The organism is Billgrantia tianxiuensis (assembly GCF_009834345.1).
Taxonomy (GTDB): Bacteria; Pseudomonadota; Gammaproteobacteria; order Pseudomonadales; family Halomonadaceae; genus Halomonas; species Halomonas tianxiuensis.
The window spans coordinates 4,838,229-4,952,826 of record NZ_CP035042.1 but is presented as its reverse complement, the minus strand read 5'-3'; the positions used below and the strand labels follow the sequence as shown (position 1 = coordinate 4,952,826).

The window sequence follows — 114,598 nt, the reverse complement described above, 5'->3', positions numbered from 1 at the left end:
CTCATGCTGCCACTCGCCAAGCGGCGTTTCCGATGATTTTTGTTACAGGAGGATGACAAGGATGTCCAGACTGTATCTGGGTTTGCCCATGTGGGCCAACTCCGAGTGGTGTGGCTCCCTATATCCACCATACGGAGGCCAGGAGAGCTGGCTGGCCGACTACGCCCAAGTCTTCCCTGCCGTGGAGGGCAATACGACCTTCTACAGTGGTGCGCCCAGACCCGAGACGGTTGCTGCCTGGTCGCGGTTGGCGCCGCCACACTTCCGCTTCTGCTTCAAGCTGCCAGCGTCGCTGACCCACGAGCGGCGCCTCCAGAGCATTGAGGCAGACTTTGACGCCTTCATCGATTCGCTTGCCCCGCTGCACGATCGGTTGGGCCCCCTGCTGGTACAGCTGCCGCGGGATTTCGGTCTTGCCGAGCTGCCGCGACTCGAGTCGCTGCTGGCACGCTGGCCGCAGGGGCTCGCCTGTGCGGTTGAGGTGCGTCACCCTGAGTTTTTCCACAAGGGAACGGCCGAGGTGGCGCTGAACCGCCTGTTGATAACTCATGGCGCAAACCGCGTGATGCTCGACGTTCGCGCGCTGTTTTCGACCTCGGCCATGGGCAGCCCAGCCCTTGCACACGCTCAAAGCGAAAAGCCAAGATGCCCATTACACGTGCTTTCCACGGGCGAGCAGCCGCTGATTCGCTTCATCGGACACTTGGATGAGTCCATCAACCTGAATTATTTCCAACCTTGGGTGAAGCAGCTCAAGCTGTGGATAAAACAGGGGAAAACCCCTTTCTTGTTTGTGCATACCGCCAACAATCGGTACGCCCCTCAGCTGGCTAGGCGGATCCACCAGGCACTTGCCGACGAACTCGGCTTGCCGCCGCTGAATGAATTTGCCGGCGAGTGCCAGTCCCAGCTTTTCTAATACAGCATTTGCAGAGCCACGGCACGAAGAACGCCAGTTGCTGGCCTTCGAGCGTATGATCGGATAGATTTGCCGACATTCGAGCCAAAGACAAACCTATATTCTGTGTTTTTGCGCTTGAGACATATCAATAACCGGATACACAACAACAGGTGAACCATGTCTAAACTCGTTCATGCGCAGTGGTCATCGAAGATGACCTTCGTGCTTGCGGCCGCCGGTTCGGCCGTGGGGCTGGGCAATATCTGGCGTTTTTCCTATATGGTGGGCGACAGTGGCGGTGCCGCCTTCGTACTCGTCTACCTGGCCTGCGTGGCAGTGGTCGGCCTTCCCGTTCTGGTAGCCGAATGGCTGATTGGCCGGCGTGGCCAGAAGAACCCCATCAATGCCATGGCGGAGTTGGCCAAGGCCAACGGTCAGCCGAAGGCCTGGGCGCTGATCGGTGTCAGCGGGGTACTGGCGGCGTTTCTGATTCTCTCCTTCTACAGCGTGATCGGCGGCTGGTCGCTCTCCTATACCCTGAATTCGGTCACCGGCGCCTTCACCGGGCAGGATGCCGATGGCGTTGGCGCCATCTTCACGGGTTTGCTGGGCAGTCCGGGGCTGCTGCTGTTGTGGCATACAGCGTTCATGGCCCTGGTGGTGTGGATCGTGGCGCGTGGCGTAACCAAGGGCCTGGAAGGTGCAGTTCGCACCATGATGCCGGCGTTGGTGGTATTGCTGGTGGTGCTGGTGGGCTACGGCATGACCACCGGTCACTTCGGTGAGGCGCTCGCTTTCATGTTCCGCCCCGACTGGAGCGCTCTGACGGGCGGCGTCGTGCTTGCCGCCATGGGCCAGGCTTTCTTCACCCTGTCGCTGGGCATGGGCATCATGATGGCCTACGGCTCCTACCTGGGTGAGGACGTCAACCTGCTGGGCACCGCGCGTACGGTGATCATTCTCGACACCGCCATCGCCCTGCTGGCCGGCCTGGCGATCTTCCCATCGTCTTCGCCAACGGCTTGAGTGCGGGTGAAGGGCCGGGGCTGATCTTCGTGACCCTGCCGCTGGCCTTCGGCAACATGACCGGCGGCATGCTGCTGGGACTGATGTTCTTCCTGCTACTGACCTTTGCCGCACTGACCTCTGCTATCTCCCTGCTCGAGCCGGTAGTGGAATTCGTCGAGGAACGTACGCCGCTGACGCGTGTCATGGCCACTCTAGTAAGTGCCGTGGCGGTGTGGTTGCTGGGTATTGCCGCGCTGATGTCATTCAACGTCTGGCCCGAGCCGGTGATGATGGGGCTCAACGTGTTCGATCTGCTGGATACCTTCACCAGCAAGATCCTGCTGCCGCTGACCGGGTTGGGAGCGATCGTGTTCGTCGCCTGGTGTCTGGATCGTCGCAGCGTGGCCGCCGAACTCAATCTGGGCGGGGGCAGCGAGCAGCTGTGGCAGCTGGTGGCCCGCTACCTGGCGCCGCTGGGGGTGATACTGGTGTTCGTCAACTCCCTGCTGGGATGACCGCTGTGGTGGCTACTCAGGTGACGAACCTAGAGTGACGAACCCACCTGGCCCCGAAGTCGGGGCCGGATAGCGCCTTCTTTACGGCCGCCTGCGGGCGGCCGTTTCAGTGTTTCTCGTCGTCGTCCAGCTCGGCGATGTCGCGCTCCAGCTGCTTGAATTCCTGATGCAGTTCGATGCCGCGCCGGGCGCGCAGGTTGCGCTGTGCGGCGCTACGAGAGCGCTTCTCGTGTTCGGCGACGTTGATGCTCATGAAGATGTCGAGAAGTTCGTTCTTGACGGTAGTGACCCGTTCGACCTTACTCATGATCGACTCTCCCTTCTTCTTCTGTGCCTTCTCTTCTCTGGTGCAAGATCAAATCACAGCATCTTTACTATACCCTACTTGACAGTTTCGTGACGAAGTGGGCCATTCCACGCTCGTACAGGGAAACTCCCCCAAGCGAGTCGGGATCAGGCATACTGACCTCTGCGTTCGTCAACCAAGGAGTCCAGCGTGAGCCGCGCCCTGTTCGATGAAATGAGACGCCGCATGGAGCATTTCCGCCGCTCCGAGCAGAAAGTGGCGCGCTTCGTGCTGCGTAATCCTGACGAAGTCATCCACATGCGCATCGTCGATCTGGCCACCGAGGCCAAGGTCAGCGAGCCGACCGTGGTGCGCTTCTGCCGGGCCCTGGGTTGCAACGGCTTCCAGGACTTCAAGCTCAAGCTGGCGCAGATGCTGGCCTCGGGCAGCCAATTCGCCCAGTTCTCGATGAACGACGACGACTCCGTCGCCGAATTCTCCCAGAGCATCTTCGACTCCACCGTGGGCACCCTGCTGTCGGTGCGCGACCGGCTCGACAACGATGCCCTGAGCCGGGCGATCCAGGCCCTGGCGATGGCCAACCGGGTCGAGTTCTACGGTTTCGGCGCTTCCGGCGCGGTGGCCTTCGATGCCCAGCACAAGTTCTTCCGCCTGCAGATCTCCACCGCTGCCTATGCCGACCCGCACATGCAGAACATGTCGGCGGTGACGCTCAAGGAGGGCGACGTGGTGGTGGCGATCTCCCAGACCGGCCGCACCCGTGCCCTGGTGGCCAGCGTGCGCCTGGCGCGAGAAGCGGGCGCCACGGTGATCGGCCTGTGTCCCAGCGGTTCGCCGCTGGCCGAGGAGGTGACCCTGCCACTCTACATCGACGTGCACGAGGACACCGAGATCTATACACCGATGAGTTCGCGCATCGCCCATCTGGTGCTGGTCGACGTGCTCGCCGTGGGCGTGGCCAAGACCCGCGGGCCGAAGCTCGCCGAGCAGCTCAAGGCGGTCAAGAAGAGCCTGACGCCGTTACGGTTTCCGGAGCAGGAAGGCAAACCCTGAAGTGAGCGTCGGCGACGGCAGGCTGAGCACAATATGCTAAGCTGGGCGCTCATTTTTCCAGCGGCAGACCCCTTCCATGGATGACGTCACGGCGATTCTCGATCAGTTGAACCCGGCCCAGCGCGAGGCGGTGAGCGCCTCCCAGGGCAACATGCTGGTGCTGGCTGGGGCCGGCTCGGGCAAGACCCGGGTGCTGGTGCATCGCATCGCCTGGCTGATGCAGGCCGAGGGGCTGTCGCCCTATGCCGTGCTGGCGGTGACCTTCACCAACAAGGCGGCGCGCGAGATGCGCACGCGCCTCGAGGCGCTGCTGGGGTTGTCGCTGCGCAATGTCTGGGTCGGTACCTTTCACTCCATCGCTCATCGCCTGCTGCGCACCCACTGGCAGGACGCGCGGCTGCCGCAGCATTTCCAGATCATCGACTCCGACGACCAGCTGCGTCTGATCAAGCGCCTGCTCAAGGATCACCAGATCGACGACGAGCGCTATCCACCGCGTCAGGTGCAGTACTTCATCTCCGGTTGCAAGGAAGAGGGGCTGCGCCCGCATCAGGTCGACGTGCACGGGGATGCCTACATGGCCCAGATGGTCGAGCTCTACGAGCGTTACCAGCTCACCTGCGAACGCGGCGGCCTGGTCGACTTCGGCGAACTGCTGCTCAGGAGCCTGGAGCTGCTGCGTGACACGCCGGCGCTGCTGGCCCACTACCAGGAGCGCTTCGCCCACGTGCTGGTCGACGAGTTCCAGGACACCAACACCCTGCAGTACGCCTGGCTCAAGCTGCTCACCGGCATGAAAACGCCGATGACCGTGGTCGGCGACGACGATCAGTCGATCTACGGCTGGCGCGGCGCGCGGATCGAGAACATCCGCCGCTTCGAGCAGGAATTCCCCGGCACCCATACCGTGCGCCTGGAGCAGAACTACCGCTCTACCAGTGCCATTCTCGATGCCGCCAACGCCCTGATCAGCCACAATGCCGATCGCATGGGCAAGGAGCTGTGGACGGCCGGAGCCCGCGGCGAGCCGATCTCGGTGTATGCCGGCTTCAACGACCTGGACGAGGCGCGCTTCATCGTCGACACCATCAAGGAGAAGGTCGACGAGGGTTACCGGCGCCGCGACGTGGCCATTCTCTACCGCTCCAACGCCCAGTCGCGGGTACTCGAGGAGACCCTGATCCGCCAGGGCATGCCCTACCGCATCTACGGCGGCCAGCGCTTCTACGAGCGGCTGGAGATCAAGAACGCCCTGGCCTATCTGCGCCTGCTGCTCAACCGCGACGACGACGCCTCGCTGGAGCGCATCATCAACGTACCGCCGCGGGGCATCGGCACCCGTACCGTGGAACAAGTGCGCGAACGCGCCCGCCTGGCCGGCGTGTCGCTGTGGCAAGCGCTGCACGACGGTCTGGCCGACGGTTCGCTGAAGGGGCGGGCCGGGGCCTCGCTGCAGCTCTTCGCCGATCTCATCGAAGGGCTCGACAACGACACCGCCGGCATGTCGCTGCACGAGATCATCGATCATGTGAACGAGCGCTCCGGGCTGGTCGAGCATCATCGCAACGAGAAGGGCGAGAAGGGGCAGGCCCGGGTCGAGAACCTGGAAGAGCTGATCAACGCCGCCCGCGCCTTCACCCAGGGCGAATCCTTCGACCCGCCCGAGGCCGGCGAGGGCGCCGTGGCGCTGGAGGCCTTCCTCGCCGAGGCGGCGCTCAACGCCGGCGAGCACGAGGCCGATGAGTTCGAGGACAGCGTGCAGCTGATGACCCTGCATTCGGCCAAGGGGCTGGAGTTCCCGGTGGTGTTCATCGCCGGGGTCGAGGAGGGGCTGTTCCCGCACAAGATGTCGCTGGAGGAGCCGGGCCGCCTGGAGGAGGAGCGCCGCCTCTGCTACGTCGGCCTGACCCGCGCCATGCGCAAGCTCTACCTCACCCACTCGGAGATCCGCCGCCTGCACGGCAAGGAGACCTTCCAGCGGCCGTCGCGCTTTTTGCGCGAGATACCCGCCGAGTATCTGGAAGAGGTGCGCCTGCGCGGCCAGATCTCGCGGCCGGTGACGGCCATGCGCCCGGCGGTGGGCCTCTCGCGCCAGACCTCGGTCGACGGCGGCGACGACCTGCCCAGCCTGAGCCTGGGCCAGCGGGTGCAGCACCCGGTCTTCGGCGAGGGCGTGATCCTCAACGCCGAGGGTGAGGGACCCCGCGCCCGGGTACAGGTCAGCTTCGAGGGGGAGGGTGACAAGTGGCTGGTGCTTGGGTTTGCCAAGCTCACCCCTCTCTGACCCTACGTTGACGTCTACGTCAAAAGGTGGCCTTGCTGCCCAAATGGTCATTAAGCATACTCACAGGCGGACACATCGCGCTTGATTAGACGCGACTCAGAATAACCACTGGAGTCATGCTCGCCATGCAACGCCGTAGATTCCTCAAGACCGCCGGCCTGGGCGCCGCCGGTGTCGTCGCCGCGCCCTTCGTTTCCACCGCCAAGGCGCAGGAAACCATCACCTGGGACATGGTCACCTCCTGGCCGACCAACTTCCCGGCCCTGGGTACCGGTGCCAACGATTTCGCCAAGCGTATCGAGCAGCTCTCCAACGGCCGCATGCGTATTCGCGTGCACGGTGCCGGCGAGCTGGTGCCGCCGCTGGAAGTGTTCGATGCGGTAGCCGCCGGCACCGCAGAGATGGGCCACTCCGCCGCCTACTACTGGCGCGGCAAGGTCGCCGCCTCGCAGTTCTTCACTGCCGTGCCCTTCGGCATGAACACCACCGAGACCAACGCCTGGCTCTACCACGGTGGCGGCCAGGAGCTATGGGACGAGGTTTACGGCAAGCACAACCTCAAGCCGTTCGCCGTGGGCAACACCGGCGCTCAGATGGCCGGCTGGTTCAAGAAGGAGATCAATTCGCTCGAGGACATGCAGGGCCTCAAGTTGCGCCTGCCAGGCCTGGCCGGTGAAGCCATGAATGGCATCGGCGTGACCACCGTGAACATGCCGGGCGGCGAGATCTTCACCTCGATGCAGACCGGCGTGCTCGACGCCGCCGACTGGGTCGGCCCCTACAACGACATGGCCTTCGGCCTGCACCAGGTCGCCGACTACTACTACACCTCGCCGTGGAACGAGCCTTCCGCCGTGCTGGAGGGTACCGTCAACCTGGATGCCTGGAACGGCCTGCCCGACGACCTCAAGGCGGTGGTGACCGAGGCGGCGCGTGCCTCCAACCTGGCGATGATCAGCGAGTTCGCCTATCGCAACGCCCAGGCATTGGCCACGCTGGTGGAGGAGCACGGCGTGCAGCTGCGCAGCTTCCCCGACGACGTCATGGAAGCGCTCTACGAGTCCTCGCAGCGCGTCATCCAGCAGCAGGTGGAGAGCGACCCCGACTCGGCCAAGGTCTACGAGTCCTACCTGGCGTTCCAGCGCCTGGTGCGTCCGTTCAACGACGTGGGCGAGTTCCATTACCTCAAGACCCGCGAGAGCGTCGGTGTCTAAACGCCGAATGGAAGCGAACAGGGGCGCCATGCGGCGCCCCTGTTGCATTTGAGTCGGGTCAACTGGCCTGATGCACCGCGCGGATGCGGCCCTTGTCGTCGAGCGCCACCATCACGAAGCGGGCTTCGGTGACCTTGTGTAGCTCGCTGGTCTCGCGCTCGTGGGGCTGGCGTATCCACACCTCCACGTCGATCTTGATCGAGCTGTGGCCTATCTCGCGCACGGCAGTGAAGATGTTGACCATCGAGCCGATGCGCACCGGACACAGGAAGTCCATGGTCTCGATGGCGACGGTGGCGGTGCGGCCATGCGCCTCACGGCCCGCTGCCAGCTCGGCGGCCTGGTCCATGTGACGTACCAGCCAGCCACCGGGAATGTCGCCGTAGAGGTTGGTATCCTGACGATTGGCCAGTAACTTGAGAGTCAGTTGTCCCTGAGGTGCGGGAACGTCGTCGAGGTCGGTCATGGAGTGTCGTAAGCTCGGCTTGTTGTTGTGGTGGCGATTGCGGTGGCGATATTGCATCGCAGCGACTGCTGTGGGCCATCTTATACGCCAAGGCTTACCCTCACCAGAGCTGCGACAACCTGTCATCGTGAATGCAGTCAAACGACTGCGCCTGCCCAGGCGGTTTCGCAAGCCTTCACGAAACGCTCATTGTCTTCCTGTAATCTTCGCTTGTTCGACGGATGCCTCCTTGCCTGGCCCGTGTTCGCCACGTTGTCGGCATCTCCCTTCATCGTCTACCCGGTATCTAGGAGTTCAACATGATCTTCCTGCGTGAAGCGCTTGGTCGGGCCAGGCTACGCGTGGCGGGCCTGTCGGCACTGTTGGCACTGGTGTCGCTGACCGTCCAAGCGGACGAACCGGTCGGCACGCTGGGGATCGTGGGTTCCGATACCATGGCGGGGCTGATGCTGCGCTGGGGCGAGCAGCTCGGTGAACGCCACCCTGGCATTCGTCTGCAGCTGCAAGCCAGCGGCTCGTCCAGCGCCCCGCCGGCACTGGTGGCGGGCACCACCCGGCTGGGTCCCATGTCGCGACCGATGAGCGAGGAGGAGCGGCATGCCTTCGAGCAGCGTCACGGCTATGCCCCGGTCGAAGTGGAAGTGGCCCGGGATGCGTTGGCAGTCATCGTCCATCGCCACCATGCATTGGAAGCGCTGCGCCTGGAGCAGGTCGATGCGATCTTCTCGCGCACGCGTCGCTGTGGCGCCGAGAACGCCCTGGCCCGCTGGGAGCAGCTCGCCGGCGCTGGCCTCACGGGACGCATCGAGCTGCATGGGCGCAACCCCGCCTCGGGCAGCTACGAACTCTTCCGCCAGCGCGCCCTGTGCGGCGGCGACTACCTGCCGCGTCTCAACGAGCATCCCGGTTCGGCAGCCATCGTGGCGGCGGTTACGGAGAGCCGCGAGGCGATCGGCTATGCCGGCCTCAATCACCTGACTCCGGGAGTCAAGCCACTCGCCCTCGAGGATGCCGAAGGCAACCGGGTCCTGCCAGGGGCCGAGCAGGTCCGCCAGGGCGCCTACCCGCTGAGTCGGGCGCTATTCCTGTACGCCAACCTGCCTCCCGGGGAGGTGCTGTCGGGGCCGGAGCGTGCGCTGCTCGAACTCATTCTCTCCCCGGAGGGACAGCGTACGGTCGGCGAACTGGGTTTCGTGGCGCTGGCGGAGGCTGACCTGGCGTTCCAGCGTGAACGGCTGGGATTGGACGTCTCGCCGCCGTGATGCTGTCATCCAACTGTCATCGAGTCGTTATACGCTGCCGATCATGATAGAGCCCACTTCCGCTTCCTCCTCTCGGTCCCTGTGGCGTCGGCAGCGCGATCGGTTGGCTACCGCCCTGATCATGGCTGGAGGCATCGGTGTAATAGTGGCCGTGCTCGCCATCGGCGTGTTTCTGGTGCTGGAAGTCCTGCCGGCCCTGCTGGGGGGTGTCTTCGACCCGGCGCGCATTCGCCTGGAACTTACACCCATGGCCTGGGGCACGCTGAAGGCGGCCCTGTGGGCGATGCTGTTTGCCATTCCCCTGGCCTTGGGCGCCGCGATCCATTCGGCATTGTTCATGTCGCAACGGCTGCGCAGTCGCATGAAGCCCACCCTGGAGATGATGGAGGCGCTCCCCGGGGTGGTGATCGGCTTCGTTGCCGGACTGGTGGTGGCGCCCTGGGTGGAGCGGCACCTGGCCGGCTCGCTGGCATTGCTGCTGGTACTGCCCTTGGGCGTGCTCCTGGCCGCCGCCATCTGGCGCCGGCTGCCTGCGACCTGGCGGCGGTACTTTTCGCTGGCACGTGCCGGCCTGTGGCTGGTGCCCTGGCTGATGCTGCTGGTGTTCGCCACCTTCTCGCTGGCGCCCGGGCTCGAGGCGCTGCTGTTCGACGGCAGCCTGCGTATCTGGCTGAACCGCGAACTGGGGCTCGACTATGCCACGCGCAACGCCATGATCGTGGGACTGGCCATGGGCTTCGCAGTAATGCCGAGTGTCTACGCGCTGGCCGAGGATGCGCTCTCCGGCGTGCCGTCTCGACTCGGCGAGGGCGCCCACGCGCTGGGGGCCACCCGCTGGCAGACGCTGTGGCGGGTGGTGTTGCCGGCGGCGGCTCCCGGGATCTTCGCCGCGATGATGATCGGCACGGGGCGCGCCGTGGGCGAAACCATGATCGTGCTGATGGCCAGTGGCAATACCGCCCTGATGAGCCTGAGCCCCTTCGAGGGCATGCGCACCATGGCGGCAGGCATCGCGGTGGAGTTGCCCGAAGCGGTGCCGGGCAGCGAGGCCTATTTGCTGCTGATGCTGGCGGCCCTGCTGCTGTTCCTGTTCACCTTTCTGGTCAATACCTTGGCCGAAGTGGTGAGAAGCCGGCTGCGGCGCCGCTATCGCTGGCTCGACGGTGCGCCATGAGAGCGAACCGCGCCAAGCGTCGTCCGATCCGCTCGGAAGGGCCCTGGGCCTGGCTGGCTGCCGGTAGCGTGGCGCTGTCGCTGCTGATGCTGGGCGGGCTGTTGCTGCTCCTCGCCACCCGTGGGCTGGGCCACTTCTGGCCCGCGGCGGTAGCGCAGGTCGAGATGGAGGATGGCCGGCTGCTGTCCGGACGCGCAGTGCGTGAACTGCCGCTGGAGCAAAGCGCAGGGCGTGAGCGGCTCTATTTCACTGCCAACCGCGATCTCGACGGCCAGGTATGGCACTGGCTGCCGGTGAACGACATCGTCGCGAGCGAGACTCCACAGGACCTGATCGTGCTGGAGCGGAGCCGGTACGGGGAATTCATCGGCCGGCTGGTGGCACTGGGCGACGCCGAAAGCGTGCAGGAGCCGCAGGCACAGGAGGCGACCTGGGAGCGACTGCAGGCACGCCTGGCGACGCTACAGGAGCTGCGCGGCGAGCGCGAACGGCTGCGTCGGGAGGTGATCAGGCCGCTGATTAGACGGCTGGATGTCGACCCGAGCGATGCCCAGGCGCGGCAGGCGCTGGCCGAGGCCAACGAACGGGTGCGTGCCCTGCAGGAGGCGATGCGTGGCGAAGTAGCGCTGCTCGAGAGCGTCGACGGGCGGCGCCTGGTACAGCCGCTGGAAGAGGTGCTGCGCGCCTGGCGACCCAACGCCATGTCGACGGTCGAAAAGCTGGGGGCCTGGGGGCGTGGCGTATGGCGTTTTCTCGCCGAGGGGCCGCGCGATGGCAACGCGGCCGGTGGCGTATGGCCGGCTATCTTCGGCACCGTGCTGATGGTGCTGCTGATGTCGTTGCTGGTGACCCCCTTCGGCGTGCTGGCGGCGGTCTACCTCAACGAGGTGGCACATCAGGGCCGCTTGACGCATCTGGTACGCATTGCCGTGCGTAACCTGGCGGGGGTGCCGTCGATCGTCTATGGCGTGTTCGGCCTTGGTGTGTTCGTCTACGGTATTGGCGGCTCGCTGGACGAGTGGTTTTTCAACGATGCCCTGCCTTCGCCCACCTTCGGTACCGGAGGGTTGCTATGGGCCTCGCTGACTCTGGCACTGTTGACGCTGCCGGTGGTGATCGTGGCCACCGAGGAGGGGCTGGCGCGGATCCCCGTGCAACAGCGTGAAGGCGCCCTGGCGTTGGGTGCCACGCGGCTGGAGACCCTGACCCGGGTGGTACTGCCGATGGCGGTGCCGGCCATGCTTACCGGGGTGATTCTGGCAATCGCTCGCGCTGCCGGGGAGGTGGCGCCGCTGTTGCTGGTTGGGGTGGCCAAGCTGGCGCCCCAGGTGCCGGTGGACGGCGAGTTCCCGTTCCTCCATCTTGAGCGCAAGTTCATGCACCTAGGCTACCACATCTACGATACCGCCTTTCACGGCAACGATGTGCAGGCGGCCATGCCGCTGGTCTACGCCACTGCGCTATTGCTGGTACTGGTGATCCTGGTGCTTAACCTGACTGCCATATTCCTGCGCCATTATTTCCGCGCGCGTCACGGCGTGCAGCCGCGCCCATGTTGAGGAAACGCCCACCGATGACCATGCCGCCGCGCTTTCAGCCGTCCGCCACGGGTTCGATCATCGACTTCGCCCCCGAGGCCAGCTGCTTCCAGATCGAGGGGCTGAGCCTGGCTTATGGCGACAAGCGGGCGCTGCGCGATATTTCTCTGCGCGTCCCCCGGCATCGTGTCACGGCGTTCATCGGCCCGTCGGGTTGCGGCAAGTCGACCCTCCTGCGTGCACTCAACCGCCTGCACGACCTCAACGAGGAGGTGAGTCACGAGGGCAGGATCCTGCTCGAAGGAGAGGACATCCACGCACCGCAAGTGGCCGTGGACGAATTGCGCCGACGCGTCGGCATGGTGTTCCAGGTACCCAACCCCTTCCCCATGTCGATCTACGACAACGTGGCCTTCGGCCTGCGTCTGCAGGGAGGACTGACGCGCCGGCGCATGGACGACATCGTCGAGTGGGCGCTGGATGCCGCAGCGCTGTGGGGGGAAGTGAAGGATCGCCTGCGCGCCTCGGCCTGGTCGCTTTCCGGCGGCCAGCAGCAGCGCCTGGTGATCGCCCGCTCGCTGGCGGTACGCCCCGAGGTGCTGCTGCTCGATGAGCCGGCCTCGGCGCTGGACCCGATCTCGACGCTCAAGATCGAGGAGCTGATTCGCGGATTGAAGTCGCAGCTGACCTTGATCCTGGTCACCCACAACATGCAGCAGGCGGCGCGGGTCTCCGACTACACCGCCTTCCTGCAGGATGGCGAACTGGTGGAGTACGCCCCCACCGACACCCTGTTCACCAACCCCAGCCTGCGCCGCACCGAGAACTACATCACCGGTCGCATGGCCTGAACGGGAACGTCTACCGCGACCCGAGGAGAGCACGATGGACATCACCAGCGAAACTCATAGCCAACACATTTCCCGCCAGTTCAACCAGGAGCTGGAGGCGCTCAAGACCCAACTGATGACCATGGGCGGGCTGGTCGAGCAGCAGGTCCAGGAGGCGATCCAGGCGCTGCTCGACAGCGACAGCCGCCTGGCCGAGAAGGTGCGCGACCGAGACCGAGACGTCAACGCCATGCAGCTCAAGATCGACGATGAGTGCACGCGGGTCCTGGCCCGGCGCCAGCCGGCCGCCTCCGACCTGCGCCTGGTGCTGGCGGTGATCCGTGCCACCGCCGACCTGGAGCGGATCGGCGACGAAGCGAGCAAGATCGCACGCAACGCCCTGACGCTGATCGACAGCGGCAACAACGTGCGCGGTCTGGTCGAGGTGCGTCACATCAGCGAGCACGTGCGGCGCATGCTGCGCGATGCGCTGACCGCCTTCGCACGCTTTGATACCGAGCTGGCGCTGCAGGTAGTGCACGAGGACGACTCGGTGGACGACGAGTACGGCAGCGCCATGCGCTCGCTGATGACCTTCATGATGGAGGACAGCCGCGCCATCGGCCCGGTACTCAACGTGATGTGGATCTTGCGCGCGCTGGAGCGGGTCGGCGATCATGCCGACAATCTCGCCGAGTACGTCATCTACCTGGTCAAGGGGCTCGATATCCGCCACATGGACCCCGACCAGATCGATGAAGATGCGCTGACGCGCAAGGAGTGATGGGAAGAGGATTCCGATGCTGGATGCCTTCACGGCGCTGTCTCGCGGGACGCGGCTGGTCTACGGCCGCGGCCTGCGTCGCTACGTCTACGCCCCGATCGCCGTCAACCTGACGGTCTACTCGGCCATGCTCTACTACGTGGTAAGCCACTTCGGCGGCTGGCTGGAAAGTTGGATGGCCCTGGTGCCGGCCTGGCTCGGCTGGCTGGAATGGCTGATCTGGCCGCTGTTCGTGGTCAGCCTGGTGTTGATCGTGTTCTTCACCTTCACCCTGGTGACCCATCTGATCGCCGCGCCCTTCTACGGCTTCCTGGCGGCCAAGGTGGAAGTGCAGGCCACCGGCCGGCCGCCGCTCGACGATCGCGGCCTGGCGCGTACCGCGGTGGACGCCCTGGGGCGTGAGCTGGTCAAGCTCGGCTACATCCTGCCGCGGGCCCTGGCGTTGTTCATCCTCAGCTGGGTGCCGGCGCTCAACGTCGCCGCGCCCTTCCTGTGGGCGCTGTTCTCGGCCTGGATGATGGCCATCACCTACCTCGACTACCCCATGGACAACAACAAGGTGAGCTTCGCCGACATGCGTCGTCGGCTCGCCTCGCGTTCCTGGCAGACCCTCACCTTCGGCGGCTGGGTGACGCTGATCACCTGGATCCCGCTGGCCAACCTGTTCCTGCTGCCCGGCGCCGTCGCCGGCGCCGTGCTGATGTGGGATCGCCACTATCGCGGCGAGCGTGATATCGCCGCGACTTGAGGGGCCGCTAGCCGAGCGTTCTCATGCGGGTCGACTCACAGGTGGCGCTCCATATCCATGGCGGTTGCCTGCACGGCCTGACCGGCCGGAGTCAGCATCAGGCTCATGACATAGTAGAGTACGGCACCCAACAGCGAGCCGGTGAACCAGCCATAGTCATAGAACCAGTACATGGTCCCGGTGGCCAGCGACAGCAGGGTCAGCGAGACGGGAACGCCGAAGGCGATGAAGCCGGCCAGGTTGAAGGCGGGGTAGACCCGGCCGTCCTGGTAGAGGCTCGGTACGTCGAGCCGCTGGCGCTTGATCAGGAAATAATCCACCGCCATGACGCCCGCAATGGGCCCCAACAGACTGGAATAGCCCAGCAGCCAGTTCGAGTACATCTGCTCCAGCGAGACGCCGGCACCGATCACTCCCGCCTTTTGCAGCAGGTCGTAGCCCATCAGCAGCACGCCCACGAGGCCGGTCAGCAGCACGCCACGCGTATGGTCGACCAGTTTGGGCGCCACGTTCTGGAAATCGTTGGTGGGCGAGACGATGTTGGCTGCCGTGTTGGTCGAGATCGTGGCCACGATGATCAGCACCATCGCAATGCCGACCCAGAACGGATTATCGATCATGCCGATGAGGTTGACCGGGTCAGCGATGGTTCGACCGACCAGGGACTCCGAGGCGGCCGTCATCACCACGCCGAGGGCGGCGAAGAAGAACATGGTCAGGGGCAGGCCCAGCACCTGGCCGACGATCTGATCCTTCTGGCTTTTGGCAAAGCGACTGAAATCTGGGATGTTGAGCGATAGCGTGGCCCAGAAGCCCACCATGGCCGTCAGGCCGGCGAGGAAGTAGCCAACGACCGAAGCGCCTTCCGGACGCGAGGGAGGCTGTGCCAGCAGTTCGGTCATCGACATGTGCGGCCAGGCCCAGAACATCAGCCCGATGCCAACTGCCAGCAGCAGGGGGGCGGCCAGCGTCTCCAGCCACTTGATCGATTCCGCCCCGCGGATCACCACGTAGAGATTCATCGCCCCGAAAACGAAGAAGCCGATGACCTCGCCGATGCCCCCCAATGCCTGCCAGGGCGGGAAGAGCGCAGCGAGCAGCAGGTGAATGGCTAGGCCGCCGAACATCGTCTGGATGCCAAACCAGCCGCAGCCGACCAGGGCGCGAATCAGGCAGGGCACGTTGGAGCCGAGGATGCCGAACGAAGAGCGCAGCACCACCGGGAAGGGAATGCCGAACTTGGTTCCGGGAAAGGCGTTCAGCGTCAGCGGAATCAGTACGATCACGTTGGCCAGCAGTATCGCCAACAGGGCCTCGCCCACGCTGAGCCCGAAATAGGCGGTCAGAACGCCGCCTAGGGTATAGGTGGGCACACAGATCGACATCCCGACCCAGAGCGCGGCGATGTTCCATCTCGACCAGGTCCTTTCACTTGCCTTGGTGGGTGCGATGTCGTCGTTGAACCGTGGACTATTGCGTAAGTCGTCGCCTACCTCGAGTTCGATCAGGCCCTTCCTGTCCAACATCCTCGATGACTGGGTCATTGTTGTTCTCCGTCACTCGGTGCATGAGCTCATTGTTGTGTTGGTCTTGGTCTTGCCGGCAAGAAGCAATATGTATGCCCATTGCCATTCGATTGGCTGACTCCCGCGCCGAATCGTCCAGCTCGATACACTTTCCGAATGCTAAGTTTATGTTTTAAAAGCTGACTATAAAGACAGCAATGTTAAGGGTGAGCTGGGCAAAGACTACTGAGGAGGTTTCCGCTCCCCACGGAAAAGCGCCTCATGACAGACTAGTCACTTTCCAATTTGGTTCAAGATTCCTTAACAGGCTAATTTTAATTACCAAAATTAAAACATAAACTTTTGATTTAAAAAGCAAAATAAAAATACAGCATAAGTTCATAGTTGGGGCATTCCTCCTTCGCTCTGGTGCAAACGCCTGATGAGGCGATGATTTTTCCTTGCTCGACAAGAGCTTGAGTCAGGCCATGGCGAATTCAACGTTTGAGTCTTGCTATCCCGTGGGAGAGCAACTAATTTCAAAAAGCTGTCTGTTGAGTCAGCTTTTTGAAATTGCCCGTGCCGATGCGGAAAGCGCAGGCTGACAACAATCACAACAGGATCGAAGAGATGCAGAAGATGACGATTGGCCTGATTCAGATGGGCCTCAAGACCAGTACCGACCTGGAGCCCGCGGCGATTCGCGATGCCATGAACGAGGCACACCTGCCGCTGATCGAGCAGGCTGCCCAGGCCGGCGTGCAGGTGCTCTGCTTTCAGGAAGTGTTTAACCAGCCCTATTTCTGTCCCAGCCAGGATGCGAAGTGGTATGCGGCCGCCGAACGGGTACCGGATGGCCCCACTTGCCGAATGATGCAAAAGCTTGCCGCCGAGCATCGCATGGTGATGGTCGTACCGATCTATGAGGAGACCGTGACCGGCGTCTATTACAACACCGCTGCCGTGTTCGATGCCGACGGCAGCTACCTGGGCAAGTACCACAAGACCCACATCCCCCAGGTCGCCGGCTTCTGGGAGAAATTCTTCTTCAAGCCGGGCAAGTCGGACTGGCCGGTCTTCGATACCGCCTACGGCAAGATCGGCGTCTACATCTGCTACGACCGCCACTTCCCCGAGGGCTGGCGGGCGCTGGCACTCAACGGTGCCGAGGTGATCTTCAATCCGTCGGCGACCGTGGCCGGATTATCCCAGTACCTGTGGGAACTCGAGCAGCCCGCGTCCGCCGCCGCCAACGGCTGCTTCATTGCCGCCATCAACCGTGTCGGCACCGAGGCGCCGTGGAACATCGGCGAATTCTACGGCAGTTCCTACATCGTCAATCCGCGCGGGCAGATCGAGGCCCAGGCCAGCGACAAGGCGGACGAACTGCTGGTTCATGAGATCGACCTCGCGATGGTGCGTGAGATACGCAACAACTGGCAGTTTTTCCGCGACCGTCGCCCGGAAGCCTACGGGCGTCTCACCGACGGCGAATGAAGACAACAACGAAAGGGAGAAACGCGACATGAGCCTCTTGATTCGTGGCGGCACCGTGGTGACCCATAGCGATAGCTACCGGGCCGATATCCTGTGCGCCGACGGCAAGATCCAGGCCATCGGCCTTGGCCTCGACGCTCCCGCCGGCGGCGAGGTGATCGATGCTGACGGCCTGTACGTCATGCCGGGCGGCATCGACCCGCACACGCACATGCAGTTGCCCTTCATGGGCACCGTGGCCAGCGAGGACTTCTACACCGGCACTGCCGCGGCGCTCGCTGGCGGTACCACCTCGATCATCGACTTCGTGATCCCCAACCCCGGCCAGTCGCTGATGGAGGCGTTCGGCACCTGGCGCGGCTGGGCCGAGAAAGCCGCCGCCGACTACGCCTTTCACGTCGCCATCACCTGGTGGGACGACAGCGTGAGCGAGGAGATGGGCACCCTGGTGCGCGAGCACGGCGTCAACAGCTTCAAGCACTTCATGGCCTACAAGGGCGCCATCATGGCCACCGACGATATCCTGGTGCAGAGCTTTTCGCGCTGCCTGGAGCTTGGCGCGATACCCACGGTGCACGCCGAGAACGGCGAACTGGTCTACCACATGCAGCAGAAGCTGTTGGCCGAGGGCATGACCGGGCCCGAGGCGCACCCGCTGTCGCGGCCGCCACAGGTCGAGGGCGAGGCGGCGAGCCGCGCCATTCGCATCGCCAGTACCCTTGGGGCCCCCATCTACCTGGTCCACGTCTCGACCCGCGATGCCGTCGACGAGATCGCCTACGCCCGACAGCAGGGCCATCCGGTCTACGGCGAATGCCTGACCGGCCACCTGGTGCTCGACGACAGCGTCTATCAGGATACCGACTGGGGACGTGCCGCGGCCCACGTGATGAGCCCACCGTTCCGTCCCAAGGGGCATCAGGAGGCGCTGTGGCATGGCCTGCAGTCGGGCAATCTACAGACCACCGCGACCGATCACTGCTGCTTCTGCGCCGATCAGAAGGCCGCCGGGAAGGACGACTTCACCAAGATTCCCAACGGTACCGCCGGCGTCGAAGACCGCATGGCAGTGCTGTGGGATGAAGGTGTCAACAGCGGCAAGCTGTCGATCCACGACTTTGTGGCGCTGACCTCCACCAATACCGCCCGCATCTTCAACCTCTACCCGCGCAAGGGCTCGATACAAGTCGGTGCCGATGCCGACCTGGTGGTGTGGGATCCCAGCGGCACCCGCACCATCTCGGCCGAAACCCATCACCAGAACGTCGACTTCAACATCTTCGAAGGCAGGACGGTGCGCGGCATTCCCCGTCATACCGTGAGCCAGGGCAAGTGGGTATGGCGCGATGGGGAGCTGCGCGCCGAACGCGGTGCCGGCCGTTACCTGGAGCGCCCGGCCTACCCTGGCGTCTTCGACCTGCTCAAGCGTCGCGCCGAACTCCACGCACCGCAGGCGGTAAAGCGCGATTAAGGACGCCATAACCGGCGGCGTCCAGCCCGGCGACATACAGCCAAGAACAACGAGGTAACGACCGTGACCCACTCTTTGAACCACCTGCCCCGGGTCGGTGAAGCCCCGGCCTATGACGCGACCCGGCTTGCCGAGGGTTTCAGTGACCTGCATCCGCCGCTCAGCGAACGCCAGGCGCAGATCGAGAGCCAGCGCTGCCTGTACTGCTTCGATGCTCCCTGCATCGAGGCCTGCCCGTCGGACATCGACATTCCGCGCTTCATTCGCCAGATCGGCGAGGGCAACATCAACGGTGCCGCACACACCATTCTCGAGCAGAACATCCTGGGCGGCAGCTGTGCGCGGGTCTGCCCCACCGAGATCCTCTGCGAGCAGAGCTGCGTGCGCAATCACCACGAAGAGTGCCAGCCGGTGCTGATCGGGCTATTGCAGCGCTACGCCACCGATCACATGCGTTTCGACGGGCACCCGTTCCGGCGTGCCGCCGACAGCGGTCGTCACGTGGCAGTGGTCGGAGCCGGCCCGGCGGGGCTCTCCTGCGCCCATCGCCTGGCGATGCTCGGGCACCGGGTGACGATCTTCGAAGCCGAGGCGAAGCCCGGCGGGCTCAATGAATACGGCATCGCCCGCTACAAGATGACCGACGATTTCGCCCGCCGCGAGGTCGAGTTCCTGCTCGGCATCGGCGGCATCGAGATTCGCTACGGCCAGCGGCTGGGGCGCGAGTTGGATCTTGCGCAGCTGCGTGACGACTTCGATGCGGTGTTCCTTGGCCTGGGGCTCGGTGCCAGCCGCGAGCTGGGCCTGGCCGGTGAAGCGGCCCCGGGGATGATGCCCGCCGTCGACTACATCCGCGAGCTGCGTCAGGCCGACGACCTTGCCGGGCTGCCACTGGCCCGCCGTTGCGTCGTGATCGGCGCCGGCAATACCGCCATCGACATGGCGACGCAGATGTCTCGGCTGGGTGCCGAGGAGGTCACGCTGGTCTATCGGCGTGGCCTCGAGGCGATGTCGGCCACCGGCCACGAGCAGGAGATCGCCAAGGCCAACGGCGTTCGCATGCTGACCTGGGCCAGGCCCGCGAAGGTGCTACTCGATGGCGAGGGACGGGTGGCCGGCATGCGCTTCGAGAAGACGCGCGACGAGGCCGGCCGCCTGACAGGTACCGGCGAAACCTTCGACCTTGCTGCCGATGCCATCTTCAAGGCCATCGGCCAGGGCTTCGATGGCGCCAGCCTCAGCGACCCGCTGGCGGCAAGCCTGGTGCGCGACGGCGAGCGAATCCAAGTTGACGACGACTTCCAGACCTCGCTCCCCGGCGTCTATGCCGGTGGCGACTGCATCGCACCGGGGCAGGATCTCACCGTACAGGCGGTGCAGCACGGCAAGCTTGCCGCACGCGCCATCCACCAGGCCCTGATGATCCAGCAGGAGGCTGCATGAGCGCATTCACCAATGAATCGAGCCGCGAACTCGTCAATGGCGTCGACCTCTCCGTCGACTTCGCCGGCATCAAGGCACCGAACCCCTTCTGGCTGGCGTCTGCCCCGCCCACCGACAAGGCCTACAACGTCGTGCGGGCCTATGAGGCGGGCTGGGGCGGCGTGGTGTGGAAGACCCTCGGCGAGGATCCGCCCGCGGTCAACGTCTCGTCACGCTACTCGGCCCATTTCGGCAAGAACCGCGAAGTGCTCGGCTTCAATAACATCGAGCTGATCACCGACCGCTCGCTGGCCATCAATTTGCGTGAGATCACCGAGGTCAAGAAGGCGTGGCCCGACCGCGCGCTGATCGTGTCGCTCATGGTGCCCTGCGAGGAGGCCGCGTGGCGTCACATCCTGCCCTTGGTCGAGGCCACCGGGGCCGACGGCATCGAGCTCAACCTAGGCTGCCCCCACGGCATGCCGGAGCGCGGTATGGGCGCCGCCGTCGGGCAGAACCCGGACCTGATCGAACGGGTCACCCGCTGGTGCAAGCAGTACTACTCCAGGCCGGTGATCGTGAAGTTGACTCCCAACATCACCGACATCCGCGCCCCGGCCCAGGCCGCCCTGCGCGGTGGCGCCGATGCGGTATCGCTGATCAACACCATCAACTCCATCACCAGCCTCGACCTGGACGCCATGGTGGCCCGCCCCACCGTCGGCAGCCAGAGCACCCACGGCGGCTACTGCGGCAGCGCGGTCAAACCCATTGCGCTCAACATGGTGGCGGAAATTGCCCGCGACGCGCCCACTCGCAGCCTGCCGATTTCCGGTATCGGGGGGTGTCCAACTGGCGCGACGCGGCGGAGTTCCTGGCGCTGGGTGCCGGCAGCGTGCAGGTGTGCACCGCTGCCATGCTGCATGGCTTTCGTATCGTCGATGAAATGAAGGACGGCCTGTCGCGCTGGATGGCGGAGAAGGGCTACGGCTCGATCGAGGCTTTTTCCGGCCAGGCAGTGGCCAACACCACCGACTGGAAGCACCTCGACATGAACTTCAAGACCATCGCCCATATCGACCAGGACAAGTGCATCCAGTGCGGGCGCTGCTACATCGCCTGCGAGGACACCTCGCACCAGTCCATCGCCAAGCTGGTCGATGCCGGCGGTGCGCGGCGCTACGAAGTGATCGAGGAGGAGTGCGTGGGCTGCAACCTGTGCCAGATCACCTGCCCAGTGCAGGACTGCATCAGCATGCTGCCGCAACAAACGGGCAAGCCCTACATGAGCTGGGAGGAGGACCCGCGCAACCCGTTCCGCAAGAGCGCCGCCAGTGCCCTGTAGCATCGTCGGCGACACCTTCGGGAGGTGTCGCCGTTCCCTCGACCCTCAGGGGGAGAGGCCGATCCCACGCAGGATCACGGCGGTAACCGTCTGTACCGCCTTCTCGAACTGCAGGTCGTCGAGGGGTGGTCGTCGTTGAGCAGGGCAATCTGGTAGTTAAAATCGGCGTAGTGCTGGGTCGAGGCCCAGATCATGTAAAGCAGATAGGAGGGCTCCACCGGCAGGATGCGCTCGTTCTCGATCCACTCACGAATCTTGGCTTCCTTGAGCTTGGCCCACTCGTAGAGATTCTCGCGCAGCTCTTCCTTGAGAATGGGAGCGCCCTGCATCACCTCGGCTGCCCAGACCTTGGAGCCGTGGGCACGGCTGCGGGAGTGCTGCATCTTTGCGCGAATATAAGTGGCAAGTACGATGCGCGGGTCGTCGTAGAGTTCGAAGCACAGGGCATCCTGTTTCCACACCTCGAGGAGCTCCAGGAGCACTTCGCGATAGAGCTCCTCCTTGGTGGAGAAGTAGTAATGCACGTTGGACTTGGGCAGTTCGGCGAGCTTGGCGATGTCGCCCATCGATGCCCCGGCATAGCCTTTTTCCGCGAAGACGCACTCGGCGGCAAGCAAGATTCTTTCCCTGTTCTGACGCCTGATCTCGTCCTGTTTCCTTGCCATTCAGGAGTCCCTTGCAGTGCCCGTGCCGTGTCGTTGACGCAGCCTGTACGGCCAGGCGGGACACGAGAAAAATGGTTTAAAAACAACCTGCTAATACAGAGCATACACAAGAATGGGGCACAGCGACAGTCGTCAGCCGGTGGCCAGCTCGGTCGCCATCAGGCGGGAGGCGGGGAACACGCAGCGGAACAGGGCGCCCTGGCCGGGGTGGGATTCGATTTCCAGGTAGGCGTCGTGGCGCAGCAGCACGTGCTTGACGATGGCGAGCCCCAGCCCGGTGCCCCCGCTTTCGCTGCTGCGTCCCTTGTCGACCCGGTAGAAGCGCTCGGTGAGACGCGGAATGTGGACCGGATCGATGCCCTCGCCGTCATCCTCCACTTCCAGGCAGGCGCCCTTGGGGTGCGGTTTCCAGCGCAGCACGATGTGGCTGCCTTCGGGGGTGTAGCGCACCGCGTTGGAGGCCAGGTTGGACAGCGCGCTGTGGATCTCGCTGTCGCTGCCGAGCAGGCGGCGCTTCTCCTCGAGCTCCACGCGGATCTGCTGGCGGCCGGCCGCCAGCGCCTCGGCGTCGCGGCGTACTTCTTCCAGCAGCGTGGCCATGGCCAGCGGCAAATGGTCCTCGCCGCCGCGGTCGATCTCCAGGCGTGACAGCAGCAGCAGGTCGTTGACCAGGTTTTGCATGCGGGTCGTCTGCTCCTGCATGCGAGAAAGCCCCTGAGCGAGCCGTGGCGGCAGCTGCTCGGCATAGGTGACGTAGGTCTCGAGGTAGCCGGCCAATACCGTCAATGGCGTGCGCAGCTCATGGGAGACGTTAGCGACGAAATCGCGGCGCATCTCCTCCAGGCGATGCAGTCGGGTGATGTCGCGTGCCATCACCAGGCGCTCGTCGTCGCCGTAGAGCGTGATCTGGAACTGCAGCACCATGCGTTCGTCCACCGGCGAGGGGAGCGTCAACGGCTCGCGATAATCGCGGGCGTTGAAGTAAGCGACGAAGCGCGGGTCGCGCACCAGGTTGGTGATGTGCTGGCCGCGGTCATGGGCGGCCTTGAGGCCCAGCATGCGCTCGGCGGCGCTGTTCCACCACTCGAGGTCGCCATGCTGGTCGAGCATTACCACGCTGTCGCGCATCGCTTCGGAGGATTCCTGGATGCGCTTCAGGGTTGCCTGCAGGCGATGCTGGGTATGCCGCTGGCCCTTCTGGTAGCGGTAAAGACGGTCGAACAGCTCGCCCCACAGTCCGGTGGCCGCGGGCGGTTCGCTGTGGGGGTTGCGCGCGAGCCAGCGGCGCAGGGCGTGGAGCTGCTGCAGGTGATAGGCCAGGCGCAAGGCGAGGCCGGCGGCGAGCCCGAGCCCGGGAGCGCCCAGCAGCCAGCCGAACAGGGCGCCGGCGGCGGCGAGCAGGCCAAGGCGCCAGAGTTCATGGCTCCAGGGGCGCAACGTCAGACCTTGTTGGAGAATCGATAGCCGGTGCCGCGAACGGTCTGGACCAGATGCTGGTGGGCATCGCCCAGGGCCTTGCGCAGGCGGCGGATATGCACGTCCACGGTACGCTCCTCGACATAGACGTTGCCGCCCCATACCTGGTCGAGCAACTGGCTGCGGGTATAGGCACGCTCCTGGTGCGTCATGAAGAACTGCAGCAGACGGTACTCGGTGGGGCCCATCTCCAGCGCCTTGCCATCGGCACTGACGCGATGGCTGACCGGGTCGAGTACCAGGCCGTCCACCTCTACCGGCTCCTCGACTCCCTTGGGCGTGGTGCGCCGCAGTACAGCCTTGAGCCGGGCCACCAGTTCACGCGGTGAGAAGGGTTTGGTGATGTAGTCGTCGGCGCCAGCCTCGAGGCCCTGGATCTTGTTGTCCTCTTCACTCTTGGCGGTGAGCATGATGATCGGCAGTTCGCGGGTGGCTTCCTCGCGCTTGAGCCGGCGTGCCAGCTCGATGCCGCTGGTGCCGGGCATCATCCAGTCGAGCAACAGCAGGTCGGGCTGGTTGTCGACGATCATGCTGTGGGCGCTCTGCGCGTTGGCAGCCTCCAGCACCCGATAGTCGGCCATCTCCAGCGCCACCGCGATCATCTCGCGGATCGGCGCTTCGTCATCGACGATCAGAACGGTCTTGGCGGTCATCCCGAAGCCTCGCGGTCAGTGACGGGTCGGTGACGATCTCACCACGTCATCATGACACTTGGATGACAATGCCGCCATAGCCGGGCTAGATCCCGACCGGGGGCCACAGGCTCAGGCAGATGCCAGCGAATACCAGCAGCCCCGCCCAGTGATTGTTGAGGAAGGCCTGGAAACAGCGATCGCGCTCACGATGGCGGATCAGGAACTGCTGATAGAGGAAGGTCGCGGCCATGCCCGCCAGTCCCAGCCAGAAGAACACGCCCAGCTCGAGGCGCAGCCCGACCCAGCCCAGCAGGCCCAGGGTGACCAGCTGCAGCACTCCGATGGCCGCCTTGTCGGCACGGCCCAACAGCACGGCGGTGGACTTGATACCGATCTTGAGGTCGTCGTCGCGGTCGACCATGGCGTACTCGGTGTCGTAGGCCACCGTCCAGGCCACGTTGGCGGCGAACAGCAGCCACGCCTCGAGGGGCACGTCCCCCAGCACCGCACCGAAAGCCATCGGGATCGCCCAGGAGAAGGCGGCGCCGAGGAACAGCTGCGGCAGGTGGGTATAGCGCTTCATGAACGGGTAGACGAAGGCCAGCGCCACTCCCACCAGCGAGAGCAGGATGGTGAACAGGTTGGTGAACAGCACCAGCACGAAGGCCGAGGCGACCAGGGTGGCGAACAGGGCCTTGGCCTCTCGCTCGCTGATACGCCCGGTCGCCAGAGGCCGGTTTCGGGTGCGCTTGACGTGGCCGTCGAAGTGGCGGTCGGCGTAGTCGTTGATCACGCAGCCGGCGGCGCGCATCAGGTAGACCCCGGCGACGAAGATTAGCAGCAGGTGGCGCTCGGGAACCCCGGCGGCGGCCACCCACAGGGCCCACAGCGTGGGCCACATCAGCAGCCAGGTGCCGATGGGGCGATCCAGCCGCATCAGGTGCAGGAAGTCCGGCAGGCGGGCAAGCCCCTTGGGGCGCATCAGGGAGCGATCCATCGTGTTCTCCTCAAACGATCGCGCTCATCCTAACGCGATGGCAGCGCCAGATCATCCGCCATCTGGTCGAGGAAGAACTCCTGCACCAGTACCGCGAAACGGCCGTGACGAAACACCGAACGACGCCCCCAGGGGCCGTCCAGCGGATGGAAGGGGGCCGGAGCGGCGGTGACCTCGATGGGGCTACGCTCCAGGTCGGGTTGACGAAACAGCCAGCTGCCCAGCGAACGCTCGCCCAGCCGCTCGAGGCGTTGGCCGCGCAGCTGTGCCAGCGGCGCCACCGAGCGCGCCACCACCCAGGGGCGTTCGTCGAGACATAGTGCCACTTCCCGCAGCCAGGCAAGGCGGCCATGGGGCTGGCCCAGGGCTTGGGCTTCGTCGAGGCTTGGCTTGCCCAGGCGCTGGGCGAGCAGGCGTACGCGGAAGGAACGCCCCGCCCCGGCGTCGATCAGCCGGGCGGTGAGCGAATCCCGCGTGGCCACCCAGGCCCACCAGGCCGGACTCATCGCGGGTTGGCTTGCGGCCAAGGGGCGCCAGATGGGAGCGCGAGGGGGCTTGGCGTGGCGCTCCGTGTCGTTCCGGGTCACCGGCACCTCCGGGTCGAATATGGGGCGCATAGTGTAACATGCGGTCCTGACGCACTTGCGCGCGCCATGCAGCGTTTCGCCCGTGGTATGGACAGCGTTTTCCAAGGAGGCCCATGAGCGCACCTCTCACTATCATCGGTTCCGGGATGGCGGGCATCGGCCTGCTCAAGCAGTTGCGCATGCTGGATGCCGACTGCCCCGTGACGCTGATTACGGCCGATAGCGGCGACGACTATTCCAAGCCGCTGCTCTCCACCGGTTTCGCCAAGCGCCTGGCCCCCGAGAAGCTGGCGGCACGCTCGGCGCTGGAGGTAGCCGCTCAGCTGGGCGCGGTGGTACGTACCCATACCCGGGTCGACGCCATCGACGCGCAGGAGCGTTGCCTGCACATCGGTGAAGAGCGCCTGGCCTACGGTGAACTGGTGCTGGCTACCGGTGCCGCCCCGAGCGTGCCATTTGCCATCCCCGAGGCGCTTGCCGACCGCGTTTTCAGCATCAACGACCTGGACGACTATCGTAACTTCCATGCCGCGCTCGAGGCGTTCGGCCAGCGAGCCCGGGTGGCCATCATCGGCGCCGGCCTGGTGGGCAGCGAGTTCGCCAACGACCTGGCGGCGGGTGGCCACCGGGTTAGCCTGGTGGCGCCGGAGCAGGCGCCACTGCCGCGTTTGCTGCCGGAGCCGTTGGGGCGGGCGCTGGGTGAAGCCTTTGCCGCGGCCGGTATCAGCCTGCACCTGGGGCGTGGTGTGGAGCGATTGGAACGGGTCGGTAGCGATGTCGGCGTGGCACTCGACGACGGCAGCCGGCTCGAGGCCGACCTGATGCTGGTAGCGACGGGGCTGCGTCCCCGCATCGAGCTGGCGCAGGCCGCCGGACTGGCCGCAGGGCCAACGGGGATCCAGGTCGACCGCTACCTACGAACCTCGGCACCTGGCATCCATGCGTTGGGCGATGTGGCCTGCGTGGCTGGGGTCAACGCCATGTATGTCCAGCCGCTGCAGGCCAGCGCCAAGGCATTGGCGCGCACGCTTGCCGGCAGTCCTACCCAAGTGAGCTATGGCGCCTGGCCGGTACTGGTGAAAACCCCTCTGCTGCCGGTGGTGGCCCTGCCACCGCTGCAGACGCCGGCTCGCTGGCGGATCGAGGGTGAAGGAGGTGATCTGGCTGCTCTCGCCGAGGACGTAGACGAACGTTTGCTCGGTTTTGCGTTGACAGGAGCGTGCGTGAAGCGGAAAGTTGAGCTGGCGCGAGCGGCGCCGCCGTTGCTAGGCTAGTGACGTCAACGTTTCGGCCGGTTTTTTTGCCGTGCCAAACGAATGTCAGCTCGCTTGACGCTTCAAGAGCAAGGGAAGACCCAAAACAGAAGAACCCAAACAAAGGGAACGGGGCTCTCCCGGGGAAGTGACAGGCGGCACGAGCGTGACCATCGATGAATAACAACTCACCGGCATCGGTGCCGGGACATAGCCAATACCAGGAGGGCTTTATGCGTAAGCCAGAACTTGCTGCGGCAATTGCCGAACGCGCAGAACTTTCGAAAGACAAGGCCAGCCAGGTGCTCAACGTCATCCTCGACGAGATCACCGGCAGCGTGGCCCAGGGGCAAGACGTTTCACTGATCGGGTTTGGTACCTTCACCGTGCGCGAGCGTGCCGCACGTACCGGCAAGAACCCGCAGACCGGCCAGCCGCTGGCCATTCCGGCCAGCAAGACCGTTGCCTTCAAGCCGGGCAAGGGGCTCAAGGACGCCGTCGGCAAGCGCTGATCCTGTCAGCGGTTCCTCTCGTGGCGCGGCCTGTCCCGTCAGGCCGCGATACCTCATTCCCTCGCTCGAATCGGATTCGACATGAAGCTGCGACTGATGCTGTGGCTGTTGGGGGTGATGCTCAAGCGAGCCCTGCGTCGCAAGCCGGGTTTCCGCCAGGCCCTCACCGACGCGCGGCGGCTCGACTGGGGGATCGCCACCGAAGATCTCTCCATCGCGCGGCACTACCGCATGTCGCCACAGGCGATCCAGACCGGGGCGGGACTGCCGGTGGATCTCGACCTCGAGCTGCGCTTCGCCGATTCCGCCAGCGCCATTCGCGTGCTGCGCAAGCCGACCCAGCAGGCCTTTCTCGACGGCATGATGGCAGGTCAGGTACGCCTGGTGGGCGACTCGGCCGATCTGAAGAAATTGCAGAAGCTGCTCAAGCAGCTTTGACCGCCTCCCGACAGACTTTCACGGCGTGACGTGACGTGGACATTCCCCACCAGCGGCTGGTCTATTTTCGTGTCACCCTCGAGTCCGGCTCGGTACGCCAGGCTGCCGCGCGGCTCGACATCGCCCCCTCGGCGGTGAGCCGGCAACTCAACCTGCTCGAAGAGGCGCTGGGGGCTACCCTGCTGGAGCGCAAGCGCAGCGGCATCCGTCCTACCCCGGTGGGCGAGATGCTGCTGGAATACTGCGAGCGGCGCGGCGCCCTCGACGAGAGCTTCATCGCCTCGCTGGAGGCCTACCAGCGGCTGGAGACCGGCACCGTGTCACTGGTGGTGGGCGAAGGTTTCGTCGGCGACCTGATCGCCAAGCCGCTGCGCGAGTTCACCGAACGCTATACCGGTATCCAGCTCGACATTCACCTGGCCGGCACCTCCGGCATCATCGAGGCGATCATCGATGAACAGGCCCATATCGGCCTGATGTTTCATGAACGTACCCACCACCAGCTGCGCTTCTGGGTCTCGAGCCCGCAGCCGCTGATGGCCATCCTGCCGCCCGAGCATCCGCTGGCCGAAGAGACGGAGCCCCTGACCCTGGCTCAACTGAGCGAGGAGCCGATGGCGATGTGGGATCCCAGCCACCAGGTGCGGCAGATGGTCGACCAGGCCTTTCACCAGGCGCGGCTGCGTCCGCGCATGAGCATGAATACCAACTCCATGGCGGTGTTGGCGCAGTACGTGCGCAGCGGCATGGGCATCACCCTGCTGCCGGCCTTTGCCGTGGCCCGCGATCTCGAAGCGGGAACGCTGGTGGCGCGTCCGGTCGACGACCCCCTGTTCCTGCGTTCCCAAGCGCACATGGTCACCCGCATTGGGCGCCAGCAGCCCAAGGCCAGCGTGCTGCTGCTGCGCCACCTGCAGCGCTGGATGCAGGCCTTCCGTGGCGCCGAAGCGCCCTCCCTCGAGAGCGCTTCGGGGGGCGGCGATCAGCCCACGCCGTTGCCGTAGCCCATCGCCACGCTGGCTTCGCCGGCGGTCTCCACCCACACGCTCTGGGGCAGGGTGTACTCACGCAGGCCGTCGAGGCCGCTGGAGCGGCCGAAGCCGCTGTCGCCGAAGCCGCCGAAGGGCGACATCACGCTGATCGCCTTGTAGCCGTTGATCCACACCGTGCCGGCGCGCAGCTGAGCGGCGACGCGGTGGGCGCGGGCCGGGTCCTGGGTCCACACCGCGCCGGCGAGGCCGAAGCGGGTGGCGTTGGCCAGGCGTACGGCCTCCTCTTCGTCATCGAAGGGCATCGCCACCAGCACCGGGCCGAACACCTCCTCATGGGCTATCTCCATCTCGGGGGTGACGTCGACCAGCATGGTGGGGGCGAGGAAGTAACCCTGTGCCTCGTCGGGCAGCCCCGCCGGGCGGTTGCCACCGGCGATCACCCGTGCCCCAGCGGCCACGGCAGCCTCGATCATGCGCGTCACATGGGCATACTGGCGGGCGTTCTGCAGCGGCCCCATGCGGGTTGCCTCGTCACCGGGCAGGCCGACTTCGATCCCGGCCGCGGCACGTGCCAACCGCTCGGTCACTTCCTCGAACGCTTCGCGCTGGACCAGCAGTCGTGAGCCGGCCACACAGCTCTGTCCCGCCGCGGCGAAGATCGCCGCCTGGGCACCGGCCACGGCGTCGTCGAGCCTGGCGTCGGCGAAGACGATGTTGGCCGACTTGCCGCCCAGCTCCAGCACGCTCGGTACCAGCCGCCGCGCTCCGGCCTCGGCGATCAGCCGACCGCTTTGGGGCGAGCCGACGAATACCAGCTTGCTGATGCCTTCGTTGCCGGTGAGTGCCGCGCCGGTGCTCGGCCCCAGGCCGTTGACGATGTTGACCAGCCCCTTGGGCAGGCCGCCTTGCTCCAGCAGCCGGGCGATCACCACCGAGGTGAAGGGGGTGAGTTCGGAGGGCTTGAGCACCACGCCGTTGCCGGCGGCGATGGCCGGGGCGAGCTGCCAGGCGCAGGTGAACATTGGCGCGTTCCACGGTGTGATCTGTCCCACCACCCCATAGGGCACGTGACGCACGTAGTTGAGGTGGCTGGTGGGTACCGGGATCACCTCGCCGTGCTGCTTGTCGCACCAGCCCGCGTAGTACTCGAACATCTCGCGCACCTTGCCGACCTCGCCGCGGCAGTCGCGGATCGGCTTGCCGGCCACCACGCTTTCGAGCTGGGCCAGCGCCTCCTCGTGACCTTCGAGGCCGCGCACGGCGGCGTTCATGCGCCGGCCGCGCTCGCTGGCGGTGAGCGCCATCCACGCCTGCTGCGCCCGGGTGGCGCTAGCGACGGCGCGCTCGACCAGGGCCGGGCCGGCATCGCGGTAGTCGAGCAGCGCCTCACCGGTGGCGGGATCGACCAGCGTGATCGTCTCGCCTTCGCCCGGGCAGGCGGTACCGTCGATCCAGTTGGAGCGAGGCGTTGCGCCCTGCAGCTCGAAGCCATCGAGCAGCGTCGAGAGACGCTCCCGGGCCTGTCGATTGAGACGGTTCATGATGCGCTCTCCTCGGCGGGGGTGGCGGCAGCCAGCCGTGCGCCGGCGATACGGTTGAAGTCGTCGCCGTCGGCGGGGTGCTCGGGGTCGGCGTGCCACGCCTCGACCACGGCTTGGAGCAGGCCCGGCGGCATGTCGAGGCGCTCGGCGGCGGCGCGGGCCAGGCGCAGGTCTTTGCGCATCAGGCCGGTGGTGAAGCCGGAGTCGAAGCGTCCGGAGAGGATCCACTCGGGGAAGTTGACCTCGCTGACCGCGCTGCGCCCCGAGCCGCTGTTGAGTCCGGCCAGGCAGGCGGCGGGGTCGACCCCGGCACGGGCGGCCATGGCCACCGCCTCGGCGGTGGTCAGCAGGTGCGCGGCGCACAGGTAGTTGTTGGCCAGCTTGACCACATGACCGCTGCCTGGCCCGCCGACGTGGGTGTAGCGGGCCGACATCGCCTCGAGCATCGGCGCCAGGCGTTCGATGGTGGCCGTCTCGCCGCCGAGCAGCATGCCGAGCTTGCCCGTCGCCGCCCCCTTGGGGCCGCCGCTGACCGGGGCGTCGAGCCACGCCAGCCCGGCGGCCTCGACCTTGGCGGCCAGCTCACGGCTGACCACCGGATCCGAGGTCGAGGTATCGACGATGACGCTGCCCTTCGGCGCCAGGCCGAGCAGGCCGGGGGCGGTCTCGATCACCTCCCGCACCTGGGCCGAGGTGGGCAGCGACAGCAGGTAGACGTCGCTCGGTGGCAGTTCGTCGGGGGCAACCACCGACAGCCCCTTGTCGGCCAGGCGCTGGCGGGCGCTGTCGAACAGGTCACTGCCGGTGACGTCGAAGCCGGCGGCTTGCAGGGTCAGGGCCATGTTGCCGCCCATCTGGCCGAGGCCGATAACGCAGATTCTCATGGTCGTTCCTCAAGAAGATGCAGGATGTCGTGTTTGGCAGGCGCGTCGATCCGGGCCGCAGCAGCGCTGCGGCCATGGAAGCAGTGGCGAAAGGCGCCGTCAGTCGTCGAGCAGGGTCGTGACCAGCGCCTGCCAGTACGCCACGCCGAGCGGGGCGATGGCGTCGTTGAAGTCGTAGTGGGGTTGTGCAGTGCCGCGCTCTCCACGCCGTTGCCGAGCCAGATGTAGGCGCCGGGGCAGGCCTCGAGCATGAAGGCGAAGTCCTCCGAAGCCATGCTCGGCGGCAGGTCGCGATGCACGCGGGTGATGCCTGGCAGCGTCTCGAGCACTCCGGCGCAGCGTGCCGCATGCTCGGGTGCGTTGATCGTGGCGGGATAGCGCGACTGGTAGTCGAGTTCGACCCTGAGGTCGTGGAAGCCGGCCAGCGCCTCGACGGCCTGGCGAAAGCGCCGCTCCAGATAGTCGCGCAGCTTGCCGTCGAAGCAGCGCAGCGTGCCGCGCAGCTCCACCGTCTCCGGAATCACGTTGAAGGCGTCGCCGGCGTGAAACTGGGTGATGCTGAGCACTGCGCTCTGATGGGGCGACGTCTCACGGCTGATCAGCCCCTGCAGATGGCTGGCCAGCTGACAGGCGGCCAGGATGGTGTCGCTGCCCAGGTGAGGCATGGCGGCATGGCAGCCGCGCCCGCTGAGCCTCAGGGTGAAGACGTCGAAGGCGGCCATCACCGCGCCGTCGTGCACCGCCGCCTCGCCCACGGCGAGCCCGGGCCAGTTGTGCAGGCCGTAGACGGCTTCCATGGGAAAGCGCTCGAAGAGCCCCTCCTCGACCATCACGCGACCGCCGCCCTCGCTCTCTTCCGCCGGTTGGAAGATGAAGACCACCCGCCCGGCGAAGTCCGGGTCGGCGGCCAGCGCAAAGGCCGCCCCCAGCAGCATGGTGGTGTGGCCGTCGTGGCCGCAGGCGTGCATCTTGCCCGGCACCTGGGAGGCGTGGTCGAAGCGGTTGGCCTCCTCGACGTCGAGGGCATCGATGTCGGCCCGCAGCCCGATGGCGCGTCCGGGGCCGCGCCTGCCGTCGAGCACTGCCACCACGCCGGTGCCGCCGCCCAGCCCGGTAACGACCTCGAGGCCGGCCTGACGCAGCAGCTCGGCGATGCGCCTGGCGGTACGATGCTCCTCGAAGGCGGTCTCCGGGTGGCGGTGGAAGTCGTGGCGCCAGGCCGTGAGGCGGTCCGGCGTCGGCAGCAGGCTGTCATCCATGAGCGGCTCCTCAGATAATCAGATGGGCAATGAACGCCGAGGCGACGAAGGTGCCGGTGAACACCAGCAGCGAGACGATCACCAGCTTCCAGCCGGTCTGGCGGAACATGGTGAACTCGCGGCCGGTCAGCGCCAGGCCGGCATAGGCCAGTACCGGCGTCACCACGGCGAGGAAGTTCACGTGGGCGAGTTGGCCGACGATCCAGGCGTTGCCGGGAAAGAAGGGCAGCGTCATGGCGATGCTGACCAGCGAGACCCAGGCCACGCTGGGCAGGTAGAACGGGACGAAGCGGCCGATGACCAAGCCGAGCATGACCATGGCGTAGAGCAGGATCATGCCGGGCAGCGCCTGGAGCAGCGGGGCGCCGTTGATCATGTTCGAGAACCAGGCCGCCACGCACACCACGGCCAGCAACAGGGCGGTCTTGCCGAGCTGCTGCTCGGGGCGCAGCTCCTCGAGAGCCTCGGCGTTCAGTGCGGAAGTGGTATCAGCTTTCATGGCGAACCTCCTGCAGGGGGGCGCCGCCCAGACGCTTGTAGAGCCATTCGGCCGCGGGCAGGGCGATGAACAGGGAGACGTAGAGGCCGGTGGCGTAGGTCAGCAGGTTGCTGGCGCCGGAGAAGGCCAGCAGTTCGTCGCGCAGATGGGGCGCGGCTTCGGCCAGGGCGCCGGAACAGGCCGCTACCATGCTGCCGCTACCCACGCCGCAGGCCATGGCCAGGGCGCGGATGTCGAGGACGTCCAGCGAGGCCAGGTAGCCGGCCATCAGCGCGAAGTAGAGGGTGCCGAACATGGTGCCCACCACGTAGACCCCCATGATGCCAATCCCCTCGGGGCTTCTCAGGCCGTATTTGTCGGAGATGATGGCGATGTTGGGTTCGCGGGCGATGGAGTAGGTGGCGCCGATGGCCTCGCGTCCCATGCGCAGCACCAGCACGGCGAAAGGCAGTGCCAGCAGCATGGTGCCGAGGTTGCCGAGTTCCTGCAGGATCAGCGCGGGTCCGGCGGCGATGATTTGCTCGATGGCCGGACCGATGGTGGAGCCGAACTTGGCGATGAAGGGCAGGATGGAGATCATGATCAGCGGGCCGGCGGCGTTGCTGACCCGTTTGGGAATGATCCGCTGCATGCCCGAGAACAGGTGCGGATTGAGCAACACACCGATCAGGAAGGCGTAGAACAGCGGCAGCAGCAACAGCGTGCCGGGACCGAGAGGAATGCGCAGGATGCCGATCGCTTCGGCCAGCAGCGACGCCAGCACCACCGTCAGGTGCAGACGCCAGTCGAGTAGCAGTTTCATGTCCATGGAGTTGTCCTTGTCGTGGTATGGGACACCTCCGAGTATCGAAAGGAGAGTGTTCCAATGATAGGCGGCCTATGTTCTGATTTTTGGCACACTCGCTGCGGTGCCCGGCGTTCCAGGCCGGCGCGAGGTGCCTGGCGCCGGCAAAGGCGTTGGACTTATACGAAAGTCGAGTGTCGAGTAGAATGATCGTGGCCATCCAACAATAAGCCGAGCATCCATGCCGACTTTGCTCTCCCTGTCGCTGCGGCGTCTGTGGACGCTGGACAAATTTGCCTACAGCCTGCGCGTGTTCCTCGCCTTCAGCGGCGCGCTGTTGCTGAGCTGGGCACTGGCCGACATTACCCTGGTGATCCCGCTGTTCCTCGGCGTCATCGCCAGTGCCCTGTCGGAGACCGACGACAGCTGGCAGGGGCGCTTGCAGGCGCTGGCGGTCACGCTGCTCTGCTTTGCCACCGCCTCTCTCGTCGTGCGCTGGCTGTTTCCCTGGCCGTGGCCGTTCGCCCTGGCCTTGGGAAGCGCAACCTTCGTGCTGGTCATGCTGGGCGCCATCGGGCAGCGCTACGCCACCATTGCCTCCGGCACGCTGATCCTGTCGCTCTACACCATGATCACGATCGAGCACCATGGCGGCGTGCCGCAGCAGGGCGACTGGAGCCAGACGCTACTGATTCTCTCGGGGGCGGCCTGGTACGGTGCGATCTCGGTAGTGTGGTGTGCGCTCTTCTCACGCCAGCCGGTCAAGCAGAGCATGGCTCGGCTCTATCGCGAGCTGGGCAAGTACCTGATACTCAAGTCGACGCTGTTCGAGCCGCTGCGCGGTGTCGACGTCGAGGCGCGGCGCCTGGCGCTGGCACGGCAGAATGGCCAGGTCGTGGAAGCGATGAACCGGGCCAAGGAGATGCTCTTTCGCCGGCTCGAGGGGCAGCGCGGCAGCAGCAAGCTCAATCGCTACCTGCGCATCTACTTCATCGCCCAGGACATCCACGAGCGGGCCAGTTCGTCGCACTACCCCTATGCCCAGTTGACCGAAGCCTTCTTTCATCACGACGTGCTGTTCCGCTGCCAGCGCCTGCTCGACCAGCAGGGCCAGGCGTGCAAGCGACTGGGCAAGGCGCTGCTGCTCAACCGCCCGTTCGAGCACGACCAGAGCGAGCTGGCACTCGCCGATCTGCGCGCCTCGATCGAGCACCTGCGGGCGATGCGCAACCCAGCCTGGCGCGAGCTGATGCATCCGCTCACGGCCCTGGCCGACAACCTCGCCACCCTCGAAGGGCAACTGGCCTCGGCCGACAATCCCGACACCGACGACGCGCCGGGCGACGTCAGCCTGTTCGATCGTTCGCCCGGCAGCATCAAGGATGCCTGGGAGCGCATTCGGCTCAACCTGACGGTGGCTTCGCCTACCTTCCGTCATGCCATTCGCCTGCCCATCGCCCTGCTGGCGGGCTATGGCCTGCTGCACCTGATCCACCCCACCCAGGGCTTCTGGATCCTGCTGACCACGCTGTTCGTCTGCCGCCCCAACTTCGCCGCCACCCGGCGCTTCCTGACCCAGCGCATCGCCGGTACCGTGCTGGGGCTGGTGGTTGGCTGGGCGTCGATCACGCTGTTCCCGCACCCGCTGTTGCAGACGCTGATCGCAGTGGTGGCCGGGGTGACCTTCTTCGCCATGCGCGAAAGGCATTACGTGATCGCCACCGCCGCCATCACCCTGCTGGTGCTGTGCAGCTTCAACCAGGTCGGTGACGGCTTCGACCTGATCTGGCCACGGCTCTTCGATACCCTGATCGGTGCGCTGATTGCCGGTGCGGCGGTATTCTTCATCCTGCCCGACTGGCAGGGCAGGCGCCTGCATCGCGAGGCGGCCAGCGCGCTCACCGCCAGCCGTCGCTACCTGGAGGAGATCCTGCAGCAGTACCAGAGTGGCAAGCAGGACGACCTCGCCTACCGGCTGGCGCGGCGTAACGCCCACAATGCCGACGCCGCGCTGTCGACGATGCTGTCCAACCTGCTGCAGGAGCCTGAACACTACCGCCGTCGCGATGCCGACGAAGGCTTCCGCTTCCTGGTGTCGTCCCACACCCTGCTGGGTATCTCTCGGCGCTCGGCGCACATCGCCACCGGCTGGAAGACGCCGGAGCCGATCGGCTGCTGACCGTTGCACGGCACGTGGCGGACTATCTGGGCCAGCTGGCGGATTGCCTGGCTCGGCGCGAGGCGATGGGCGAGGGGGAAGCGCTGCGCACGGCGCTGACGGAGGAGCTCGAATTCGAGTCCCAGGCGCCGGAAGAGGGGGGGGAGGAGCGCTACTCGCCGCTGCGCACGCAGCTGCAGCTGCTTGTCCGCCAGTTGGGGCCACTGACCGAGGCCGCCAATCGGCTAGTCGTCAGCGATGAGCCTCCGGCTGCCGCGGCGCTCGAGGCGTCAACGCGATGACCCGGGCTCATACCTGCCCGTAGCGCCCCGCCTCCTCGCCCAGCCAGCGGCGAATCAATGGCTGGCTGGCGTCCGGATGGCGGGCCAGCAGCGCCTCGGCCAACGGCGCGACGCGTTCGAGCAAGTCGGCATCGCGCTCCAGGTCGGCTATCTTCATCTGAGCGAGCCCTGTCTGACGCGTGCCGAGTACCTCGCCGGGACCGCGCAGTTCGAGGTCCTTCTCGGCGATGCGGAAGCCGTCGTTGGTCTCCCGCATCACCGCCAGGCGCTCGCGCGAATGGGCCGACAGCGGCCCATGGTAGAGCAGCACGCAGAAGCTCTCGCTGGTACCGCGGCCGACCCGTCCGCGCAGCTGATGCAGCTGCGAGAGCCCCAGCCGTTCGGGATTCTCGATGATCATCAGGCTGGCGTTGGGCACGTCGACCCCCACCTCGATCACCGTGGTGGCCACCAGCAGGTCGAGTTCGCCGGCCTTGAAGGCATCCATCACCGCGGCCTTCTCGGCCGCTTTCATGCGTCCGTGTACCAGGCCGATGGCCAGCTCCGGCAGTGCTTCGGTGAGTTCGTCGCGGGTCGCCTCGGCGGCCTGGCATTGCAGCGCGTCGGACTCCTCGATCAGGGTGCAGACCCAGTAGGCCTGGCGGCCCTCGGCGCAGGCGTGGCGGATTCGCGCGACCACCTCGGGGCGGCGTTCGTCGGGCACCACCACTGTCTTCACCGGAGTGCGCCCGGGCGGCAGCTCGTCGATGATCGAGACATCGAGGTCCGCATAGGCGCTCATCGCCAGGGTGCGCGGGATTGGAGTGGCGGTCATCACCAGTTGGTGGGGCGTGAGCCCGCCGGCCTCGCCCTTCTCGCGCAGCGCCAGGCGCTGGTGCACGCCGAAGCGGTGCTGCTCGTCGACGATGGCCAGCCCCAGGCGCTGGAAGTGCACGTCGCCCTGGAACAACGCGTGGGTTCCCACCACCATCCGCGCGCGGCCGTCGAGAATGGCGGCCTTGGTGTCGAGCCGTGCCTTGCCCTTGAGCTTGCCCGAGAGCCATGCCACCTCGATGCCGAGCGGCGCGAACCACGCCTTGAGCGTGCGATAGTGCTGCTCGGCGAGGATTTCGGTGGGCGCCATCATCGCCGCCTGACAGTCGCCGGCGATGGCCGATAGCGCCGCCATCGCGGCCACCACCGTCTTGCCCGAGCCGACGTCGCCCTGCACCAGGCGCAGCATGGGCACCTCGCGGGACAGGTCCGCGCCGATCTCGTCGAGCACGCGGCGCTGGGCGGCGGTCAGCGTGAACGGCAGCTGGGTGAGGAAGCGCGCCTGCAGTCCGCGCCCGCTGGGCAGCGCCGGGGCACCGTCCTCCTGAATCTTCAGGCGTACCTGCTGCAGGCTCAGGCGATGGGCCAGCAGCTCCTCCAGGGCCAGACGCCGCGTGGCCGGGTGCTTGCCGCTGGAGAGCCGTTCGGGGTCGGCGTCGGGGGGAGGCTGATGGAGGACGTGCAGGCAGTGGTGCAGCTCAGGCAAGCCGAAGCGCGTGCGCAGCGCCTCGTCGATCCAGTCGGGCAGCGCCTCGGGAGCCTCGTCGAGACGGGCCAGCGCCTGTTCGATCAATGCCCGCAGGCGCGCCTGATTGAGCCCCTCGGTGGTGGGATAGATCGGCGTCAGGTGATCTTCCACCGGCGGGGTGTCGGCGCTGAGCAGACGGTATTCGGGATGATAGATCTCGAGCCCGGTAGCGCCGGCGCGCGCCTCGCCGAAGCAGCGTACCCGGATGCCGGGGCGGAACTGCTGCTGCTGCGCCGGAGAGAAGTGGAAGAAGCGCAGGCTGATGATGCCGGAGCCGTCGCGCAGGCGCACCAACAGGCTGCGCCGGCGCCCCTTGACCACGTCGCTGGCCGAGACCTCCCCTTCCACCACCGCCTCGTGACCGGCCCGCAGGGTACCGATCGGCGTGATGCGGGTGCGATCCTGATAGCGTAGTGGCAGATGGAAGAGCAGGTCGGCCACGGTTTCGACGCGCAGGCGCGCCAGCTTCACGGCTACCGCTTCCCCGACGCCCTTCAGGGCGGTGACCGGCGCGTCGAGGTCGCTCATGCCGGCTCGGGAAGCGCCTCGTGACACTCGGTGATGGCATCCGTCACCGCATCGATCGCCTTGGGCCGTGGGAAGCTGGCACGCCAGGCGATCGCCACGGTACGCGATGGGGCCGGTGCCTTGAACGGCCGGCTGGCGAGCAGCCCGCTCTCGTAGTGCCCGGTGCCGATGGCCGAGCGGGGCAGCACGGTAATGCCGAGCTTCGAGGCGACCATGTGGCGGATCGTCTCAAGCGAGCCGCCCTCGGCGGTGAGGGTGTTGCTGGGGCTATTGAGCTGCTGGCTGATGGCGGGGCAGGCCTCGAGGATCTGGTCGCGAAAGCAGTGCCCCTCTCCAGCAGCAGCAGGCGCTCCTTGAGCAGATCCTCCTTGTCGATGGTCTTGCGCTGGGCCCAGGCGTGGTCGGCCGGCATCAGCACCTCGAACTGCTCCTCGTAGAGCGGCTTGGTCACCACGTCGGTTTCGGTGAACGGCAACGCGATGATGATGGCGTCGAGTTCGCCGCTGCGCAGCTTGCGCCGCAGGTTGGCGGTGAAGCCTTCTTCGATGTAGAGCGGCATCTGTGGGGCGCTGCGGGTCAGCGCCGGCACCAGGTGCGGGAACAGGTAGGGACCGATGGTATAGATCGCGCCGATGCGCAGCGGGCTCGCCAGCTGGTCCTTGCCGGCATTGGCCAGCTCCTTGATCACGCTGCTCTGCTCCAGCACGCGCTGCGCCTGCTCGACGATCTTCTCGCCCAGCGGTGTGACCTGCACGGTGGACTTGGAGCGCTCGAACAGCGCCACGCCAAGCTCCTCCTCGAGTTTCTTGACCGCCACCGACAGGGTGGGCTGGGAGACGAAGCAGCGCTCGGCCGCCCGTCCGAAGTGGCGCTCTTGCGCCAAGGTTACGATGTAGCGAAGTTCTGTTAGAGTCATGTCTGGTGCCCCGTGGGCATCCTCTCGGACGATAGATGACTTTCAATAGGGACTTTTTATCAGGGGGCGAGAGAAAGTTGAAGAACACGATACTGATTCTAGGTTGTGGCGACATCGGAATGGTGCTGGGCCGAGAGCTGTTGGAGGCCGACCACCGCGTGATCGGCGCGCGCCGTAGTACGGCAGCGCTGGAGGGAAGCGGCATCGAGCCGTTGCCGCTGGACCTGCACGATGAAGAGGCGCTGGCGGCACTGCCCGACGTGGATTACGTGGTCTATATCCTGAGCGCCGACCGCTTCGATGAAGCCGCCTATCGGGCCGCCTATCCCGACGGTCTCAAGGCGGTGCTGCGCACCTACGAGGGACGCAACGAGGCGCCGAAGCGGCTGTTCTTCGTCTCCTCCACCAGCGTGTATGGCCAGAAGGAGGGCGAGCGGGTCGACGAGGAGACCCCAGCGGAATCCGCGGGCTTCGCCGGGGCACTGATGCGCGAAGCCGAGCAGGCCCTCCAGCAGAGTTCGCTTCCCGGTACGGTAGTGCGTTTTTCGGGAATCTACGGACCGGGCCGGGATCGCCTGATCCGCCAGGTCCTGGAGGGCCGTATCGCGCCGAAAACGCCGCCCATGTACTCCAACCGCATTCACCGTGACGACTGTGCCGGTGTGTTGGCCCATCTGATCGGTCTCGCTGCGGCTGGCCAGTCTCTCGATACGCTCTATCTGGCCAGCGACAGCGCGCCGGCACCGCTGCACGAGGTCATGGCGTGGCTGGCGACACAGCTCAAGGTGGAGTCCACCGAGGTGATCCAGGCGCCGCTGCGCAAGCGCTCGAGCAAGCGCTGCGACAACGCCCGCCTGCGTGCGACGGGCTATGCGTTCCGCTATCCCAGCTACCGTGAGGGATACGCTCAGGTGATGCAGGAGGGCGGCTTCCTCGCCGAGCCGGTCTGACAAGCCTTGACGAAGGAAGCGACAACGCGGGCTGCCACGCCCCGCGTTGTCGTTTGCGTATGGTCGTTTGACGGTAGCGCGGGGCCATCAAAAGGTGTAGGCGACGCCGATCGACATGCCGAGGCCGAACTCATCGCGTTTTTTCAGCGAGAGACGGTCGCGTTCGGCGCGCAGGTCGGCCCGCAGGTCGGCGTTGCCGCCGCTGCGTGAGGCTTCGAGGGTGGGGTTGCGGCTGCCGTAGTAGGCCACTCCCAGGTCGCTGATGAAGCGCCAACCCGGCTGCCAGGCCGGCGACGATTCCCAGCCCAGGCCCAGGTAGGGCGCGACGCGATTGTGTTCCACCTTGCCCCTGAGGTCGCCCACCTCCGCGGCGGAGTAGCGCGTGCCGTTGATCGTGTAGCCGCCACGGCCGTCGCGCTTGCCTTCGAGACGGGTCTCGGGATTGGCGAACAGCAGCCCTCCGGAGAGGCGGAAGCCGCTGCCCGCCAGGGGGTACCAGTCGACCAGCGCTTCGACGGCGTGGTTCTGCTTGCGCTTGAGCTCGTATTCGACGCCCTCGAGCGTGCGGTCGTCCTTGAACTCGGATTCGCCATTGACCCCCAGGCGCAACGCCAGCTGCCGATCGACGGCATAACCGACACCCGCCCCCAGGCCGAAAGTGCCGAGCTTGGAGTAGACGAAAGCGCCCGACTCCGTGGGGCTCTCCTGGGCCATGCTGCCGGCGGAAGAGAACGCGGCCAGCCAGGCCGCTGCGATCATGAGTTTCTTCATGGTGTTTCCTCGATGATGGGCCGGTCGCCTGACCGACCACGACGAGGCGTCACGATAGGCTCGGCGCAGCCGATCGGCATGTCCCGGAGGTCAGGCCCGGCACATGTGACGACTCGCATACGCCGCCTTCAGGCGGGCCTGATATGCTGCCGGGGTCGGCATCGCTTGCGCTCCGTCAAGCGCGGCCCCGGTGCCTCGAATTCAGGAGTGTGGGTGGATGACGGCCGGAACATCGGTATCGGATGGGTGGGGAGGGCTCCGCAGGGGACGACATGCCCTGGTACGTTTCTTCGTCTCGTCTACCGGGCTGTTCCGGGCCATTTGCCTGGTCGCCTGTGCGGCGATTTATGTGATGCACCGGGTCCACGACGAATTGGCCGTGGCGGAGGAGCTGGTCCTCACGTTGAGCGGCGAAACCCTGGTGCGCCAATGGCTCGGCGACGTGGTGGCAGGGCTGCTGTTCAGCGAAGCGATGGTGATGGCTGGCTTCGTCGCTTTCGCCGCGGCGTTCTGTTTGGCGACGGCGCCACATGCCTACCGGCTTGCCCGCACGCGCTGGCTGTTGGTCGCGCAGATTTCGATAGGCCTGCTGATCAACGAGGAGCTGTTGCTGATCGTGGCCGCCGAACTGCCCTTCCTCTACCCCCTGGCCAAGGCCTTCGCCTGGCTGCTGGTCCAGGCTGCCCTCAAGTCGCTGCTGTGGGGCGCGATCCTGTTGGCGGCGGATCCTATGGAGGCGTCCCTCGCAGCCGCCGAGGCCGCGGGGATCGAGCTGCCGTCGATCAGCCTGGCGAACCTGCTGGTGGTGGCCATCCTGATGTTCTTCATCTGGCAGCTGTTTGCCTTCTGCCTGGGCTGCATGGCCATGGTCGAGCGGCGTCACCGGGTCAGGCTGGCCAAGGCCCACGCCGAACTCTCGGCCACGCGCCAGCTGCTGGCCGACAGCACGCGGGCCAGCGAACGGCTGCGTATCTCCCGGGACCTGCATGATGGCCTCGGCCACCATCTGGCGGCGCTCAACCTGCACCTGGACCTGGCGGCGCGCCAGCCGCAGCGCACGCAGGCGTCGCTGCAGACGGCCCAGGCCATTGCCCGGGAGCTCTATCAGGAAGTTCGGAGGACGGTCGAGCGCGAGCGTCTCGAGGCGCCGATAGACCTGTTCAGCAGCCTGCAGACGCTCTGCTCGGGGATGCCCGAACCGCGCATCGAGCTGAGCTACGACCCACGCTGCCGGGTGCGTGACCCGGCCATGGCGCATGTGATTTTCCGTGGCGTACAGGAGGCGCTCTCCAACGCCGTGCGCCATGCGCGTGCGAGCAAAATCGAGGTCTGCGTGACCTGCAAGGCCAGCGGCATCCATGTGGCCGTCGTCGACAACGGCTACGGTGGGGCCAGGGTCGTTCCCGGCAACGGCCTGACCGGCATGCGCGAGAGAATCGGGGAGGCTGGCGGCAGCCTGTCGATCGAGACACGACCCGGAGCCGGCTATCAGGTTGGATTCTGGCTTCCCGCAAAGAGAGAAGAGACATGATCCGTGTGCTATTGGTGGACGATCAGCAGCTCGTGCGCAGCGGGATTGCCGGCCTGCTGGCGCTGACTCCGGATATCGAGGTGGCGGGCGAAGCCGCAAGCGGGGAGGAGGCGATCGGCCTCGTCGACGAGCTGGCGCCCGACGTGATGCTGCTCGACGTCCGCATGCCGGGCTTCGGCGGTATCGAGGTCCTGGCCCGACTGAGCGAGCTGGGGCGACTGCCGCCGACCATCCTGCTCACTACCTTCGACGACGACGAGGCGTTGCTGGCGGGCGTGCGCGCGGGCGCGCGCGGTTTTCTGCTCAAGGACATTTCGCTGGAACGGCTGGCCGAGGATATCCGCCGGGTCGCCACGGGTGGCTCGGCCATCCGGCCATCGATCACCGAACGCGTGCTGGCCGGGGTCCGCGAGACGCGGATCGACTTCGACTGCCTCGATCCCCCCTGTCGACTGACCGTGCGGGAAACCGAAATCCTGCGCCTGCTGGCCAGCGGGCTCAACAACCGCGAGGTGGCGCACGCCCTGGGCACCGCCGAGGGGACGGTGAAGAACCAGGTGTCGAGCATTCTCTCCAAGCTGGGCGTACGCGACCGCATGCGGGCAGTGCTGCGAGGCATCGAGCTGGGCTGGCTATGAGCCAGCGGCAGCGGCCGCGTTGCGGGCTAGAGCGCCAGCCGATAACCCAGCGTCAGGGTCTCGAAGCCCTCGTTGGGCGACCTGATACCGGCATTGGAGTAGTGCGTCAGGCTCAGGGCGAGCTCGCCCGCTCCCAGCGGTGCCCCCAGGGCCAGGCGATCCTGGAACTGGAAGGCGCTGCCGAGCTCGCGCGATTCGAGACGCGATTCGAGGAACAACGCCGCACCGATGCCGCCTTCGACGAATACGCCGCGCTCGCCACCAAAGGTCCAGCGCAACGCCGGTGTCACCAGCCAGGCCGCGTTGTGCTGCTCCTCGCGCCCCTGCAGCAACAGCAGGCCGGTGCCCAGGCGCAGGGTCAGCGGCGGTGGTAGGGGCTCGAAGGCAATGAACGTATCGAGTTCGATGCGTGCGACGGCGGTCGATTCGCTGGTGATGCCGCCGTCGAGGTAGAGATCGGCGAGTCCGGCAGGGCTGCCGATCAGCGCTAGTCCGGCCAGTAGTCCGGCAGCCACGTTCTTCCTGCGATTCAAAGCGTTCTCCCTTTTTCTTTTTGCGCCAATCTGGCGTTGGCTGATCTGGCGCACCTTCATCCCTGAAGGTCACCCCCGTGATACGGCCAGGGTCCGGTAGTGCGCGCCTCGCTCATCGATGATCGATCTCATCAGTTCGATCTGATTATAGGTCCATGCCAAGTCCATGGCGGGAAGACCTTCCAGCAGTTGGGTGTCGGCGCGCCGCAGCAAGGTGACGTGCGGGATGTACCTGGCGGGAGGTGCGCCGAGGCCGCTTGCCTCGAGAACTCCCCAGAGCCTGCCGTGCAGTCGCTCGAGGGCGGGGTCGGGCCGGCTGGCGCCGACCCAGACGATACCTGGGCGGCGGAAGCCGCCCCACCGGTCGATGTGCCACTCGCCGGGTTCGATGGTCAGGCCCTGCACCCACTCGACGAGCTCGGTGGCCTTCGCCTCCTCCACTTCGCCGAGAAAGGCGAGCGTGACATGCAAGCTCGCGTCGGGCATGCGTCGCCCGCCGCACTGGGCATGGGCGATATCCGCCAGCGCCCCGAGCCGCGTTCGCAGCTCGGGCGACGGCATCAGGGCCAGGAAGAGCCTCACGGCTCTTTAGTCGCCGATGACCATAACGGCTTCCGCCTCGAACTGCGCCCCCTTGGGCAGCGCCTTGACGCCCACCGCGGCACGGGCCGGGTAAGGCTTGGAGAAGAACTCCTCCATGACCTTGTTGACCACCGCGAAGTTGTCCAGGTCCACCAGGTAGAGGTTGAGCTTGACGATCTCGCCCAGCGAACCGGCGGCTTCTTCGCACACGGCCTTGAGATTGGTGAAGACCTGACGGGCCTGGGCCTCGAAGTCGTCGGAGACGAGTTCCATGGTGGCCGGGTCGAGGGGTATCTGGCCGGAGAGGTAGATGGTGTTGCCGGCCTTGATGGCCTGGGAGTAAGGACCGATGGCGGCGGGTGCCTTTTCGGTGTTGATCACGGCCTTGTTGCTCATGACGGTCTCCTTTCGATGTCGATGCGTAACGAGGGTCAATGCAAGGCCCATTCGCCGCGCCAGGGCGGCGAATGGGCCGGTAACGGTTCAATTGCCGACGCGAGTGATCTTGCCGACGTGCGAGAGGTTGCGAATACGCTTGATGATGCGCGCCAGGTGCACCCGGTCGCGTACCGCCAGGGTCAGGTGCACGATGGAGAGCCGGGCATCGCGCTCCTCGATGCCGATGCGCTCGATGTTGGCGTCGGCATCGGTGACCAGGCTGGCAAGCTCGGCCACCAGCCCACGGCGGCTCTCGATCTCGATGCGCAGGGCCACCGGGAAGTCTTCGGTGCTCTCGTCGGACCACTCCAGAGCGAACAGCTTGTCGGGGTCGCCCTTGAGTTCGTCGAGATTGCGGCACTCGGTGCGGTGCACCACGATGCCCTTGCCCACCGACAGATGACCCACCACCGGATCGCCGGGCAGTGGATGACAGCAGCGGGCGAACTTGATCACCATGCCCTCCGCGCCGCTGATCACGATCGGCCCCTGGGCGGCGAGGGCGCGTTCGCCGGCCTCGGCCGCGTCGCCGTGCAGCAGGTCGACCAGGCGCCGCGCCACCACGTGGGCCACCCGCGTGCCGAGGCCGATCGATTCCAGCAGGCTCTCTTCGTTCTTCAGCGTGAGCTCGTCCAGCAGCTCCGGCAGCACGTGTTCGGGCAGTTCTTCCAGGCTGGTCTCGAAGTCGGCCAGGGCCTTGTTGAGCAGGCGTCGGCCGAGCTGGACCGCCTCGGTCTGCTGCTGGTGCTTGAGCGCGTGCCGGATCGCCGAGCGCGCCTTGGCGGTGACCACGAAGTTGAGCCAGGCCAGGTTGGGGCGCGCCCCGGGGGCGGTGATGATCTCCAGCGTTTGGCCGCTCTCCAGGCGGGTCGAGAGCGGCGCCAGGTGACGGTCGATGCGACAGGCGATGCAGCTGTTGCCGATGTCGGTGTGCACGGCGTAGGCGAAGTCGATCACCGTGGCGCCCTGGGGCAGCTCCATGATGTCGCCGCGGGGCGTGAACACGTAGATGTCGTCGGGGAACAGGTCGTTCTTGACGTGCTCGATGAACTCCAGCGAGTCGCCGGCATGGCGCTGCATCTCGAGCAGCCCCTTGACCCACTCCCGCGCCCGGGCATGGCTGCCCTCGGCGATGGGGTGATCGGTCTGGCCCGCCTTGTAGAGCCAGTGGGCAGCGATGCCGTTGTTGGCCATGGCCTCCATCTCGCGGGTACGGATCTGCACCTCGATGGGCATGCCGCCGCTGCCGAACAGCGTGGTGTGCAGGCTCTGGTAACCGTTGGCCTTGGGGATGGCGATGTAATCCTTGAAGCGCCCCGGCACCGGCTTGTACAGGTTGTGCACCACGCCGAGGATGCGGTAGCAGCTGTCGACGTCTTCGGTGATGATGCGGAAGCCGAACACGTCCATGATCTCGGCGAACGGCTTGCGCTGGTCGCGCATCTTCTTGTAGATCGACAGCAGGTGCTTCTGGCGGCCCACCACGGTGCCGGATAGGCCCTCGTCGTCGAGGCTCTTCTGCAGCGTGGTCTGGATCTGGCGGATCGCCGAGCGGCGATGGCCGCGGGCGCTGGAGACGGCGCGCTTGATGCGTTCGGCGCGCATCGGGTGAAGCGCCTGGAACGACAGGTCCTCGAGTTCGACGCGAATGGTGTTGATGCCCAGGCGACTGGCGATGCGGGCGTAGATCTCCAGCGTCTCGCGGGCGATGCGGCGCTTCTTCTCCGGGCGCAGTGCGCCCAGCGTTCGCATGTTGTGCAGGCGGTCGGCGAGCTTGACGATGATGACGCGAATGTCCTTGGACATCGCCAGCACCATCTTCTGGAAGTTCTCGGCCTGGGCGACGGCCTTGTCCTCGAAGGTGATCTGGGTCAGCTTCGAGACGCCGTCGACCAGCTCCGCCACCGGTTTGCCGAACTGTTCGGCGAGGGCCTCCTTGGAAACCCCGGTATCCTCGATCACGTCGTGCAGCATGGCCGACATCAGGCTCTGATGGTCCATGTGCATGTTGGCGAGGATGTTGGCCACCGCCAGCGGGTGGGTGACGTAGGGTTCGCCGGAGCGCCGGCGCTGCCCGTCGTGGGCCTGCTCGGCGTAGTAGAAGGCGCGCTTGACCTGCTGGATCTCGTCGGGAGGAAGGTAGCCGCCGAGTCTGTCGGCCAGGTCGTCGATGGTGAACATTAGCGCGCCTTGAGTGACAGCCTTACTCCTCGATGGCCATGCCCGGCTCGCCTTCGCGGCGAATCCGGACCGGGGCCTCGATCGGCTCGTCCAGTACGCTGTGATCCACCAGGCCGGCGGCGATCTCGCGCAGCGCCATCACGGTGGGCTTGTCGTTCTCCCACGGCAGCTGGGCATCGCGAGAACCGCGCGACAGCTGACGCGCACGCTGGGTGGAGATCATCACCAGCTTGAAGCGGTTTTCGACGTTTTCCAGACAATCTTCGACGGTGACACGCGCCATATTGGGTACTTCCCGAAACTGTTAGGGGCCCCGGCCACGGCCGGCAACCGAAATGGAACAGGACAGACTAGATTACTCGACGCCCGGCGGCTGTGACAAGCATTGGCAGCTAGGGCAGGCGCCTGCGGCTGGGCTCATGACAGCGCCTCGGCTGACTATGACAGCAGCGCCGCCAGCAGCGGGCCGTGGCTCTCCTGCACCCGGGCCAGACTCAGGCGGCGGCTGATCACCAGAGCCTGCAGCTCGCGCAGGGCGGTGGTGAAGTCGTCGTTGATCACCAGGTAGTCGTATTCGTCGTAGTGCGACATCTCGCTGACGGCGTCGCGCATGCGCCGGGCGATGGTGGCATGCTCGTCGGTGCCGCGGCTGGCCAGGCGCCGCTCCAGCTCGTCGCGCGACGGCGGCAGGATGAAGATCGACACTGCATCGGGCAGCTGTTCGCGCACCTGGCGCGCGCCCTGCCAGTCGATCTCGAGGATCACGTCCTGGCCGGCCTCGAGCAGGGCTTCCACCGCCGGCCGCGAGGTGCCGTAGAAGTTGTCGAACACGCGTGCGTACTCGAAGAATTCGCCGCGCGCGATCATCGCTTCGAACTCGGCAATCTCCACGAAGTGGTAGTTGACCCCATCGACCTCGCCGCGGCGCCGGGCCCGGGTGGTATGCGACACCGAGACCTGGATGCCGTCGAGGCTCTCGATCAGCTCGCGCACCAGGGTGGTCTTGCCGGCGCCGGAAGGCGCGGAAACGATGAAAAGCGTACCTTGGGACATATCGGGCTCCGGATCGCAAATGCCCCCGTTCGCGCGAAGCGAAAGGGGGCGAGCGTCATGGCTGCGCATTCAGGCGGAACAGTATACCTGCCCGGCCAAGGGCGCGTCATGGGGCGAGGTGCAAACCGTATCCGCGCCTCATGCCATCGGTAGCGGGTTATCGAGCTCTTCGGCCAGCAGCTCCAGGGCATACTGGGCGGCAACGGAGTTGCCGCTGTCATCGAGCGCCGGCGACCAGGCGCAGATCGACATCCGTCCCGGCACGATCGCGACGATACCGCCGCCGACGCCGCTCTTGGCCGGAAGCCCGACGCGATAGGCGAAGTCGCCGGCGGCGTCGTACATGCCGCAGGTGGACATGATCGCGTTGAGGCGTCGCGCCAGGCCCGGCGAGACGAACCGTTCGCCCATGGTGCGGGCTTCGCCTTCGGCCGCCAGGAAGTTCATGGCCACGGCCAGGTCCGCGCAGCTCATGGCCAGCGCGCAACTGGAAAAATAGCAGCGCAGCACCGCGTCGACGTCGTTGTCGATGTTGCCGAACGCCTTCATCAGGTAGGCCATGGCAGCGTTGCGCGAGCGATGCTGCCACTCCGACTCCAAGACCTCGTCGTCGATCAGGATCGTGGCATTGCCCGCCAGGCGTCGGGCGACGTCCTGAAGATGCTTGTCAGGCGTGGCGAAGGCGCTGACCAGACGATCCGTCACCGCGATGGCGCCGGCATTGATGAAGGGGTTGCGCGGCTTGCCCCGCTCCGCCTCGAGCTGTGCCAGCGAGTTGAACGGCATGCCCGACGGGTTGAGGCCCACGCGCTGCCACAGCGCCTCGCCGTGGGTGCGCAGGGCAAGGGCAAGCAGCAGCACCTTGGCGATACTCTGGATCGAGAAGGCGGTTCGGGCGTCGCCGGCGGCGTAGACCTCTCCCGCATTGGTGCAGATGGCGATACCGAGCCGCCCGGGATCCTGCCGGGCCAGGGCCGGTATGTAGCTGGCGACGTGCCCGTTGCCGAGCCTTGCGCGGGCTCGTGCATGAATGCTCTCCAGCCAGCGCTGCATGTCCCTGCTCTCCGCCGGGGCGAGCTTGACGGAGGCTTCCGGCCTCGGGACATCGAGGCCGGAAGGAAGTGCGGGCCGTGGCGCCATGTTACTTCACTGGCTGGCTAGCGGACGGCGGCGGCGCGCCATAACGCTTGAGGCGCTCGATATCCTCGGGCTCGATCTCCCAGGCGGCGGGATCGATGTCGAGATCGGCGAACTTCTTGGCATCGAACACGGGATGGCGGATGCCGGCGCGGATCTGCTCATCGAAGTCGCGCATGATGCGCAGCCCCGGCTTGAACAGCATGAGCAGGGCGATCAGGTTGGCCAGTGCCAGGAAGCCCATGGTCACGTCGGCGAAGGCGAACACCGTGCCCAGGTCGGTCATCGCGCCCCAGGCGCACAGCACCACCACCGCGATGCGGAACAGGTTGAACAGCGTGACGTTGCTCTCGCTGAAGAAGTTGAGGCTGTTCTCGCCCAGGTAGTAGTTGTAGAGGATGGTGCTGAAGCCGAACAGCAGCAGCGCCACGCTGACGAAGCTGCGGCCCCACTCGCCCACGTGGTCGGCCAGCGAGACCTGGGTCAGCGCTACGCCACCGATATCGGCACCGCTGGCCGGGTCGTAGGCGCCGCTGAGCAGTATGATGAAGGCGGTAGCGGAGCAGATGACCAGGGTGTCGAGGAACACCGAGAAGGCCTGCACGATGCCCTGGTTGGCCGGGTGCGGCACGTAGGCCACGGCAGCAACGTTGGGGGCGCTGCCCAGGCCTGCTTCGTTGGAAAACAGGCCGCGCTTGACGCCCATCATGATGGCGGCGCCGATGCTGCCGCCAATGGCCGGCTCGAGACCGAAGGCGCTGTTGACGATCAGCAGGAAGACTTCAGGAATGCGCGGCAGGTTCATGCCCAGTACCACGACGGCGATCAGCAGGTAGCCCACCGCCATGACCGGCACCAGCACCTCGGCCACGCGCGCGATGCGCTTGATGCCGCCGAAGATGATCAGGCCGACGATCACGGCCATGCCGAGCCCGGTAAAGACCACCGGGATGCCGAAGGCATCGTCGAAGGAGGTGGCCACGGCGTAGGACTGCAGCGCAGTGAAGCCAAAGCCGAAGGTGACCAGCAGCAGCACCGAATAGAGTGCGGCGAGCCACTTCCAGCGTTGGCCGAGACCACGCGCGATGTAGTAGGCCGGGCCGCCGCGGTAGGTGCCGTCCGGCTGGGCGGTTTTGTAGGCCTGGGCCAGGGTGCACTCGAGATAACTAGTGGCCATGCCCATCAGACCGACCAGCCACATCCAGAAGATAGCGCCGGGGCCGCCGAGGGTGATGGCGACCGCCACGCCGGCGATGTTGCCGCCGCCGACACGGCCCGCTACCGAGAGCAGCAGGGCCTGGAAGGAGCTCAGGTGGCCGTGCTTGTCACGCTTGAACGCCTGGCTGGCGCCGAGGATGCGGAACATGCGGCCGAAATAGCGGAACTGGACGAAGCGAGAGCCCAGGGTAAAGCCGATACCGACGGCGATCAGCAGGCCAATGAGTACCTTGCCCCAGAGCAGGTCGTTGAGCAGATCGAGCATCAGGCGTTCCTCCGGTCGAGCGAGACGTGGGGCAGCACGGACCGGGGAGTGGTGGTGGATATCGTTATTCTTGGCATGGAGCTGGAACCTCTTGCTGATGTTTTTCGACTGGGCCCGCCGTAAGCGGGCCGGATGTCATCGCAAGTTCCATGCCATCTTGGGAATTGCTTTCAAGCCTTTGTTTTAGTGAGAAAATCTATGTGATGCGGGTTTTCGTGTCGTCAGCGGGTGCTATAACCAGCGTTCTCGAAGCGCCGGTGTGAGCAAGCCAAGCCACTGAATCAAAAGGACAAAAAGCAGACTATAACCATGGTTATCGCTATGCGCCTGGTTATGACCCTTCGCTGCGACGCTTCTTCAAGCGCTTGCTCAGGGCAGGCTGCGAAATACCCAGCCAGCGCGAGGCGATCGACTGGTTGCCCTCGGCGCGACGCAGCGCCTCGTCGACCAGTGCCTCGGCGAGCGCCTCCAAGGTGGGCAGCGGCTCGTCGGCGGCGAAGACGGTTCGTGCGCCATGCTGCCGCTGGGGGAGATCCACGCCCGGCTGGCCGATGGCCCGCTTGAAGGCATCCATGGATAGCGTGCGGCTGCGGTGCAGGCTCATGGCGTCGTAGGCCATGGCGCGCAGCTCTCGCACGTTGCCGGGAAAGGCGTAGTCGCTGAGCAGTATCGTCAGCTCGGGAGGATAGCTCGGCTTGGGCTTGCCGAGTTCCTCGGCCGCCTCGGCCAGGAAGTGATCCAGCAGCAGGGGAATGTCCTGCTTGCGCTGGCGCAACGGGGGAATATGGACCTGATGCGTACGCAGCCGATAGTAGAGATCCTTGCGGAAGGCACCCGTGCGCTGCTTTTCGGCCAGGTCGTGGTGGGTGGCCACCAGCACCCGGGCCTGCAGGCGCTTGGGTCGGTCGCTACCCAGCGGATAGTACTCGCCCTCCTGGAGCAGGCGCAGCAGCTTCACCTGGGAAGCCGGGCTGAGGTCGCCTATCTCGTCGAGAAACAGGGTACCCGCCGCGGCCTGCTCGATCATGCCGGCGCGTGGTTGGTCGGCACCGGTGAAGGCCCCGCGCTGATGGCCGAACAGCGTATCGGCGAAGACGTTGTCGTCGAGGCCGGCCACGTTGACGCATACCAGCGGTCCGCTGCGACCGCTCAGGGTGTGGGCGGCCCGTGCTATCAGCTCCTTGCCCACGCCGCTTTCGCCGGTGATCAGGATGGGCTGGCGGGTCAGCGCCACCGATTCCAGGTACTGGAAGACTGAGCGCATGGCCTTGTCGGCGGTGACGATATTCGCAAAGACTTCGGGGTGCTCCAGGGTGTCGCAGAGCACGCGCCGACGCAGCGCCTGGTTCTCCCGGCTCAGCTCCTGCAGACGAATGGCCCGGCGGATGCCTTCGATGAGCCGGCTCTCCTCGTCGGTCTTGACGAAGTAATCGAAGGCCCCGAGCTTGATGCAGTTGACTGCGGTTTCCACCTGGTTGAGGCCGCTGATGACGATCACGCCGACGTCGGGATACTCCTCGACGATGCGCGCCAGCAGCTCCTCCCCCGACGGGTGGGGCATGGTCAGGTCCAAGGTCACCAGGCCGATGTTCTCGCGCGCCAGGATCTCCATGACCTCACGACTGTCGTGGCAGCGGTGGATATGGTTGATGCCCCCGCTGCGCTCCAGGGCAATGCTCAGGCTGCGCAGGAAGGAGGGTTCGTCGTCGACGAGCAGAACACCGAAAGCGGGGTAGAGGGTCTGGGTCATGGCGTACCTGGCTCCTGTTCGCGGTTCGACGTTTCGCCGGCTGGTGCCACACCGGGCGTTGCGCGCTTCGCGGTCGGCAGCGCCAGGATCACCCGGGTGCCGTGGCCGGGTCGGGAGTCGAAGGTCAGGCTGCCCTGGTGCTCGCTGACGATACCGGCGGAGACGGAAAGGCCCAGCCCGGTGCCGCCGCATTCCCGGCGGGTGGTGAAGAAGGGATCCGTCAGCCGGTGCATGGCCTCGGGAGCGATACCGCGGCCCTCGTCATACACCTCCAGCAGCACCCGTCCCTCGGCACGATCGTGACGCGTCGTCAGGCAAATGCTCTGGGTGGGGCATTCCAGCGCCTGGCAGGCATTGAGCACCAGGTTGATCACCACCTGCTCGATGCGCTGGGCGTTGCCCACGAGGGGCGGCAGGTCGTCGGCATAGTGCGCCTCGAAGCGGCCGGTCGCCTTGCGGATCGAATTGTCGACCAGGCGCACGGCAGTGGCCACCACCTCGTTGAGGTCGAAGACCTCGCCCAGCGCGTCGCCGCCCTGGCGGGCGAAATCCTTGAGATCGCCGACGATACGCTTGATGCGCCGGGTGCCCTCCTGCATGTCGTCGATCATACCGGGAATCTCTTCGCGCATGCGCGAGTAGGGCAGGCCGCCGAAGGGGAAATCGCCATGGGCGCGGTAGTGCGCCTCGAGGATCGGCTCGGCGTCGGCCCAGGCGTCGCGCAGCACCGGCAGGTTGAGCAGCAGCAGGCTGCTGGGATTGTTGATCTCGTGGGCCACGCCCGAGACCAGCACGCCGAGCGAGGCCATCTTGTCGGCCTGGATCAGCTGCTGCTGGTGTAGCCGAAGCTCCTCGGTGCGGGCCGCCACCTCGCGCTTGAGCATGCGGTTCCAGATCACGATGGCACCCAGAATCAGCAGCAGCAGCGCGGAGAGCGCCGCGCCGATCTGGCCGACCTTCTGCCAAGGGATGCCCTCGCGGCCCTCCAGTGGCCCCAGCCACTTGTCGTAGATCGCCTGGTGGCGGCCGGTATTCTTGAGAATGGCCAGCCCCTCGCTGAACTTGGCCAGCAGGTTGGCGTCGCCCTGGCGCACCGCATAGCCATAGCGTAGCGAGAAGGGTCTCGCCACCGGCACCAGGTTGGTCAGGCCCAGCTCGCGGCTGAGGTAGAGCGCCGGCAGGTTGGCAACCAGCGCATAGTCGTGCTGGCCGGCGGCCAGTGCCCGCAGCGCGTCGGCATGGGTATCCACGGGAATTACCAGCGCACCGATGTCATGTTCGATCAGGTAGTCGTGCATGATGTCGCCGCGCTGGACGATCACCTCCTTGCCGCGCAGCTCCTCGACTTCCACCACCGGGTCGCCGCGACGGGCGAAGATCGACTGGTGGACGATGGCGTGGGGCGGGGCGAAGTCGAACCGCTCGGTACGCGCCTCGGAGTAGGACATGCCCTGGAGGATGTCGATCTCGCCCCGCTCCAGCCCACGGCGCACCTCGCTCCATGGCTTGAGTTCGATGCGCACCTCGATGCCCATCACCTCGGCGATGGCCCGGGTCAGCTCCACGTTGTAGCCGGCCGGCTCGCCGTCATCGTCGAGAAACTCGTAGGGCGGGTGGTAGTGATCGCCGCCAACGACGATGACCTCCCTGGTGTCATTGGCCGCGCCCGTTTCGGCCTGCCCCCAGCCCGGCAAGGGCACGACGAGGCAGGCGGCCAGTGCCAGCCGCCACATCCACCGCGTGGCGCTGGGAGATAGCCTTCGACAGGGCCGCGCCCGGCTCGCCTTCATGGTCGTGTTACTCGATATTCTGGATCTGCTCTCTCATCTGCTCGATCAGCACCTTGAGCTCCACCGCGCAGCGGGTGGTGCTGGCCACTGCCGACTTGGAGGAGAGGGTGTTGGCCTCGCGGTTGAGTTCCTGCATCAGGAAGTCGAGGCGGCGCCCCTTGGGGCCCTTCTGGTCGAGCTGGCGTGCCACTTCGCCGACATGGGTCTCGAGCCGGTCGAGCTCCTCGTCGACGTCGGCCTTCTGGGCGAGCAAGACCAGTTCGGCCTCCAGGCGCTGGGGTCAAGTTCGGCCTTGACCGCTTCGAGCCGCTCCAGCAGCAGGGCGCGCTGGCGCTCGAGGATCTCCGGCATCAGCCGGCGCACCTCGGCAACCTGCTCGCGCACGCCGGCCAGGCGCTCGCGAATCAGCGCGGCGAGCTTGTCACCTTCGCGGGCGCGGGCTTCGATCAGCTCGTCGAGCGCGGCCTCGAACAGGGCCGTGGCTTCCGCCTTCACCTCGTCCAGGTCGACACCCTGCGACTCGAGCACGCCGGGGTGGTCGAGCAGCGAGAGGGCGTCGGGCATGGCGACCTGGGGCAGTGCCTCGCGAATCTCGCCCAGCGCTGCGGCCAGGGCGACCAGCCGGGTGTGGTTGACGGCCAAGGTCTCGCTCACGTCGGTGGGTTCGAAGCGCAGGTGGCACTCCACCTTGCCGCGCGCCAGGCGCGTGCGCAGCGCCTCGCGAAAGGCGGGCTCGAGGTCGCGCAGCGCCTCGGGGAGCCGGAAGAAGGGCTCCAGGTAGCGCTGGTTCACCGAACGCAGCTCCAACTGCAGGCTGCCCCAGTCGCTCTCGCGGCTCTGACGGGCAAAGGCGGTCATGCTGTGTACCTTGCTATGGGCGACCATGGCGACTCCTCGTTCGATCGGCTGCGCCGTTGCCGGCCAGCCCGGCGACATCTCGGACAAGGAGTGTAACCGATTCCCCGGCCCGACCGTGTAGAATGGCCAGCCATTCGATGCCTCGCCGCTGCTGCGACATCGTCCCGATCGTTCTTCGTCTTTCGAGAGGTACCATGGCTTCCCAACCCTCACGCCCGAGCGGGCGGCGCCCCGACCAGCCCCGCGAGATCCGCCTGACCCGCGACTACACGCGCCACGCCGAGGGCTCGGTGCTGGTGGAGTTCGGCGACACCAAGGTGCTGTGTAACGCCAGCGTCGAGGCCGGCGTGCCGCGCTGGCTACGCGGCAAGGGGCAGGGCTGGATCACCGCCGAGTACGGCATGCTACCGCGCGCCACCCACACCCGTGGCGGCCGCGAGGCGGCCCGTGGCAAGCAGGGCGGGCGCACGTTGGAGATCCAGCGCTTGATCGGGCGTTCGCTGCGCGCCGCGGTGAACCTGAAGAAGCTGGGCGAATTCACCGTCACCGTGGACTGCGACGTGATCCAGGCCGATGGCGGCACCCGCACCGCCTCGATCACCGGCGGTTGCGTGGCGCTGGTGGATGCCATTCGTTACCTGCAGCGCAAGAAGCTGATCAAGGGCGACCCTTTCGTGCAGTTGATCAGCTCGGTCTCGGTGGGGCTCTACAAGGGCGTGCCGGTAGTCGATCTCGACTACCCCGAGGACAGTGGTGCCGAAACCGACATGAACGTGGTCATGGCCGAATCGGGCGGGCTGATCGAGGTGCAAGGTACCGCCGAGGCAGGGGTGTTCTCCCGCGAGCAGCTCAATGCCATGCTCGAGCTGGCCGAAAACGCCGGCGCCCAGCTCTTCGAGCACCAGCGCGAGGCCCTGGGCATTCGTCGTTGAGATTGCCCCAACGCATAGCGCCGGCATCAATGCCGGCGCTATGCGTTCCGGGAAAGCCCGGCCGCGACGAAGGGGCGTGCTTACAGCGTCAGGTCATACTCGACGAACAGCGGGGCGTACTCGCTGAAGGTAGCGTCGTAGTCGATCCAGGCGTCGACCACGTGACGGCGCAGGTTGGGCCCGACGATCTGGTAGTCGATCCGCCAGCCTTCCTGGCGCGAGCGTGGCACTTCCTGATCGAGCTTGGGCCAGTAGGTATACTCGCCGGCGTCGCGGTTGATCTCGCGGAAAGTGTCGATGAAGCCGGTGGGGCCGAACACCTGATCCATCCAGGCCCGCTCCTCGGGCTTGAAGCCCGGCGTGGTCTGGTTGTCGGCCCAGTTCTCCAGGTCGATGGTCTTGTGGGCGATGTGCCAGGTACCGCAGATGATGTACTCGCGCCGCTTGCGCGCCATCTTGTTCAGGTATTCCTGGTACTGGGCCATGAAGGCCTGCTTGGCGGCATAGTCGCTGCCATCGGGCATCAGGAAGCTGGCAATGCTGAAGCGGTCGTAGTCGGCCTGCAGGAAGCGCGCCTCATGGTCGCACTGGGGGAAGCCGAGGCCGTACATGATCGCCTTGGGGATCTTGCGGCAGTAAAGACCCACGCCGGAGAAGTCGTCCTGTTCGGCGTCCAGGAAGTAGCCTTCGTAGCCCTCCGGGTACAGAATGCTGTCGTCGAGTTCGAAGCTCTTGGCCTTGAGGTTCTGAACGCAGATGACGTCGGCATCCTGTTCGGCCAGCCAGTCGAGGAAACCTCGTCCGACAGCCTCGCGGATTCCGTTGACATTGATGGTGGCAATTTTCATACATGGTCCCTTTGACGTCGCGCGTGTATGATACCCGACGTTTCGACGTTTGGGTAAATGGCCCGCACGGATATTCATGGTAGGACACAGATTCCACATCCATGGACGTGTAAACCGGGCGTGTGAACAGCGCTTTGAACAGAGCCTTGAACAAGAGTCTTATGAATAGCAGGGGGAGCGCCGTGTCGGCCAGCATGCAAGCCTACCAGCGGGAGTTCATCGAGTTCGCGATCGAACAAGGCGTGCTGAAGTTCGGCGAGTTTACCCTCAAGTCGGGCCGCGTCAGCCCCTATTTCTTCAATGCCGGCCTGTTTCGTACCGGCAGCGCCCTGGCGCAACTGGGGCGCTTCTATGCCAATGCCATCGAGGCCAGCGGCGTGCCGTTCGACGTGCTGTTCGGCCCCGCCTACAAGGGCATTCCGCTGGCAGCCACCGCCGCGGTGGCGCTGGCCGATCATCACGGTCGCGACCTGCCCTTCGCCTTCAACCGCAAGGAGGCGAAGGACCACGGCGAAGGCGGCAACATCGTCGGCGCCGAGCTTGCCGGGCGCATCCTGATCATCGACGACGTGATCACGGCGGGCACCGCCATTCGCGAAGTGATGGCGCTGATCGAAGCCGCCGGTGCCGAGGCCGCCGGCGTGGTGATCGCGCTGGATCGCCAGGAGCGTGGCCAGGCCGAAAAGAGTGCCATCCAGGAAGTCGAGTCGCGCTACGGCATGCCGGTGATCAGTATCGTCACGCTGGACATGGTGCTGGCCTACCTCGAGGAGCGGGGCGGTGAGGCTTTCGAGCGGCACGCCGAGGCGATCCGTGACTATCGGGCGCGCTATGGCGTGAGTGTCGATCGAGATTAGTAAGGGTGAATGCGTGAACGCCTGTAAAAGGAGCCAGTCGATGAAGACCCTCGTCAATCACATTGCCAAGGCCGCCCTGGCGGGCGGCGCGCTGCTGGTCGCGGCCGGTGCCCATGCCGCCGGTGGTTTGGACCTCAATCTGGGGCCCGACGCCGTGCAGTTCGAGGCCGCCGGCGAGATCACCCATGGCATAGCCCTGGGGGGTGGCGTGATTCACAGCGACTATCGCGAGGACGCCACCATCTACCATGCCCAACTGCTGGGCGTGCAGCGCAACCGCGAACGCGACGTGGGTATCGGGGCACGCTGGACCCAGTTCGATACCGACTACGGCAATGGCGGCGGTCTGGGCCTGGGCGGCTACGGCTACGTCTACCTGCCCCAGGCGCCGGCTGTCTCGCTGGGCGGCTACGGCTTCTACACACCCGGTGTGGTGACCAGCGGCGATCTCGACGACGGCTATGAGGTAGGCGTGCGCGCGCGCTACGCCTTCACGCCCAACGTCGACGGCTATGTCGGTCTGCGCCAGGCGGCGGCCGACTTCGACAACCGCCACGGTAACCGTACCCTCGATCGTGGCGCACAGGTCGGCGTTCGCCTGAGCTTCTGATCGCTCGTTCACCGAGCCAGCGGGCCCCTGCGGGGGCCCGCACGCGTTCCGGCAGGCTTACTCATGCTCGATGTCGTGCTGTTCGAACCCGAGATCCCGCCCAATACCGGCAACCTGATTCGGCTATGTGCCAATAGCGGTTTTCGCCTGCACCTGATCGAACCGCTGGGCTTCGTGCTCGACGACAAGCGCCTGCGCCGTGCGGGGCTCGACTACCACGAGTGGGCCGCCGTGCGCGTGCACCGCGACTGGCTAGCCTTCGTCGAGGCCGTGAAACCGGAGCGCGTCTTTGCCGTTTCCACCCGCGGCCGCACCGGCTACCATGAGCCGAGCTATCGTCCCGGCGACGCCCTGCTGTTCGGCCCCGAGACCCGCGGGCTGCCCCAGGCCATGCTCGACGCTCTGCCGCCGGAGCAGCGCCTGCGCATCCCCATGCTGCCCGACAGCCGCAGCCTCAACCTCTCCAACGCCTGCGCCATCCTGGTATTCGAGGCCTGGCGTCAGCTCGGCTTCGCCGGTGCGGCGGAGTTCGACAGGCCAACCGAGGCACGCCCATGAGCATTCAGCAGCGCCTGGCCAAGCTCAACCCTCGCCAGCAGGAAGCGGTGCGCTACATCGACGGCCCCTGCCTGGTGCTGGCCGGCGCCGGTTCGGGCAAGACCAGTGTGATCACCACCAAGATCGCCTACCTGGTTCAGGTATGCGGCATGAGCGCACGTCGCATCGCCGCGGTGACCTTCACCAACAAGGCGGCCCGCGAGATGAAGGAGCGGGTGGGGCAGATGCTCAAGGGCAAGGAGGGCCACGGGCTGACCGTCTCGACCTTCCATACCCTGGGGCTCAACATCATCCGCGGCGAACTCAAGGCGCTGGGGTACAAGCCGGGTTTCTCGCTGTTCGACCCGGAGGACGCCAAGGCGCTGCTGCGCGACCTGATGAACAAGGACGCCCAGGTCGACGCCGAGCAGATCAATGCCGTGCAGCATCAGATATCGGAGTGGAAGAACGACCTGGTGCTGCCGGGCCAGGCGCTGTCCCATGCCGCGGATGAGGACGCGCAGTACGCCGCGCGGGTCTACGAGGCTTACGTGCGCCACCTCAAGGCCTACAACGCGGTGGACTTCGACGACCTGATCCTGCTGCCGGTGGTGCTGCTCAAGGACAATCCGGAGGTGCTGGCGCGCTGGCGGCGCAAGATCCACTACATGCTGGTGGACGAGTACCAGGACACCAACGTCTCGCAGTACCTGCTGGTCAAGCTGCTGATGGAGGAGCGCAAGACCTTCACCGTGGTGGGCGACGATGACCAGTCGATCTATGCCTGGCGCGGCGCGCGGCCCGAAAACCTGGTGACCCTGGGCGAGGACTTCCCGCGTCTCAACGTGATCAAGCTGGAGCAGAACTATCGCTCCACCGGCACCATCCTGCGTGCGGCCAACACGCTGATCGCCAACAACCCCCACGTCTACGAGAAGACCCTGTGGTCGGAGATGGGCCAGGGCGCGCCGATCCGCGTGGTGGTCAACCGTCACGAGGAGGCCGAGGCCGAGCGGGTGGCCAGCGAGATCCTCACCCGACGCATCAAGGAGCGCGCCGAGTGGCGCGACTTCGCCGTGCTCTACCGCGGCAACTTCCAGGCCCGCCTGCTGGAGCTGAAGCTCCAGCACTACCAGATTCCCTACAAGCTCTCCGGCGGCACCTCGTTCTTCTCGCGCAACGAGATCAAGGACGCCATGGCCTACCTGCGCCTGCTGATCAACCCGGCCGACGACAACGCCTTCCTGCGCATCGTCAACGTGCCGCGCCGTGAGATCGGCCCCGGCACTCTTGAGAAGCTGGCCAACTACGCCACCGAGCGCGGCGTCTCGCTGTTCGACGCTTGTCATGAACTAGGCCTGGAGCAGCAGCTGCCGGCGCGAGCGGTGGAGCGGCTTTCGCGCTTCACCCACTTCATCGACGGCGTGCGCCGGCGCATGGACGAGGGCGACGCCCTGGTGGCAATCCGCGGCATGCTGCACGAGATGGACTACGAGGCGTGGCTCTACCAGAACGCCAGTGCGCCCACCATCGCCGAGCGGCGCATGGCCAACGTCTGGACGCTGATCGACCAGCTCGAGAAGTCGATGAGGCGCGATCCCGAAGAAAGTGGAGAGCAGATCGAGGCGGAAGAGAGCGCCGAGACCGACGACGTAGAGGCGGCCATCTCGCGGCTGGTGCTGCGTGATATCCTCGAGCAGCAGGCCGAGGAGGACGACACCGACCGGGTGCAGCTGTTGACCATGCACGCCTCCAAGGGGCTCGAGTTTCCCCACGTCTACCTGATGGGGCTGGAGGAGGAACTCTTGCCCCACCGCAACGCCATCGAGGCCGGGACCGTCGAGGAGGAGCGGCGCCTGGCCTACGTAGGCATCACCCGGGCGCGCCAGACCCTGACCCTGACGCTGGCGCGCCAGCGCAAGGCCTTCGGCGAACTGATGGACTGCGTGCCGAGCCGTTTTCTCGACGAGCTGCCGCCGGACGACCTGGAGTGGGAAGGACGCGCCGACAAGGAGGACCCGGACAAGAAGCAGGCGCGGGGCCAGGACGCCATCGCCGGGCTGCGCTCTTTATTGGGCTGAGGGCTCTTTACTGGGCTGATGGCTCTACTGGCCTCTACTGGCCGAGGGCTCGCTACTTAGCTGAAGACTCTCTACACAGCTGAAGGCTCTCTACACAGCTGAAGGCTCTCTACACAGCTGAAGGCTCTTGTCCACCAGCACAAACGGGGCGCCATCTGGCGCCCCGTCGTCACTTCATTTGCCTGCAAGTGCGGCTTACTTGACGGGCTCGACCAGGAAGTCCACGGCGGCACGCACCTCGTCGTCGGACAGGTTGGTGTGCCCGCCCTTGGGCGGCATGGCGCCGATGCCGTTGATGGCGTGGTCGTACAGGGTCTCGATATCCTGATCGATGCGGCCCTCCCACTCACCAGCCTCGCCACGGCGCGGAGCGCCGGCGGCACCGGTCATGTGGCAGGCCATGCAGGCCTGGTTGTAGATCGCCTCGCCGTCGATATCGGAGGCGCCGTTGGCTTCTTCGTCACCCGTGGCCTCTTCATCTGCTGCGGCATCTTCGGTCGCCACGGCGGCTGCTTCTGCGTCCTCTTCGACGGGACCCTCTTCGCTCACGGCTTCTTCCGCCGCGGCGTCATCGCCACCGGTTTCCGGCACGTCCATCACCGGCTCGAGCAGGTGGGCGGTCGCGGCGGCCACCTCCTCGTCGGAGAGATTGGGGTTGCCGCCGCGGGCCGGCATGGCATTGAAGCCGTTGATGGCGTGATCCAGCAGGGTCTCCCAGCCCTGATCGATACGCTCGGACCACTCGCCCTCTTCGCCGCGACGCGGTGCACCGGCGGCGCCGGTGTCGTGGCAGGCCGCGCAGACCTGGCCGTAGATGCCGGCTCCATCGACGCCGCCTTCGCCGTTGTCAGCGCCGCTTGCAGCGGCAGCAGCCGTGCCGCAGTCCTCACCCTGCAGGCAGAGCTGGCCTACCGGCTTCAGACGCTCGGCAATGGCGTCGCGGTCCACTTCGGCCATGACGGACGCAGCGCCCGCGGTCAGGCCAATGGTGGCCAGACACCCCAAGATCAGTTTGCTGGATTTCACTCTCACCACCTCTCGACGGTCCTGTAATCGTAATCTGTTGGCGATGTCGGCTCGCGACGGCCGGAGCGCCACGCACACAATGGGCGATAGTATACCGATATCGCAAACTGCTGGAAAACGCCGTTGCCCACGCCTTTGGCATGAGAGGGCGTGGCTGGTCAGCGTAGCGGCCGGCGGGTATCGTAGGGGCGACCTTCGATGTGTTCCTGGCGACGCGAGGCCCGCGTGTACGATTTCATCATCCTCGGTGGCGGCATTCTCGGCCTCTCCACCGCGATGCAGCTCATTGAGCGCTATCCCGACAAGAAAATGCTGCTGCTGGAGAAGGAGAGCGGTCCCGCACGGCACCAGACCGGGCACAACAGCGGCGTGATCCATGCCGGTGTCTACTATACCCCGGGCAGCCTGAAGGCGCGCTTCTGTCTCGAGGGCAACCGCGCCACGAAGGAGTTCTGCGAGCGTCACGCGATTCCCTACGATGTCTGCGGCAAACTGCTGGTAGCCACCAACCAGCAGGAGATGCAGCGCATGGAGGCGCTATGGGAGCGCACCGCCGCCAACGGGCTGGAGCGGGAATGGCTCTCCGGCGCGGAGCTGAAGGAGCGCGAACCCAACATCACCGGACTCGGTGCCATCTTCGTACCCTCCAGCGGCATCGTCAGCTACGCCCGGGTGGCCGAGGCCATGGCCGACGAGTTCCAGCGCCGTGGCGGTCAGATTCGCTACGACCATGAGGTTTCGGCGATCGCCGAGCGCACCGGCGAGGTTCTCGTTGGCACGTCACAGGGCGAATTCAACAGCCGCTACCTGGTGACCTGCTCCGGACTGATGGCCGACCGCATCGTGCGCCTGCTGGGGCGTAACCCCGGCTTCACCATCTGCCCGTTCCGCGGCGAGTACTATCGCCTGCCCGACCGCCTCAGCGACATCGTCAGTCACCTCATCTACCCCATCCCCGATCCCTCCATGCCCTTCCTCGGGGTGCACCTGACACGCATGATCGATGGCTCGGTCACCGTGGGTCCCAACGCGGTGCTGGCGTTCAAGCGCGAGGGCTACCGCAAGGGCGACGTTTCGCTGCTCGACATGGCGCGCATGTTCAGCAACCCGGGCATCCTCAAGGTGCTGGGGCGCAACCTGAAACCCGGTCTGCACGAGATGAAGAATTCGCTGTGGCGGCGCGGCTACCTGGAGGAGGTGCGCAAGTACTGTCCCAGCCTGACGCTGGACGACCTCGAGCCCTGGCCCGCCGGCGTGCGCGCCCAGGCCGTTTCCCGTGACGGCCGGCTGATCGACGACTTCCTGTTCGTCAATACCAAGCGCACCGTCAACGTCTGCAACGCCCCGTCGCCAGCGGCCACCTCGGCGCTTCCCATCGGCCGGCACATCCTGGAGAAAGTCAGCGAAATGGTGCGGGCGAGCTGAGCCTGGTGAAAGGCCGCCAGGCTGGACAGTTTCGGCCCCGGCGGTTACGATGTTGGCCGCTTCATGCAGCGCAACGCGCTGCCGGCGTGCGGAGTCGACAAGGCTTCCAGCGCCACCTTGCATAAGCGCCCGTAGCTCAGTTGGATAGAGTGTTGGCCTCCGAAGCCAAAGGTCGCAGGTTCAAATCCTGCCGGGCGCGCCACGAATTCGAAGCCCCACGGTTCTGCCGTGGGGCTTCTTTCGTTGGTGCTCAGCTCAGCTGCCGGCGCCAGCGGTTCTCAATGGTATCGAGTTCGGCGGGACCGTAGCGGGCTTCGGTGTGGCCGCCGTAGTGCGCCCATAGCTGGTCGCCGAGGTCGTAGTGCCACCATTCGCTCGGCAGATTGGTGAAGCCCTGCCCGGCCATTACCCGGTACAGCAGGCGGCGGTTGTCGCGCGCGCTGCGCTGCGCCGGGCTCAGCGATTCCAGGCGCTCGAAATGGTCGGCATGCGAGGCGGGCAGCGCCTCGTCGAACAGCGTCCCCATATCCAACGGCAGGCCGTCGGCATCGCACAGGGTGACGTCCACGGCGCCGCCGGTGAGATGCGGGCTCGGCGCTGCCGGATCGCGGCTCGGCAGCGAGACGAACTCGCGGGTGCGCTCAAGCAGCTCCTCCTCGCCGAGCTCGGGGTGGCGCAGGTGGATCGCTTCGTGCAGCGTATCGAACAGGTACTGCTGGACCCGCCAGGGGCGCCAGCCGTCGAGTACCACTAGGCCGAAGCCCTCGGGTAGCGCCCGGGCTGCCGCCAGCAGCGCCCGGTAGACCCCCTCGCGTACGAAGCACTCCGGCACGGCACCGGGAATGCCCAGCCGGGCATAGGCGGGAAACACCTTGATCGGCGGCGGCGCCAGGCTCATCGGCACCAGGCGTTCACCGTTGTCGCGAATCGGCAGGCGGCTGACCGACTCCCAGCCGGGAAACGGCTGGCTGGGTACGGCCTCGGAATCAGGCAGGGTATGACGGGGCATGGGTCTATCCAATGGCAGCGGGCAGCCAGAGTGTCAGCTGCGGAAAGAGAATCAGCAGGAGCAGCACGCCGATGGCCGTCAGCACGAAGGGCCAGATGGTGCGGAACAGCGCGACGATCTCGATGCGGCTGACGGCGGCGGCGACGAATACACAGGCGCCCATGGGCGGCGTGATCAGGGCGATAGTGATATTGAGCGTGATGACGATGCCCAGGTGCACCGGGTCGATGCCCGCCATCATCGCCACCGGGGCGAAGATCGGCGTGAGCAGCATCAGCGCCGACACCTCCTCCATGAACATGCCGGTGACGAAGGTGATGGCACTGAGCAGCAGCAGGATCAGCACGGCATTGTCGATGTACGGAGCGAGCAGCGACACGAACTGGGCCGGCACCTGGGCGTAGGAGAGCAGCCAGCTGATGGTGGCCGAGGCCGCCATGATCAGGAAGATCGCCGAGGTGAGGCGGGCCGTGTCCAGCAGGGCGCTCCAAAAGTCGCCGAGGCGCAGGCCGCCGAGCAGGATACCGCACAGCGCTACGTAGAGTGCCGTCAGCGCACCGGATTCGGTCGGCGTGACGAAGCCGAGCACGATCCCCGCGACGATGATGAACGGAGCGATCAGTGCCGGCAGTGCGGCCAGCGCGGCGAGGCCGAGTTCGCCGAGGCGCGGCAAGCCGCCGCGCTTGGGCAGCCCGTGGCGCCAGGCGTACCAGGCGTTCATGCCCATGAAGGCGACCCCCAGTAGCAGCCCCGGGATCACGCCGGCGAGGAACAGGTCGCCCACCGAGGTGTTGGTCAGCGAGGCGTAGAGGATCATGAAGATGCTGGGCGGGATGATCGGCCCGATCAGCGAGCTGCCGGCGGTGAGGCCGGCGGCGAAGGCGCGCGAGTAGCCCTCCTTCTGCATGGCCGGTACCAGCAGCGAACCCAGCGCCGAGGTGTCGGCCACGGCGGAGCCGTTGACCCCGGCGAAGAACACGCTGGAGACCACGTTGACATGGCCCAGGCCGCCGCGCAGGTGGCCGACCAGCAGGCGCGCCAGGCCCATCAGGCGCTCGGTCAGCCCGCTGGCGTTCATCAGGTTGCCGGCCAGGATGAACAGCGGAATGGCCATCAGCGAGAAGACGTTGATGCCGCCGAAGAACTGCTGCGGCAGCATGCGCGCGATCATCGCAGGGTCGACGAACAGGAAGCCGACCACGGCGGTGACGAGCAAGGCAAGGAACAGCGGCAGGCCGAGCAGCACATGGGCGAGGAACACCGCCAGCATGGTGAGGATCATGCGACCTCCTCGGTGATCGTCGGCAGCGGTGCCGGGCCGTACCACAGCGCGTGCCAGGCGAGCAGGGCGAAGCCCAGCGGCAGCGACATCAGCGGTATCGTGCGACTGATGCCGAGCCCGGAGGTGGTGAACATGCCCACCGACAGGGCATAGCGGTAGCTGAACCAGGCGCCGCCCAGGGCCAGAACCAGAGTGAGCAGCCACTGGTAGAGGTTGAGCACCCGCGCCAGGGCACGCGGCAGCAGCCGCTCGATCAGCGCCACGCGCATGTGGCCTCCCTCGACCCATACGGCACCGGCGGCGAGCATCACCGTGGCGATGATCAGGAAGCGTGCGAGCTCATCGGTCCAGATCGGCGCCCCGCCGGCCAGGTAGCGCATGAAGACGCCGTAGAGGATGGCCGCCAGGTTGATCAGCAGCAGCGTGGCCGCAAGCGTCAGGATGAGTGTCCGGCTCACGGCCAGTACCCGTTGGCGAAGCGAAGGCATGGAAAACTCCGGCCGTCACGGGCGAGGGCCGGGTGGCCCTCGCGACATTGCGGGGTGGGTTCAGTCGAGCAGCTCGGTCATGCCGGCATCCTCCAGCGCCAGGTCGATCCAGCGCTGGTCGATGCCGCGCTCGCGCAGCCACTCCAGATAGGCCGGCTGGCCCACGTCGCGGAAGGCGGCGATGTCATCCTCGGAAGGGCGGATCACTTCCATGCCCTGCTCCTCGAGGAAGGCGATGCGCTCCTCCACCTTCGCCTCGTTGTGCTCACGGGCGTTGCGGTTGGCCTCGGTTACGGCTTCGAGGAAGGCCTCGCGGGTGGCGTCGTCCCAGCCCTCGATCATCTCGGCGTTGCCGACCAGGAACTGGTTGGAGTACTGGATGTTGGCCAGGGTGAGATAATCCTGCACCTCGTAGAGGCTGCCGAGGATGATGTACATCGGCGGGTTCATCTGCCCATCGGCGACCCCGGTACGCAGGGCCATGTAGACCTCGGTCCAGGGAATCGGCGTGCCCGAGGCGCCGAAGGACTCATAGAGCGCCACCTGGCTCGGGTCCATGGCGCGGAAGCGCAGGCCCTCGAAGTCGTCGGGGTGGGTGATCGGCTTCTTGTTGTTGGTGAAGGCGAGGAAGCCGCCCTCTTCCACCACGGCGAGCATCTCGATGCCGGCGCGTTCGTGCAGGGCGCTCTCGATCTCGTTCCAGTACTCGCCTTCGTCGAAGAAGCTGCGTGCCGCCTCGAAGTCCTCGAACAGGAACGGAATGGCGCTGACGAAGATCTCCTCGACCAGGGGTGACACGCCGGCGAACGAGGCCACGTTGAGGCTCGGCGTGTTCATGGTCTGCTCCATGCGATCCTCTTCCTCGCCGAGCATGCTGTTGGGATAAAGCTCGAGTTGAAGTTCGCCGCCCGTCTTCTCCTCGACCAGTTCCTTGAGGTTGGTGGCAAAGACATGCACGGCGTTCTTGTCCGGGTCCGGGGCGCCGTTGTAGCTCAGGTTGATGGTGGTGGCCGCCTGAGCGGTGCCGGCCGCCAGGGCGCCGGCCAGCAGGCCGGCACTGGCGAGTCCCTTCAGCACGGAGGGCAGGTCGCGGGTCATGAGGGTTCTCCTTGTGTTGTTGTTGACGACAAAGGGCCGATGTCGTGCGCCTGGCACGGCATTCCATTAGCAGACTAGAAATTGATGCGTTGACTATGCAATACCGCAAGCGTTGCTTTTGCAGCAACGCCTGCTACGACGCTTGCTACGACTCGGCCAGTCTGGGAGCGTCGCCTCGGAAGAAGCGCATGCCTTGGCGTAGATGCTCGACGCAGGCTTTGGCCGCCATGGTGAGCTCGCGCCCTTCCAGGCTGACGATCTGCGCTCGGGCGCCGTTCATGACCGGGTAGGCCATGGGCAGGGCGAGGATCTCGCCGCGCTGGATCTCGTCGCTCACGGTCAGCTCGGGCATGAAGGTCACGCCGATGCCGGAGCGCACGAAATTCTTGAGTACCGCAACGGAGTTGGTATGCAGGCGGGCATCGAGATGGATCCGCTCCTGGTGGGCCACCATGTTGACCATCTGGCGCATGCCGAAGGGGTTGTCCATCAGTGCCAGGGGTGCGCCCTGCAGGTCACGCAGCCGTACCGGCCGTGCCAGTTCGGCCAGGTCGTGCCCCGGCGGCACGATCAGGTCCAGCGGCTGGCGGGTTTCCACGTGGCAGCGAATCAAAGGGTCCACCGGCGGCGCGTAGAGCAGCGCCAGGTCGACCTCCATGTCCTTGAGCAGCGACATCGCCTCATTGACTCCCGCCATGCGGATCTCCACCTCGATGCCGGCGAAGGTGGACATGAACGCCTCCAGCGGTGCGGCGATCAGGTCGGCGATGAAGCCCTCACCCACGGCGATGCGTACTTCGCCGCGGGCCAACCCCTGGATCGCCATCAGCTGAGACAGTACGGCCTCCTCGGCGGCGCGCTGAGAGTGGAAGTGGCGGACCAGCAGGCGTCCCGCCTCGGTGGGGCGCATGCCGCCTCCGTGCCGCTCGCACAGCTTGATGCCGAGGTCTTCCTCCAGCGCCCTGAGCTGACGGCTGATCGCCGAGGCATCCACGTCGAGCCGGGCGGCGGCGCGGCGTAGCGAGCCTTGGCGGATCACTTCGTTGAGATAGGCAAGGGCACGCTGATTGAGCATGCGGGGCTCCGGTCGGGATGGCGACGACATGATACCCGATGAGCCCGGAAGGCTAGCGCTACGCAGTACCATGGGGCGACATTGTGATTTGTCCGATAACGACACTCGCAGCGCCTGGTTGCGACACCGGAAGGCCGCCCATCTAGCGGCTTTTTCGCGAATGACCGATTTTTAACGTATCCCGGAGCGACATCTTGGAATATTGTGAAGGGTAGGCTTGCCTGATCGCGACACATCAAGGCGCTGCCCCCCAGACCCTGACAGCAACAAATGCCGATAACCATAACGACTTACGGCATCGGAGTATGACCATGTCCATGTCCACCCAGGCTGCATCCCACTCCCAGGCCTCGTGCAAGGAACCGGCGCCCCAGACGCTGGGCTTCCTGCTGTTGGAGAACTTCACCCTGTTCTCGCTGGCCTCGGCCATCGAACCGCTGCGCATGGCCAACCAACTGGCGGGGCGCGAACTGTATCGCTGGTTCACGTTGAGCGTGGACGGTGGCCCCATCTCGGCCAGCGATGGGCTGCGGGTCACGCCGGATGGCGCCATCACCATGCCGCTGGCGCTGGACATGGTCGTCGTCTGCGGTGGCGTGGGACCGGCGCGTGCCGTGCAGCGCGAACATATCAGCTGGCTGCAGTCCCAGGCCCGCCTGTCGCGCCGGCTGGGCGGTATCTGCACCGGCAGCTGGGCGCTGGCCAAGGCGGGGCTGCTGGACGGCTATGAAACCAGCGTGCACTGGGAGTGTCTGGCGGCGATGCGTGAGTCGTTCCCCCGCGCCGTGCTCACCACCCGGCTGTTCTCCATCGACCGCGACCGGGCCACCGCCTCCGGTGGCACCGCGCCGCTGGACATGATGTTGACCCTGATCGGGCGGGAACATGGCCGCGAGCTTTCGGCGGGCATCTCCGAGATGTTCATCTGCGACCGCATGCGCGGCGAGAACGACCACCAGCGGATACCGCTCAAGCATGTGCTGGGCACCACCCAGCCCAAGCTGCTGGAAATCGTCGCGTTGATGGAGGCCAACCTGGAGGAGCCCATCGGGCTAGAGGAGCTGGCCGATTACGTCGATGTCTCGCGGCGCCAGCTCGAGCGGCTGTTCCAGAAGTACCTGAACTGTTCGCCTTCGCGCTATTACCTCAAGCTGCGGCTTACCCGGGCGCGTCAGCTGCTCAAGCAGACCTCGATGTCGATCATCGAGGTGGCCTCGGCCTGCGGTTTCGTCTCCACGCCGCATTTTTCGAAGTGCTACCGGGAATTCTTCGGTCTGCCGCCGCGGGAAGAGCGGCTGGGTATGAGCCCGCTGCGCCCCCCGGTGCTTCCCGAGCAGCCGTCTCAGGGCCTCCTGCTGCAACAACCGCTCGAGCTGCAACCCGTGCCGGAGCAGCCCATTTCCGCTGCGCTGGTAGCGCTCGACAACGCCCGTGGCGAACCGACCTACGCCAGCGTACGCCTGGACCATTGATCTGAACCTACCATGGCTCGTGGCCATGTACCGCGAGCCATTCCCCATCTTCCCCGTTGGTGTCGCCGTCTCCCGCTGAAGCGGGAGACGGGTTCTTCATGCTCGCATTCCCTGCGTCGCTACTGGCGATGCGGTGCCGCTGGACTGTGCCGCTAGTCGCAGTCACGACAGAGATGACGCTTTTGGAATTATCGTCGTCGCTTCCAGAAGTCGGGGGTTGCCTGGCCGGCGCTATGCTGCCGTCAAGCCAACCCGATCTGGAGCACGCCCCATGACTCCCCAAGACCTGCACGACGACGCCATCGTCATCGACGGCCTGATTATCGCCAAGTGGAACCGCGAGCTGTTCGAGGACATGCGCCGCGGCGGACTTACCGCCGCCAACTGCACCGTCTCGGTGTGGGAGGGTTTCCAGGCCACCGTCGACAACATCGTCAAATCGAATCAGTTGATGGCCGAGTGCAGCGACCTGGTGCGCCCGGTGCGTACCACCGCTGATATCACCCGGGCCAAGGAAGAGGGCAAGACCGGCATCATCTACGGTTTCCAGAACGCCCACGCCTTCGAGGACCAGATCGGCTACGTCGAGATCTTCAAGCAGCTCGGCGTCGGCATCGTGCAGATGTGCTACAACACCCAGAACCTGGTGGGCACCGGTTGCTACGAGCGTGACGGCGGCCTGTCCGGCTTCGGTCGCGAGATCGTCGCCGAGATGAACCGCGTGGGCATCATGTGCGACCTCTCCCACGTCGGTTCCAAGACCTCCGAGGAGGTCATCCTGGAGTCGAAGAAACCGGTCTGCTACTCACACTGCCTGCCGTCCGGTCTCAAGGAGCATCCGCGCAACAAGTCCGACGAGGAGCTGCGCTTCATCGCCGAGCACGGCGGTTTCGTCGGTGTGACCATGTTCACCCCCTTCCTGCGCGCCGGCATCGACGCCACCGTCGACGACTACGTCGAGGCCATCGAGTACGTGATGAACATCGTCGGTGAGGACGCCATCGGCATCGGCACCGACTTCACCCAGGGCCACGGCAAGGACTTCTTCGAGTGGCTGACCCACGACAAGGGCTACGCCCGTCGCCTGACCAGCTTCGGCAAGATCATCAATCCCGAGGGCATCCGCACCATTGGTGAGTTCCCCAACCTGACCGAGGCGCTGCTGCGCCGCGGCTTCAGCGAGGCCCAGGTGCGCAAGATCATGGGCGAGAACTGGGTGCGAATCTTGAAAGACGTTTGGGGTTCTTAACCGGCCTTCGGGCCTATTGCGCTTGCGATTACTGCGTTGCGAAGTCGTTCGAAATGCTCATGGACAACAGTCCACTCCGCTTTCTCTCGACTTCGCGCCTTGTTCTCGCTGCGCTCATGACGGCCCGGACTCATTCGTGAGCCAAATCGCCAGCGCCAAGAACAACGATTTTTGAGGAATTAAGACCGTGACCAAGATGGCCCCTGAACTGCCCATCGAAGTGAATAGCGAAACCGGCGTGTGGACCACCGACGCCCTGCCGATGCTTTACGTACCGCGGCACTTCTTTATCAACAACCACACGGCCGTCGCCGAAGCGCTGGGTGTGGATAAGTATGCCGAGATTCTCTACCGCGCCGGCTACAAGAGTGCCTGGCACTGGTGCGAGAAAGAGGCCGAACTGCACGGCCTGGAAGGCGTCGACGTGTTCGAACACTACATGCTGCGTCTCTCCCAGCGCGGCTGGGGCAAGTTCGTGACCGAAGACATCGACCTCGATGCCGGCACCGCCCGGGTACGCCTGGAGCACAGCGCCTTCGTCTATCAGCTCGGCAAGACGGGGCACAAGGAGGAGTACATGTTCACCGGCTGGTTCGCCGGCGCCATGGACCAGATCCTTGCCGCCCGCGGCAGTGCCCTGCGCACCGTCGCCGAACAAACCCAGAGCGCCGCCGAGCCCGGCTGCGACGTGGGCATCTTCATCGTCAAGCCGTTGCCCGACGCCCGGGGTTGAGGAGGTTTCCATGGCATTCGAAGCGATCTTCCAGCCGATCGAAATCGGCAAGCTGACCATCCGCAACCGCGTGGTCAGCACCGCCCACGCCGAGGTCTACGCCACCGATGGCGGCATGACCACCGAGCGCTACGTCAAATATTACGAAGAAAAGGCCAAGGGCGGCTGCGGTCTGTGTATCTGCGGCGGCTCGTCCGTGGTCTCCATCGACAGCCCCCAGGGCTGGTGGAGTTCGGTGAACCTGTCCACCGACCGCATCATTCCGCACTTCCAGAATCTGGCGGATGCCGTGCACAAGCATGGCGGCAAGATCATGATCCAGATTACCCATATGGGACGCCGCTCGCGCTGGGACGGCTATAACTGGACCACCCTGCTCTCGCCCTCCGGTATCCGCGAGCCGGTGCACCGCTCCACCTGCAAGACCATCGAGGAGGAGGAAATCTGGCGCATCGTCGGTGACTTCGCCCAGGCGGCTCGCCGGGCCAAGGAAGGGGGCCTCGACGGCGTCGAGCTCTCCGCCGTGCACCAGCACCTGATCGACCAGTTCTGGAGCCCGCGGGTCAACAAGCGCGAGGATCAGTGGGGCGGCAGCTTCGAGAACCGCATGCGCTTCGGCATGGAAGTGCTCAAGGCGGTGCGCGCCGAGGTGGGCGATGACTTCGTCGTCGGCATGCGCATCTGTGGCGACGAGTTCCACCCGGACGGCCTCTCCCACGATGACATGAAGCAGATCGCCGCCTACTACGATGCCACCGGCATGGTGGATTTCTTCGGCGTGATCGGCTCCGGCTGCGACACCCACAACACCCTGGCCAACGTCATTCCCAACATGTCCTTCCCGCCGGAGCCTTTCCTGCACCTGGCGGCGGGCATCAAGGAAGTGGTCAGCGTGCCGGTGATCCACGCCCAGAACATCAAGGATCCCAACCAGGCCCAGCGTATCCTCGAAGGAGGCTATGTCGACCTGGTGGGCATGACCCGCGCGCACATCGCCGACCCGCACCTGATCGCCAAGATCAAGATGGGCCAGGTCGACCAGATCAAGCAGTGCGTAGGCGCCAACTACTGCATCGACCGCCAGTATCAGGGCCTCGACGTGCTGTGCATCCAGAACGCCGCCACGTCGCGCGAGTACATGGGCCTGCCGCATATCATCGAGAAGTCCGAGGGGCCGAAGCGTCGTGTGGTAGTGGTCGGTGGCGGTCCCGGCGGCATGGAGGCGGCCCGTGTTGCCGCCGAGCGTGGCCACGAGGTGACCCTGTTCGAGGCCGCGGAGCAGCTCGGCGGGCAGATCACCATCGCTGCCCAGGCGCCGCAGCGTGACCAGATCGCCGGTATCACCCGCTGGTACCAACTGGAGCTGGCGCGCCTGAACGTTGACCTGCGCCTCGGCACGCGTGCCGACGAGGCCACCATCGAAGACCTGCGTCCAGACGTCGTGGTGCTCGCCACCGGCGGCCAGCCCTTCCTCAGTCAGTATCCGGAGTGGGGCTACTCGGAGAATCCCGAGGAGAGCCTGGTGGTCAGCACCTGGGACGTGCTCTCCGGCAAGGTCGCCCCGGGCAAGAACGTGCTGATTTACGACGCCATCTGCGAGTTCTCGGGCGTCTCGACGGCGGACTATCTCGCCGACAAGGGGGCCAAGGTCGAGATCGTCACCGATGACATCAAGCCGGGCGCGGCGGTAGGCGGGACTACTTTCCCGACCTATTACCGCAGTCTCTACGAGAAGGAGGTGATCATGACCTCCGACCTGATGCTGCACAAGGTCTACCGCGAGGGCGGCAGCCTGGTGGCGGTGCTCGAGAACGAGTACACCGGCGCCCTGGAGGAGCGGGTGGTCGATCAGGTGGTGGTGGAGAACGGCGTACGTCCGGACGAGGCGCTCTACTACGCGCTCAAGGAACGTTCGCGCAACCGCGGCCAGGTGGATCTCGAGGCGCTCTACGCCGCCAAGGCGCAGCCCTGCCTCGCCGAGGAAGGCGACGGCTACCTGCTGTTCCGCCTGGGCGACTGCACCGCGCCGCGCAATACGCATGCGGCAATTTATGACGCCCTGCGGCTGTGTAAAGACCTTTGAAAGCTATTGCGCTCGGCCAGGCGTTGTTGAAGTACGGCTCGTCATGCTCATGGAGCAAGCAGTCCACTCCGCTGACTCGCCGAACTTCGCCTAGCCTGGCCGTCGCTCATGACGCTTTCACTGTGCCGGCCTCTGTTGCCGCCGGCTCAGCCCCGAAGCCAATGACAACGACAACGCCAAAGCCAACGGCTTATGAGATGAGGTGAGCACCATGCTCGACACCCTCCTGCCGATACTGATCTTCTCCGCCCTGGCGCTGGCCGTGATCGGCGCCGTGCGGCGCATTCGCCTGTGGCGCCAGGGGCGGCCCGCCCGGGTCGACCTGCTGCGCGGGCTCGCCGCCATGCCGCGGCGCTACCTGGTGGACCTGCACCACGTGGTGGCGCGCGACAAGGTAATGTCCAACACCCACGTGGCCACCGCTGGCGGTTTCGTCGCGGCGGCCGTACTGATGATCCTGGTGCACGGCCTGGGGCTGGCACAGGGGGTGCTCGGCTGGCCGCTGTTGGTGGCCAGTGCCGCCATGTTCGTCGGCAGCCTGTTCGTTGCCAAACGACGGCGCAACCCGCCGGCGCGGCTCTCCAAGGGACCCTGGATGCGTCTGCCGAAGAGCCTGATGGCGTTCTCGCTGAGCGTGTTCCTGATCACCCTGCCGACGGTGGGCATTCTGCCTGCCGGAACGGGCAGCTGGATCCTCGCCCTGGCGCTGTCCGCGGTGCTGGTGTGGGGCCTGGGTGAGATGTTCTTCGGCATGACCTGGGGCGGACCAATGAAGCACGCCTTCGCCGGCGCCCTGCATCTGGCCTTCCATCGCCGCCCCGAGCGCTTCGGTGAAGGCAACCGCTCCACCGGTCTCAAGGCACTGGACCTGGACGATACCAAGGCCCGCCTGGGTGTCGAGACACCCAGCGATTTCACCTGGAACCAGCTGCTCGGCTTCGACGCCTGCGTGCAGTGCGGCCGTTGTGAAGCCATGTGCCCGGCTTTCGCCGCCGGTCAGCCGCTCAACCCCAAGAAGCTGATTCAGGACATGGTCGTCGGCATGGCCGGCGGCAGCGATGCCAACTATGCCGGCAGCCCCTACCCGGACAAGCCCATCGGCGAACACCGCGGCCACCCGCATGGGCCCATCGTGGCTCGCGAGGGCACCGCCTTGGTCGATGCCGAGACGCTGTGGTCGTGCACCACCTGTCGTGCCTGCGTCGAGGAGTGCCCGATGATGATCGAGCACGTCGATGCCATCGTCGACATGCGTCGCTTCCTGACCCTGGAGCATGGCAATACGCCGGGCAAGGGAGCCGAGGTTCTCGACAACCTGATCGCCACCGACAACCCCGGCGGCTTCGATCCCGGTTCGCGCATGCACTGGGCCGCGGACCTCAGCCTGCCCCTGATGCGTGACGTAGGGGAGGCCGAGGTGTTGCTGTGGCTGGGCGACGGGGTCTTCGACATGCGTAACCAGCGCACTCTGAGAGCCCTGGTGAAGGTCCTGCGCGCGGCCGGCGTCGACTTCGCCGTGCTCGGCAACGAGGAGCGCGACAGCGGCGACGTGGCGCGCCGCCTGGGCGACGAGGCGACCTTCCAGTCGCTCGCCAAGCGCAATATCGCGACGCTGTCGCAGTATCGCTTCCAGCGCATCGTCACCTGCGACCCGCACAGCTTCCACGTGCTCGGCAACGAGTATGGCGAGCTGGGTGGCCACTATGCCGTGTTCCATCACAGCACCTACATCGCCGAACTGTATGAGGCGGGCCGGTTGCACTTCGCGCCCTGGAAGGGGGGCTCGGTCACCTATCACGACCCCTGTTACCTGGGTCGCTACAATGGCGAATACGAAGCGCCACGCAACGTGCTCAAGGCATTGGGCATCGAAGTGGCCGAGATGCAGCGTTCAGGGTTCCGTTCGCGCTGCTGCGGCGGTGGCGGCGGTGCGCCGATCACCGACATCCCCGGCAAGCAGCGGATTCCCGACATGCGCATGAATGACGTCAAGGAGACCGGTGCCGAGCTGGTCGCGGTGGGCTGCCCGCAGTGTACCGCCATGCTTGAGGGGGTGGTCGATGCCACCGCCGAAGTGCGCGACATCGCCGAGCTGGTGGCCGATGCCCTGGTGGAGCGCTCCGCTGACTCCGGTGGCGGTAACGATAGCACCCGTACCCCGCAGCCTGTCGCCGAGGCCCGGCCGGTGGTGAAGGAGGTGACACCATGAGCGAGATCATCCGCCGCGATCCGCGCAAGGAGTGGATCGCCCGCAATCGCCTGCATCCCGACCACTTGAGCGTGCTGGCGGAGCTTGGCGAAGGCACTGCCGCGACAGAGTGGATGGGTCCCAACGGGGTGATCCGCAGGAATCCCCATGCGGTGGGCTTCGTCGGACCCAACGGGATCAAGCGCATCGACCGCAGCGGTGTTCAGCAGGCTGCCGCGTCGGGACGCGGAGCCGGCGCCGGTCACAAGCCGGCCGCCGACGAACGTCGGCAGGTCACTATCGAGGCCCCGGCCTTCCTGGTCGCGGTGGTACCGGATATGCCCGGTGGGCGCCTCTCCAGTCACGACCGCGACCTGTTGGGCCTGGCCCGGCAACTGGCCGATGCCGATGGCGAGCGGCCGGGTGCCGTGCTGGCCGTGGTCTTCGGCAGTACCAGTGGTGAGGGCTTCAGCGAGGCCGGCATCGACCGGCTGATTGCACTGGAAGGCGACGATTTCGACGGCTACGCGCCGGAGGCCCGCCTGGTGGCTCTTACCGCCGTTGACGGCGAGTTCGCTCCACGTCACTGGCTGTTGCCCGACTCCAAGCTGGGCGGTGCCGACCTGGGGCGGCGCTTGGCCGCCCGCCTGCGGGAGCGGCCCGCTACCGGCGTCTGGCAGATCGAGCAGGACGATGCTTGCGCGCTGGGCTGGCGCTGTACCGGGCGGGGTGCCGCCGGCACCACCGATATCCAGCGCGCCCTGCCGCGTGTCGTGCTGGCGCTGGCCGAATGCGCCGAGCCCGTTTCCGAGACTCGTCATGCGGTGCAGCCGCTGGCCTTGTCTCAGTCGCTGCCTCCGCTGCTGGGCCGCATCGACGACCTGGGTCAAGTGGCTGTCGACCCGGCCGGCGTGGCCCTGGCCGAAGCTGAGTTCATTCTCTCCGCCGGCAACGGCGTCAAGGACTGGGAAGGCTTCCATCAAGCCGCCAAGGCGCTGGGGGCGACCGAGGGTGCCTCGCGGGTGGCGGTGGACGACGGCTTCATGCCGCGCCACCGCCAGGTGGGCGCCACCGGGACCTGGGTTACCGCGCGGGTCTATGTGGCGGTGGGCATCAGTGGGGCCATCCAGCACCTTCAGGGCATTCAAAGCTGCGACAAGGTGGTGGCCATCAATCTCGATCCGGGATGCGACATGATCAAGCGCGCCGACCTGGCGGTGATTGGCGACTCGGCGAGCATACTCGCGGCACTGGTCGAGATGGTGCAGCGGCAACGTGAGGAGAAGCGTGATGCGGCCTGAAGCGCAAAAAGAGGCGGGACTCGAAGTAGCGGTGCTGGTTTCCGTGGGCCGCCATCCCGTGACCGGTCGTGCCCGGCGTGCCGACCAGGATGCCCGTGGCGTGGAACTGGCCCTGTCGCTCGACAGGGCGCGCATCACGCTGCTGCACGCCGGAGCGCTCGACGAAGAGAGCGAGAATGCCATGCGCGGTTATCTGGGCATGGGCTTTCCCGCCATGACCCTGGTCGAGCAGCCGCAGGGCGCCGATGTGATCCCCGCCCTGGCGGATAAGCTGAATGAAGCACGGCCGCAGCTGGTGATTGCCGGCGAGCGTGCCGAGCGGGGAGAGGGATCCGGGCTGTTGCCCTACCTGCTCGCCGAACGCCTGGGCTGGCCGCTGGTCAGCGGCCTGGCCGATGTGGAAAAGGTCGAACATGGCGTGGCCACGCTACTCCAGGCCCTGCCCCGCGGGCAACGCCGCCGGCTTCAGGTGCGGTTGCCGGCCATCGTGACCGTCGATGCTGCCGCCTCGGCGGCGCGTCAGAGCGCCTTCGGCCCGGCCCAGCGAGGTGAGATCGAGGCCGAGCCGGCAGCGATGACCTGGGACGAGGCCCAGCCGGAATGGAACGTGACGCCGGCCCGCAAGCGTCCCAAGCGGCTCAAGATCGTCAAGGCGGCATCGGCTCGGGATCGCTTCAAGGCCGCCGCGGCCAAGGCCGAAGGTGCCGGTGGTCAGGTGTTGACCGATGTGACTCCGGAGCAGGGTGCCGAGGCAATCTTCAAGCTGCTCAAGGATGAGGGTGTCCTGCGATAGCTCTGCCTGAAGCTCCCAACCAAACGCAACGACCCCGGCCTTGGCTGGGGTCGTTGCGTAGGGGCGCGGGGTGCAGGCAGCCCGCACGGGAAGCGACAGGCGTGTAACTGAGCGGTCGGTCTCTTATCGCTGGCGACACGATCCAACCGGTGGTCTTCTGGGTGCTGCTTGGTTCTTGTGGTGCATGGCTTGTGGCCTTCCCCAACAAGAAGACCCCGGCCAAGGCCGGGGTCGTCGTCGGTTACTTCCAGGAGAGGCTAGGGCTATCAGGCCGGCTTGGCGACCGCCAGCCCGCGCTGTTCTTCCCTCAGCCCCTTGACCAGGCAGAACGCCATGCCTAGCAGCACCAGGGTGAAGGGCAGCCCGGTGGCCACGGCGCCGGCCTGTAGTGCGCCCAGTGCGGTGCTGCCGCCGCCGTAGAGCAGGATGCCGGCGATCACGCCTTCCAGAACCGCCCAGAACACACGCTGGCCACGGGGCGCGTCGGTTTTGCCGCCGGCGGTGATGTTGTCGATCACCAGCGAGCCGGAATCCGACGAGGTGATGAAGAAGATCAACACCAGCAGAATCGCCAGACTGGAGGTCAAGGTGGTCAGCGGCAGGTGCTCGAGCATCTGGAACATCGCCAGCGAGACGTCGCTGATGCCATCGGCCAGGGCACCGATACCGGCAGCTGACTGGTCAAGGGCGGTGCCGCCGAAGACACTCATCCACACCAGCGTGACCAGGGTCGGCACCAGCAGTACGGCGATCAGGAACTCGCGTACCGTACGCCCGCGGGAGACCCGTGCGATGAACATGCCGACGAAGGGCGACCAGGAGATCCACCAGGCCCAGTAGAACACCGTCCAGCCATGGTACCAGGTGGTGTCGTCGCGACCGATCCAGTTGGAGAGCGGCACGATATGGCTGGCGTAGGCCAGGGTGGTGCTCCACAGGTTGTTGACGAACAGCAGCACGCCGCCGGTCACCAGCACGAAGGTGAGCAGCCCCAGGGCGATCACCATGTTGATGTTAGAGAACAGCTTCACGCCGCCGTCGATACCGCGCCATACCGAGAACAGCGCCACGGCGGTGACCACCACGATGATCGCCAGCTGGGTGCCGATGGTGTTGGGCACGCCCCACAGGTAGTTGAGGCCGCCCGCCGCCTGGGAAGCGCCGAAGCCCAGCGAGGTGGCAAGGCCGAAGATCGTCGCCAGCACCGCGACGATGTCGATGACGTGACCGAACCAGCCGCGCACCCGCTCACCGAGGATCGGCGTGAAGGCCGAGCGCAGGGTCAGCGGCAGGCCGCGGTTGTAGGCGAAGAAGGCCAGCGACAGTCCCACCACGCCGTAGATCGCCCAGGGGTGCAGGCCCCAGTGGAACATGGTGGCGCCGATGGCCGCGCTGGCCCCGGCCGAGGTGTGCGCTGCGGCGTTGAGCGGGGTGCCATACCAGTCGGTGTAGTAGGCCACCGGCTCGGCCACGCTCCAGAACATCAGGCCGATGCCCATGCCCGCGGCGAACAGCATGGCGAACCAGGAGGTGGTCGAATATTCCGGCCGGGCCTGGCTGCCGCCCAGGCGGATACGCCCCATCGGCATGGCGATTAGCGCCAGGCACAGCAGCACGAACAGGTTGCCGGCGATCATGAACAGCCAGTCGAAGTACTCGATCGACCAGCCGCGGGCCGCGGTGAGGTGACTGTTGGCGGCTTCCGGGTAGATCAGTGCATAGAGGATGAAGGCCAGGATGGCCAGAGCCGAGAGAGGGAAGACGGGATGATGGAAATCCATCCCCAGCACCTGGGCATTGTCCTGCCCAGGTTTGAGGATCGGGGCATCGTCATGCTTCATGGGGATTCCTCGCGTTGTTGTTGGAGTCCGCAAGCGGCAGGCGCTCCCGGGCGGACCATTGTTGAGTCAGGTGGACGCAGGGAATGTCGTGAAAGCGACCTCCAGCTATCCGCTGGCTCATCGACGCGGCGGTGTGTCTCGGGCAGGCAAGTAGATGTCTCTGTCGGGTAAGTGCCACATGGTGGAGGGCATAGGCTGAAGCGGCGGAATGTACCGTACCATGACAACAAACGATTGGAGCCTGACATGAGCCAAGCCAACCGAGGAGTCGTCTACAAGGGCCCGGGTAAGGTCGACGTCGAATCCATTCCCTATCCGGAACTCGCCCTCGGCAATCGCAAATGCGACCACGGTGTGATCCTGAAGGTCGTCACTACCAATATTTGCGGCAGCGACCAGCACATGGTGCGCGGCCGCACCACCGCGCCGTCCGGCCTGGTGCTGGGCCACGAGATCACCGGCCTGGTGATCGAGTGCGGGCGCGATGTGGAATTCATCAAGCCGGGCGACCTGGTCTCGGTGCCCTTCAACATTGCCTGCGGACGCTGCCGCAACTGCAAGGAAGGCAAGACCGGTATCTGTCTCAACGTCAACCCGGCACGCCCCGGTGCCGCTTACGGTTACGTCGACATGGGTGGCTGGGTCGGTGGCCAGACGGAATACGTCATGGTGCCCTACGCCGACTTCAACCTGCTGAAGTTCCCCGACACCGACCAGGCCATGGAGAAGATCCGCGACCTGACCCTGCTCTCCGACATCTTCCCCACCGGCTTCCACGGCTGCGTGACGGCCGGCGTTGGACCGGGCAGCACCGTTTATATCGCCGGGGCCGGCCCGGTGGGACTGGCGGCGGCGGCCTCGGCCCAGCTGCTGGGGGCGGCCTGCGTGATCGTCGGCGACATGATCGAGGAGCGCCTGGCCCAGGCCCGCAGCTTCGGCTGCGAAACCATCGACCTGACCCAGGACGGTGACATGGCCGACCGGCTCGAGGCGATTCTCGGCGAGCGCGAGGTCGACTGCTTCGTCGACTGCGTCGGCTTCGAGGCCCACGCCTGCGGCTGCAATCACGACAAGGAGGCGCCTGCCACCGTGCTCAACTCGGCGATGCAGATGACCCGGGCCGGCGGCCAGATCGGCATTCCGGGCCTCTACGTGACCGAAGACCCCGGTGCCGTCGACGATGCCGCCAAGCAGGGTGCTCTGAGCATGCGCTTCGGCCTTGGCTGGGCCAAGTCCCACTCCTTCCATACTGGACAGTGCCCGGTGATGAAGTACCACCGTCCGCTGATGCAGGCGATCCTGTTCAACAAGATCAAGATCGCCGATGCGGTCAACGTGCAGATGATCTCGCTGGATCAGGCACCGCAGGGATATGCCGATTTCGACGGCGGTGCGGCCAAGAAATTCGTCATCGACCCGCATGGCAGCGTCGCCGCGTAAGAAGGCATGGCTGTGTAAGGAGGAACCCGAGCTGGCCGCGGCGCGCTGAAGGCGTCGCGGCGAGTCTTTTCGGGGTGTCGACTCGCACGGCAGCGTGGCTGCCGGACGCCCGAACGGGTAATCTACAGGAGCAAACGACGGTAACGGCAGCGGGAGGTGAAAGAGATGATGTACGCCGACTTGATCGATGCGGAGGACTTCCGTCAGCGCCTGGCGGCGCTGGGCATCGACCTGCCTACCGATGCCGACCCCGATACCTGTGCTCGGCTTGCCGCCCAGCGGCAAGCCGAGACGGGAGTGCCCGGTCTGGCGGCGCTGGTCGCCGAGCTGGAAGCCCAGGCCGGCGTCATGCTGCCCGAGGTGCGCGAGGCGCTGATGAACCACCTGCGGCCGGTCGTCGACTAGTCACCGGCACAAGCCCGCAGCGCTGTTAGCGTCTGATCTCCAATCGAACCCGAGTGAAGCGAATCGCCCCCGGCCTTGGCCGGGGGCGATTTCTTTCACATCACGAGGAGTGGTGTGCTTAGCCCCTCACCAACTGCAGGTGGGGAGCGCTGTTCCCGAGGTTCTCCTGCATCCGCTCGCTGTACCAGTCGATGAAGTCGATCACGCCGAACTCGTAGGTCTCCGAGTAGGGGCCGGGCTGGTAGGCCTTGGAATTGATGCCGCGCTGGTTCTCCTCGGCCAGGCGCTTGTCCTGGGCGTTGGTGGCGTCCCACACCCGACGCATTTCATCGGGGTTGTAGTCGACGCCCTCCACCGCATCCTTGTGCACCAGCCATTTGGTGGTCACCAGCGTTTCCTGCGGCCCCAGCGGCAGCACGCGGAATACGATGGAGTGATCGCCCATGAAGTGGTTCCAGGAGTTGGGCAGGTGCAGGATGCGCAGCGAGCCCATGTCGGGGCTGGTCAGGCGGCCCATCAGCTTGCGGCAGGCCGGCTTGCCGTCCATCGTCATCGAGACCACGCCATCCAGCAGCGGGGTGCGGGTCAGCCGGTTGCGCTTGCCGAAGCGCTTGAGCTGCCAGGGAACCTGCTGCTCGTCCCAGTCGGACTGCTTCTTCGCCACCAGTGCCTTGTAGGCGGGCGTGGCGCGGGGATCGTCGGTATCGTCGAACTCCTGCAGCGAGTTGAGCAGCTCCGGGTGGGAGCCGTTGCAGTGGTAGCACTCGCGATTGTTCTCGATCACCAGCTTCCAGTTGGCCTGCTCGACGATGTTCGACTCCACCGCGACCTTGAGGTTGCCCATCTCGTAGGGCTCGAGATAGTGCTCCAGGGTGATCAGGAAGTCGTCGATGGCGGCAGGCGGCTGCTCGGCCAGGCTGATGAAGATGAAGCCGCCGCCGGTGCGCACGTGGACCGGCTTGAGGCCGTAGGCGGAAAGGTCGAAGTTCTCGCCCATGTCGCTGCCGGCGAACAGCAGGCGGCCGTCGAGCTCGTAGGTCCACTGATGGTAGGGGCAGACCAGCTTGGCCACCTTGCCCTTGTCGCTGACGCACAGCCGCGAGCCGCGATGGCGGCAGACGTTATGGAAGGCATGGATGGTACCGCCGTCGCCGCGTACCAGGATCACCGGGTTGTCGCCGACCTGCAGGGTCATGTAGTTGCCCTTGGCGGGGATCTCGCAGGTCATGCCGGCGAACAGCCACTCCTTGCCGAAGATCTCCTGCATGTCCAGGGCGAACAGCCGGGCATCGTTGTAGAAGGGCTGGGGCAGCGAGAAGTTGCGCTCGCGTTCGGCGAGCATCGCGGAGACGGCTTGCCGCGCCGGGTCCAGGGGGTCGTCCAGGGAAGTGGGTGAGATCGGATCCATGGGAATACATCCTCATAGCTGGCCGCGGCTGCGGCATCGGTCGAGTTGTTGGGTGTCGCCAAGGGTTCGGCATTGTGATTGTGTAGGGTGCCGGATACGAGTAGGGCGAGTGTGGATCAGGCGCTGAATGCCCAGTTGTCTGCCGACGACAAGCATGAATGCAGGCGCGACGCGCGGAAGGAGGAAAGACATATCTGATGGGAGTCATGGGCATGTCCGTGTCGCAGTCAGGCAAGTCGGGGCCTTGTCGCCTGGCGCAAAATTCGTTCAACGGCAGGCGGTGTTCCGCAGTCGGAGCCTTCCACGCTGATCAATGCCAGGCGACACGACATGACCATGAACTTTCTCAACCCCGTCACGACCCAGACCTGGACCAACGGCCGCCACTTGGTGCGCTGTGTCAAGGTGATCCAGGAGACCTGGGACGTTCGCACCTTCTGCTTCATGGCCGAGCAGCCGGTGCTGTATTTCTTCAAGCCGGGGCAGTTCGTGACCCTGGAGCTGGAGATCGAAGGCGAGCCGATCATGCGCTCCTACACCATCTCCAGTTCTCCGTCTGTCCCCTACAGCTTCTCGATCACCGTCAAGCGGGTGCCCGGCGGCAAGGTGTCCAACTGGCTGCACGACAACCTCAAGGCGGGTGACGAGCTGGCGGTGCACGGTCCGGTGGGTAACTTCAACGCCATCGACTACCCGGCGGAGAAGATCCTGATGCTCTCCGGCGGAGTGGGCATCACGCCGCTGATGTCCATGGTGCGCTGGTTCTTCGATACCAATTCCGCCGTGGACATCGAGTTCGTCCACAGCGCGCGCACCCCCAAGGACATCATCTATCACCGTGAGCTGGAGCACATCTTCTCGCGGATTCCCGAGTTCAAGCTGCATATCGTGTGCGAGCGCAGCGACGAGCTGGGCGAGATCTGGTCCGGTTTCCGTGGCTATCTCAGTCAGGCGATGCTCGAGTTGATGGCGCCGGACTTCCTCGAGCGTGAGATCTTCTGCTGCGGCCCCACGCCCTACATGAATGCCATCAAGCATCTGCTCAAGGATAACGGCTTCGACATGAGTCGTTACCACGAGGAGTCCTTCGGCGCCACGCCGCTCGAGGTCAAGGAGGAGGCACTCGAACTTGCCGAGATAGCCGGCGCCGAGGAGCCGGACCTGGCCGAAGCGCTGATGGTCGAGTTCAGTGCCAGCGGCAAGAGCGTGCGCATCCAGCCGGGCGAGACGGTGCATGCCGCCGCTGCCAAGCTGGGCTTGCATATTCCCAAGGCCTGCGGCATGGGCATCTGCGGCACTTGCCGGGTGCCGCTCGCTTCCGGTCAGGTGGACATGGAGCACAACGGTGGCATCACCGACGAGGATGTCGCCGAGGGCTACATCCTCTCCTGTTGCAGCAAGCCCCTGGGCGACGTGGTGGTGGAGTACTGATCGGGTCCGGCACGGCTCAGGAGGCCTGGGCCGTGCCGAACAGTTCGTCGACGCTGCACACCTCGCCGCAGCGGTCCAGCGTATAGCCGGGCAGCTCGCGGACGGCCGCCTGAAACGCCTCGCCGCGGATCATCTCGAGCAGACGCTTGACGCTGGGTTCGGTCAGGCTTCTGCGCTGGCACAGCAACAGGTAGTGCTCGCTGGCCAGCGGCAGGAAATCCAGGCCGAACTGGCGTGCGGCGGCCTCGACGCCGAAGCCGACGTCGGCCATGCCGGCGGCGATATAGGCGGCCACCGCAGAGTGGGTGTACTCCTCGAGTTCGAAACCCGGGATGCGCTGGGACGAGAGCCCGGCGTCGCGCAGCAGGATGTCGAGCAGGGCGCGGGTGCCCGAGGCCTGCTGGCGATTGATGAAGCGCACGTCGCCGCGGGTCAGGTCGGCCAGGCCGGCGATCTCCCTGGGGTTGCCCGGCCCCACCATGAGCCCCTGGCGACGGGTGATGAAACGAATGATGCAGTGGCTGCGTGGACGCAGCTGGCGGCGATAGCTCTGCATCAGCGGGCCCTGGGTCGCCGTGGTCGGCATGTGGTAGCCGGCCACGTCGCAGACGCCACGGTTGAGCGCGGCTAAGGCCTCTGCGGGGCTGCAGTACTGCAGGTCAAGCTGGAAATCGTGGGCGAAGCGGGGCAGCAGCGCCACCGCATAGCCGTGGCTGGCGTGCATGCGCAGCACTGGCTCGACCCCTTCGAGCAGTTGCTGGAGTTCGAGATTGAGCTCCGAGCCCAGGCTCTCGAGCTGTGGTCCGAGTCGGGCGGAGACCCGCTGGCGAGCCCACAGCAGCTTGTCTCCCAGCGGCGAGAGGCGAGCCCCGCGACCCTTCTGCATTTTCACCAGGGAGGCGCCGAAGAACTCCGCCCACTTGTTGAGCAGGTTCCAGGCATGCCGATAGGAGATACCTGCCTCGGCGGCGGCTTCGGTCAGTTTGCCGCTGCGATGGATGCCCTGCAGCAGCCCAAACAGCTGCGGGTCCAGGCGGTTACCCGCCTCGTCGGTGAAGGACCAGGCTGGTTCGATTCGAATACGTTTCATATGATGTACATTTCATATTTTGAAATGGAGGCGTAACTGCTACTTTTCATCCTAGAAGGTGCCTGTATTCCGCATCAGTGATTGTTTCAATATATGCAAAATAATTCATAACTAGCAATGACGAACTGGCGCAGCCGATCGAAGTGCCGCCGCAGGTTCGTTGCGAGGCCAGACCATGCCCATTAACGCTTTTCCCCAGTGGACACCGGCGTTGCTGCAGGAACAGATCGACGCCCACAAGCACAGGCCCGGTGCTCTGCTGCCGATCCTGCACGCGATCCAGGATCGTTTCGGCCATATTCCCCGCGAGGCGGTGCCGCTCATTGCCGAATCGCTGCAGCTGACCCGTGCCGAAGTGCACGGTGTGATCAGCTTCTATCACCACTTCCGTACCAGCCCTCCGGGGCGCCATGTGGTGCAGATCTGCCGTGCGGAGGCATGCCAGGCGCGGGGCTCCCGTGCGCTGGAGATGCATGCGCGGGAAACGCTCGGCATCGACTACCACCAGACCTCCGCCGACCGTGAGATCACCCTGGAGCCGGTCTACTGCCTGGGCAACTGCGCGTGTGGTCCGTCGCTGCGCGTCGATGACCGCATTCTCGCCCGGGTCACCCCCGAGCGTTTCGATCGGCTGGTCGACGAGCTGACCACCCAAGTGCTGAAGGTGAGCTGATGACCACGAGACTTTTTGTCCCCCGCGAAACCACCGCGCTGGCGCAGGGCGCCGACGAGGTCGCCGAGCGCATCGTGGCCGAGGCCGAGGCCCGTGGCGTCGAGGTCGAGCTGGTGCGCAACGGCTCGCGCGGGCTGTTCTGGCTGGAGCCGTTGGTCGAGGTCGAGACCGCTGCCGGGCGCGTCGCCTACGGGCCGGTGGCACCCGAGGACGTGGCCGGCCTGTTCGATGCCGGCTTGCTCGAGGGCAGTGTCATGTCGCCCCTCAGCCAGGGGCCGACCGAGGAAATTCCCTATCTGCAGGCCCAGCAGCGCCTGACCTTTTCGCGCATCGGCGTCACCGACCCGCTGTCGCTGGAGGACTATTGTGCCCACGACGGCTTCCGCGGCCTGCGCCGGGCACTTGGCCTCGATTCCCAGGCCATCGTTGACGAGGTCAAGGCTTCCGGCCTGCGCGGCCGCGGCGGGGCGGCGTTTCCCACCGGCATCAAGTGGCAGACCGTGCTCGATGCCCCCGCCGCGCAGAAGTACATCGTCTGCAACGCCGACGAGGGAGACTCCGGTACCTTCGCCGACCGCCTGGTGATGGAGTGCGACCCCTATCTGCTGATCGAAGGCATGGCCATTGCCGGCCTTGCCGTGGGCGCTACCCAGGGCTACGTCTACCTGCGTTCGGAGTATCCCCTGGCCCAGGAGATCTTCAACGAGGCCATCGCCCGCGCCGAGGCCGCCGGCTATCTCGGTAGCGACATCCTCGGCAGCGGCCAGGCGTTCCACCTCGAGGTGCGCCTGGGTGCCGGTGCCTACATCTGCGGCGAGGAGACCTCGCTGCTCGAGAGTCTCGAAGGCAAGCGCGGCATGGTGCGCTTCAAGCCGCCGCTGCCGGCCATCGAAGGCCTGTTCGGCCAGCCCACCGTGGTCAACAACGTGCTGTCGCTGGCGGCGGTGCCCTTCATTCTCGGCGACGGCGGACAAGCCTACGCCGACTACGGCATGGGCCGTTCGCGAGGCACCTTGGCACTACAGCTGGCCGGTAACGTCAAGCGCGGCGGGCTGGTGGAGCTGGCCTTCGGCACCACCCTGCGCCAGCTGATGGAGGAGTTCGGCGGCGGTACTTTTACCGGACGGCCACTGCGTGCGGTGCAGGTGGGCGGCCCGCTGGGTGCCTATCTGCCGGAAAGCCAGTGGGATCTGCCGCTCGACTACGAAGCCTTCGCCGAGGTCGGCGCGGTGCTCGGTCACGGCGGCGTGGTGATGTTCGACGATACGGTGGACATGGCCGAGCAGGCGCGCTTCGCCATGGAGTTCTGCACGGTGGAGTCCTGTGGCAAGTGCACGCCCTGTCGCATCGGCTCGGTGCGTGGGGTCGAGGTGATCGACCGCATCCGCGCGGGCGATAACCGCGAGGCCAATCTCGCCCTGCTCGCCGACCTGTGCGAGACCATGGTGGACGGCTCGCTCTGCGCCATGGGCGGCATGACGCCCTTTCCCGTGCAGAGCGTGATGAAACACTTTCCCGACGATCTGCAGCGCGACGCGCAGCCGCATTGAGCGGGAGGAGGCCAGACATGTTGCACTATTACGATCCCAAGCAGACGTCCGTTCCCCAGCACCTTTTGCCGGAGCGCGACTACGGCACCCCGGCGCGGCTCTCCGAGACGCTCGTCAGCCTCGAGATCGACGGCGTCGAGATCACGGTGCCCGAGGGCACCTCGGTGCTGCGCGCCGCGGCCCTGGCCGACATCAACATTCCCAAGCTGTGTGCCTCGGACAACCTCGAGGCGTTCGGCTCCTGCCGTCTGTGCGCGGTGCAGATCGAGGGCAAGCGCGGCCTGCCTGCCTCCTGCACCACGCCGGTCGAGGCCGGGATGAAAGTCACCACCCAGAATGCGCGGCTGGCCAAGCTGCGGCGCAACGTGATGGAGCTTTACATCTCCGACCACCCGCTGGACTGCCTGACCTGCCCGGCCAACGGCGACTGCGAGCTGCAGGACATGGCCGGTGCGGTGGGCCTGCGCGAGGTGCGCTACGGTTTCGACGGCGAGAATCACCTGGACGCCGAAACCGACGACTCCAACCCCTACTTCAGCTTCGACCCCAGCAAGTGCATCGTCTGCTCACGCTGTGTGCGCGCCTGTGAGGAGGTGCAGGGCACCTTTGCCCTGACCATCGAGGGGCGTGGCTTCGAGTCCAAGGTCTCCGCCGGACAGAGCGAGGCGTTCATGGATTCCGAGTGCGTCTCCTGCGGCGCCTGCGTGCAGGCCTGCCCGACCTCGACGCTGATGGAGAAGGCGGTGATCGAGCAGGGGCAGCCGGAGCACAGCGTGGTAACCACCTGCGCCTACTGCGGCGTGGGCTGCTCGTTCAAGGCCGAGATGCAGGGCGACCGGGTGGTGCGCATGGTGCCGTACAAGGGCGGCGACGCCAACCACGGCCACTCCTGCGTCAAGGGCCGCTTCGCCTTCGGCTACGCCACCCATCCGGACCGGCTCAAGACACCGATGATCCGTGAGTCGATCGACCAGCCGTGGCGCGAGGTGAGTTGGGAGGAGGCGATTGCCTTTGCCGCCGAGCGGCTCAAGGCGATCCAGGCCAAGTACGGTCGCGAGAGCATCGGCGGCATCACCTCGTCGCGCTGCACCAACGAGGAAACCTACCTGGTGCAGAAGCTGGTGCGTGCGGCCTTCCACAACAACAACACCGACACCTGTGCGCGGGTTTGTCACTCGCCCACCGGCTACGGCCTCAAGACGACGCTGGGCGAATCCGCTGGCACCCAGACCTTCGATTCGGTGATGCAGGCCGACGTGATCGTGGTCATCGGCGCCAACCCCACCGACGCCCACCCGGTGTTCGCCTCGCAGATGCGTCGTCGCCTGCGCCAGGGCGCCGAGCTGATCGTCGTCGACCCGCGCCGTATCGACCTGCTCAAGACGCCGCACCATCGCGGCGCCCAGCACCTTGCCCTGCGCCCCGGCACCAACGTGGCGATGATCAATGCCCTGGCCCACGTGGTGATCAGCGAAGGACTCGAGGATCGCGAGTTCATCGCCAAGCGCTGCGACGCGGCGGGCTATCAGGCCTGGCGTGAGTTCATTCTCGATCCGCGCCATGCGCCGGAGAACGTCGAGGCCATCACCGGCGTGTCCGCCGAGCAGGTACGCCGTGCCGCGCGTACCTATGCCCAGGCGCCCAACGGCGCGATCTACTACGGTCTTGGCGTCACCGAACACAGCCAGGGCTCGAGCATGGTGATGGGTATCGCCAACCTGGCCATGGCCACCGGCAACATCGGCCGCGAAGGGGTGGGCGTCAACCCGCTGCGTGGGCAGAACAACGTTCAGGGCTCCTGCGACATGGGTTCCTTCCCCCACGAGCTGCCGGGTTACCAGCACGTCGGCGACCCCGCCGTGCGCGAGCGCTTCGAGGCGGCCTGGGGCGTGCCCATCGACGATGAGCCGGGCCTGCGCATCCCCAACATGTTCGACGCTGCCGTGGCCGGCGACTTCAAGGCGCTCTACGTGCAGGGCGAGGACATCGCCCAATCCGACCCCAACACCCAACATGTGGAGGAGGCGCTGCGCTCGCTGGAGTGCCTGATCGTGCAGGACATCTTCCTCAACGAGACGGCCAAGTTCGCTCACGTGCTGCTGCCGGGCTCCTCCTTCCTGGAGAAGGACGGCACCTTCACCAACGCTGAGCGGCGCATCAACCGCGTGCGCAAGGTGATGCCGCCGTTGGCCGGCAAGCAGGATTGGGAAGTGACGGTGGATCTGGCCAATGCGCTGGGCTATCCCATGCACTACGACCATCCGTCGCAGATCATGGACGAGATCGCCGGCCTTACGCCGAGCTTCGCCGGGGTCAGCTACGCGCGGCTCGACGAGCTGGGCAGCATCCAGTGGCCGTGCAACGAGGTCCACCCCAAGGGCACCCCGACCATGCACATCGAGGACTTCCCCATCGGCCTCGGTCAGTTCGCCATCACCGACTACGTGGAGAGCGATGAGCTCAGCAACCGCCGCTTCCCGCTGCTGTTGACCACCGGGCGCATCCTCTCCCAGTACAACGTTGGCGCCCAGACCCGGCGTACCCACAACCAGGCCTGGCACGACGAGGACGTGCTCGAGCTGCATCCTTCCGATGCCGAGCTGCGTGGCGTGCGTGACGGCGACTGGGTCGGCATCACCAGCCGTGCCGGCCAGACGGTGCTGCGTGCGCGGATCAGCGACCGCATGCCGCCGGGGGTGGTCTACACTACCTTCCACCATCCGGGCAGCGGGGCCAACGTGATCACCACCGACAGCTCAGACTGGGCGACCAACTGTCCGGAATACAAGGTGACCGCCGTGCAGGTCGAGAAGGTCAGCCAGCCGTCCGCCTGGCAGCGCCAGTTCCAGACCTTCGACCGGCTGCAGCTCGAGCTGCTGCGCGGAGGGGACAAGGACGAAGCGGGCCAGGCTCTCAGCGGAGCGCGTGAATGAGTGACGACCACAGCCGCTGCCGGGTTCCGGTGGACGTGCGCCGGACCGGCAGCGCCGAGCGGCTGGAGGACAGCATCGCGGTGGAGACGGCGGTGGCGCTGGTCTACAACGGTATTTCCCATGCCGTAATGATGGCCACGCCGGCCGACCTCGAGGACTTTGCCCTCGGCTTCAGCCTTACCGAGGGCATTCTGCAAACGCCGGATGAACTCTACGGTATCGAGGTGCGCGAGGAGGCCGCCGGCGTCAGTGTGCACCTGGAGATCGCCACCCAGCGCTTCATGGAGCTGAAGCAGCGTCGTCGCAGCCTGGCCGGGCGTACCGGCTGCGGGCTGTGCGGTACCGAGTCGCTGGAGCAGGCGATTCGTCCGATTGGCCGGGTGGCGGCCCCTGCCGTTGACGACGGCGCCATTCAGCAGGCGCTGGAGGCGCTGAAGTGGCACCAGCCGCTTCAGCGCGAAACCGGAGCCACCCACGGTGCCGCCTGGTGCGATCTCGGCGGACAGGTGCAGCTAGCCCGCGAGGACGTTGGCCGCCACAACGCCCTGGACAAGCTGATCGGCGTCATGATGAGGCGCCGTCTTGCGGTGGCGGACGGCTTTGCTTTGGTCTCCAGCCGTGCCAGCTACGAGATGGTGCAGAAATGCGCCGCCGCCGGTATCGGCTGCCTGGTCGCGGTATCGGCGCCCACCTCGCTCGCCATCGAGCAGGCGCGTCAGGCGGGCCTGATGCTGGTCGGTTTCGCCCGCACGGGGCGCCACGTCATCTATCATCAGCCGGCAAGCGGAAGCGTGCCGGCCGTTCAAGCCAGCGGAGGTTGATTTCGCCATGAGCCGCAGCCAGCTCGATTCCCTGATCCACATGGCGAACCAGATCGCCGCCAACAACGCTCACTACGGCGATGCCACGGTCGAGCGCGTGCATAATCACCTGAAGAAGTTCTGGGCACGCAGCATGAAGCGCCAGATCGTCGAATATCTTCAGCAGGACGGCAGTCAGCTCTCGCCGCTGGCCAGGGAGGCCGTCGCGCTGCTGGCGCAGGACCAGGCGGAAGCTCGCCCGGCGAGCGCCTGATCAGCGCGCCCTGCGCTGCCTCATACCCTACGATAGTTCAACGAAAGGAGGTGAGCCCCCTCTTTTGCCTTAGCCTGCCTATGGTATATTCGGCTCATGCGTCTCATGGTTCGGCCGGCGGCCTGACCGACGGGCCATCAGAGCCCGGTTACAGGCCTGTACCGAGGAGTGCGGCTCTCTCCTTATTCCCTGCCCCATGTGACGACGTCCCTACGAAGGGAGTCGCGTCATGTCGTCATGGCGCGGGCCATGGCCGGTCCGATAATTCGATCGACTCGAGTCGACAATAACTCCATTACGCACGGGGCAGGGGCTCATGAACAGGGCATTCTTCCAGGCTGCCGCCTTGACGGCAGGCTTTTTCGCGCTTGTGCCGGCGGCGCAGGCCAATATTCCCGATTCTTCCCATGAACTCGACGGCATGCTGGCCGGCCAGCCGACGCTGTGGCAGGTGCTGGATGCGACGGTCATGCCCGAAGGGCTGACGGCCGACGAAGTCTGGCTCAGCATCGACCTGCGCAGCCGCCAGGTTCGGGTGCTGCGCGGCGAGACCGAGATCAAGCGCATCGAGCACCTCGCCTTCGGTGCCGGCGGCGCCGCGCCGCTGCGCGCCAAGGGCAGCTCGATGACACCGCTGGGCGAATTCCGCGTCGATCGCATCAATCGCGCCTCGCGCTTCGACCTGTTCTTCGGCTTCGACTATCCAACGCCCAGGTCGCCGAGGAAGCGCTGCGCAGCGGCAAGATCAACCTTCAAGAGTACTGGTACATCGAGGAGTATCGGCGACGTCATGGCCGGGCGCCGCACACCACCTCGCTGGGCGGGCTGATCGGCATCCACGGCCTGGGCCGCGGCGACCCCGACGTGCATCGCAACTTCGACTGGACCGAAGGCTGCGTGGCGGTCAGCAACGAGGAGATCCGCGCGCTCGACCCTTGGCTAAGGATCGGCACGCGGGTGGTGATCACGGGTTAGATATGATCTCTAGGTAGGTTGTTCATCCGGAACATATCCGGACAATTGGAGGTGCCAACCAGACCAACCTCCGAGAGGCCCGGATGAAGAGTCACAAGAATGAACGTTTGACGCCCATGGTCGAGCCCTGCTGGTCCACAGCGTCATCGTTGAAGGGCTCCGGCCAGAGGCGGTCGCCCAGGCCCAGTTCGTCAGCGTGTGCATTCGTAGCGCGAACCCGGTTCGTGACCAGTTTTCCTGATGAGGACCTCGACCCCGTTTGGCCCGAACAGGTGCGCGTGATCGGCAAGGTTTCTTGGTCACAGCGTACTGATGCACTAGATGTAGAAGATCTTTTCCTACATGTTGTGCCACAACAAAACTATAGGGGTTGACTCTTGAGAAACGTGACCAGCGTACCTATACAGAGAGATGCAACTAGAATACAGTTGCACTCCCGGCAAGGCAGTCGACCACGGGGGCTCCATGGGTAACAAGCGGCTGGATCGGCTTAAGGAGCGTCCCAAGAATTACACTTGGGATGAGCTGGTTGCCCTGCTCAACAGCCTTGGCTATAGCCTGAAGAAAGCCAAGCGTGGCTCAGGGCGAAAGTTCATCGATGACAAGAAGCAAAAGATCAGTCTTCACGAGCCTCATCCCGAGAATACCCTGAAGGCGTATGTGATTGAGAAAGTTCTCACCGCGCTTGAGGAGCATGGCAAGATATGAAAGCTAACGTATTGGAATATAAAGGTTATCAAGGTTCAATCGAGGTCTCGCTGGAAGACAATGTTCTGCATGGCAAAATACTGCACATTGTTGACCTCGTCACCTTCGAGGCGCGGACCCCAGAGGGCCTTCGAGAAGCTTTCGAACAGGAAGTCGACGAATACCTCGCCTTCTGCGAAGAAGAGGGCGTAGCTCCTGACAAGCCCTTCAGTGGCACCTTCAATGTGCGCGTGGGACCGGACATTCACAAGCGCTTGGCTATGGCAGCGAGTCGTGCCGGCAAGTCCCTTAACGTAACCGTCACGCAAGTGCTTGAGAAGTGGTTGGATGATTGCCCTCAAGGCTTCGAGGTGCTTCACCGTCATACTCATGAGCATAGAGTGGTCCGGATTGACGATGAGTACATGGGGGCAATGGCGCTGACCACTCGCAAAGCACCTACCCAGCCAAAGGTATTGCTGCAATGAGCAAGGCAACGTTCAACCTGAAGCAGTACCGCTTCGAAAATATTTCAGCCACAGGCTTAACCGTTGGTCCCGGCGTGCCTTATGAAATGGAGCTGAAATTCCATATCAGCTTTGACGCCGAAGTGCCCGAAGGGTGCGACTTCGCCGTTTCGATCAAGCTTATCCTCAACAGGCGCAACGACGGCGAGGTAGAAGAGGCGATGAACATCGAAGCGATAGGCGGCTATGCCTTCGAGGAGGGTGTGGAACCCTACGATATAAAAGAGCCTCTGGAGCGCACCTTTGCCGTTAGCCTGCTGTATGGCTGCATGAGGCCTACGTTGGATACCATCGTGAACAACATCGGCTTTGCAGGCTTGGTTCTGCCGTATACGCTTCCCCTGGATGTTGCAGAGAGTGAAGAAGCCGGAGGCCAGTCCAGCTCAGACTGAGCGTCTTCGGAAAGAATTAACCCGCCCATCGAGGCGGGTTTTTTTGTAAGCAATCTCCTACATCACATAGAGGCTGGCTATGGCAATCTAACCGTTCAATAACGTAAGGGAACAACAGGGGAATGCTATGTCTGAAGGCGCAATCATCCTGCTGGTGATGCTCGGTCTGATCCTGTCCGGCTGGGTACTGGCTCTGCTCTACCGGCACAAGGCCAAGCAGAAGGACAAGGAAATCGACCACATACGCAAGTCGGTCGAGCACCTATGGCAATACGAGAAAATCCACGATGCCAGCGAACAGGCTCGACAGCTAGTCAGCCAGGCCGAGGAAGCTGCCCGCCAGACCCGACGGCAAGCCTCCGATATCGAGTTGCAGGCCCAGCAGGCAGCCGAGCGAATGCGTCAGGAAGCCGAACAGGAGAGGCAGCGCATCCTCAGCGATGGGCGTGCCCAGGGCAAGGAGGCCCGGGAGAGGGCCGAGGCTGTGATCGCGCGGGCCGATGAGCAGGCACGCCAGATCATCGATGATGCGCGCCGACAGGCGGAGGAGACCGCCGGCAACGCGCTGAAGGCCGTGGAGGACGCCAAGCTCTACGAGCAGACCGCCAAGGCCATGCGCAACATCATCGAGGGCTACCATGATGACTACATCGTGCCCAATGCTAGCTTGCTCGATGACCTGGCCGAGGACTTCTCCCACAAAGATGCCGGCGAGAAGCTCAAGCAGGCACGGAAGCACAGCCGAGACATGGCCAAGAACGGCCGAGCCGGTGACTGCGACTATAAGGAAGCGGTACGCCGCGAGTACGCTATTCACTTCGCCGTCGACGCCTTCAATGGCAAGGTCGACTCCACCCTCTCCAAGGTCAAGCACGACAACTACGGCAAGCTTCGTCAAGCGATTCTCGACGCCTTCGCCGTGGTGAACCACAACGGCAAGCCATTCAAGAATGCCCGCATCACAGACCTCTACCTACAGGCCCGCCTGGAGGAGCTGAGGTGGGCAGTGGCCGCCATGGAGCTGAGGCGGATCGAGCAGGAAGAGCAGCGCGAGATCCGCGAGCAGATGCGCGAAGAGGAGAAGGCTCGACGCGATATCGAAAAAGCGCTCAAGCAGGCCGAGAAGGAGGAGCGCATGCTGGCCAAGGCCATGGCAGAGGCTCGCAAGCAGTTGGAGAGCGCCAACGAAGAGGAGCGCGCCCAGTTCCAGGCAAGACTTTCCGAACTCGAGCAGCAATTGGAAGAGGCCGAGTCACGTGGCCAGCGGGCCCTTTCCATGGCGCAACAGACCAAGCGCGGCCATGTCTATATCATCTCCAACATCGGCTCGTTCGGCGAAAACGTATTCAAGATCGGCATGACCCGCCGCCTGGAGCCAATCGACCGCGTGCGGGAGCTGGGTGATGCCAGCGTGCCGTTCTCCTTCGACGTACATGCCATGATTTATTCTGAGGACGCCCCGACCCTTGAACGCGAACTGCATCGCCAGTTCGCTGAACACCAGGTCAATCGAATCAATCCCCGCAAGGAATTCTTCAAAGTGCCGCTGGCTGAAGTCCGCGAAGCCATTGAGGAAGAGGGGCTTGAGGTGCACTGGACCATGGCCGCTGAGGCTTGGGAGTACCGCGAATCCAAAGCACTCGCCGAGCGCCAGCTTCAAGCGGTCTCCTGACACTCCATTTCTTTGGCTCCATTGAACCCGCCCGCAGCGGCGGGTTTTTCGCCCGGATATTTTTTGCGCTCTGAGGTAGTCGGGATAGGGAAGGGCAGAGTAGAGAGGCAGAGAGTGCCTCACCATGAGGGCTGGCGGAAGAGCGTGGGAGTCGAACCCACCAGGGACCGCTGGCAGCCCCTGCCAGATTTGAAGTCTGGCCGCCCCACCGGGGGTCGATCCTCTTCCTTGAGCGGTGCCTTGTGACAGGGGCCGTGATAGGGCCGTTGCCCTACGGCCACATCTCGGCGTTGCGTATCACGCGCTCGTCTCCGATGCGACGCGTGTAGCCTACCTTATCAAAGAATTCGAGTATGTGAATGGCCAGCTTGCGGCCGGTGCCGATGCGGTCGCGAAAGGCGGCCGCGCGGATCCGGCCGTGCTCGCGCTCGAGCGACTGCACGATGGCGGCCATCTCGGCCACTGTGGCGGCCGGATAGAAGTGGTCGCGACGGACCTGGTAGAGCCGGCCAAGACGGGCGCAGGCGGTGAGCACTTCACGAATGCGCGCCTCGTCGAGATTCTGGCTTTCGAAGCCCTCGCCCGCGGCGAGGTCGCGTACTCGCGGCGGCTGGAAGCGCGCCATGGCGATGAGCGGTTCGAGCCGCGCCCATAGCGCTTCGTCCTCCTCGCCGAGGCTGGCATGGTGGCCGGGCAGGGCGACGAAGGGGCCGTGGGCCTCCAGTTTGCCGCCCGCGATCAGGCGCTCCAGCAGTTGCCGGCCCGTTGCTTCGGGCAGCTCGGGCATGGCCTGGCGGATCAGTCGGGCGCGCTCGGTGCCGAGCATCGAGGGTTCGCGTTCGTGATTGGCGGCGACGGTGTCGAGCAGCCGGGCCTCCAGTGCCTTGATGGCCTCGGCCGAGAAGGCGCGACTTTGTCCTCGGCTCTCCAGTGTTTCACCGCCCAGCGCCGACACGGCCTCGACCAGTGCCGTCACCTCGACGTTGGCGTTGCGCGCCAGGGCGTGCAGGTCGATGCCGCCGGGGCGACCATGCAGTCCCTCCCTCAGCGCCGGAGTCAGCTCTAGCGGTGCGTCGGCGGCGCACTCGGCCAGCGCGCCGAGCCAGGCCAGCCGTTCGGGGCGGCGCTGGCCGCGCCGCGGCGGGTCGCCTTCCAGCACCGTGCCACCGCCCAGAGTGATTCCTGCCGCAGGGTCACGAACCACGCAGCGGTCGCCCAGGCAGGCGTGCGCCGGCTCATCCAGTATCAGCTGGCCCAGCATGCGCTCACCGGGGGCGAGACGCTGGCCCTCGAGCAGCGCGACACGACCGTTGTAGCGGCCCACGCCGAGGTGCACCTGCACCGGCGACCAGTGCTTGAGCGGGTGGGCGGTGTCGAGCAGCTGGAGGTCGACGTCGAAGCGCTTGGAAAGCGGCGTTTCCAGGGCCTTGGCCACGACCCAGTCGCCACGCTGCACGACCTCGCGGCTGACGTCGGCACCGGCCAGGTTGAGCGCCACGCGGTCGCCCTGGCGAGCGTGGTTACTGTCGCGATGCTGACGGCGCAGGCTGCGTACCCGCGCGCTAATGCCGGAAGGCTCCAGGCGCACCGTATCTCCTCCGTGTACCCGTCCGGCGAAGGCCGTGCCGGTCACCACCACCCCGGCGCCGCTCTTGGTGAAGACGCGGTCGACGGCGAGGCGGAAACGGCCCTGGACGGGGCAGCGTGCTGGCTGGCAGCGAGGGTCCAGAGGCGGTCGCGCAGGGCCTCCACGCCTTCGCCGGTGCGGCTCGAGACCTCCAGGAGCGGCGCGCCATCCAGCGGCGTGCCGGCCAGCAGGGCGGCGATCTGCTCGCGCACCTGGCGGCGGCGCGCGGCGTCGACCCGGTCGACCTTGGTCAGTGCGACCATGCCGCGACCGAGTCCCAGCAGGGTGAGAATCTGCAGATGCTCGATGGTCTGCGGCATCACGCCGTCGTCGGCAGCCACCACCAGCAGCACCGTATCGACCCCGGCGCTGCCCGCCACCATGTGATGCAGGAAGCGCACGTGGCCGGGTACGTCGACGAAGCCGAGTTCGATGCTGTTACCCACCTCGGGATAGGCGAAGCCGGGTTCGATGGTCAGGCCGCGGGCCTTCTCCTCCTTCAGCCGGTCTGTGTCGATACCGGTGAGCCGGTGGATCAGGGCGGTCTTGCCGTGGTCGACGTGGCCTGCGGTACCGACGATCACGGCGAATCTCCGTGGGCCTGTCTGTGGGTGGCGGCATAGAGGCCGGGCAAGCGTTCGAGTTGCTCGAGGAAGGCCGCCTCGTCGGCCGCCGTGGCCAGGCAGCGCAGGTCGAGAGTCAGCGTGGCGTCGCCGATGCGTCCGATGACCGGGCGCGGCAGCCGGCGCAGGGCGCTCTCCAGGCGGCGTAGGTCGCGCTCGCGCTGGCGTCGCTGCCTGGCCCGGGAGCGCCAGGCCAGGGCCCGGCTGGGCAGCCGGTCCACCGGCAGCGAGCCACTGCCCAGCTGGCTGGCGCAGGGCGCGAGCGTCACCTCGAAGTCGCTGAGCAGGTCGCTCGCATGGGCCAGCAGGCGCTCGCCGGTGGCGGCGATCTCCGCCTCGGCGCGAGTCAGCAGCGCCAGGGTGGGGATGTCGCGCTCGGGGGCGTCGCTGTCGCGATAGAGGCGCAGGGTGGCCTCCAGCGCCGCCAGGGTGAGCTTGTCCAGGCGTAGGGCACGCTTGAGCGGGTGGCGCTTGATCGTCTGGATGGCCGTGCGGCGGCCGACGATGATGCCGGCCTGGGGGCCGCCGAGCAGCTTGTCGCCGCTGAAGGTGACCACGTCGGCGCCGGCGGCGATGGCATCTTTCGGCTGAGCTTCGTAGGGCAAGCCGAGGGCGGCGAAGTCGGCCAGCGCGCCGCTGCCCAGGTCGACCAGGAAGGGAATGCCATGAGCGTGGGCGATCTCGGCCAGCCTGGCTTCCGGCACGCTCGCGGTGAAGCCGGTAATGGCGTAGTTGGAGGTGTGCGCCTTGACGATCAGGCCGGTGTGTTCGCCGATGGCGTTCTCGAAGTCGCGTGGGTGGGTGCGGTTGGTGGCGCCGACCTCGCGCAGCTGGCAGCCCGCCGCCTGCATGATGTCTGGCATGCGGAAGGCGCCGCCGATCTCGATCAGCTCGCCGCGTGAGATCAGCGCCTCGCGGCCGGCTCCCAGAGCGCCCAGGGCCAGCAGCACGGCGGCGGCGTTGTTGTTGACCACGGTGGCTCCCTCGGCGCCGGTCAGCTCGCACAGCAGTTCCTCGACCAGACGATCGCGGTCGCCGCGACCGCCATTCTCAAGGTCGTACTCCAGCGCTACGGGATGGCGTGCCGCTTCGCTCATGGCCTGGATGGCCGCTTCGGCGAGCGGCGAGCGGCCCAGGTTGGTGTGGATCACGGTGCCGGTGAGGTTGAACACCGCGCAGGAAGCCGGGCGTGCCAGCTCGGCGAGCCGTTCGAGGGCGGCATCGGCTAGGGTTTCGCTGTCGTTACTACCGGGTGCGGTGGGCTCGGCGGCGAGCCGCTGGCGGGCTTCGTCCAGGGTCTGGCGTACCGCGCGCCGCACGAGGCGGTGACCATGCCGGGTGCGGGCGGCGGCCACGGCGGGGTGGGCCAGCAGTGTATCCACCGCGGGCAGGCTGCGTCGAACGTCCATTGTCGTCTTCAAGTCCATGCCGAGATCGGTCGTTCCCATACCAAAGCGGGAGCGGTCGCTCCTAGGCCAAAGCGGGATCGGGCGTTCCTATGGCATAGCATGTCGGACCGGGAGACGTCCAACCCGGACGCTCAGCCCTCGGCGATCAGCAGTGGATTGAAGCCGCTGCGCCGGTAGCGCCCCTCCTCGCCGAGCAGCAGGTCCAGCGCCAGGCTGGCCAGGTCGTCGGCCAGCGGTTCGACGTCGGCATCCAGCGCGCGGGGAAAGATCTTGAGGTAGCTGCCGCAGTCGCCACAGGCCTCGGCCTGGGCCACGGTGGCGTTGTCGTCTTCCTCGTCCGCGTGCGGTGTCAGGCTCAGGTAGTCGAGTTTGCCGCTCTGCTCGCACACGCTGCAGATGGAGCGCTCCAGGTACCACTGGGTCGCGCACAGGCCGCACTGCAGGTAGCGCACCCCGCTGCAGCTGGCCTCGGTCTCGATCAGGCTGGCCACCGGTGGCGAGCCGCAGCAGGGGCATAGTGTACGAACCTCGGCGCTGGGGCGGGCCGGGGCCTGCGGCAGCCGGTGTGCCAGGCGCAGCCAGGCCACCTGCAGGGCGGCGGCCACCAACGGCATCAGGCCGCGAGTGGGCGCTTCGCCGGACTCGCCGGCCAATACCTGACCGGCCAGTTGCCTGAGCGACTGTTCAGACCGCGTGCGCAGGGCAGCGAGCAGCGGCCGCTGGGCCTCACCGACGTGCAGCTCCAGCGCATCGAGCAAGGCCTCGAGTTCGCCTTGAATATCGATGTCGCCCTGCAACGCCTGGACGTTGAGTGGCGGCATGCCATGCTCGAGCGCCAGGTCGAAGGCCGCCGGTTCGGGCTGCCAGCTCGGCGAGGCCCGTTCCAGCGCGGCCTGCTGGGCATGCGCCAGCAGGGCCATGAAGCCGAGGAACTCCCCAGCGGTTCGTGTCGCTCGGCGAGTTGCTGCAGGCGCCGGGCGCGCCGGGCGAAGTGGTCCTCCCCGGGCAAGCGGACCTCGGGTGGGTACATGATCCCGGTGGGGGCATTGCCGTAGGCGTGGTTCACGGCGCCTCCTGTCCGCTGTGGTCATGACGACGGCTGATCTCGCGGTGCCTGCGCTCTTTCTCCATCTCCTCCTCGTACCACAGGTCGTGATGGTGCCTGGCCCAGGCCTTGCTGACCCTGCCCCGCACCATGGCCTGGAACGAACCCCTGACCCATATCCCCGAATAGATGTGGATGATCAGGGTAATGATCGCCAGCAAGGCGAGGTAGGCGTGACCCATCGAGGCCAGCCGGCGCAGGGTGATCGGCATCGCCTCGCCGACCAGCGGCTGCCAGATCAGCACGCCGGTCGCCAGCAGCAGAACGATGCAGCCCAGCATGATCCAGTACACCAGTTTCTGGCCGGCGTTGTTCTTGCCCACCGGCGGCAGCTTCTCGTCGCGGTTGGCGAGTACGTCGTCGATCTGCTTGAGCCACTGGATGTCGTGGCGGCGGAGCAGGCTCTCCTTGAAGAAGCGCACCGCCATGATGGCGAACATCAGCACCATGAACAGGCCGATCCAGGGGTGCAGGATGCGGGTCATGGTCGGCCCGCCGAACAGCCCCGTCAGCGACCAGAAGAAGGGATGGAAGAACGGCAGCCCGCTGAGTACCAGCAGCACGAAGCTGATGGCCACGAGCCAGTGGTTGAGCCGCTCGCCGAGGCTGTAGCGGCGCAGGTAGGGATCGGATTTGGCCAGGCTCATGGGCGTTCCTCCCTGTTGTCCTGCGCTTCCCCGCTTTCCCGCGCTCTCTGTCGGGCCTCGTCGTCACGCACCGCCTGCTCGTCCTCCTCGCCGTACTCCTTGGGCCCGGCGGTGACGTAGTGGAGGAAGCCGGTCAGCGCGGCCAGCCCGATCGCCGCCGAGGCCAGCGGCTTGGTCACGCCCTTCCAGGCGCTGACCATTGGGCTGATGCTCGGGTCTTCCGGCAGGTCGCTGTAGATCTGCGGCTTGTCGGCGTGCTGCAGCACGTAGATCACGTGGGTGCCGTCAACCCCCTCGGGATTGTAGACGCCGGCGTTGTCGTAGCCGCGGCTCTTGAGGAAGTCGGTGCGGGTCTCGGCCAGGTCGAGCATGTCGTCGCGGGTGCCGAACATGATCGAGCCGGTCGGGCACGACTTCACGCAGGCCGGCTCCAGACCGTGGAACACCCGGTCGGAGCACAGCGTGCACTTGTACGACTTGCCGTCCACTTCCGAGATCCGCGGTACGTCGAAGGGGCAGCCAGTGACACAGTAGCCGCAACCGATACAGTGCTCGGAGTTGAAGTCGACGATACCGTTGGCGTACTGCACGATGGCGCCGGGCGCGGGGCAGGCCTCGAGGCAGCCCGGCTCGGCGCAGTGCATGCAGTTGTCCTTGCGGATGAGCCATTCCAGGTTGCCCTGTTCGTTTTCGTACTCGTCGAAGCGCATCACCTGCCAGGTGTTGGGCGAGAGGTCGAGCGGGTTGTCGTATTCGCCCACGTTGTTGCCGACTTCGTCGCGCAAGTCGTTCCATTCGGCGCAGGCGACCTGGCACGCCTTGCAGCCGATGCAGCGCGACACGTCGATCAGCTTGGTCACGCGGTCGACACCGCCGGTACGCTCCTGGGGCGAGGGCACCTGGCTTGCCGAGCGGGCGATGACGTTCTGCAGATTGATCTGTTCTCCTCGCATCGTGTTCGCCTCCTTGGTCCTTGCCCTGGCCCTATAGCTTGTCGACGCGCACCAGGAACGACTTGTATTCCGGTGTCTGGGTGTTGGCATCGCCGACCGACGGCGTCAGGGTGTTGGTCAGGTGCGACTTCTTGGTCTCGCCGAGGTAGCCCCAGTGCAGCGGAATGCCGACCTGGTGGATGGTCTGGCCGGCCACTTGCAGCGGGCGGATGCGCTTGGTCACTACCGCCACGGCGTCGATGTGGCCGCGTTTGGAGCTGACGCGTACCCGGTCGCCCTTGGCGATGCCCAGCTCCTCGGCCAGAGCCTCGCCGATCTCGACGAATTTCTCCGGTTGGGCGATGGCGTTGAGCCGGTTGTGCATCGTCCAGTAATGGAAGTGTTCGGTCAGGCGATAGCTGGTCGCAGCGTGGGGGAACTCCTCGAAGGTGCCGAAGTTCTCACGGTCCTGTTCGAACACCCGGGCTCCTGGGTTGTGCTTGGCCAGCGGATTGTCCGGGTGCAGCGGGTTGTCGGCGATCGGCGTCTCGAACGGTTCGTAGTGCTCCGGGAAGGGCCCTTCCTTCATGCGGTCGCGGGCGAACAACTGTCCGCGTCCGGTCTGGTTCATGATGAATGGTCCCTGGTTTCCGCCGGGGGCGGACTCGACCGGGAAGTCGGGCACGTCGTTGCCGACCCAGCGCTGGCCGTTCCACCACACCACCGCCTTGTTGGCCGCCCAGGGCGTGCCGTCGGGGCGAGCGCTGGCGCGGTTGTAGAGGATGCGGCGGTTTGCCGGCCACGACCAGGCCCAACCCAGGGTCTGCCCGGTGCCGTAGGGGTCGGAGTTGTCGCGGCGGATCATCTGGTTGCCGGCCTCGGTCCAGCAGCCGGCGAAGATCCAGCAGCCGCAGGCGGTGGAGCCGTCGGCGCGCAGGAAGCCGAAGTCCTCGATCTGTTCGCCGGCGCGCACCACCAGGTTGCGATCTTCGTCGAAGACGTCCTCCAGCGCCCAGCCGTTGTACTCCCGTGCCAGTTCCTCGGGGCTCGGCTCCTCGGGCCGGCGGTAGGGCCAGTGCAGGTTGAGGATGGGATCGGGGAAGGCGCCGCCCTCTTCCATATAGAGCCGCTGCAGGCGTAGGAAGATGCCGGCCAGTATCGCCGTGTCGGGTAGTGCCTCGCCCGGCGGCGGGGCCGCGCGCCAGAACCATTGCAGCCAGCGCGAGCTGTTGACGATGGTGCCGTCCTCTTCGGCGAAGGCGGTGGTGGGCAGGCGGAACACCTCGGTGTCGATGGTGGCCGGGTCGACGTCGTTGTATTCGCCGTGATTCTTCCAGAACTCGGCCGTTTCGGTGCGCAATGGGTCGATCACCACCAGGAACCTGAGCCGCGACAGTGCCGCAGTGATCTTGGCCTTGTGCGGGAAGGCGGCCAGCGGGTTGAAGCCCTGGCACAGGTAGCCGTTGACCTCGCCATGATGCATGCGCTCGAAGGTATGCAGAATGTCGTAGAGGTCCTCGCCCAGCTTCGGCAGCCAGTCGTAGCACCAGTCGTTGGCTGCGGTGGCGGCGTCGCCGTACCACGCCTTCATCAGGCTGACGTGGAAACGCTCGTAGTGGCGCCAGTAGGACACTTCCTCCGCCACCAGAGGTGGCCGGGCGCGTTCGAGGATGTACTCCTCATAGTCCTGTTCGTCCTCGCTGGGCAGCGACAGATAGCCCGGCAACAGATCGGAGAGCAGACCCAGGTCGGTCAGGCCCTGGATGTTGGAGTGGCCGCGCAGGGCGTTGACCCCGCCGCCGCGCATGCCCATGTTGCCCAGCAGCAGCTGGACGATGGCGGCGGTACGGATGATCTGCGAGCCGATCGAATGCTGCGTCCAGCCCAACGCATAGAGGAAGGTCATGGTCCGGTCGGGGGCGGCCGTCTCCGCGGCCATGTCCCACACGCGCTGGATTTTCTCGCGCGGGGTGCCGCAAACCGACGAGACCACGTCGATGGTGTAGCGGCTGTAGTGCTGACGCATCAGCTGAAACACGCAGCGCGGGTGCTCGAGGGTCGGGTCGCGCAGGGCGTGGCCATCCTCGTCGTACTCGTACTGCCAGGTGTCCATCTCGTACTCGCCGTTGTCGGCGTCGTAGCCGGTGAAGAGGCCGTCCTCGAAGCCGAAATCCTCGCGCACGACCAGGCTGGCATCGGTATAGGCGAGTACGTAGTCGCGCTGGAAGCGGCCACTCTCGATCAGGTAGTGGATCAGGCCGCCGAGGAAGGCGATATCGGTACCGGTACGGATCTCGGCATAGTAGTCGGCCACCGCGGCCGTGCGATTGAAGCGCGGATCGACCACCACCAGCCGGGCGTCGTTGTGCTCACGCGCCTCCATCACCCAGCGGAAGCCCACCGGGTGTGCTTCGGCGGGGTTGCCGCCCATGGCGATGATCAGGTCGGCATTGCGAATGTCGACCCAGTGATTGGTCATGGCACCGCGACCGAATGTTGGGGCAAGACCTGCCACCGTCGGTCCGTGTCAGACGCGCGCCTGGTTGTCGAACACCACCATGCCGAGGCTGCGGGCGATCTTGTGGGTGCAGTAGGCCGTCTCGTTGGTCGAGGCCGAAGCCGCCAGCATACCCGTCGTGGTCCAGCGGTTGACCGTGTCGCCAGCGTCGTTCTGGGCCACGAAGTTGGCGTCGCGGTCATCCTTCATGTGCCGGGCGATGCGCTCGAAGGCTTCATCCCAGGTGATCCGTCTCCACTCGTCGCTGCCGGCCTCGCGCACCTGGGGGTAGCGCAGCCGGGATTCGCTGCGAATGTAATCGAGCAGCCCGGCGCCCTTGGGCACAGCGAACCGCGGCTCACCGGGTGGTCCGGGTCGCCCTCGACGTGATAGATGTCGTCGACGTTGTTGATCGCTGCGTCGCCGCGGCTATAAAGCAGCACGCCGCAACCCACCGAGCAGTAGGTGCAGTTGCTGCGGGTGATCTTGGCGCCGGTCAGCTTGAAGTGGCGAATGGAGGCGACGGCGGGCTCCGGAGAGAAACCCATCATGGCCAGGCTGGACGTTGCCATGCCTGCCGCGCCGAGCTTGAAGAATTGTCTGCGTGTTACCCGTAGGGTCATGAGGCCTCCTGCCTGATTCTTCCGCCCTCTTTGTCGTTGGTGTCGTCACTGGTCGCGTTAAGGTCACGATAGTGGCCGGCTCCGGGCCGGTCCATGTCATACAGCAAAGCGTCATACAGCAAAGCTTAGCGGTTACGGCTCGGATTGAGCGGCGCGTATTGTTTCGGTTCGTAACTCTCCCGAGTCAGTCGGAGAATGCTCGGCGCTACTCTGCGGTTCACCATCCTCGCGGCGCCCGCTATCCTGGGCGCCCAGCGGTTCGTCGGGCAGGGCCTGCTCGTCTTCGTCTTCGCGCTCGGGCGACTGGGTCTCGTAGGCCGGGCCGGCATCCGACGCGGCCGGCGGCGTCTGGAACAGCTCGTCGCCCTGGGTCTCGCCGCTACCGCTGCCCTGGTCCTCCTCGCGCATGTCCGAGCCGGTGATACCGCTGGTGGTGCCGGCGCCACCCGGCGTGATGTCGGGCGCTTCGGTGATCTCGGCCGGGTCCATGCCGGCGGCGCTCTCGTCCGGTGTGGCCGGGTCGGCAGCCAGGGCGGTGGTGGCCCAGCCGGTAACCAGCAACAGACAGACATGGCGCAGCATGAGTCGTGTCATGGAATGCCTCCTTGCGTACTGCTTGAACTACCAGCGTAGCCCCTCGAGTCTCATGCCGACAGCGAAGGACGATGCGGCGGCACACTGGCAGGATGACCGCTGGCCTTCCTACACTTGACCCAGGCCGACCCTCGCGAATGCTGGGGCGGTCTTTTGTTATTCGCGTTCGGCCACGTCAATGGAGTGACCTTTTGCGCAGTCTACCGGCTACCCTTCCGATCCTCTTCGTCTGCGAAATCAGCTTCCTGCTCGGGCATGGCTTGATCATGACCCTGCTCGGGGTGCGCATGTCGATGGAGGGCTTCCCTTCGCACATGGCGGGCCTGCTGATGTCGAGTTTCTCGCTCGGCTTCGTGGTGGGCAGCTACCTGCTGGAGAAGCGCATCCGCCATGTCGGCCACATTCGGGTGTTCGCCGCCTGTGCCGGGATCCTGGCGGTGACCGCCATGCTCCACGGCCTGTGGGTCAACCCCTGGGCCTGGCTGGCCTGGCGCCTGCTTGGCGGGATCGCCACCGCCGGCATGCTGATGGTGATGGAGTCGTGGGTCTCGGGCGAGTCGACTAACGACAACCGCGGCCGGGTACTGGCGATCTACATGATTCTTTCGACCCTGTCGCTGGCCGGCGGGCAGTGGATGCTCAACCTGGCCGACCCGGCCGGTCCGGCGCTGTTCTCCCTCGTCGGCATGCTGTTCGCCCTGGCGCTGGTGCCGCTGTCGATCGTGCGTATCCATGGCCCGCGCCAGACCCACGACATCCAGCCGCAGAAGATCCGCCTCAAGGCACTGTTCAAGCGTGCTCCGGTAGGGCTGGTCGGTGCCTTCACCGCCGGGCTGATGGTGCAGTCGTTCTTCGCCATGACGCCCTTCTATGGCCAGGAGATCGGCCTGAGCACGGGCGAGACGGCGCGCTTCATGGCGATTACCACCATGGTTGCGCTGTTCGCCCAGTGGGGGCTCGGGCGGCTCTCCGATCGTATCGACCGGCGCAAGGTGATCCTCGGCATGGCCGTGGTGATGACGATATCGGGCGCGCTGGTGTCGATGCTGGTGCGTATCGACTTCTGGCTGCTGGTGCTGGTGGCCTGCTTCCATACCGCCATGCTGCATACCCTCTATGCCCTTAGCCTGGCCCATACCAATGACTGGCTGGAGCCCGGCGAGATCGTCGCCGCCAATGCCAAGCTGATGATCTGGTATGGCATCGGCTCGATCATCGGCCCGTTCTCGGCGTCCCTGGTCATGCAACTGCTGGGGCCCGACGGGCTGTGGGTCTTCCTCGGCGGAGCCTCGCTCACGCTGGCATTGTTCGTGGCGCTGCGTCTGCGCCGCCGCCCGGGCGTGCCGGTCGAAGAGGTCGAGCAGGAGCCCTTCGTGGCGGTGCCGACCTTGGAGACGCCGCACTTCACCGAACTCGACCCGCGCCTGGAGCCGACCCAACTGGAGTTCCACTTCGAGGAGAGGGGCGACGAGGAAGAGCACGAAGAGAAAGTACGCGAGGAGGCGGCCTGATACTGCCGGGCGCCGGCGGATGCGTCATGATGGGGCAGTCCGAAGAGGAGATGCCGATGCGCTGTTCGTTCGCCCCGTCCTATATGCTGGTGCTGCTGGCCTGCCTGTCTTTTATTCCGGCGGGGCCGGCACGAGCCGAACCCTGTCCCGCACCGGGGCAGTGGTATCAGCCCGGAGGCGAGCGCCTGGATGGCGTCGCGCTGTTCGCCGAGCTGGCCGAGCGCGACGTCGTGCTACTCGGCGAGCAGCACGACAGCATGGACCACCATCGCTGGCAGCTGCATGTGCTGGCCGGGTTGCATGCGCTGCGCCCGGAGATGGCGATCGGCCTGGAGATGCTGCCGCGCGAGGCCCAGCCGGCGCTGGATGCCTGGGTGGCGGGGGAGCTCGATGAGGCGGAGTTTCTCGACGCCAGCGACTGGTATGCCGCCTGGGGCTTCGATCCGGAACTCTATCTGCCGATCCTGCATTTCGCGCGCCTCAACCGCGTGCCGCTCAAGGCCATCAACGTCACCCCTGAGCTGCGTGGTCGGCTGGTCGAGGAGGGCTGGGAGGCGCTTCCCGAGGCCGAGCGCTTCGGTATCTCCGCCCCGGCCGAGGCCCTGCCCGAGTATCGTGAGCGCCTGACCGACATTCATGCCCATCATGCCGATGGTGACGACGGCGAGGAGGGGCTCGAACGCTTCATTGCCGCCCAACTGGTATGGGACCGGGCCATGGCTGCCGGGCTTGCCGAGGCTGCGGCCGAGGGCGGGCTGGTGGTCGCCCTGATCGGCCAGGGGCACCTTCAGTTCGGCCACGGCGTGCCTCACCAGCTCGATGACCTGGGCATCGACGATCATGCCACCCTGCTGCCCTGGCCGGTGGAGGACGCCGAGTGCGAGCCCCTGTCCGATGGGCTGGCGTGGGCGGTATTTGCGCTCGCGGAGTCGCCGCTGCCAGCTCTTCCGCCAATGACGCTGGGTGTTTTCCTGGCGCCCGGCGAGAGGGGCGTGGCGGTGCGTTTGGTCGTGGAGGGTTCGGTGGCGGAGGCGGCCGGGCTCGAGGAGGGCGATATCGTCGTGCGGGCCGCCGGTGAGCGTTTGCTGGAGCCTACCGATCTTACCCGGCTGGTGCGGCGCCAGCCCCCCGGCACCCTATTGCCGCTGGAGGTGGAGCGGGACGGCGAGCGGCGTGAGGTTCTGGCGCGCTTCCCGGCGCGCGACGATACGAGGCACTGACCCAGGTCAGGCGAGGGAAGGGTGGATGCGCTATCGTATCCGGTGTGCCGGCCAGGCCGGTGCCAGCACATTTCGCCCTATGTCGAGGGCTGCAAACCTCTGGAGGTCCGTCTTGGCCATTACGCATTTTGCCGATCTGCTCGCCGAGGCCCGTCGCCAGCCCGAACCGCAGCGGCTACTGTTCGTCTTCACCCGTGCCGAGCTGCCGGATGACCCCACCGAGGAGCAGCGCCGGCGCTTCGAGCAGGGCGAGGGCGGCGTGTTGACCCCGGTGCTGTGCGTCGACAAGGCCCCCGAGGAACTCAGCGATATGTCCTCGCTGGTAGAGGAGTCGCAGCGCACCGGGATCGAATGGGACATCGTCTTCGTCGGCGCGCTGTCGGGCAGCGGTCGGCAGGCTCCCACCAGCGACGAGGCCGAGCATCACCTGCAGCGCATGGTCGAGTCGTTACAGATGGGCAATACCCAGCGCTTCCTGGCGCTGGATCGACAGGGTGAGGCAGTAGCCTTGCAATGAGTCATCGGTGCCACCATAGACTGGTCTTATCGGAACCATGGCGGCAATCAATTTTCGCCTATGGGTTGCGATGGATAAGATATGCCCCGTATTCGGATCACCCACCAATGACATGGAGCATTACTGAATGTCCCTGATCAACACCGAAGTCCAGCCGTTCAAGGCCACCGCTTTCCACAACGGAGAGTTCGTTGAAGTTTCCAATGAGAACCTGAAAGGCCAGTGGTCCGTGGTGATCTTCATGCCGGCCGCGTTCACCTTCAACTGCCCGACCGAGGTCGAGGACGCCGCCGAGCACTACGAGGAGTTCAAGAAGGCCGGTGCCGAGGTCTATATCGTTACCACCGACACTCACTTCTCGCACAAGGTGTGGCACGAGACTTCTCCGGCGGTGGGCAAGGCCAAGTTCCCGCTGGTCGGTGACCCGACTCACCAGCTGACCCGCGCCTTCGGTGTGCACATCGAAGAAGCCGGCCTGGCCCTGCGCGGCACCTTCGTGATCGACCCGGAAGGCGTGATCAAGACCCTGGAGATCCACGACAACGCGATCGCCCGCGACGTCTCCGAGACCCTGCGTAAGCTGAAGGCCGCTCAGTACGTTCGCAACAACCCGAACGAAGTCTGCCCGGCCAAGTGGAAGGAAGGCGAAGAGACTCTCGCGCCGTCCCTGGATCTGGTCGGCAAGATCTAAGGAAACACTGATTCATTGCTGCGCTCGATATCTTGACCACCGGCGGTGCTCGAAAGCCTCACCTAGTACCGCATAGGCTCCGGCTTCTGTGCTCCGGCGGTGGCCAACCTCTCTTCGCTCGCGACATGAATCAGCAGTTCCCTAAGTAGAGTCATCGCGAGGCCACGAGCTGGCCTCGCGTTCCCGCCCGGGCATGTGCTGCCCGGGCGATTTTCCGATACGTGCAAGTCCATGCCTGCGCCGACGCCACGTCAGCGCTGAGAGCATCGTCTTGCCATTTTCCAGCCCAGACATGAAGGAAACCGCTGTCATGTTGGACGACAATCTGAAAAGTCAGCTTAAAGCCTACCTGCAGAAGGTCACGCAGCCGTTCGAGATCGTCGCTTCCCTCGATGACGGCGCGAAATCCCAGGAGCTGCATGGGCTGCTGAAGGACATCGTCGCCCTGAGCGACAAGATCACCCTGCGCCTGGACGGGACGGACGCGCGCAAGCCCTCCTTCGCCCTGAACCGTCCCGGCGAGGAGACCGGCGTGGTGTTCGCTGGCATTCCCATGGGCCACGAGTTCACCTCGCTGGTGCTGGCGCTGCTGCAGGTGGGCGGCCATCCGCCCAAGGTCAGCGACGACACCCTCGCCCAGATCAAGGCGCTCGAAGGTGAGTTCCACTTCGAGACCTACTACTCGCTGTCGTGCCAAAACTGCCCCGACGTGGTGCAGGCGCTCAATCTGATGGCCATCTTCAACCCGGGCGTGCGCCACGTCGCCATCGACGGCGCGCTGTTCCAGGACGAGGTCGAAGAGCGCCAGATCATGTCGGTGCCGAGCATCTACCTGAACGGCGAGCCCTTTGACCAGGGACGCATGAGCCTGGAGCAGATCCTGGCCAAGGTCGACACCGGTGCGGCCCAGCGCGAGGCGGCCAAGCTCAACGACAAGCCGGCATTCGACGTGCTGGTGGTGGGCGGCGGTCCGGCCGGCGCTGCGGCGGCCATCTACGCCGCGCGCAAGGGCATCCGCACCGGTGTGGCGGCTGAGCGCTTCGGCGGCCAGGTGCTCGACACCATGGCCATCGAGAACTTCATCTCCGTGCCCTATACCGAAGGCCCCAAGCTGGCCGCGGCGCTCGAGCAGCACGTCAAGGAGTATGAGGCCGACATCATGAACCTGCAGCGTGCGGTGAAACTGATTCCGGCCGCCGACCAGGGCGGTGAGCACGAGGTGGAGTTCGAGTCCGGCGCGCGCCTCAAGAGCAAGACGCTGATTCTCTCCACCGGCGCCCGCTGGCGCGAGATGAACGTGCCCGGCGAGGCCGAGTACCGCAACAAGGGCGTGGCCTACTGTCCCCACTGCGACGGCCCGCTGTTCAAGGGCAAGCGCGTGGCGGTGATCGGCGGTGGCAACTCCGGCGTCGAGGCGGCCATCGACCTGGCTGGCATCGTCGGCCACGTGACCCTGATCGAGTTCATGGACGAGATGCGTGCCGACGCGGTGCTGCAGAAAAAGCTGAAGAGCCTGCCCAACGTCGAGATCATCCTCGGCGCGCGCACCACCGAGGTGAACGGCGACGGTACCCGGGTCAACGGCCTGACCTATGAAGAGCGCGCCAGCGGCGAGATCAAGCGGCTCGAGCTGGAAGGCATCTTCGTGCAGATCGGCCTGGTGCCCAACACCGAATGGCTCACCGACTCGCCGATCGAGCTGTCGCAGCGCGGCGAGATCGTCATCGACGAGCGCGGCATGACCTCGGTGCCCGGCATCTTTGCCGCCGGCGACGTCACCACCGTGCCCTACAAGCAGATCGTCATTGCCATGGGCGAGGGCTCCAAGGCTGCCCTGGGTGCCTTCGACTACCTCATTCGCCACTGAACCGGCGCGTCCACGACACCCCTTGGGCGAGCGCGCCCTCTACCGAAGACCACGCCTCCGCAGGCTGCCCCTGCGGAGGCGTTTCGTTATCGGGCTAAGAATCCTTCGTTGAAGACAAGCGCCTTCCGCGTCGCACCGCACCGTGCAAGCGCTGGGGGGATGCGCTAATCATGGAGCGAGGCCTATCGATGGCCTGCCATGATTGCCAACAACGAGGGAACGACATGATCCATGACGATAGGCTGGCGTGGCTGGTGCCAGCGGCGTTGATGCTGGGCGGCATCGGCTCGGTTCAGGCGGCAACGCTCGACGATGTTCTGGAGCGCGATCAGGTGCGCTGTGGTGTCAATGCGGCCCAGCCGGGCTTTTCGGCGCTGGACGATGAAGACGTCTACCGGGGCCTGGATACCGATGTTTGCCGGGCCATTGCCGCCGCGGTGCTGGGCGATGCCGAAAAGGTACGATTCGTGCCGCTGAACTCGGTGGAGCGTTTCACGGCGCTGCAATCGAGCGAAGTGGACGTGCTGTCGCGCACCACTACCTGGACGTCGACTCGCGACACGACGCTGGGCATCAATTTCACCGGTGTCAGCTACTACGACGGCCAGGCCTTCATGGTCGCCAGCGACCTGGGAGTGGAAAGCGCCACGGAGCTCGACGGCGCGGCGGTATGCACTCAGTCGGGCACCACCAGTGAGCTCAACCTGGCCGACTACTTCCGCAACCATGGCATGGAGTACGAGCCTGTGGTTTTCGACTCGCCGGAGCAGTCGATAGCGGGCTTCGAGGCCGGGCGCTGTGACGTACTCAGCTCCGACGCGTCCCAGCTTTACGCCCAGCGTATGCAGCTTGCCGACCCTGGGAGCGCCATGGTGCTGCCCGAAGTCATCTCCAAGGAGCCGCTGGGGCCGGCCGTACGCCAGGGCGACGACCAGTGGTTCAATATCGTCAAGTGGTCGCTGTTTGCCATGCTTAACGCCGAGGAGATGGGCGTCACCAGCGAGAACGTCGACGAGATGCTCGACTCCGGGGACCCGGACATCGCCCGCCTGCTGGGCCGCGACGGCAACTACGGCGAAGGCATGGGACTCACTGCCGACTGGGCTTACCGGATCGTCAAGCAAGTGGGCAACTACGGTGAGATGTTCGAACGCAACGTGGGCGCCGGTTCCGATTTCAACATTGCGCGTGGCCAGAATGCTCTTTGGACCGAGGGTGGGCTGCACTATGCGCCACCGGTGCGCTGAGGCATGCCTGGTTGCACCAAGCTGGGGCAACGGTTCAGGCCGGATCGCCTCCGCTGTGAGCGTTGAATAAGAGTTTTGCCTGCACTATCCCTGCCTTGGAACAAACCTTGCTAAGGTGCAGGCACATGCTCCGGCATGCTGCGTTCAAGAACTCCAAACCATCTACGAGGGATCCTACATGCGCGACAACAAGAACAAGTGGGTGCTGCTCACTTCTGCAGCCGCACTGGCTCTGGGTACCGCCTCCCTGGCTTCGGCCAACACCCTGCAGAACACCATCGAGCGTGGCGCTGTGCAGTGTGGTGTGAGTGACGGCCTGCCGGGCTTCTCCGCTCCGGACGATCAGGGCGAATGGCAGGGTCTGGACGTTGACGTCTGCCGCGCCGTGGCGGCGGCGGTGTTCGGCGATGCCGAGGCCGTGCGCTACATCTCGCTGAATGCCGTGGAGCGCTTCACCGCGCTGCAGTCCGGCGAGGTCGACCTGCTCTCGCGCAACACCACCTGGACCACCACCCGCGATACGACCCTGGGCCTCAACTTCGCCGGCGTGAACTTCTACGACGGCATCGGCTTCATGATCAACCGCGATCTTGGCGTCTCCAGCGCCAAGGAACTCGATGGCGCGGCAATCTGCGTTCAGTCCGGCACCACCACCGAGCTCAACGTGGCCGACTACTTCCGTGCCAACGACATGCAGTTCGACCCTATCGTCTTCGATACCTCGGAGCAGACCGTGGGCGGCTATGAGGCCGGACGCTGCGACGTGCTGACCTCCGACACCTCCCAGCTGGCCGCGCTGCGCATCCAGCTCTCCGACCCGGACCAGTCCGTGATCCTGCCGGAAGTCATCTCCAAGGAGCCGCTGGGTCCGGTGGTGCGCCAGGGTGACGACCAGTGGTTCAACATCGTCAAGTGGTCGCTGTTCGCCATGCTCAATGCCGAGGAAATGGGCGTCACCAGCGAGAACGTCGACGAGATGCGCAACTCCGAGGACCCGGACATCGCCCGCCTGCTGGGCCAGGACGGTAACTACGGCGAAGGCATGGGTCTCGACGCCAACTGGGCCTACAACATCATCAGCCAGGTCGGCAACTACGGCGAAAGCTACGAGCGCAACGTGGGCATGGGCTCACCGCTGCAGATCGAGCGCGGCATCAATGCGCTGTGGACCGAAGGCGGCATCCAGTACGCTCCGCCGATTCGCTGATCGTACCGCCCGGGGCATCGCGGGATGCCCCGATCCTCGTACTGCCACGGCCCGGATATCCCCGGGCCGCTGGCGGATACCTGCTTGACG

At 65.6% G+C, this 114,598-nt stretch carries 98 protein-coding genes, 2 tRNA genes and 6 pseudogenes; 58 read left to right on the top strand and 48 right to left on the bottom strand.

Annotated elements, in window-relative coordinates:
• Positions 1-52 precede the first annotated feature (52 nt).
• Both EKK97_RS23210 and EKK97_RS23205 read left to right on the top strand, forming a co-directional pair.
• Positions 53-919 (top strand): DUF72 domain-containing protein, encoded by an 867-nt coding sequence (locus EKK97_RS23210; protein ID WP_159555922.1) that lies wholly within the window; start codon positions 53-55, stop codon positions 917-919.
• Positions 920-1,078: 159 nt separating this feature from the next.
• Positions 1,079-2,424 (top strand): annotated as a pseudogene (locus EKK97_RS23205) (sodium-dependent transporter).
• A gap of 106 nt (positions 2,425-2,530) precedes the next feature.
• Here the strand turns inward: EKK97_RS23205 and EKK97_RS23200 are convergent.
• A complete protein-coding gene (locus EKK97_RS23200; RefSeq protein ID WP_159555577.1) occupies positions 2,531-2,731 on the bottom strand; it encodes a PA3496 family putative envelope integrity protein in 201 nt (66 codons plus the stop codon).
• A gap of 189 nt (positions 2,732-2,920) precedes the next feature.
• Between EKK97_RS23200 and hexR the strand changes: the two genes are divergently transcribed.
• The 3 genes from hexR (at position 2,921) to EKK97_RS23185 (ending at position 7,282) form a co-directional block, all read left to right on the top strand.
• Positions 2,921-3,784: a transcriptional regulator HexR gene (gene hexR / locus EKK97_RS23195; protein WP_111415153.1), complete on the top strand. Its 864-nt coding sequence runs from the start codon at positions 2,921-2,923 to the stop codon at positions 3,782-3,784.
• Between the two features lie 76 nt (positions 3,785-3,860).
• Positions 3,861-6,068: a DNA helicase II gene (gene uvrD, locus EKK97_RS23190; RefSeq protein ID WP_159555576.1), complete on the top strand. Its 2,208-nt coding sequence runs from the start codon at positions 3,861-3,863 to the stop codon at positions 6,066-6,068.
• Between the two features lie 125 nt (positions 6,069-6,193).
• Positions 6,194-7,282, top strand: a complete 1,089-nt coding sequence (locus EKK97_RS23185; protein ID WP_159555575.1) for a TRAP transporter substrate-binding protein — start codon at positions 6,194-6,196, stop codon at positions 7,280-7,282.
• A gap of 58 nt (positions 7,283-7,340) precedes the next feature.
• Here EKK97_RS23185 and EKK97_RS23180 read toward each other — a convergent pair whose 3' ends face one another.
• A complete protein-coding gene (locus EKK97_RS23180) occupies positions 7,341-7,748 on the bottom strand; it encodes an acyl-CoA thioesterase (RefSeq protein ID WP_159555574.1) in 408 nt (135 codons plus the stop codon).
• A 299-nt stretch (positions 7,749-8,047) separates the two neighbouring features.
• On the opposite strand from EKK97_RS23180, the gene EKK97_RS23175 reads away from it, so the two are divergent.
• The 6 genes from EKK97_RS23175 to cysZ are packed head-to-tail and all read left to right on the top strand — an operon-like array spanning position 8,048 to position 14,084.
• Positions 8,048-9,010 carry a phosphate ABC transporter substrate-binding protein gene (locus EKK97_RS23175; protein ID WP_159555573.1) on the top strand — a complete coding sequence of 321 codons (963 nt, stop codon included), beginning with the start codon at positions 8,048-8,050 and terminating at the stop codon, positions 9,008-9,010.
• A 43-nt stretch (positions 9,011-9,053) separates the two neighbouring features.
• The gene (locus tag EKK97_RS23170; RefSeq protein WP_159555572.1) at positions 9,054-10,184 is read left to right on the top strand and encodes an ABC transporter permease subunit; all 1,131 of its coding nucleotides are present in this window, start codon (positions 9,054-9,056) and stop codon (positions 10,182-10,184) included.
• Complete coding sequence (gene pstA, locus EKK97_RS23165) at positions 10,181-11,743, top strand: phosphate ABC transporter permease PstA (protein ID WP_159555571.1); 1,563 nt, start codon at positions 10,181-10,183, stop codon at positions 11,741-11,743. Before EKK97_RS23170 ends, pstA begins: the two co-directional genes overlap by 4 nt.
• Before the next feature lie 14 nt (positions 11,744-11,757).
• The gene (gene pstB, locus EKK97_RS23160) at positions 11,758-12,573 is read left to right on the top strand and encodes a phosphate ABC transporter ATP-binding protein PstB (RefSeq protein ID WP_159555570.1); all 816 of its coding nucleotides are present in this window, start codon (positions 11,758-11,760) and stop codon (positions 12,571-12,573) included.
• Positions 12,574-12,607: 34 nt separating this feature from the next.
• Positions 12,608-13,336 carry a phosphate signaling complex protein PhoU gene (gene phoU / locus EKK97_RS23155; protein ID WP_159555569.1) on the top strand — a complete coding sequence of 243 codons (729 nt, stop codon included), beginning with the start codon at positions 12,608-12,610 and terminating at the stop codon, positions 13,334-13,336.
• Between the two features lie 16 nt (positions 13,337-13,352).
• The gene (cysZ, locus tag EKK97_RS23150; RefSeq protein ID WP_159555567.1) at positions 13,353-14,084 is read left to right on the top strand and encodes a sulfate transporter CysZ; all 732 of its coding nucleotides are present in this window, start codon (positions 13,353-13,355) and stop codon (positions 14,082-14,084) included.
• A gap of 35 nt (positions 14,085-14,119) precedes the next feature.
• Here cysZ and EKK97_RS23145 read toward each other — a convergent pair whose 3' ends face one another.
• Positions 14,120-15,628, bottom strand: a complete 1,509-nt coding sequence (locus EKK97_RS23145) for an NCS1 family nucleobase:cation symporter-1 (RefSeq protein WP_159555565.1) — start codon at positions 15,626-15,628, stop codon at positions 14,120-14,122.
• A gap of 591 nt (positions 15,629-16,219) precedes the next feature.
• Between EKK97_RS23145 and EKK97_RS23140 the strand changes: the two genes are divergently transcribed.
• The 4 genes and pseudogenes from EKK97_RS23140 to preA all read left to right on the top strand — a co-directional run bounded on the left by EKK97_RS23140 (position 16,220) and on the right by preA (position 21,324).
• Positions 16,220-17,086 (top strand): nitrilase-related carbon-nitrogen hydrolase, encoded by an 867-nt coding sequence (locus EKK97_RS23140; RefSeq protein ID WP_159555563.1) that lies wholly within the window; start codon positions 16,220-16,222, stop codon positions 17,084-17,086.
• A 28-nt stretch (positions 17,087-17,114) separates the two neighbouring features.
• Positions 17,115-18,557, top strand: a complete 1,443-nt coding sequence (gene hydA / locus EKK97_RS23135; RefSeq protein WP_159555561.1) for a dihydropyrimidinase — start codon at positions 17,115-17,117, stop codon at positions 18,555-18,557.
• A 63-nt stretch (positions 18,558-18,620) separates the two neighbouring features.
• Entirely contained in the window at positions 18,621-20,000 is a 1,380-nt protein-coding gene (locus EKK97_RS23130) for an NAD(P)-dependent oxidoreductase (RefSeq protein WP_159555559.1), read from the top strand.
• Positions 19,997-21,324 (top strand): annotated as a pseudogene (gene preA, locus EKK97_RS23125) (NAD-dependent dihydropyrimidine dehydrogenase subunit PreA). The gene EKK97_RS23130 and the pseudogene preA overlap by 4 nt, the downstream one beginning before the upstream one ends.
• 74 nt (positions 21,325-21,398) lie before the next feature.
• On the opposite strand, the gene EKK97_RS23120 reads toward preA, so the two are convergent.
• From EKK97_RS23120 to EKK97_RS23100, 5 genes are all read right to left on the bottom strand, one after another.
• Positions 21,399-21,989 carry a TetR/AcrR family transcriptional regulator gene (locus EKK97_RS23120; RefSeq protein WP_236551328.1) on the bottom strand — a complete coding sequence of 197 codons (591 nt, stop codon included), beginning with the start codon at positions 21,987-21,989 and terminating at the stop codon, positions 21,399-21,401.
• Positions 21,990-22,121: 132 nt separating this feature from the next.
• Positions 22,122-23,426, bottom strand: coding sequence for a phosphate regulon sensor histidine kinase PhoR (gene phoR / locus EKK97_RS23115; protein ID WP_159555557.1), 1,305 nt, complete (start codon positions 23,424-23,426; stop codon positions 22,122-22,124).
• Positions 23,427-23,428: 2 nt separating this feature from the next.
• Positions 23,429-24,118 (bottom strand): phosphate regulon transcriptional regulator PhoB, encoded by a 690-nt coding sequence (gene phoB, locus EKK97_RS23110; RefSeq protein ID WP_159555555.1) that lies wholly within the window; start codon positions 24,116-24,118, stop codon positions 23,429-23,431.
• 85 nt (positions 24,119-24,203) lie between these two features.
• The gene (ubiA, locus tag EKK97_RS23105; RefSeq protein ID WP_159555553.1) at positions 24,204-25,097 is read right to left on the bottom strand and encodes a 4-hydroxybenzoate octaprenyltransferase; all 894 of its coding nucleotides are present in this window, start codon (positions 25,095-25,097) and stop codon (positions 24,204-24,206) included.
• Between the two features lie 29 nt (positions 25,098-25,126).
• Positions 25,127-25,684, bottom strand: a complete 558-nt coding sequence (locus EKK97_RS23100) for a chorismate--pyruvate lyase family protein (RefSeq protein ID WP_234287083.1) — start codon at positions 25,682-25,684, stop codon at positions 25,127-25,129.
• A 113-nt stretch (positions 25,685-25,797) separates the two neighbouring features.
• Between EKK97_RS23100 and EKK97_RS23095 the strand changes: the two genes are divergently transcribed.
• The 4 genes from EKK97_RS23095 to EKK97_RS23080 all read left to right on the top strand — a co-directional run bounded on the left by EKK97_RS23095 (position 25,798) and on the right by EKK97_RS23080 (position 28,891).
• Positions 25,798-26,958 (top strand): FAD-dependent oxidoreductase, encoded by a 1,161-nt coding sequence (locus EKK97_RS23095; RefSeq protein WP_159555551.1) that lies wholly within the window; start codon positions 25,798-25,800, stop codon positions 26,956-26,958.
• 212 nt (positions 26,959-27,170) lie between these two features.
• Positions 27,171-27,449, top strand: a complete 279-nt coding sequence (locus EKK97_RS23090) for an HU family DNA-binding protein (protein WP_159555549.1) — start codon at positions 27,171-27,173, stop codon at positions 27,447-27,449.
• 81 nt (positions 27,450-27,530) lie between these two features.
• Entirely contained in the window at positions 27,531-27,887 is a 357-nt protein-coding gene (locus EKK97_RS23085; RefSeq protein ID WP_159555547.1) for a hypothetical protein, read from the top strand.
• A 35-nt stretch (positions 27,888-27,922) separates the two neighbouring features.
• Entirely contained in the window at positions 27,923-28,891 is a 969-nt protein-coding gene (locus tag EKK97_RS23080; RefSeq protein ID WP_159555545.1) for a LysR family transcriptional regulator, read from the top strand.
• Here the strand turns inward: EKK97_RS23080 and EKK97_RS23075 are convergent.
• From EKK97_RS23075 to EKK97_RS23055, 5 genes are read right to left on the bottom strand one after another with little or no spacing between them, the layout of a single operon-like run.
• Positions 28,870-30,420 (bottom strand): aldehyde dehydrogenase family protein, encoded by a 1,551-nt coding sequence (locus EKK97_RS23075; protein WP_159555543.1) that lies wholly within the window; start codon positions 30,418-30,420, stop codon positions 28,870-28,872. The two genes, EKK97_RS23080 and EKK97_RS23075, sit on opposite strands and share 22 nt — an antisense overlap.
• Positions 30,417-31,304, bottom strand: coding sequence for an NAD(P)-dependent oxidoreductase (locus EKK97_RS23070; protein WP_159555541.1), 888 nt, complete (start codon positions 31,302-31,304; stop codon positions 30,417-30,419). Before EKK97_RS23070 ends, EKK97_RS23075 begins: the two co-directional genes overlap by 4 nt.
• On the bottom strand, positions 31,301-32,563 hold the full coding sequence (locus tag EKK97_RS23065; RefSeq protein WP_340162907.1) for an amidohydrolase: 1,263 nt from the start codon (positions 32,561-32,563) through the stop codon (positions 31,301-31,303). Before EKK97_RS23065 ends, EKK97_RS23070 begins: the two co-directional genes overlap by 4 nt.
• Positions 32,564-32,573: 10 nt before the next feature.
• Complete coding sequence (locus tag EKK97_RS23060; protein WP_159555539.1) at positions 32,574-33,062, bottom strand: hypothetical protein; 489 nt, start codon at positions 33,060-33,062, stop codon at positions 32,574-32,576.
• Positions 33,052-33,870 carry a DUF3100 domain-containing protein gene (locus EKK97_RS23055; protein ID WP_159555537.1) on the bottom strand — a complete coding sequence of 273 codons (819 nt, stop codon included), beginning with the start codon at positions 33,868-33,870 and terminating at the stop codon, positions 33,052-33,054. Before EKK97_RS23055 ends, EKK97_RS23060 begins: the two co-directional genes overlap by 11 nt.
• Positions 33,871-34,087: 217 nt before the next feature.
• On the opposite strand from EKK97_RS23055, the pseudogene yccS reads away from it, so the two are divergent.
• A pseudogene (yccS, locus tag EKK97_RS23050) lies at positions 34,088-36,306 on the top strand (YccS family putative transporter).
• Positions 36,307-36,313: 7 nt separating this feature from the next.
• On the opposite strand, the gene recG reads toward yccS, so the two are convergent.
• Complete coding sequence (recG, locus tag EKK97_RS23045; RefSeq protein WP_159555535.1) at positions 36,314-38,395, bottom strand: ATP-dependent DNA helicase RecG; 2,082 nt, start codon at positions 38,393-38,395, stop codon at positions 36,314-36,316.
• Positions 38,392-39,311 (bottom strand): annotated as a pseudogene (locus tag EKK97_RS23040) (hydrogen peroxide-inducible genes activator). Before EKK97_RS23040 ends, recG begins: the two are co-directional and overlap by 4 nt.
• Positions 39,312-39,388: 77 nt before the next feature.
• On the opposite strand from EKK97_RS23040, the gene EKK97_RS23035 reads away from it, so the two are divergent.
• The gene (locus EKK97_RS23035) at positions 39,389-40,261 is read left to right on the top strand and encodes an SDR family oxidoreductase (protein ID WP_159555533.1); all 873 of its coding nucleotides are present in this window, start codon (positions 39,389-39,391) and stop codon (positions 40,259-40,261) included.
• Positions 40,262-40,348: 87 nt separating this feature from the next.
• On the opposite strand, the gene EKK97_RS23030 is transcribed toward EKK97_RS23035, so the two are convergent.
• Complete coding sequence (locus EKK97_RS23030) at positions 40,349-41,032, bottom strand: hypothetical protein (protein WP_159555531.1); 684 nt, start codon at positions 41,030-41,032, stop codon at positions 40,349-40,351.
• Between the two features lie 217 nt (positions 41,033-41,249).
• Here EKK97_RS23030 and EKK97_RS23025 point away from each other — a divergent pair, with 217 nt between their 5' ends.
• Entirely contained in the window at positions 41,250-42,563 is a 1,314-nt protein-coding gene (locus EKK97_RS23025) for a sensor histidine kinase (protein ID WP_159555529.1), read from the top strand.
• Complete coding sequence (locus tag EKK97_RS23020) at positions 42,560-43,201, top strand: response regulator (protein ID WP_159555527.1); 642 nt, start codon at positions 42,560-42,562, stop codon at positions 43,199-43,201. The genes EKK97_RS23025 and EKK97_RS23020 overlap by 4 nt, the downstream gene beginning before the upstream one ends.
• 26 nt (positions 43,202-43,227) lie before the next feature.
• Here the strand turns inward: EKK97_RS23020 and EKK97_RS23015 are convergent, their stop codons facing one another.
• The 11 genes and pseudogenes from EKK97_RS23015 to EKK97_RS22965 all read right to left on the bottom strand — a co-directional run bounded on the left by EKK97_RS23015 (position 43,228) and on the right by EKK97_RS22965 (position 55,033).
• Positions 43,228-43,734 carry an acyloxyacyl hydrolase gene (locus EKK97_RS23015; protein ID WP_159555525.1) on the bottom strand — a complete coding sequence of 169 codons (507 nt, stop codon included), beginning with the start codon at positions 43,732-43,734 and terminating at the stop codon, positions 43,228-43,230.
• Between the two features lie 69 nt (positions 43,735-43,803).
• Positions 43,804-44,316, bottom strand: a complete 513-nt coding sequence (thpR, locus tag EKK97_RS23010) for an RNA 2',3'-cyclic phosphodiesterase (protein ID WP_159555523.1) — start codon at positions 44,314-44,316, stop codon at positions 43,804-43,806.
• Positions 44,317-44,322: 6 nt separating this feature from the next.
• Positions 44,323-44,712, bottom strand: a complete 390-nt coding sequence (locus EKK97_RS23005) for a RidA family protein (RefSeq protein WP_159555521.1) — start codon at positions 44,710-44,712, stop codon at positions 44,323-44,325.
• A gap of 87 nt (positions 44,713-44,799) precedes the next feature.
• Complete coding sequence (locus EKK97_RS23000) at positions 44,800-46,935, bottom strand: RelA/SpoT family protein (protein WP_159555519.1); 2,136 nt, start codon at positions 46,933-46,935, stop codon at positions 44,800-44,802.
• Between the two features lie 22 nt (positions 46,936-46,957).
• Positions 46,958-47,218 (bottom strand): DNA-directed RNA polymerase subunit omega, encoded by a 261-nt coding sequence (gene rpoZ, locus EKK97_RS22995; protein ID WP_159555517.1) that lies wholly within the window; start codon positions 47,216-47,218, stop codon positions 46,958-46,960.
• Positions 47,219-47,373: 155 nt separating this feature from the next.
• Complete coding sequence (gene gmk / locus EKK97_RS22990) at positions 47,374-47,988, bottom strand: guanylate kinase (protein WP_159555515.1); 615 nt, start codon at positions 47,986-47,988, stop codon at positions 47,374-47,376.
• 138 nt (positions 47,989-48,126) lie between these two features.
• Positions 48,127-49,041: a glutaminase B gene (gene glsB / locus EKK97_RS22985; RefSeq protein ID WP_159555513.1), complete on the bottom strand. Its 915-nt coding sequence runs from the start codon at positions 49,039-49,041 to the stop codon at positions 48,127-48,129.
• 88 nt (positions 49,042-49,129) lie between these two features.
• Positions 49,130-50,608: an alanine/glycine:cation symporter family protein gene (locus EKK97_RS22980; RefSeq protein ID WP_159555511.1), complete on the bottom strand. Its 1,479-nt coding sequence runs from the start codon at positions 50,606-50,608 to the stop codon at positions 49,130-49,132.
• A 331-nt stretch (positions 50,609-50,939) separates the two neighbouring features.
• A complete protein-coding gene (locus EKK97_RS22975) occupies positions 50,940-52,358 on the bottom strand; it encodes a sigma-54-dependent transcriptional regulator (RefSeq protein ID WP_159555509.1) in 1,419 nt (472 codons plus the stop codon).
• Complete coding sequence (locus tag EKK97_RS22970) at positions 52,355-54,091, bottom strand: transporter substrate-binding domain-containing protein (protein WP_236551327.1); 1,737 nt, start codon at positions 54,089-54,091, stop codon at positions 52,355-52,357. The genes EKK97_RS22975 and EKK97_RS22970 overlap by 4 nt, the downstream gene beginning before the upstream one ends.
• Positions 54,092-54,155: 64 nt before the next feature.
• Positions 54,156-55,033: pseudogene (locus tag EKK97_RS22965) on the bottom strand (YicC/YloC family endoribonuclease).
• 167 nt (positions 55,034-55,200) lie between these two features.
• On the opposite strand from EKK97_RS22965, the gene rph reads away from it, so the two are divergent.
• Positions 55,201-55,938, top strand: coding sequence for a ribonuclease PH (gene rph / locus EKK97_RS22960; RefSeq protein WP_159555507.1), 738 nt, complete (start codon positions 55,201-55,203; stop codon positions 55,936-55,938).
• Positions 55,939-56,018: 80 nt separating this feature from the next.
• Here rph and EKK97_RS22955 read toward each other — a convergent pair whose 3' ends face one another.
• The gene (locus EKK97_RS22955; protein WP_159555505.1) at positions 56,019-56,786 is read right to left on the bottom strand and encodes an exodeoxyribonuclease III; all 768 of its coding nucleotides are present in this window, start codon (positions 56,784-56,786) and stop codon (positions 56,019-56,021) included.
• A 194-nt stretch (positions 56,787-56,980) separates the two neighbouring features.
• Between EKK97_RS22955 and pyrE the strand changes: the two genes are divergently transcribed.
• The 4 genes from pyrE (at position 56,981) to rep (ending at position 60,871) form a co-directional block, all read left to right on the top strand.
• On the top strand, positions 56,981-57,643 hold the full coding sequence (pyrE, locus tag EKK97_RS22950; RefSeq protein ID WP_159555920.1) for an orotate phosphoribosyltransferase: 663 nt from the start codon (positions 56,981-56,983) through the stop codon (positions 57,641-57,643).
• Positions 57,644-57,683: 40 nt separating this feature from the next.
• Complete coding sequence (locus EKK97_RS22945) at positions 57,684-58,253, top strand: YfaZ family outer membrane protein (protein ID WP_159555503.1); 570 nt, start codon at positions 57,684-57,686, stop codon at positions 58,251-58,253.
• 63 nt (positions 58,254-58,316) lie between these two features.
• On the top strand, positions 58,317-58,811 hold the full coding sequence (gene trmL / locus EKK97_RS22940) for a tRNA (uridine(34)/cytosine(34)/5-carboxymethylaminomethyluridine(34)-2'-O)-methyltransferase TrmL (RefSeq protein ID WP_159555502.1): 495 nt from the start codon (positions 58,317-58,319) through the stop codon (positions 58,809-58,811).
• A complete protein-coding gene (gene rep / locus EKK97_RS22935; protein WP_159555500.1) occupies positions 58,808-60,871 on the top strand; it encodes a DNA helicase Rep in 2,064 nt (687 codons plus the stop codon). Before trmL ends, rep begins: the two co-directional genes overlap by 4 nt.
• A 195-nt stretch (positions 60,872-61,066) precedes the next feature.
• On the opposite strand, the gene EKK97_RS22930 is transcribed toward rep, so the two are convergent.
• Positions 61,067-61,897 (bottom strand): c-type cytochrome, encoded by an 831-nt coding sequence (locus tag EKK97_RS22930; RefSeq protein WP_159555498.1) that lies wholly within the window; start codon positions 61,895-61,897, stop codon positions 61,067-61,069.
• A gap of 225 nt (positions 61,898-62,122) precedes the next feature.
• On the opposite strand from EKK97_RS22930, the gene lhgO reads away from it, so the two are divergent.
• Both lhgO and EKK97_RS22920 read left to right on the top strand, forming a co-directional pair.
• Positions 62,123-63,322 (top strand): L-2-hydroxyglutarate oxidase, encoded by a 1,200-nt coding sequence (gene lhgO / locus EKK97_RS22925; RefSeq protein ID WP_159555496.1) that lies wholly within the window; start codon positions 62,123-62,125, stop codon positions 63,320-63,322.
• Between the two features lie 125 nt (positions 63,323-63,447).
• Positions 63,448-63,524 (top strand) — tRNA-Arg (locus tag EKK97_RS22920).
• 48 nt (positions 63,525-63,572) lie between these two features.
• Here the strand turns inward: EKK97_RS22920 and EKK97_RS22915 are convergent.
• The 5 genes from EKK97_RS22915 to EKK97_RS22895 form a co-directional block, all read right to left on the bottom strand.
• On the bottom strand, positions 63,573-64,331 hold the full coding sequence (locus tag EKK97_RS22915; protein ID WP_201296970.1) for a M15 family metallopeptidase: 759 nt from the start codon (positions 64,329-64,331) through the stop codon (positions 63,573-63,575).
• 4 nt (positions 64,332-64,335) lie between these two features.
• Positions 64,336-65,613, bottom strand: a complete 1,278-nt coding sequence (locus tag EKK97_RS22910; RefSeq protein ID WP_159555494.1) for a TRAP transporter large permease — start codon at positions 65,611-65,613, stop codon at positions 64,336-64,338.
• Positions 65,610-66,101: a TRAP transporter small permease gene (locus EKK97_RS22905; protein ID WP_159555492.1), complete on the bottom strand. Its 492-nt coding sequence runs from the start codon at positions 66,099-66,101 to the stop codon at positions 65,610-65,612. Before EKK97_RS22905 ends, EKK97_RS22910 begins: the two co-directional genes overlap by 4 nt.
• Positions 66,102-66,161: 60 nt before the next feature.
• Complete coding sequence (gene dctP, locus EKK97_RS22900; protein WP_159555490.1) at positions 66,162-67,199, bottom strand: TRAP transporter substrate-binding protein DctP; 1,038 nt, start codon at positions 67,197-67,199, stop codon at positions 66,162-66,164.
• Between the two features lie 145 nt (positions 67,200-67,344).
• Complete coding sequence (locus tag EKK97_RS22895) at positions 67,345-68,274, bottom strand: LysR family transcriptional regulator (RefSeq protein ID WP_159555488.1); 930 nt, start codon at positions 68,272-68,274, stop codon at positions 67,345-67,347.
• A 317-nt stretch (positions 68,275-68,591) separates the two neighbouring features.
• On the opposite strand from EKK97_RS22895, the gene gbdR reads away from it, so the two are divergent.
• The 7 genes from gbdR (at position 68,592) to etfB (ending at position 78,093) form a co-directional block, all read left to right on the top strand.
• Positions 68,592-69,746 (top strand): choline metabolism transcriptional regulator GbdR, encoded by a 1,155-nt coding sequence (gene gbdR / locus EKK97_RS22890; RefSeq protein ID WP_159555918.1) that lies wholly within the window; start codon positions 68,592-68,594, stop codon positions 69,744-69,746.
• Between the two features lie 271 nt (positions 69,747-70,017).
• Entirely contained in the window at positions 70,018-70,995 is a 978-nt protein-coding gene (locus tag EKK97_RS22885) for a dipeptidase (RefSeq protein WP_159555486.1), read from the top strand.
• Positions 70,996-71,182: 187 nt separating this feature from the next.
• On the top strand, positions 71,183-71,728 hold the full coding sequence (locus EKK97_RS22880; RefSeq protein ID WP_159555484.1) for a 4-vinyl reductase: 546 nt from the start codon (positions 71,183-71,185) through the stop codon (positions 71,726-71,728).
• A gap of 10 nt (positions 71,729-71,738) precedes the next feature.
• Positions 71,739-73,811: a dimethylglycine demethylation protein DgcA gene (dgcA, locus tag EKK97_RS22875; RefSeq protein ID WP_159555482.1), complete on the top strand. Its 2,073-nt coding sequence runs from the start codon at positions 71,739-71,741 to the stop codon at positions 73,809-73,811.
• Between the two features lie 211 nt (positions 73,812-74,022).
• Complete coding sequence (locus EKK97_RS22870) at positions 74,023-76,020, top strand: (Fe-S)-binding protein (protein ID WP_159555480.1); 1,998 nt, start codon at positions 74,023-74,025, stop codon at positions 76,018-76,020.
• Positions 76,017-77,300 (top strand): electron transfer flavoprotein subunit alpha, encoded by a 1,284-nt coding sequence (etfA, locus tag EKK97_RS22865; RefSeq protein ID WP_159555478.1) that lies wholly within the window; start codon positions 76,017-76,019, stop codon positions 77,298-77,300. The genes EKK97_RS22870 and etfA overlap by 4 nt, the downstream gene beginning before the upstream one ends.
• Positions 77,290-78,093, top strand: a complete 804-nt coding sequence (gene etfB, locus EKK97_RS22860) for an electron transfer flavoprotein subunit beta (protein WP_159555476.1) — start codon at positions 77,290-77,292, stop codon at positions 78,091-78,093. Before etfA ends, etfB begins: the two co-directional genes overlap by 11 nt.
• A 266-nt stretch (positions 78,094-78,359) precedes the next feature.
• Here the strand turns inward: etfB and EKK97_RS22855 are convergent, their stop codons facing one another.
• Positions 78,360-79,934 carry a BCCT family transporter gene (locus EKK97_RS22855; RefSeq protein WP_159555474.1) on the bottom strand — a complete coding sequence of 525 codons (1,575 nt, stop codon included), beginning with the start codon at positions 79,932-79,934 and terminating at the stop codon, positions 78,360-78,362.
• Between the two features lie 246 nt (positions 79,935-80,180).
• On the opposite strand from EKK97_RS22855, the gene fdhA reads away from it, so the two are divergent.
• Positions 80,181-81,374, top strand: coding sequence for a formaldehyde dehydrogenase, glutathione-independent (fdhA, locus tag EKK97_RS22850; RefSeq protein ID WP_159555472.1), 1,194 nt, complete (start codon positions 80,181-80,183; stop codon positions 81,372-81,374).
• A gap of 165 nt (positions 81,375-81,539) precedes the next feature.
• Positions 81,540-81,779 carry a hypothetical protein gene (locus tag EKK97_RS22845; protein WP_159555470.1) on the top strand — a complete coding sequence of 80 codons (240 nt, stop codon included), beginning with the start codon at positions 81,540-81,542 and terminating at the stop codon, positions 81,777-81,779.
• A gap of 118 nt (positions 81,780-81,897) precedes the next feature.
• Here the strand turns inward: EKK97_RS22845 and EKK97_RS22840 are convergent, their stop codons facing one another.
• On the bottom strand, positions 81,898-83,187 hold the full coding sequence (locus tag EKK97_RS22840) for an aromatic ring-hydroxylating oxygenase subunit alpha (RefSeq protein ID WP_159555468.1): 1,290 nt from the start codon (positions 83,185-83,187) through the stop codon (positions 81,898-81,900).
• Between the two features lie 330 nt (positions 83,188-83,517).
• Here EKK97_RS22840 and EKK97_RS22835 point away from each other — a divergent pair, with 330 nt between their 5' ends.
• Positions 83,518-84,618: an FAD-binding oxidoreductase gene (locus EKK97_RS22835; protein WP_159555466.1), complete on the top strand. Its 1,101-nt coding sequence runs from the start codon at positions 83,518-83,520 to the stop codon at positions 84,616-84,618.
• A gap of 16 nt (positions 84,619-84,634) precedes the next feature.
• On the opposite strand, the gene EKK97_RS22830 is transcribed toward EKK97_RS22835, so the two are convergent.
• Positions 84,635-85,708, bottom strand: coding sequence for a substrate-binding domain-containing protein (locus EKK97_RS22830; protein ID WP_159555464.1), 1,074 nt, complete (start codon positions 85,706-85,708; stop codon positions 84,635-84,637).
• A 175-nt stretch (positions 85,709-85,883) separates the two neighbouring features.
• Between EKK97_RS22830 and EKK97_RS22825 the strand changes: the two genes are divergently transcribed.
• The 11 genes from EKK97_RS22825 to EKK97_RS22780 all read left to right on the top strand — a co-directional run bounded on the left by EKK97_RS22825 (position 85,884) and on the right by EKK97_RS22780 (position 96,191).
• Positions 85,884-86,381, top strand: a complete 498-nt coding sequence (locus EKK97_RS22825) for a formate dehydrogenase subunit gamma (protein WP_159555462.1) — start codon at positions 85,884-85,886, stop codon at positions 86,379-86,381.
• The gene (locus EKK97_RS22820) at positions 86,381-87,931 is read left to right on the top strand and encodes a formate dehydrogenase beta subunit (protein WP_159555460.1); all 1,551 of its coding nucleotides are present in this window, start codon (positions 86,381-86,383) and stop codon (positions 87,929-87,931) included. Before EKK97_RS22825 ends, EKK97_RS22820 begins: the two co-directional genes overlap by 1 nt.
• Before the next feature lie 17 nt (positions 87,932-87,948).
• The gene (fdhF, locus tag EKK97_RS22815) at positions 87,949-90,864 is read left to right on the top strand and encodes a formate dehydrogenase subunit alpha (RefSeq protein WP_159555458.1); all 2,916 of its coding nucleotides are present in this window, start codon (positions 87,949-87,951) and stop codon (positions 90,862-90,864) included.
• A complete protein-coding gene (fdhD, locus tag EKK97_RS22810) occupies positions 90,861-91,685 on the top strand; it encodes a formate dehydrogenase accessory sulfurtransferase FdhD (RefSeq protein WP_159555456.1) in 825 nt (274 codons plus the stop codon). The genes fdhF and fdhD overlap by 4 nt, the downstream gene beginning before the upstream one ends.
• Positions 91,686-91,692: 7 nt before the next feature.
• Positions 91,693-91,938: a formate dehydrogenase subunit delta gene (locus tag EKK97_RS22805; RefSeq protein ID WP_159555454.1), complete on the top strand. Its 246-nt coding sequence runs from the start codon at positions 91,693-91,695 to the stop codon at positions 91,936-91,938.
• 316 nt (positions 91,939-92,254) lie between these two features.
• A complete protein-coding gene (locus EKK97_RS25220) occupies positions 92,255-92,767 on the top strand; it encodes a hypothetical protein (protein ID WP_236551476.1) in 513 nt (170 codons plus the stop codon).
• Positions 92,668-92,913: a L,D-transpeptidase gene (locus EKK97_RS25215; RefSeq protein WP_236551474.1), complete on the top strand. Its 246-nt coding sequence runs from the start codon at positions 92,668-92,670 to the stop codon at positions 92,911-92,913. The genes EKK97_RS25220 and EKK97_RS25215 overlap by 100 nt, the downstream gene beginning before the upstream one ends.
• 465 nt (positions 92,914-93,378) lie before the next feature.
• Complete coding sequence (locus EKK97_RS22795; RefSeq protein WP_159555450.1) at positions 93,379-93,621, top strand: type II toxin-antitoxin system HicA family toxin; 243 nt, start codon at positions 93,379-93,381, stop codon at positions 93,619-93,621.
• Positions 93,618-94,088 (top strand): type II toxin-antitoxin system HicB family antitoxin, encoded by a 471-nt coding sequence (locus EKK97_RS22790; RefSeq protein ID WP_159555448.1) that lies wholly within the window; start codon positions 93,618-93,620, stop codon positions 94,086-94,088. The genes EKK97_RS22795 and EKK97_RS22790 overlap by 4 nt, the downstream gene beginning before the upstream one ends.
• The gene (locus tag EKK97_RS22785; RefSeq protein ID WP_159555446.1) at positions 94,085-94,519 is read left to right on the top strand and encodes a hypothetical protein; all 435 of its coding nucleotides are present in this window, start codon (positions 94,085-94,087) and stop codon (positions 94,517-94,519) included. The genes EKK97_RS22790 and EKK97_RS22785 overlap by 4 nt, the downstream gene beginning before the upstream one ends.
• Before the next feature lie 127 nt (positions 94,520-94,646).
• Positions 94,647-96,191, top strand: a complete 1,545-nt coding sequence (locus tag EKK97_RS22780) for an SNIPE associated domain-containing protein (RefSeq protein WP_159555444.1) — start codon at positions 94,647-94,649, stop codon at positions 96,189-96,191.
• A 132-nt stretch (positions 96,192-96,323) separates the two neighbouring features.
• Here the strand turns inward: EKK97_RS22780 and EKK97_RS22775 are convergent.
• The 11 genes and pseudogenes from EKK97_RS22775 to EKK97_RS22740 form a co-directional block, all read right to left on the bottom strand.
• Positions 96,324-96,419, bottom strand: a tRNA-Sec gene (locus EKK97_RS22775).
• A gap of 43 nt (positions 96,420-96,462) precedes the next feature.
• Positions 96,463-97,779: a SelB domain-containing protein gene (locus tag EKK97_RS22770; RefSeq protein WP_236551326.1), complete on the bottom strand. Its 1,317-nt coding sequence runs from the start codon at positions 97,777-97,779 to the stop codon at positions 96,463-96,465.
• Positions 97,780-97,820: 41 nt separating this feature from the next.
• Positions 97,821-98,402 carry a GTP-binding protein gene (locus EKK97_RS25210; RefSeq protein ID WP_236551325.1) on the bottom strand — a complete coding sequence of 194 codons (582 nt, stop codon included), beginning with the start codon at positions 98,400-98,402 and terminating at the stop codon, positions 97,821-97,823.
• A complete protein-coding gene (selA, locus tag EKK97_RS22765) occupies positions 98,399-99,850 on the bottom strand; it encodes an L-seryl-tRNA(Sec) selenium transferase (RefSeq protein ID WP_159555442.1) in 1,452 nt (483 codons plus the stop codon). Before selA ends, EKK97_RS25210 begins: the two co-directional genes overlap by 4 nt.
• Positions 99,851-99,981: 131 nt before the next feature.
• Complete coding sequence (gene fdhE, locus EKK97_RS22760; RefSeq protein WP_236551324.1) at positions 99,982-100,770, bottom strand: formate dehydrogenase accessory protein FdhE; 789 nt, start codon at positions 100,768-100,770, stop codon at positions 99,982-99,984.
• Positions 100,771-100,912: 142 nt separating this feature from the next.
• A complete protein-coding gene (locus tag EKK97_RS22755) occupies positions 100,913-101,602 on the bottom strand; it encodes a formate dehydrogenase subunit gamma (protein ID WP_159555440.1) in 690 nt (229 codons plus the stop codon).
• A complete protein-coding gene (gene fdxH / locus EKK97_RS22750; RefSeq protein WP_159555438.1) occupies positions 101,599-102,555 on the bottom strand; it encodes a formate dehydrogenase subunit beta in 957 nt (318 codons plus the stop codon). The genes EKK97_RS22755 and fdxH overlap by 4 nt, the downstream gene beginning before the upstream one ends.
• Before the next feature lie 31 nt (positions 102,556-102,586).
• Positions 102,587-105,049: a formate dehydrogenase-N subunit alpha gene (gene fdnG, locus EKK97_RS22745; RefSeq protein WP_201296969.1), complete on the bottom strand. Its 2,463-nt coding sequence runs from the start codon at positions 105,047-105,049 to the stop codon at positions 102,587-102,589.
• A gap of 12 nt (positions 105,050-105,061) precedes the next feature.
• Positions 105,062-105,376, bottom strand: a complete 315-nt coding sequence (locus EKK97_RS26300) for a molybdopterin-dependent oxidoreductase (protein WP_479688634.1) — start codon at positions 105,374-105,376, stop codon at positions 105,062-105,064.
• Between the two features lie 50 nt (positions 105,377-105,426).
• Positions 105,427-105,579, bottom strand: a pseudogene (locus EKK97_RS26295) (hypothetical protein); the annotation flags it as partial.
• A gap of 207 nt (positions 105,580-105,786) precedes the next feature.
• Positions 105,787-106,248, bottom strand: a complete 462-nt coding sequence (locus EKK97_RS22740) for a hypothetical protein (RefSeq protein ID WP_236551323.1) — start codon at positions 106,246-106,248, stop codon at positions 105,787-105,789.
• Positions 106,249-106,439: 191 nt separating this feature from the next.
• Between EKK97_RS22740 and EKK97_RS22735 the strand changes: the two genes are divergently transcribed.
• The 7 genes from EKK97_RS22735 (at position 106,440) to EKK97_RS22705 (ending at position 114,508) form a co-directional block, all read left to right on the top strand.
• Positions 106,440-107,759: an MFS transporter gene (locus EKK97_RS22735; protein WP_159555436.1), complete on the top strand. Its 1,320-nt coding sequence runs from the start codon at positions 106,440-106,442 to the stop codon at positions 107,757-107,759.
• Positions 107,760-107,785: 26 nt separating this feature from the next.
• Positions 107,786-108,979, top strand: coding sequence for a ChaN family lipoprotein (locus EKK97_RS22730; RefSeq protein ID WP_234287093.1), 1,194 nt, complete (start codon positions 107,786-107,788; stop codon positions 108,977-108,979).
• Between the two features lie 112 nt (positions 108,980-109,091).
• Positions 109,092-109,496, top strand: coding sequence for a ribonucleotide reductase subunit alpha (locus tag EKK97_RS22725; protein ID WP_159555434.1), 405 nt, complete (start codon positions 109,092-109,094; stop codon positions 109,494-109,496).
• A gap of 127 nt (positions 109,497-109,623) precedes the next feature.
• Complete coding sequence (gene ahpC / locus EKK97_RS22720) at positions 109,624-110,187, top strand: alkyl hydroperoxide reductase subunit C (protein ID WP_159555432.1); 564 nt, start codon at positions 109,624-109,626, stop codon at positions 110,185-110,187.
• Positions 110,188-110,497: 310 nt separating this feature from the next.
• Positions 110,498-112,054, top strand: a complete 1,557-nt coding sequence (gene ahpF, locus EKK97_RS22715; protein ID WP_159555430.1) for an alkyl hydroperoxide reductase subunit F — start codon at positions 110,498-110,500, stop codon at positions 112,052-112,054.
• Positions 112,055-112,278: 224 nt separating this feature from the next.
• The gene (locus EKK97_RS22710) at positions 112,279-113,301 is read left to right on the top strand and encodes an amino acid ABC transporter substrate-binding protein (RefSeq protein ID WP_159555428.1); all 1,023 of its coding nucleotides are present in this window, start codon (positions 112,279-112,281) and stop codon (positions 113,299-113,301) included.
• A 178-nt stretch (positions 113,302-113,479) separates the two neighbouring features.
• Positions 113,480-114,508: an amino acid ABC transporter substrate-binding protein gene (locus EKK97_RS22705; protein ID WP_159555426.1), complete on the top strand. Its 1,029-nt coding sequence runs from the start codon at positions 113,480-113,482 to the stop codon at positions 114,506-114,508.
• The last annotated feature ends 90 nt before the right edge of the window (positions 114,509-114,598 follow it).

Bases quoted from the DNA above. Each gene is read 5' to 3' on its own strand.
- EKK97_RS22975 (WP_159555509.1), bottom strand. From the start codon at position 52,358: ATGACCCAGACCCTCTACCCCGCTTTCGGTGTTCTGCTCGTCGACGAC.
- trmL (WP_159555502.1), top strand. From the start codon at position 58,317: ATGCTCGATGTCGTGCTGTTCGAACCCGAGATCCCGCCCAATACCGGC.
- EKK97_RS23145 (WP_159555565.1), bottom strand. From the start codon at position 15,628: ATGACCCAGTCATCGAGGATGTTGGACAGGAAGGGCCTGATCGAACTC.
- dgcA (WP_159555482.1), top strand. From the start codon at position 71,739: ATGGCATTCGAAGCGATCTTCCAGCCGATCGAAATCGGCAAGCTGACC.
- EKK97_RS22755 (WP_159555440.1), bottom strand. From the start codon at position 101,602: ATGAGCCTGGCCAAATCCGATCCCTACCTGCGCCGCTACAGCCTCGGC.
- hydA (WP_159555561.1), top strand. From the start codon at position 17,115: ATGAGCCTCTTGATTCGTGGCGGCACCGTGGTGACCCATAGCGATAGC.
- EKK97_RS23095 (WP_159555551.1), top strand. From the start codon at position 25,798: ATGAGCGCACCTCTCACTATCATCGGTTCCGGGATGGCGGGCATCGGC.
- EKK97_RS23070 (WP_159555541.1), bottom strand. From the start codon at position 31,304: ATGAGAATCTGCGTTATCGGCCTCGGCCAGATGGGCGGCAACATGGCC.
- EKK97_RS23075 (WP_159555543.1), bottom strand. From the start codon at position 30,420: ATGAACCGTCTCAATCGACAGGCCCGGGAGCGTCTCTCGACGCTGCTC.
- EKK97_RS22740 (WP_236551323.1), bottom strand. From the start codon at position 106,248: ATGACACGACTCATGCTGCGCCATGTCTGTCTGTTGCTGGTTACCGGC.
- uvrD (WP_159555576.1), top strand. From the start codon at position 3,861: ATGGATGACGTCACGGCGATTCTCGATCAGTTGAACCCGGCCCAGCGC.
- gbdR (WP_159555918.1), top strand. From the start codon at position 68,592: ATGTCCACCCAGGCTGCATCCCACTCCCAGGCCTCGTGCAAGGAACCG.
- fdhF (WP_159555458.1), top strand. From the start codon at position 87,949: ATGTTGCACTATTACGATCCCAAGCAGACGTCCGTTCCCCAGCACCTT.
- EKK97_RS23200 (WP_159555577.1), bottom strand. From the start codon at position 2,731: ATGAGTAAGGTCGAACGGGTCACTACCGTCAAGAACGAACTTCTCGAC.
- EKK97_RS22785 (WP_159555446.1), top strand. From the start codon at position 94,085: ATGAGCAAGGCAACGTTCAACCTGAAGCAGTACCGCTTCGAAAATATT.
- EKK97_RS22905 (WP_159555492.1), bottom strand. From the start codon at position 66,101: ATGCCTTCGCTTCGCCAACGGGTACTGGCCGTGAGCCGGACACTCATC.
- EKK97_RS22805 (WP_159555454.1), top strand. From the start codon at position 91,693: ATGAGCCGCAGCCAGCTCGATTCCCTGATCCACATGGCGAACCAGATC.
- fdhD (WP_159555456.1), top strand. From the start codon at position 90,861: ATGAGTGACGACCACAGCCGCTGCCGGGTTCCGGTGGACGTGCGCCGG.
- ubiA (WP_159555553.1), bottom strand. From the start codon at position 25,097: ATGGATCGCTCCCTGATGCGCCCCAAGGGGCTTGCCCGCCTGCCGGAC.
- EKK97_RS23175 (WP_159555573.1), top strand. From the start codon at position 8,048: ATGATCTTCCTGCGTGAAGCGCTTGGTCGGGCCAGGCTACGCGTGGCG.
- EKK97_RS22870 (WP_159555480.1), top strand. From the start codon at position 74,023: ATGCTCGACACCCTCCTGCCGATACTGATCTTCTCCGCCCTGGCGCTG.
- EKK97_RS22945 (WP_159555503.1), top strand. From the start codon at position 57,684: ATGAAGACCCTCGTCAATCACATTGCCAAGGCCGCCCTGGCGGGCGGC.
- rep (WP_159555500.1), top strand. From the start codon at position 58,808: ATGAGCATTCAGCAGCGCCTGGCCAAGCTCAACCCTCGCCAGCAGGAA.
- ahpC (WP_159555432.1), top strand. From the start codon at position 109,624: ATGTCCCTGATCAACACCGAAGTCCAGCCGTTCAAGGCCACCGCTTTC.
- etfB (WP_159555476.1), top strand. From the start codon at position 77,290: ATGCGGCCTGAAGCGCAAAAAGAGGCGGGACTCGAAGTAGCGGTGCTG.
- EKK97_RS23000 (WP_159555519.1), bottom strand. From the start codon at position 46,935: ATGTTCACCATCGACGACCTGGCCGACAGACTCGGCGGCTACCTTCCT.
- fdhA (WP_159555472.1), top strand. From the start codon at position 80,181: ATGAGCCAAGCCAACCGAGGAGTCGTCTACAAGGGCCCGGGTAAGGTC.
- EKK97_RS23030 (WP_159555531.1), bottom strand. From the start codon at position 41,032: ATGAAGAAACTCATGATCGCAGCGGCCTGGCTGGCCGCGTTCTCTTCC.
- EKK97_RS22710 (WP_159555428.1), top strand. From the start codon at position 112,279: ATGATCCATGACGATAGGCTGGCGTGGCTGGTGCCAGCGGCGTTGATG.
- dctP (WP_159555490.1), bottom strand. From the start codon at position 67,199: ATGACCCGCGACCTGCCCTCCGTGCTGAAGGGACTCGCCAGTGCCGGC.
- EKK97_RS22830 (WP_159555464.1), bottom strand. From the start codon at position 85,708: ATGAAACGTATTCGAATCGAACCAGCCTGGTCCTTCACCGACGAGGCG.
- EKK97_RS22885 (WP_159555486.1), top strand. From the start codon at position 70,018: ATGACTCCCCAAGACCTGCACGACGACGCCATCGTCATCGACGGCCTG.
- fdxH (WP_159555438.1), bottom strand. From the start codon at position 102,555: ATGCGAGGAGAACAGATCAATCTGCAGAACGTCATCGCCCGCTCGGCA.
- EKK97_RS23170 (WP_159555572.1), top strand. From the start codon at position 9,054: ATGATAGAGCCCACTTCCGCTTCCTCCTCTCGGTCCCTGTGGCGTCGG.
- EKK97_RS25220 (WP_236551476.1), top strand. From the start codon at position 92,255: ATGAACAGGGCATTCTTCCAGGCTGCCGCCTTGACGGCAGGCTTTTTC.
- EKK97_RS22835 (WP_159555466.1), top strand. From the start codon at position 83,518: ATGACCATGAACTTTCTCAACCCCGTCACGACCCAGACCTGGACCAAC.
- gmk (WP_159555515.1), bottom strand. From the start codon at position 47,988: ATGTCCCAAGGTACGCTTTTCATCGTTTCCGCGCCTTCCGGCGCCGGC.
- EKK97_RS22780 (WP_159555444.1), top strand. From the start codon at position 94,647: ATGTCTGAAGGCGCAATCATCCTGCTGGTGATGCTCGGTCTGATCCTG.
- pstA (WP_159555571.1), top strand. From the start codon at position 10,181: ATGAGAGCGAACCGCGCCAAGCGTCGTCCGATCCGCTCGGAAGGGCCC.
- EKK97_RS22955 (WP_159555505.1), bottom strand. From the start codon at position 56,786: ATGAAAATTGCCACCATCAATGTCAACGGAATCCGCGAGGCTGTCGGA.
- EKK97_RS23025 (WP_159555529.1), top strand. From the start codon at position 41,250: ATGACGGCCGGAACATCGGTATCGGATGGGTGGGGAGGGCTCCGCAGG.
- EKK97_RS22910 (WP_159555494.1), bottom strand. From the start codon at position 65,613: ATGATCCTCACCATGCTGGCGGTGTTCCTCGCCCATGTGCTGCTCGGC.
- EKK97_RS23120 (WP_236551328.1), bottom strand. From the start codon at position 21,989: ATGGCAAGGAAACAGGACGAGATCAGGCGTCAGAACAGGGAAAGAATC.
- rph (WP_159555507.1), top strand. From the start codon at position 55,201: ATGGCTTCCCAACCCTCACGCCCGAGCGGGCGGCGCCCCGACCAGCCC.
- EKK97_RS22915 (WP_201296970.1), bottom strand. From the start codon at position 64,331: ATGCCCCGTCATACCCTGCCTGATTCCGAGGCCGTACCCAGCCAGCCG.
- EKK97_RS23020 (WP_159555527.1), top strand. From the start codon at position 42,560: ATGATCCGTGTGCTATTGGTGGACGATCAGCAGCTCGTGCGCAGCGGG.
- phoU (WP_159555569.1), top strand. From the start codon at position 12,608: ATGGACATCACCAGCGAAACTCATAGCCAACACATTTCCCGCCAGTTC.
- EKK97_RS23065 (WP_340162907.1), bottom strand. From the start codon at position 32,563: ATGGATGACAGCCTGCTGCCGACGCCGGACCGCCTCACGGCCTGGCGC.
- EKK97_RS23055 (WP_159555537.1), bottom strand. From the start codon at position 33,870: ATGGACATGAAACTGCTACTCGACTGGCGTCTGCACCTGACGGTGGTG.
- EKK97_RS23140 (WP_159555563.1), top strand. From the start codon at position 16,220: ATGCAGAAGATGACGATTGGCCTGATTCAGATGGGCCTCAAGACCAGT.
- ahpF (WP_159555430.1), top strand. From the start codon at position 110,498: ATGTTGGACGACAATCTGAAAAGTCAGCTTAAAGCCTACCTGCAGAAG.
- phoB (WP_159555555.1), bottom strand. From the start codon at position 24,118: ATGACCGCCAAGACCGTTCTGATCGTCGATGACGAAGCGCCGATCCGC.
- EKK97_RS23085 (WP_159555547.1), top strand. From the start codon at position 27,531: ATGAAGCTGCGACTGATGCTGTGGCTGTTGGGGGTGATGCTCAAGCGA.
- EKK97_RS22980 (WP_159555511.1), bottom strand. From the start codon at position 50,608: ATGCTCGATCTGCTCAACGACCTGCTCTGGGGCAAGGTACTCATTGGC.
- pyrE (WP_159555920.1), top strand. From the start codon at position 56,981: ATGCAAGCCTACCAGCGGGAGTTCATCGAGTTCGCGATCGAACAAGGC.
- EKK97_RS22845 (WP_159555470.1), top strand. From the start codon at position 81,540: ATGATGTACGCCGACTTGATCGATGCGGAGGACTTCCGTCAGCGCCTG.
- EKK97_RS23210 (WP_159555922.1), top strand. From the start codon at position 53: ATGACAAGGATGTCCAGACTGTATCTGGGTTTGCCCATGTGGGCCAAC.
- EKK97_RS22790 (WP_159555448.1), top strand. From the start codon at position 93,618: ATGAAAGCTAACGTATTGGAATATAAAGGTTATCAAGGTTCAATCGAG.
- etfA (WP_159555478.1), top strand. From the start codon at position 76,017: ATGAGCGAGATCATCCGCCGCGATCCGCGCAAGGAGTGGATCGCCCGC.
- EKK97_RS22825 (WP_159555462.1), top strand. From the start codon at position 85,884: ATGCCCATTAACGCTTTTCCCCAGTGGACACCGGCGTTGCTGCAGGAA.
- cysZ (WP_159555567.1), top strand. From the start codon at position 13,353: ATGCTGGATGCCTTCACGGCGCTGTCTCGCGGGACGCGGCTGGTCTAC.
- EKK97_RS22895 (WP_159555488.1), bottom strand. From the start codon at position 68,274: ATGCTCAATCAGCGTGCCCTTGCCTATCTCAACGAAGTGATCCGCCAA.
- recG (WP_159555535.1), bottom strand. From the start codon at position 38,395: ATGAGCGACCTCGACGCGCCGGTCACCGCCCTGAAGGGCGTCGGGGAA.
- glsB (WP_159555513.1), bottom strand. From the start codon at position 49,041: ATGCAGCGCTGGCTGGAGAGCATTCATGCACGAGCCCGCGCAAGGCTC.
- selA (WP_159555442.1), bottom strand. From the start codon at position 99,850: ATGGACGTTCGACGCAGCCTGCCCGCGGTGGATACACTGCTGGCCCAC.
- EKK97_RS23185 (WP_159555575.1), top strand. From the start codon at position 6,194: ATGCAACGCCGTAGATTCCTCAAGACCGCCGGCCTGGGCGCCGCCGGT.
- EKK97_RS23060 (WP_159555539.1), bottom strand. From the start codon at position 33,062: ATGAAAGCTGATACCACTTCCGCACTGAACGCCGAGGCTCTCGAGGAG.
- EKK97_RS22840 (WP_159555468.1), bottom strand. From the start codon at position 83,187: ATGGATCCGATCTCACCCACTTCCCTGGACGACCCCCTGGACCCGGCG.
- EKK97_RS23005 (WP_159555521.1), bottom strand. From the start codon at position 44,712: ATGAGCAACAAGGCCGTGATCAACACCGAAAAGGCACCCGCCGCCATC.
- EKK97_RS22855 (WP_159555474.1), bottom strand. From the start codon at position 79,934: ATGAAGCATGACGATGCCCCGATCCTCAAACCTGGGCAGGACAATGCC.
- rpoZ (WP_159555517.1), bottom strand. From the start codon at position 47,218: ATGGCGCGTGTCACCGTCGAAGATTGTCTGGAAAACGTCGAAAACCGC.
- EKK97_RS22730 (WP_234287093.1), top strand. From the start codon at position 107,786: ATGATGGGGCAGTCCGAAGAGGAGATGCCGATGCGCTGTTCGTTCGCC.
- fdhE (WP_236551324.1), bottom strand. From the start codon at position 100,770: ATGGCCCTGCTGGCGCATGCCCAGCAGGCCGCGCTGGAACGGGCCTCG.
- EKK97_RS22795 (WP_159555450.1), top strand. From the start codon at position 93,379: ATGGGTAACAAGCGGCTGGATCGGCTTAAGGAGCGTCCCAAGAATTAC.
- EKK97_RS22970 (WP_236551327.1), bottom strand. From the start codon at position 54,091: ATGTGGCGGCTGGCACTGGCCGCCTGCCTCGTCGTGCCCTTGCCGGGC.
- EKK97_RS22820 (WP_159555460.1), top strand. From the start codon at position 86,381: ATGACCACGAGACTTTTTGTCCCCCGCGAAACCACCGCGCTGGCGCAG.
- pstB (WP_159555570.1), top strand. From the start codon at position 11,758: ATGACCATGCCGCCGCGCTTTCAGCCGTCCGCCACGGGTTCGATCATC.
- EKK97_RS22705 (WP_159555426.1), top strand. From the start codon at position 113,480: ATGCGCGACAACAAGAACAAGTGGGTGCTGCTCACTTCTGCAGCCGCA.
- EKK97_RS23090 (WP_159555549.1), top strand. From the start codon at position 27,171: ATGCGTAAGCCAGAACTTGCTGCGGCAATTGCCGAACGCGCAGAACTT.
- EKK97_RS23180 (WP_159555574.1), bottom strand. From the start codon at position 7,748: ATGACCGACCTCGACGACGTTCCCGCACCTCAGGGACAACTGACTCTC.